Genomic DNA, 115,343 nt, shown 5'->3' with positions numbered 1-115,343 from the left:
TCAGCCTCGACCTGGAGGCGCGGCGGACCCTGCTGCGGCTGGCGTCGGAACTGGACTTCCTGCTCCTGGAGGACAACCCGTACGGGATCTTCCACGGCGACGCGGAGCGGCTCCCGACGCTGAAGGCGCTGGACCGCCGGCGCAGCGTCGTCTACCTGGGGTCCTACGCCAAGTCCGGAGTGCCGGGAGCACGGGTCGGGTTCGCCGTCGCCGACCAGCGGGTGGCGGGGCCGGACGGCGGCACGACCGTGCTGGCCGACGAGCTGGCGAAGATCAAAAGTGTGCTGAGCGTCAACACCTCCCCGCTCGCGCAGGCGGTCATCGGCGGGAAGCTGCTGGAGCACGGGTGCAGCATGCGCCGCGCCAACGTCCGGGAAGCCGAGGTGTACCGCGGGAACCTGCACGCGGTGCTCGCCGGGCTCACGGCCCGGTTCCCCCCGGGCACGGACCCTCCGGTGCGCTGGAACACCCCCACGGGGGGCTTCTTCCTGTGCCTCACCCTTCCCTTCGCAGCGGATGACCGTCTGCTGGAGCACTGCGCCCGAACCCACCGGGTGCTCTTCACCCCGATGCACCATTTCTACGGCGATGACGAGCCGCGCCGCCGGATACGGCTGTCCTTCAGCCATCTGTCGCACGACGAGATCGAGGACGGCCTGGACCGGCTGGCGGCCTTCGTCGCCGAACAGAGCGGGCGGGCGGCACAGTGATCCCCACCGCATCCGGGCACGGGGCCGCGGACCCCGCGCCGCTGACACGGCTCGTCGGAGTCGGCACCGCCGTCCCCGCGACGTCCTACACGCAGACCGAACTCCTCGACGCCTTCCGCATCGACGATCCCCGGATCCGCTCGGTGTTCCTCAACAGTGCGATCCAGCGCAGACATCTCACCCTGCCCCCCGAGGGCTCCGACGGCCGGCGCGTTCCGGAGCGCCAGGGCGAACTGCTGGGCAAGCACCGGCAGCAGGCCGTGGACATGGCGGTACGAGCCGTGACCGAGTGCCTCAAGGAGTCCGGCGCGGCGCCCGGCGACATCCGCTATCTCTGCTGCGTCACCTCCACGGGCTTCCTCACACCGGGCCTGAGCGCGCTGGTCCTGCGTGAGCTCGGCATCGAACGGCATTGCGGCCGACTCGACATCGTGGGCATGGGCTGCAACGCGGGGCTCAACGCGCTCAACGCCGTCTCCGGCTGGGCGCGGGCCAACCCCGGACAGCTCGCCGTGATGGTCTGTGCCGAGGCGTGCTCGGCGGCCTACGTCTTCGACGGCACGATGCGGACTTCGGTGGTCAACAGCCTCTTCGGCGACGGGGCCGCGGCGATCGCCGCCGTCGCGCACGAAGGGATCGAGGCCCGTGCGGGCCGCACGGGCCCGGAGGTCGTCAAGTTCGCCAGCGTCATCATCCCCGAGGCCATGGACGCCATGCGCTTCGACTGGGACGGCGCCCAGGACAGGTTCAGCTTCTTCCTCGATCCCGAAGTGCCCTATGTGGTGGGCGCCCACGCCGAGGAGGTCGTCACCCGGCTCCTGGCCGGAACGGGCCTGCGCCGGAGCGGGATCGACCACTGGCTGATCCATTCGGGAGGCAAGAAGGTGATCGACGCAGTGATGATCAACCTCGGGCTGAGCCGTCACGACGTGCGCCATACGACCGCTGTCCTGCGTGACTTCGGAAATCTGTCCAGCGGTTCCTTCCTCTTCTCCTACCAGCGGCTGCTCGACGAGGGCGTGATCCGCCCGGGCGAACACGGAGTCCTCATGACGATGGGCCCCGGATCGACCATCGAGACCGCATTGGTCCGCTGGTAGCGGCAACAGACGTGACGAACAACGGAGACCTCATGACGACCGCGGACCTCGAAACCGCCATGGATACCGAACTGCTGCTACGAGTGGACGGCACGCTGCCGCCCTCGGCCGAAGCGGCGGCCGCGCTGAACGCGCTGTGCGACCGGGCCGAGGCCTCCTCCCCGGCCCTCGTGGTACTGCGTGCGACGGGAGCGCCCGTGGCTCCGTGGCCCGGCGGCACCGGAGTGCGGGCAGTGAACAAGTGGGAGCGGGCCGTTCGCCGACTGGAGCGTCTGGACACGGTGACGGTCACGGTCGCCGAGGGCGACTGCGGCGGCCTCGCGCTGGACGTCCTGCTCGCTGCCGACCTCCGTCTGGCGACCGCGGACGTACGACTCCTGATGGCCGGTCAGGACGCCGACGCCTGGCCCGGAATGGGCCTGTACCGGCTGGTGCAGCAGATCGGAGTGGCCAGAGCCCGTCGCCCCGTCCTGTTCGGCGAGCCGATCCCGGCCGGCGAAGCCCTGGAACTGCGTCTGATCGACGAGATCGTCCGCGACCTGCCGAACGGAACGGAACGCGCCCACGAGATGGCCGGATCCCGCGAGGGGACGGAGTTCGCGATCCGGCGCCGGCTCCTGCACGAGGCGCAGACAGCCACCTTCGACGATGCGCTCGGCCGGCACCTCGCCGCCTGCGACCGGTTGTTGCGGCGCCGGACCTCGCAGGAGGGCACGCTGTGAACACCACGGCCGTCGAACAGCTGGTGCGGTGCGCCGGGAAGCCGGTCGGGGACGACCCGTGGATAGCCGCCCGGTCGCTCGCCGACACCGCGGACCGGTGCGACGAACTGCTGGCGAAGCTCCCCGATCCCACCGGGCGCACCCCGGAGGAACGGGCCGTCGCCGGGGACGCGAAGAACGCCGTACGCGCCCTGCGCAGCCGCTACCTGGCCGTGCACGCCGACGCGGTCTACGACCGGCTCACCGAGGGGCACGCGGTGGAACGCCGGCTCCCGGGGCTGGCCGGCCTCGCGGCGCAGGAGTTCCCCGGGCTCGTTCCCACGGCGGAGCAGATCCGGGCGGAACGGGCCAGGCCCCAAGCGGACAAGGAGGGACGGGAGATCGACCAGGGCATCCTCTTCCGCGCGCTGCTGCGCTCCCCGAGGTCCGGGCCGCACCTGGTGGATTCCATGCTGAGGCCGACGCAGCGGGCGCTGGAGCTGCTGCCGGAGTTCGAGCGCACCGGTGAACTGGACCTCGGCTCCGTACGGATCGAACGGCGGGGCGGGGCCGCCCATCTGACGATGTGCAGGGACGACTGCCTCAATGCCGAGGACGAGGCTCAGGTGGAGGACATGGAGACCGCCGTCGACCTCGCCCTGCTGGACCCCGGAGTGCGGGTCGGTCTGCTGCGAGGAGGGCCCATGAGCCACCCGCGCTATCTCCACCGGCGGGTCTTCAGCGCGGGAATCAACCTGAAGAGCCTCCAGGCGGGTCAGATCTCCCTGGTCGACTTCCTGCTGCGGCGTGAACTCGGCTACATCAACAAGCTGGTCAGGGGCCTGCTGGTGGACCACGACAGGTCCTGGCTGTCCCGCACCGTGGAAAAGCCCTGGGTCGCGGCGGTCGACACCTTCGCCATCGGCGGCGGAGCACAGCTCCTCCTCGTCTTCGACCGGGTGGTGGCGGGGGAGGACGCATACGTGAGCCTGCCGGCGGCCCAGGAGGGCATCGTCCCGGGCGCGGCCAACTTCCGGCTGGGGCGGTTCGCGGGGGGACGCAACGCACGGCAGCTCATTCTGTGGGGTCGCCGGATCCGGGCCGGCGAGCCGGACGCCCGGCTGTTCATCGACGAGGTGGCCGATCCGCGGGAGCTGGGCGCCCTGGCCGAGCGGAGCGTCGACCGCCTCGACAGCCAGGCGGTCGTCACCAATCGGCGGATGCTGAACCTGGCGGAGGAACCCGTGGAGGGGTTCCGCACCTACATGGCCGAGTTCGCGCTGCAGCAGGCCGTGCGGCTCTACAGCGAGGACGTGCTGGGCAAGGTAGGGCGTTTCACGGCGGCCAGGACCTGATGGGCCCGGTCGAGGAGCCGACGACGCACGGCCCCGACCGCCGGTCGCCGGGCGACGGCCGTGCACACCGGCAGAGACACCGCGTGCCCGATGTCCGCGGCGCGCAGGGTGCCGAACGCGCAGCGAAAGGTTTCAGCGCTATGGGAGCGCGTATGCAGAGGATGGGTGGAGTTTTCTGATGCTGACGTCCGCACTCGAACCGGTTCAGTCGGCGAGGTTCCTTGCCCGTGGCCCACGCCAGATCGACGAGATAGCTGCTCGTTTCGGACTTTCCGATGAGATCCGGGAGACCGTGCGCAGACTGTCCCTGGTGCTGCCGTTCCGGGTCAATGATTACGTGCTGTCCCACCTCGTGGACTGGCGGGACGTTCCAGGAGACCCCATCTTCCAGATGGTCTTCCCGCAGCGCGGGATGCTCGCGGCCGAGGACGAGCGGCAGCTGGCGAACCTCCTCGACGAAGGGGCGCCGAAATCCCGGATCGCCGGTGTCGTCCAGGGGATCCGGGCACGGCTCAACCCCCACCCGTCCGGGCAGAAGGAACTGAACGTCCCCCACCTCGACGGCGTACCGTTGGCCGGCGTCCAGCACAAGTACCGGGAGACCGTCCTGTACTTCCCGGCGAACGGCCAGAGCTGTCACGCCTACTGCACGTACTGCTTCCGCTGGGCTCAGTTCGTCGGAGACGCCGACCTGCGTTTCGCCGCACCCGGCCCCGAGCAGCTGATCGCCTACCTTCGCCGGCACCCGGAAGTCGGCGATGTCCTGGTCACCGGTGGCGACCCCATGGTGATGTCCACCGCCAGGCTGCGCGACCACCTCATGCCCATGCTGCGGGTGGACTCGATCCGCACCCTTCGCATCGGCACCAAGTCCCTCGCCTACTGGCCGCAGCGCTTCACCACCGACAAGGACGCCGAGGACGTGCTCCGCCTCTTCGAGGACATCGTGGCCTCCGGCCGGAACCTCGCCCTGATGGCGCACTTCAGCCACCCCCGGGAACTCGAAACCGACCTCGTCCGCCGGGCTCTGGCCCGCATTCGCTCCACCGGCGCGCTCGTCTACGGCCAGGCGCCCTTGATCGCTCACGTCAATGACGATGCCCGCACCTGGGCCGAGTTGTGGCGTGCCGAACTTTCGGCCGGAGTCGTTCCCTACTACCTGTTCGTTGAACGCGACACCGGCCCTCACGACTACTTCAAGGTCCCGCTCGCCCAGGCATTCGACATCTTCCGGAACGCCTACGCCAACCTCCCCGGTCTCGCCCGCACCGTTCGTGGACCGGTGATGTCCGCCACTGCGGGCAAAGTGGTCGTGGACGGAATCGAGCACGCGGAACGCGACACGTACTTCCAGCTCCGCCTGCTTCAGGCCCGCGACCCTCTGCTGGTCGGACGTCCGTTCCGCGCACATTATTCGAGCACCGCCTCCTGGATCGACCAGCTCAGACTCGAAGCCGGTACTCCCGCCGATATCGCCGCCGCGCTCCTCGCGCCTGACGGAAAGTGAAGCGGAGACCAGCGAGTACGAGGGTGAAGAGGAGCCGAACGAGCGCTGCCTCGCGTCTTGGCTTCCCGGTTTTCCGGGCCCAGTCGGCGCTCGCCCCGGGAGGCACGTCGGAGGCGCTCCCGCCCGGCTCAGCCACCGCCCAGGGGTCGACCCCCGATGTCGGGCGCCCCGGCCAGCACGTCCCGCCACCAACTCTCGGCGCGGCCGGGGCTCATCGCGGCCCAGTCGGGGGTCTGTTCCACCTGGGCGTGCCCGAGGCGGCGGGCGAGGGCCACCAGTTCGTGGCCGGCCGGGCCCCGGGCGGCCTGGTAGTCCGATACGAGGCGGTCCCAGGACGGGGCGGTACGCCAGGCCGCCCCGAACGCGGTCGCGTCCTGGAGAGCTTTGGCCACACCGCTCGTGTTGTGCGGGCGGACCACGGAGGCGGCGTCGCCCGCGAGCAGTACGCGTCCGGCGGCCGTGCGGGGCGTCCGGAGGTCGTAGATGGGCTGGACGAAGGTGTCCTCGGGCGGGGTGAGCGCGAGCAGCCGGCCCCAGTACGGGGGGAACTCGCGGTCGAGCAGCTCCGACAGGCCTGCCGCGAGGCCCGGGGTGACGTGGCCGGCCGGGAAGCTGGTGGGGTCGTCGAAGCGCAGCGTGCCGTCCTGCGGGGGGACGGCGTACAGGACCCAGTTCACGCGGGTGCCCCCCGGGCCGGGGATGCGGTAGATGACGCAGCTGCCGCCCGGGAAGCAGACGGTGGTGACCGCGTCCGCGGGCGAGACGTCCGTCCCGGGCCCGCCCCTCCCGAGCCCTTCCATGCGCCGGGCATCGAAGTGGCCGCGCCAGCAGACGTATCCGGCGTACTGGGGGCGGGAGCCCGCGGCGACGGCCTCGCGGACCACGGACCGGTAGCCGTCGGCGCCGATGACCAGGTCGTGGTGGTCGGACGTGCCGTCGGCGAGCCGCAGCTCGGGCCGGTCGGCGGCGCCGGTCACCGCCGTGACCGCGGCGCCCTGCCGGTAGGCCACGGAGTCAGGCATCGCCCCCCGTAGCCCCTGCCAGAGCAGGCCCCAGTGATAGGAGTGGAAGGGGAACGGCTGCTCCCAGAAGAGTGTGCCCGCGGCCGTGTCGCCGTCGCGCACCACCCATCGGCGCCGGGTCAGCGGGTGGGCGGCGATGCCCGGGGGCAGCGTGCCGACCGCCGAGAGTTCGGCGGCCCGGTCGTCGTGGATGCACAGGCCGAAGCCCCGGTCCGCCAACCGGCCGCCGGTGCGTTCGAGGACCACGACGCGGTCGGCCCCCGCGCGCGCCGCCACCGAAGCGAACGCGCAGCCCGCAATGCTCCCGCCGACCACCGCGATCGAACCGCCGCTGCGCATCCCCGCCCCTTTCGTCCGGACCGACATCCTGCCGGACCTGTCCTGATCGGGCTGGAGAACACACAGAACGGCCGGATTCCGCCTGTGGACAGCCCGGGGAGGCGCGTTGCGGAGTGCGGAGTGCGGAGTGCGGAGTGCGGAGTGCGGAGTGCGACGTGCGGCGTGCGGGCGTTCGGTGTCGCGTGCGACTCGCGCACGCCGTGCGGATGTTCACTCGTGTTGCGAAGTCTTGTGTCATTCGTGTCGGCGCGTATCGGGATCTTGTCCTTCCTGTGAAGAGGTGGGTCGCAAATCCGGCATGGGCGTCCGAACCCCCTTTTGTGCCGGGTGACATGTGCGCGACGGACTGGTTGTGTCCCTGCCCAGCAAGGCAGTTCCTTGCACAGGTGGGCGGCAACGCCGTCCGACTCCCCACGTACCTCTGGAGAAACCGCATGTCTCCGCTTTCCCCCACCGCCGGCCGGGCGCGCCGTCTCGCCCTCACGTCCGGCGCCGTCGTCCTCACCGGCACCCTGCTCGCCACCGGTGCCGCCACCGCGTCGGCGGGTGCAGCCACGGAGCGCCACGAGGGCACCTCCGTCGCGGCCACCGCCCGGTCGCTCGGTCTCGGCGCCAAGGAGAGGCTGGTCGTCAAGGACGTCGTCAAGGACGCCGACGGCACGGTCCACACCCGCTACGAGCGCACCTACGCGGGCCTTCCGGTCCTGGGCGGCGACCTCATAGTCCACCGTGCCGCCGACGGCGCCGTCGCCGACGTCACCAAGGCCGTCAAGACCACCATCAAGGTCGCCTCTGTCACCCCGAAGCTGACCCCGACCGCCGCCAAGTCCGCCGCGTTCAAGGCCGCCAAGGCCGCGAAGACCACGGGTGCTGCCGACGCCGAGGCCCCCCGCAAGGTCATCTGGGCCGCCAAGGGCAAGCCCGTCCTCGCCTACGAGACGGTCGTCACCGGCACCCGGCACGACGGTGTCACCCCGAGCCGCCTGCGCGTCATCACGGACGCCAACACCGGCAGGAAGCTGTTCGAGATCCAGCTGATCAACGACATAGCCGGCGGCATCACCCCCGGGGTCGGCTCGGGGGCCGCCGGGCCGGTGGGCTCCCGGGCCGCCGCGGCCGGCACCGGCCTCAGCCAGTACAGCGGTACCGTCGGCCTGAACACCACGACGTCGTCGACGGGTTACACCCTCGTCGACAGTGTGCGCGGCGGATCCAGCACCGTCGACCTCAAGCACCGTACGAGCGGCAAGGGCGCGGTCTTCACCGACGCGGACAACAAGTGGGGCACCGGCAGCCCCGCCGACAACCAGACGGCCGCCGTGGACGCGGCCTACGGCGCCGCCCAGACCTGGGACTTCTACAAGAACGTCCTGCGCCGCAACGGCATCAAGAACGACGGCCGGGCCCCGGTCTCCCGGGTCCACTACGGCAAGGCGTACCAGAACGCCTTCTGGGACGACCAGTCCTTCACCATCACCTACGGCGACGGCGCGAACAACCAGCACCCGCTGACCCAACTCGACGTGGCCGGCCACGAGTTCAGCCACGGCGTCACCTCCGCCACCGCGAACCTGCAGTACTCCGGCGAGTCCGGCGGCCTGAACGAGGCCACCTCGGACATCTTCGGCACCGCGGTGGAGTGGAACGCGAAGAACGCCCAGGACCAGGGCGACTACCTGCTCGGCGAGAAGATCGACATCTTCGGCAACGGAAAGCCGCTGCGCTACCAGGACAAGCCGAGCAAGGACGGCCGCGGTTCGGCCGACTACTGGAGCGCCGGCGTCGGCAACCTCGACGTCCACTACTCGTCAGGTGTCGCCAACCACTTCTTCTACCTGCTGTCCGAGGGAAGCGGCGCGAAGGACATCAATGGCGTGCACTACGACAGCCCGACCGTGGACGGCTCCACGGTCGCCGGCATCGGCCGCGACAAGGCGGTGCAGATCTGGTACAGGGCGCTGACCACGTACTTCACCTCCACCACCGACTACCGCGGTGCCCGTGAGGGCACCCTGAAGGCAGCCGCCGACCTCTACGGCGCGAACAGCGCCGAGGCCCAGGCCGTTGCCGCCGCGTGGGCGGGGGTGAACGTCAAGGCCTGACCCCCGCGGCGCTGAACGAGGGTGCGCGAAGAGGCGGTGACCGGGTGGCCGGTCACCGCCTCTTGTGCGTCGGCCGCGTCATCGTGCTCCCGGCCACGCCGACGGCCGGTTCAGGAGCGGGCGGTGGTGGCGCCGCGGCCGCTCTGCCGGGGGACGCGGGTGGCGCCGGACGGGCGGGAGAGTGCCGCGGCGAGTTCGGCGGCCTCGGCGGGAGTGGACACCGACGGCGGGGAGCCGGGCAGCGGGCGGCCCGCCGTCTCCGCCATCAGCACCGCCGCGATCAAGCCGACCAGACCGGCCAGCATGGTGTAGTACGCGGGCATCAGGTCCTCGCCGGTGGCGTCGATCAGGGCGGCCACGACCAGCGGGGTGGTGCCGCCGAACAGCGAGACCGAGACGTTGAATCCGAAGGAGAGCGAGGCGTAGCGGGTCCGGGTCGGGAAGAGCGCCGGCAGCGTGGAGCTCATCGCCCCCAGGTAGGTGACCAAGGCCAGGCCGAGGACGAGCAGGCCGGTGAACACGGCGACCGGGCTGCCCTGGCGGATGAGGAGGAAGCAGGGGAGGGCCAGGACCACGAACGCGGCGGAGCCGCCGATGAGCACCGGACGGCGACCCACACGGTCCGAGAGCCGGCCCACCAGGTTGACCAGGGCGAGCAGCACCAGCATGACGGCGACGATCGACAACAGGCCGCCGGTCTCGTCGAAGCCGAGAGTGGACAGGTACGTCGGCATGTACGACAGCAGCATGTAGTCGGTGATGTTGAACGCGGCGACCAGCGCCACGCACAGCGCCAGCGCCCGGGGATCGGCGAACAGGACCTTGCGCAGCGGCACCTTCTCGACCGGCGCGCCGGCCGTGCGGCCCTCCAGTTCCCGGAACGCGGGCGACTCGTCCAGCTTGAGTCGCAGGTACAGGCCGACGAGCCCCAGCGGACCCGCGATCAGGAACGGCAGCCGCCAGCCCCATTCCAGCATGACGGCGTCGCCGAGCAGCAGCGTCAGCCCGGTGACCAGGCCGGCCGCGGCGATGTAGCCGACGAGCGTGCCGAATTCCAGGAAGCTGCCCCAGAAGCCGCGGCGGCGGTCAGGGGCGTACTCGGCGATGAACGTTGCGGCACCGCCGTACTCGCCGCCCGTGGAGAAGCCCTGCACCATGCGGCACAGCACCAGCAGGGCCGGCGCCCACACGCCGATCGTGGCGTAGCCGGGGATCAGGCCGATGGCGAGCGTCGCCGCCGCCATCATGATCATGGTGAGGGCGAGGATCTTCTTCCGGCCCACGCGGTCACCGAGCGGGCCGAAGAACATGCCGCCCAGCGGCCGGACCAGGAAGGCCGCGGCGAAGGCCGCCAAGGACGCGAGGATTTGCGCTGTGGCGTTCCCCGATGGGAAGAACACCTTTCCGATAGTGACGGCGAGGTAGCTGTACACCCCGAAATCGAACCACTCCATCGCGTTTCCGAGGGCTGTGGCCTTGACGGCACGCTTCACCGCCCGTTCGTCGGTCACCGTGATATTGGCGGGGTCCACGAGGTTACCTTTCGTGACGACTGCAAAGAGGCTCCGTACACCAAAGCCTCTCGGCGCGGGGTCGCCGACCGCCGAAGGTCCCGCATGGCAGGACTTCCGGCCCTGTCGTCCACAGGGTCTTTGGTCCCGGTACGGGCATGCCGGACACCGGGCGTGACGAGCGCCCCCGAGCCCGGTAGCCTCCGCCCTCACCGGCGCATGTCCCGACCACCGCTCACGCACCGTGACCGTCGGCCGGGCCGGCGAGACCCACCCCGCAGCCGGTCCCCGCTCCCGAGGAGTGCGTACGGCGCCGGCGGCGAACGGGGGCGCCAGCGGAGCGCAACAGCGAAGACACGGGCGCCGCCTCCCCGGCATAGCGTTCACGCTCAGCTCATTGCAACGTATGGACGTCTTCGTTGCATTAGTCGCCAGAGTTGTTGCAACGATTTGTGGGCTCTGAGCTGCCTTAATTGTGATTCTGCGCAACGCGAGCATTGAATATTTAGTGAATGCAACGTAGCGTTTTGCCCATCGGAAACGTGGAATCGAAGGAGAGTCCGATGCAGAAGGTCGCTGCCACGGCCCCGGTCACCGACGTGCTCGATGTCGCCGCGGGGTGGGCTCCGTTGACTGCCGCCGCCCGGGACGACAGCGGATGGAGGTCCCGCCCGTGACGCCTCGGACAGCCGGGGCGTTCCTGTCCGCGGTGTCGGCCCGTGCTGAGGCCAGGAGGCCGACCGGGCCCGGCCACGGGGTCCACGGCTCCAGGGCGCTCCAGGTGCCGTCGACCGCAGCGAAGACCAATTCGGAATCCTTGAAGACTTCCTGCGCATTTTCGGGGTGCAGGCTGCCGAAGCGCTCGGCGCACAGGTCGACCTGCAACAGCCCGTCGAAGCGGGTGAACTGCGGGGGGTCCTGAAGGGCGGCCGGCCCAGGCGTACTCCCACCGCCGGCGAGGTCGCCGAGGAGCTCGACCGGGGACTGGTCGCGCTACCGCCGCGGAGTCCAACTGCACGCGCTGTTGGGCTGCTTGGGGCGTGGGCGTGGGCGGGTGCGCGGGCGGCGCGGGGTGGCAGGCGGAAACGCGCGGGAGGGCGGTGGGCGGTGGAGCGGGCTCGGCGCTCACGAGTCTGCGGCAGGGCGCGACCGAGTGCCTCACCGCTGCCACCGCCAACGATGCCGCCCAGGTCACCAAAGCCCAGACCGCCCTCATGAAGGGTGACACCGACTACTCCGCTGTCGTGGCCCGGCTGGGCAGCGCCCTCGGCGTCGCCCCCACCCCCACATCCAGCTGAAGCCACTCGGGGCCACAGCGGGACCGCTGCACCGGGGGGGCGACGTCACGATGGACGACGGCCTCCGTGCGGCTTCGGGCGATCATCATCGCCACCAGTCGAAGCAGAGGAAGACCTGATGGAGTCGAAGAACGCGGGGCCCTTCTGGCGCCGCGACAACGGCTTCCTCTTCCTCGACGCTGGCCTCCGGCTCCGCAACAGCGGCGACCAGGGCATCGGCACCCGGACCATCGCCCGGTCACCCTTCCGCGCACCTTGCTGCTGGTCCCCTCGTGGGGAGGGTCTCCTGGCGCCGGGAATCATCGCAGTGGCCCCGGCCGAGACAGCCGCCGTGGCCGTGGCCGTGGCCGGAGGAACCGTCGTCGGTGCGGGTTCCGGGATGTTCGCCTGCCATATCGGTCCTCTGGTGCTGACCGATTTCCCGGACACCCACCTGGCCAGGATGCAGGCGTTGCTGGTGCTCGTTCAGAGTCTGGCGCTGGTGGTGGGCAACAACGCGCTCGGCGCACTCGCCGACGCCCAAGGGGCCACGCTCGCCGCGGCGGTGTGCGCGGTGGGTAGCTGCGTTGCGGGGATCACGGGTCTCGCCCTGAAACCGATCCGGCGCCTGCGTCAGCAATGAAACGGGGGTTCCTGCGTACCTCCCCCTGAAGGCTCGGGACCGTCCTATTGGATTACATGTTTGATTACGGGGTCGAGGCGACGTGGAGGGCATTGTCGCCCGCTGTGATGGAGCGCGCCAGTGGGCCGGACCGGCCAACTGGCGCGTTCAGGGGTAGCAGCGTGAGCTCTTCTACGGAAGCGGGTAGTCGTAGGTTTTCAGAATGGATTCCAGACCTCGTGCGCCGGGGCGGGGCTGGATCGAGGGCGCTGCGACGTGGGTTGCGAGGAGGTTCCCGTCGGTGTCCACAACGGCGAGCTGTTCGAGAAATGGAGACCAGCCGTATGACTGAACGGACTGAACGAGGCATGGCCCGTGCAGAGAGCGACCGCCGCGGGTTTTTGAGGGAGGCCGCGGCCGCAGCCGCGATGGTGGGTACCGGAGTGCTGCTCTCGGGCAGCGCCTATGCGGCCGCACCGCACTCGAGGGCGGGGAGGACGCCGTCGGTCCCTCTGCCACCGGTGGGGACGAACATCCTCTGCACCATGTACGCCGCCAACGTGCCGCTGAAGCTGAAGCCCCTGGGAGTCCTCACGCTCGACTTCAAGGGTGGCATCACCTTCATGGTGCAGTCGAGCAACGCTAATGGCTGCGTCCTGGAGGTCCAGGGGTTCAGGATGGAGGCGGACATGAGCCCGTCGACCCCCGACAGCGGCACTCTCCTCGCTCTGACCATGTCGAACTCCAAGTGGACGCCGCTCAGCACCCTGACCTCAGCCGGACTGCTGCTCGTCCACATGGCCCTCACCGTCTCGCACCACGACAAGGCGGCCAAAGAGGAGATCGACCTCGGGGCCACATATCCGACACGGTACGTCACGCTGAGGTCGGAGAACATCAAGGCGTTCCCCCCGGTCAACCAGCCCTGGACACTGCAGAAGCCGGTCACCATGTATACGCCGGGTGGCAGCGCCACAGCGGACGTAGCCGGGACGCTGGGTCGGTTCGACGCACTCGTCGATCACGCGGCATAACGGTCGGCCCGGGGACAGACGAACGTCGCGCAGCGGACGAGTGCGCCGTGTCACGAGATGCTCGCCGTCACCGCTTCCTCAGCATGCGCAGTTCACCGCGTCCACGCCCCGACCCCGCCACCGCTTCGCCGACGCCATCCGTGTAGGGGAACGGCCTTGGGGACCATCGGGTCAGCCGTCAGCGCCAACGGCTGACCCGATGGAAGGGCTTCTGCGGACCGGTGCCACATCGGTGGAACCGGCGCCCGCGACAACGACGCGCAGGTCCTTCGCCCTGCGGGGCGCGGTCAGTTCGCGTGGACCCCCCACCACTTCTGGAAGTTCATCCCGTTGCAGTCGAACGCCCGCAACCCGTACGCGAAGCTGTCATCGATGCAGCGGCCGGTGGCCCGGTTCTTGAAGGTCGTCCCGCCGGTGGTGTTGCTGACCGACCACTGCTGGTAGCTCATGCTGTTGCAGTCGAAGGCCCGCAGCCCGTACGCGAAGCTGTCGTCGATACACCGGCCGGTCACCTTGTTCCGCAGCTCGTGGTAGTACGTGCCGTCGCCGAACCGGAACTGCTGGAAGTCCGTCCTGTTGCAGTCGAAGGCCCGGAGCCCGTACGCGAAGCTGTCGTCCATGCAGCGGCGGGTCGCGTTGTTCTGACCGTCGAAGTGGAAGACCTCCGCACGGGCATGCGCGGGCGTGGCAACCGACAGCGCGGCGATTGCGGCGGTCGCGGCGACGACGGCCCATCGGCGTACAGCGAGTATCTGCATGACCCCTCCAGATGAATGAGGAACGACGGCCGAGGGATTGTCCCTGGACGGCCGGCGCGTGACCCTCCCCAGGCCCGCGCCGTGCAGACGACACTAGGCACCGCCTGAACGGGAGGGCAGTGCTCCGCCAGGGTCCGCCCAGAAGCCGACCAGCTCCGGCTTCGCGCACGTCCGACGAGTCCCCACAGCCCACCGTGCGGTAACCGCGCCCCACGACGTCACCCGAAACCAACGTGACCGGCCGGCCCGGGACTCGGTCATGCACAGGGTCGTCCCTGCCCAGGGGCCCGCGGCTGGGGTGTCAGTGGGCCGGGCTATCCTTCCGGGCACCGCACACCGATCGTGAGGACCACCAGAAGTGACCGGCCTGTCAGCCTTCCCGCTGCCCTTCCAGACCTCCCGTTCCCCGGCGTTCGCGACGCCCCGGACGCTGCGGGAGTTGCAGATCATGCAGTGCAGCTCGCACCTGCGCGCCAAGCCCGCGTGGTTCGACAAGATGAACGACGCCGACATCGTCGCCCGGTGGACGCAGGAAGCGATGGCGCAGGGCCTGACCGAAGCGCAGGTGCGCTACGTTCTCGCCGAGCTGGGGCACTACGCCGCGTTGCGGGACGCGCGCACCGGCATCGAGGTGTCCGCGGTCGACGGGGTCTGGCAGTCGGACACCCTCGTCGACGAGCAGCTCAGGTCCCGGTTGCGTGAGGCGGCCCGGGTCTTGGAAGAGGTCCCCGAAGCGGAGCGCGACTGGCATCCCGGATCCGACGGCCAGGTGTTGGACCTCGTGCACCCCTCGCTGTTCTGCCTGGTGAGGGAGGTGAGTGGAGGGCCCGAGCGGGCCTGGCACAACCCGACGAACCACTACGCGAAGTACGAGTTCTCGGAGAGGTTCCAGTGGCTGCCCACGGACGTCGACGTCAGTGACGACGGCGCCGTCGCCTTCCGCTCCTACGTCAACAACGTCCACCCCGAGGCGCATCGCGCACTTGAGTCCGTCCTGCCGGACGTGTTCGCGCGCCTGCGCCCCCTGTTCGAGAACGTGCTCACCGACCTGAGGCACCCGCGGCCCCTGCGGATCAAGGCCGATCCCTACGGCTGGTACGACTCGGAACCGGAGTACCCGCACAAGTCGTCCTACCCTGACAACGACACCTACATGGAGGCCCGCGCCGCCTGGGACGAGGCGTACGAGGCCTGGTTCGAGAACCGCCACCCGATCATCCCGGACGCCCCGGACTTCAGCCCGCCCGCCCTGCCCGACGCCTCCCGGGTCGACCTGCGCGGCCGCCGGCTCCAGGTCATCGTCAAGCTCGCCAACGTCCACCTCACCCCGGACCAGCCCGAGTACCCCGGTGGTTCCTGGCACGTCGAGGGGATGCTGAACGAGCGGATCGTCTCGACCGGCATCTACTACTGGGACAGCGAGAACATCACCGAGAGCCGGCTGGGATTCCGGGCCGCACTCGACGACCCGGACTATCAGCAGAACGACGACGCCGGGCTGCGCGAGGTCTACGGCCTTCAGGACGAAGACGCGCTGAACCAGGCGCTGGGCTCGGTACCGACCCCGGCGGGCCGCTGCCTGGCGTTCCCCAACGTCCTGCAGCACCGCGTGGACGCGTTCCGCCTCGCGGACCCCACCCGCCCGGGACACCGCAAGATCCTCGCGTTCTTCCTGGTCGACCCGGCGGAGCAGATCGTCTCGACCTCCGACGTGCCGCCGCAGCAGCCCTGGTCCGACACATCGACCATGACGCTCGAGCAGGCCAAGACGTACCGCGAGGAACTCATGCAGGAACGGAAGTTCTTCGTCGACGAACACAATGAGCAGCTCTACGAAAGGGAGTTCTCCCTCTGCGAGCACTGAACCGCGGGTAGCGGTGGGGGTGCCAACCGTACGCGTGGCACAAGGCCGATGTGTTCGCGGACCCGCCGGCCGGGCCCATACGGCGGCGGCCCGGCGGGTTGAGCCCGCCGAGCCGCGGGCCATCCCGGTCGTGGACTGATCTGCTGGCGACGTCTGAACTCCCGATAGGAGTTCCCAGACAGGTACGGCCCACATTGACAGCCCGGTGGGCGACCTCAGGTTGGCTTGCGCCAGACGGAGATGTGCTTCGCGGAGTCCTGCGTGAACGGAGCCCCGTCCCAGTCCGCGACGCGACGTTCCAGCTCGAGCCCAGCGATCCGCGCCATCAGGTCGAGCTCTGCCGGCCAGGCGTACCGGTGCCGGGAGTTGTCGCGGCGGTAGCGGCCGTCGTCGCCGTCGCGGGTGAAGTGGTGCGAGACGAGGATCTGCTCGACCAGATCGAAGGTGTCGAAGCCGAGATGCTGCTCGGAGACATCGAACGGCACCGCGACCTGGCCGGGCGGCAGGAACCGCAGCGGCGGCACGCCCAGTTCGATGACGAATCGGCCGCCGGGCTCCAGATGTCGTGCGGCGTTGCGGAAGCACTCGACCTGCTCGTCCTGCGTGAGCAGGTTCGTGATGGTGTTGTAGACGAGATAGACCAGGGTGAACTCGCCGGGAACGACGGTGGTGGCCATGTCCCCGATGACTACCGGGAGCGTGTCCTCGTCGATCTTGCGCCGCAGCACCGCTGCCATGTGCTCGGACAGTTCGATGCCCACCACCGGCACGCCGCGTTCCCTGAGCGGGACTCCCACCCGTCCGGTTCCGATGGCGAACTCCAGTGCCCGGCCGTCTCCGGCGAGCTCCGCGAGGAAGGCGAGGGTCGGTCCGAGAACGGCGGCCGAGGACGCTTCGACCTCTTCGGCGTCGTAGCGGTCGGCGGTCGCACGGGTCCACAGTTCACTGCTCGTCACGGACGGCCACTTTGCCGGGTACCGAGGGGAGCTGTCGACGCATTTACGTTCTCCGCGGCCCAGCGTGCACCGCCCACAACTCCTCGACGCCTTCCAGGGCTTCGGCGTCGCTGCCGATGCGCGACACCCCGTACCGCGGCACCGCCCCGCTCGGTAGCGTGCGCGTCATGCACATGATGAAGATCAGCAGAGTTCTCGGGGCATCGGCCGTCGCCGCGGTCCTCACGGCCGGGTTAACGGCCGCCCCCTCCCGGGCCGAGACGCCGGTCGCCCCCGTCGCGGCCGCGGCCCCGAAGGCCGTGCGGGGCGATCTGACCGGCGACGGCAAAGCAGACCTCGCCGTCTACGGCGGCTTCTACGGGGGTGGCCAGGAGATCCAGCTCATCCCGGGCGGGGCGGTCGGCACGCTCGGCCGCGGGGCGGCAGCCGTCAACCAGAACGACCCCGGCATCCCGCTCAGGAACGATCCCGCCCGCTTCGAGGAGTTCGGCACGGCCCTCGCGTACGGGGACTTCAACGCCGACGGCCGCACCGACCTCGCCGTCGGCGCCCCCTTCGCCACCGTCGGCGGTGTCGTCTCGGCGGGCGCCGTGACCGTCCTGTACGGCAGGGCGGGCGCCCCGTACTACACGCGGGCGAAGGTCTTCACGCAGAACACCCCCGGGGTCCCCGACCTGGCCGAGGCCTCCGACCGTTTCTCCGACGTACTGGCCGCCGGCGACTTCGACGGCGACGGCTACGCCGACCTCGCCGTCGGCGCCCCGCTCGAAGACGTCGGCAGCAAGGCCGACGCCGGATCCGTGACGGTCCTGCGCGGCGGCGCGAGCGGTCTCACCGCCACCGGCGCGAGGGTCCTCACCCAGGACACCGGGGGCGTACCCGGCACGGCGGGCCTCAGGAGCCGCTTCGGCGAGCGGCTCGCCACCGGCAACCTGGCCGGCACTCCCGCGGACGAGCTGGTCGTCGTCGCCCCGTACGACCCCGCGCCCGCCGGCACGCCCGAGTTCATCTGCACCGGCCCGGGCGGGACGAGTCAGAGGTCCAGGCCCGCGGGCTCGGTGACGGTGCTGCGCGGCGGTACGGGCGGCCCGCTCACGCGCACCGGGGCGCAGTACCTGACCTCCGCGAAGTTGGCCCTCGGGAGCATCACCGGCGGCTTGTCCTACTCCGCCACCACGGCCGTCACGGGCCGGCTGTACGGCGGCACGTACGCGGACCTGGCCGTCTCCGGCAAGTACGCGAACGGCGGGAAGTGCAACGAGGGGGCCGTGGCCGTCGTGCGCGGCGGCAAGAACGGCCTCCCCGCGACGGCGACGACCGTGCTCACCGCCGCCAACGCCGGCCGCCCGCGGGTGGAGGGAACCCTCTTCGGGGCCGACCTGGCGGTCGGCGACGTGGACGGCAGCGGCATCCCCGACCTGCTCGCGATCTCCCGCCGCACCTCTGACGGCGAACACGACACCCCCGGCTACGCGGCGCTCCTGTTCGGTTCCACCCGCGGCCCCGCCACTGCCGGCCGGTTCACCTGGGCGGCCGCGCAGGACACCGACCCCCACCTCACCGGCGGGGCACTGCTGGACGTGGACGGCGACCGCACGGCCGAGCTCGTCCTCACCGCTCCCATCGCAACGACCGAATCGGACCGCGACACGGGCATCCTGTACGTCCTGAAGCTGAAGAAGACGGGCACCTCCGCCGGCATCACCGCCTGGCAGCGCGTGCGGCGCGGATCCCTCGGCACGGCGGGCCACAACGGCCCCGTCGGCCCGATCGCCCACTAGGCGTAATCGTCCCGCGGCGACCCAAGCGGATCCCTGGCCGGCGCCCCCAGCGCCCAGAACGACACTTCATCACCCGTTCGCGAGGGAATGTTGAGAGGCGGTCGGTGGTGTGAACAGTGCCTGGACGGCTTCGGTGGCCAGTTCTCGCAGCCAGGCGTGGGCGCGGTCGTCGTCGTAGCGCTGGTGCCACAGCAGGTAGAGGGGGACGTCGGGCAGCGGGAGTGGCGGCGGCAGTGTGGTCAGGCCGAGTTGTTCCCGGGCCGTTCGGGTGACCGCGTCGGGGAGGGTGACGACCAGGTCGGTGTCGAGGGCGAGTTGGAGGGCGAAGGCGGCGGTGGGCCCGGCGGCGACGACGCGTCGTTCGAGGCCGCGTGTGGACAGGGCGTCATCGATGGGGTCGCGCAGGTTTCCGCGCCGCGAAACGGTGAGGTGTTCGGCGGCTGCGTAACGCTCAACGCTCAGCGGCCCTTCGGTGAGCGGGTGGCCCGGTCGGACGGCGACGATCAGCCGGTCCCTGCCGACGAGGTGGTGGCGGATGTCGGGGAGCGTCGGAGTGCTGGAGCTCGATTCGAGGTCGACCTCGCCCCGGCGCAGCTCGGCGTCGTCCGTCCCGGGTTCGGCGGACAGGCGCAGCCGGACGCCGGGGGCCTGTTGGTGGACGGTCGTGGTCAAGGCGGTCCCGCAGGCTGCGGTCAGGGTGTCGTGCCAGCGCACGGTGAACACCCGGTCGAGAGCTGCCAGGTCGAGTTCCTGCTGCGCGGACAGAAGTCGGTGGGCCTGCTGCACGACGGCGTGAACCTCGGCGCGCATGGCCAGCGCGCGGGTGGTGGGGACCATGCTGCGGCCGGTGCGGACCAGGATCTGATCACCGGTGGCCTTGCGGATGCGGCCCAGGGAGCGGCTCATCGCCGGTGCGGTGACGTGGAGGCGCGCTGCCGCGCCGGCGACGCTGCCCTCTTCCAGCAGGGCGTCCAGGGCGGTGAGCAGGTTCAGATCCAGTTGCATGGCGGTAACTCTACAAGTGACAAGCATGCACTTGTTGTTAATCACCGTGCGGCCTACCTTCGAAGTGCGGGAGCGAGACAACTGCCCCGCTTCGACCCACCCCAGGGAGCCCGCCATGAGCACAGCCATGCCTTTCGACGCCGGTACGACGCTCCTGTCCGACGTGACAGCTGCGGTGAAGACCGCCGGAGTCACGCTGCGCGACCGCCACACCCCGCACGCCCGCGGCGTGAGCCTGGACGAGGTCGTGGGCGAGATCCACGCCAACGACGACGCGGTGCTGGACGTGCTGCGGGAACCGCTGCTGCGGGCCCGGCCGGGGTCGCAGTGGGCCGAGGACGAGCTGGCCGGCGGCGCCCTCCCGTCGGGGGAGTGGTGGGTCGTCGACCCCGCCGAGGGCAACATCAACCACGTCCACGGCATGGACGACTGGGCCGTCACCGCCACCCTGGTCCGCGACAACCAGCCGGTACTCACCGTCGTCCACCTGCCGCTGAACGGCGACACCTACACCGCGGTCGCCGGCGGCGGTGCCCGCCTGAACGACCGGCCCCTGAAGGTGTCCGCCAAGACCGACCTGGGCGCCGCGCTCGTCGGCACCGGCCAGGCCAAGCCCGGCGAGGACGAGCGCACCTTCCGGCGGATCGGTGACTCCGTCACCGCGATGCTCATCAACGGCCTGGTGGTGCGCGTGTCCGTTCCCGCCACGATGCAGCTCATCCACGTCGCCGCCGGACGCATGGACGCGTTCTGGCAGTTCTCCGACGTCCGCTCCGGTCTGGTCGCCGGCGCCCTGCTGGTATCCGAGGCCGGAGGCACCGTCACCGATCTGACGGGCGAACCCTGGAACACCGGAAGCCGCGACTTCCTGGCCGCCGCCCCCGGCATCCACACCACCGCCCTCAAGGTCCTCACACCGATCGCCTGACCGGACTTCCCCCCGATACCCAAAGGAGCAACACCCCATGACCAGCATCGGCATCCTGGGCGCCGGCCGCGTCGGAACCAACCTCGCCGGCAAGCTCTCCGCAGCCGGACACCACGTCACCCTCGGCGGCCGCAGCACCGGAGACACCGCCACCCGCACCGCCGGGCTCGCCCCGCGGATCGCCTTCGCCGACCAGCGCACCACCGCGCGCACCGCGGACATCGTGATCAACGCAACGCCCGGCGACAGCACCCTGGACCGCCTCACCGACCTGCGCACCGAACTCGCCGGCAAGATCCTCATCGACGTCGCCAACGCCACCCGCGACGACGGGGACGGCCTGCCCGGCGACCTGTGCTATCCCGGCAGCAGCCTCGCCGAGAAGCTCCAGGCCGCGCTCCCCGACACCCGTGTGGTCAAGACCCTCAACACCATGCTCTTCATGGTCATGACCGCCCCCGACACCCTGGCCGTCCCACCGACCGCCTACCTCTCGGGCGACGACGAAGACGCGAAGAGGACCGTCACCGGCCTGCTCGGCGACCTGGGCTGGCAGCCCGAACGGATCGAGGACCTCGGCGACATCACCACCGCCCGCGCCACCGAGGCCATGATCCTGGTCGTGCCCCACATCCTGCGCCGGCACGGCTTCAAGCCCTTCGCCGTCTCCCTCGCCCGCTGAACCCCCCAATACCCGGTGGCAGCGGCCCGTCAGTGGTCGGGACAGCTGAAGTAGCCCACGATCCAGGCCCTGACCAGCAGCCGGTCCCTGTTACCGGGCACGACCCAGGGCTTCCTCCGCGCCCTCGGAGAGGCCCGCCTCATCACCCCGCTCCGCTCCGACGGCGGCCACCGGCGCTACTCTGGGCGGCAGCGTTCGACACCGGTCGCCGTCTGCGGTTTCGACGCCACTCGTGTCGGGCGACGACTGCGGCCGACCGGCTCCCCCTCGGGACGGCCGGAGAGTGATCGGTCCGTTCGCCCGCTACGTCTCACTCGCCGTGCGGACGCTGCTGGACCTCGGTGTCCGGCGCTTGGGGGTTCGGGCCCCGGAAGCGGGCGAGCGTCTTCGTGAGGGTCTTCCACGGTGAGGGGTCCGCCTTGGCCGACGTCGGCGATGCCGCCCGGGGGGCGCCGTCGCCGCCGGTCGCCTCGGCGAGGGCGTCGAGCGCCGACTCGGCGGCTTCCCGGTACAGGTCGCAGGATGCTGTCATGGCTTCGAGGGCCTTGGCGTACCTGGTGACCATGGCCCGTGCGTGGACCAGTTCCTCGGCGGGGGTGAGCAGGTGCCAGCCTTGGCGCAGCCGTGTCAGGATCTGTTCGGCGTCGTCCGGCATCGGCTGGGGCAGTGAGGCGAACTCCTTGATCTTGTCCAGGAGTTCGGTGGGTTCCGTGCCGTCCAGGAAGACATTGCGTATCGTGAAGTGCTCCGCGTCGTAATCGAGGGCCTGCGGTGTCGGGGGCAGGATGACGGCGCCGCCGCGCGGCATCCCCACACCCAGCTCACGCTTCATCACGAAGTCGGCGATCCGCGCCTGCTCCGGTGTGGCTCGGTGTTCGACCACCCGGTGCCGCAGGCTCGGTGGCAGGAACGCCGTGATCGGCCGGCGTCCCAGGGCGTCCGGCGTCATCGCCTCGTGCACCACGACATGGATGAACCAGCTCTGTCGGGTGCAGGCCCGCAGCAGGCGGCGCAACTCGTCGTCGTCCTTCGGCAGGTGGTTCGTCGTCCGCAGGCGCACGCCCGGCACCGTCTCGTGGTCCCACGCGACCTGCTCGCTGTCGGGCCAGAACACGGTGGCTGGTGAGGGCCAGCCCGCCTCCCACGCCCGCTCGGCCTCGGCGGCGAGGACCCAGGTGACACCCTCGCTCTTCATGCGGCGGGACTCGGGCTCGTACGTGGTCAGTTGTGCGCGCACCGTGACGCCGTCGGCCACGCACCAGCGGGCTTCGAAGAGGCGGCGGGCGGACGGGCCGGGGTCGGCGGACTCGTCCCGGGGGTACAGGTCGGTGGAGCGCGCCGCCTCGACGGGGTCGAGGTCCAGGAAGTCGTCGATCACCCGGGCCGCCTTGAGGGCGAGCAGGTTGCGCCGGACGTCCCGCTCGGGCTCGGGCCCGAGGTGACGCCCGCGCCCGAGCCAGGCGGTGTCGGGGACGGTGGTCGATGAAGTGCTGTTCTTGGCCATGGAACCGTTCAGTGGGCGATCAGGGCCCGACCAGTATGGTCCGCGGCCCGGGCGAGGGAAGCGGTACTCGGTCCGCGCCGTCGTGGATCGAATGCCGGGTCGACGCGTAAGCCTATCGACCAACAGGCTGCACGGGACACCGTCGAGTCGACGGTGACGCTCCGGCGCTTCCGGAAGGCGGCCGGAAAAGGGATGAGCCCGTAGCCGGCGTGTCCGTTGATCGGTTGTTGATCAACCGTCTATCGGCGGATGACCTACTACGAGTCGGTTTCCGGTTCACGAGTGGGCTTCGAACAGCAGGGGCGAGAGAAGCAGTACCCGGCGCTACGTGGCATCCACGCCGACGTCCTGCTGTTCCCGATGTCGGCTGAGCACCTGCGCCACCCCTCGTGAACCCGCCGGGGACCAGCCGCGTTCCCGCGGCGACCACCGAGCGCACGCACGCGCGATCACAACAGGAGGACAGCATGGACGGAGCCCGTCCGGGAGACCGTATCGCGCCGATCGATGAGCACGACATCGGCATCGACGCCGTGGACACACCGAGTCAGCCGGACGAGTCGGACGACCCGCAGGAGCTCGAGGCATAGCCCTCGTCTCGTCCGCAGCGCGCTCCCGTCGAAGACCGCCGCCTTCGACGGGAGCAACACCTGCGCCCACGTCCCCTTGACGCATCACGCGGACGGAGGAAACCACCGATGTCGATGAACGGTTCGGCGCCGGCCGGGCGGAACGAGCGACGGCGTGTTCCGGGGCGGGCCAGGGGAGGGTGGTCATGCAAGGGTTGACGGAGGCACAGGAACGATCGCGGCCCCTCGCGGTGCGGCTCCTCGGACCGGTGGGTGCCCGGCTGGGCGACGAGCGGATCGCGCTCGGACCGCCGCTGCAACAGGCGGTGTTCGCGATGTTGGTGCTGCGGCGTGGCCACGTCGTCGGGGTCGGGCAGCTGGTGGAGGGGGTGTGGGGACCGGCTGCCGCACCACGTAGTGCGTCCTCGGCGGTCCGCACGTACGTCTCGCAGTTGCGCGCGGCCCTGGAGCCGGACCGGCCGGTGCGGTCGGGAAGCCGGCTGATCGTCACCGCGGAAGGCGGCTATCGGTTCCCGACGCGGGCGGTTGTCGTGGACGCCGAGGTGTTCGCGCGCGAGACCGCGGACCGGGGCGGGACGGCCGAGGCCGTGTACGAGCGGCTGACGCGTGCGGTCGGGCGCTGGCAGGGCGTCCCCCTGGCCGGGGTTCCGGGGCCCTGGGCGGAGCGCCGCCGCGAACAGCTGACCGAGTCCCTCGCGGCGGCACGCGAAGACCTGTACGCCACGGCCGTCGAGCTGGGGCGATACGGGGAGGTGGTCACCGAACTGCGCTCGATGGTCAGGGAGTTCCCACTGCGGGAGCGCTCGCACGGGCTGCTGATGCTGGCTCTGCAGCGCACCGGGCGCCAAGTGGAGGCGGCCCGGGTGTTCGACGAGGCGTGCGAGGTGCTGGCGCGGGAACTGGGGACGCATCCGTCGGCGGAGCTCAGGGACCTGCATCGTGGGCTGCGTACGGGACGGAGCGTGCATTCCCTCGCGTGGCCCGGCGGCACCGGCGTCCGTCCGTTGCCCCCGTCCCGCCCGGCCGCCACGGACGATCGCCGGTCGGGAGCACCCGATGGGGGCGGCTCAGCAGCCCCGTACCTGTCCGCGCACCGATCGGCCGGTGCCATGGGCCACCAGCGGCAGCCGTCCACGGGGGCGGACCGGCGGCCCGGAGCTCCTGCGGCCGCAGGCACCGCGCAGGACGGCACGAGGAGGACCGCGTCGCCGCTCCCCTCCGACATCGGGTACTTCACCGGGCGCAACCGACTCATCGGCGAAATAAGGGACCACCTCCTCCGGGCCCGTCCCGGGCACAGCCCGGCGATGGCCATCGCGACCGTCACCGGCATCGGAGGCGTCGGCAAGACCGCGCTCGCCGTGCACGTGGCACACGGCCTGCGTGCGGCCTTCCCCGACGGGCAGTTGTACGTCGGTCTGCGTGCCGGCGCCACTCCCGCGGACCCGGCCGGTGTGCTCGCCGATCTCCTCTCCGTGCTCGGCACCCCGCCCGACCGGCTGCCGCTGGACGTGGAAGAGCGGGCCGCGTTGCTGCGCACCCTGCTCGCCGACCGGCGGGTGCTGCTGGTCCTGGACGACGCCCGGGACGCCGCCCAGGTGCGCCCCCTCCTGCCCGGAACGGCCGGCTCTGCGGTGCTCGTCACCACCCGGGCTCCTCATATCGCGGTCCCCGGCGCCCGTTCCTTTGCCGTGGACGTCTTCGCCGAGGCCGAGGCGGTGACGCTGCTCGGCGCCCTCGCGGGCTCCGCACGAGTGGCCGCCGAGCCCGAAGCCGCACGGGCCTTGGCCGCCTCCTGCGGCCGTCTGCCGCTCGCCGTGCGCATCGTCGGGGCCCGCCTCGCCGCCCTGCCGGGCCACAGCCTGCGCGCCTTCGGAGCGCGGCTGACCGACACCCGCACGCTGCTCGGCGAGCTGAGCCACGGCGGCCACGCGGTGGAGTCCGCCTTCCAACTCGGCTACCGGGCCCTGATGCCCGATCAGGCCAGGGCGTTTCGTCTCCTGTCTCTCCTCGACGCTCCCGACGTGCCGCTGCCCGTCGCCGCCGCTCTGCTCGGCGTCGAGGAGGACGTGGCCGAGGGCCTCGCGGAGGGCCTGGTCGACGCCGGAATGCTGGAGTCCCCCGCTCCGGGCCGCTATCGCCTGCACGACCTGCTCCGGCTCTACGGCCGACGCCGTGCCGAATCCGCCGAACGCGCCGAGGACCGGGCGGCGGCGCTGCGCCGGGTCCTGGCCCTCCTCTACGGCAGCGCGGTGCGTGTGGCGAGGACGGCTCTGCCCGACGACGTCCCCTCGCCCCCCTGGCTCCACGCAGCGGGCCATCCGGGCATCGCCTTCGAAGGTACCGAGCAGGCCCGTGCCTGGTTCCGCGCGGAGCACGCCGTGCTGACCTCCGCCGTGGAGCAATCGCTGGCGTCGGTCCCCGACGCCCTGCGCTCGGCCGTGGAACTGCTGACGCTGATCGCGGTCTGCAGCCTGTTTCCGAGCCGTGGTCACTACGAGGACGCCTGTCGGCTCGCCGGATCGGCCGCTCGGCGGGCGGCGGAGGCCGGCGAACTCGAGTACCGGGCCCGAGCGCTGCACACGCGGGCCTGGCTTTCGTGTCTGGTGGGCGAGTACGCGGCGGCGGAGACGGACCTGCGCGAGGCGCTCGACTGGGCGGAGGCGACGGGCAGTGCCCGGCGCCTTCACATGTCGGGGGTGCTGCTGGCGCTCGTCCTGCGCGCCACCGGACGCGTCGGGGAGTCGGAGGCTGCCATGGCCAGGGCCGAGCGTTTCGCGGGCGATCCGGACGACCCGGCGAGCCCTGCCGGCTTCGCCCGGTTCGTAGCGCGCCTGCACGTCGCCGTGGGCGCGGACCAGCCGCCCTCCGGGCTGCCCTTGATGACACCACTGATGCGCCGAGTGGACGCCCACGGGACCTCGCTGGTCAAAGCACCGGGAGTGGTCCGCCTGGGGGCCGCACTGAGCGGGCTGGCCGCGTCGGACGACTGAGTCTGGGCAAACGTTTCGGCCCGGCGGATCAGAGCCGGTTCCGCCTCTGATCCGCCGGGCAGGTCCGCAGGACCGGCTCCCGCCCTACTCTGCTACGTCAGCTGCACCGAGCTGGCCCGGTCGTTCATCGCGTCGCCGACGTACGGCGTGGCATTCGTGTACAGCTGGTTCGTGCCGTTGTAGTAGATGTCCGAGTACAGCGCGACCCAGCAGTTGTTCGCGGGGAGGACGGAGCTGATCGCGTCGTTCCAGCCGCTGAGGTCGGTGTAGCCCCAGTCCCACGTCCCGTTGTCCTTGCACCTTTCGGGGATCTCCATCGTCCAGGACGCACCACCGTAGTTCCAGTCCCAGTAGAAGACGGCGCCGACGACGCCGCCGTCGGCGCTCGCCGCGACGCGTGCGCCGGCGGGGGCGTTGAGCTCGGCCACGAACGCCTTGTCCCTGGCGGCCTTCCCCGGCACCGCGGGGGCGTCGGTGACCCGGCCGTCGGTCGCGTCGGCGATCGCCTCACGGAAGGTGTCGTAACACGTGGTCGTGTGCGTGCTGACGTGGGCGACGCAGTGGGCGCCGGCCTTGGGCCCACGGGGCGTGGTCGGGGAGGCGGAGGCCGAGGCGGCGGTGCTCGCGATCGCCAGTCCCGCGGAGGCGATCACGATCGCCGCGCGTCGTACGTTTCGTGCTGAGGACAAAGGAATCTCCCGAGAACGGTCAACTGTCTGTTCCGGCTGTGCTGCCTGATGGCAGAGATCAGTGCACGTGCGCTCCGTCCACGATCCGTAAACGATGAATGAACGGCGCAGCGTGACGTTCTGCTCACGCAGCGGACGGGCATGTCCAACGCCCGGAAGCCCACCAGCGCTTCCGCCTGATCACGGACGGGGGCCATTTCCACGAAACCGGGGGTGTAAAGGGCTCAGCCGGATGCTGGGCCCCGCCTACGAGATCCGGTGATTGTCACCCGGCCGGCGGTCGACGGGGCCCGCCGCCGCCCGCGTCGACCTTGATGCCCCGAGTCCGACGACGTACCCGACGAGGTGCTCGATGAACTCTCCCGGCACCTGAACACCGCGCGGCCTGGCCACCCGCTCGAGACCGAGGGATTCCCGGCGCCCGTGCATGTCACACCAGTGCCGCGCCGCCGTCAATGGCGAGCGTGGTGCCGGTGACATAGGCGTTGGCCAAGACGAAGAGATAGGCCGCCGCGGCTTCCTCGGCAGTGCCGACACGCCGCGTGAGCAGCTCGGAACCGGCGTCCTGGAGGAAAGCCTCCGGGTCCGGGACGCTGCCGTCCCACAGCTCGGTACGGATCACACCGGGCTGGATCACGTTGACGCGCAGCGGGGCGAGTTCGACGGCGAGTGCCCGGGACAGGGCCTCGATGCCGCCGGTGATACCAGCCGTGAGCGCGGTTCCGGCCAGGGGGCGGACCGCGAGGACGCCGGAGCTGAAAGTGATCGAGCCGCCGTCCCGCAGTCGCGGGGCAGCGTACTTGGCGGAGAGGAACGCGCCCCAGAACCGGCGCTCGAAGACGGCCCTGGCCTCCTGCGGAGTGGTGTCGACCAGCGGCTTGATCAGCAGGGATTCGCCCGCGGTGTAGACGAGGTGGTCGAACTCCCCGACCTGCTCGAAGAACGCGGCGATGGCGTTTTCGTCGGCGACGTCCAGGCGGCGGCCTTCGGCCGGCTCGCCCAACCGCCTCGTCGCGGCGTCCACGCGGTCCTGATTGCTGGAGGCGACCACGACGTCCGCGCCGGCCGCCGCGGCCTGTCGGGCCACCGCGAAGCCGATGCCGGAGGTTCCACCGATGATCACGATCTTCTTGCCAACCAGAGACATGGGATCCGTTCCTTCGTCGATGCAGTGCGGGTTTCGCCCCCGCTAAGGCAAGAACGTACGCCTCCGCATCGAGACGTTGAATGACTCGAAGTCTCGATTCCCTGTCATATCGTCTCGCCGTACAGGCGCTAGAGTGGCGCTGTGGACATCCTGAGCGACACCCTCGAAGTCCTGCGTACGGGCCGCCCGATGGTGACTCGCACCGACGCGCACGCCCCGTGGGCCCTGAAGTTCCAACCCATCTCAGGAGCCGGATTCCACGTGGTGGTGGAAGGGCACTGCCACCTGCTGCCACCGAACGGGCAACCGCTCGCCCTCGGACCCGGCGACATCGTGTTCCTGCAGCGCGGCAGCGGACACATCCTGTGCGACGTGCCGGACCGCGAGCCGGTGGACTTCGTACCGGACCGCGTGGACCGCTCCTCGCCGATCGGCCAGGTCACCGTGGACGGGCCAGGGCCGCACACGGTGCTGGTGTGCGGCGCGTACGCGATCGACGTCGATCGCCCGCATCCGCTGTTCAGCGATCTACCGGAGGTCATCCACCTCCCCGCGGTTCCCGGCCGCCACCCGGCGCTGCGCTCGGCGGTCGATCAGCTGTGCGCCGAGTTCCACGCGCCGCAGCCGGGCTCGGACGCGGTCGTCACGGCGCTCATCGATCTGCTGCTGCTGTACATCCTCCGGTCGTGGTACGCCGAACTACCGAGGGAGCGGACCCGGGGCTGGGCGGCCGCGCTGACCGACCCGGTAATCGCCCCGGTCCTGAAGGCGATCCACGACGATCCCGGCCACCCCTGGACCGTGGAGTCTCTGGGCACCCGCGCCGGGCTGTCCCGCGCGGCGTTCGCCCGCCGCTTCGCCTCGGTGGTCGGCGAGCCGCCGTTGACCTACCTGACCAACTGGCGGATGGCCACCGCGGCGCGGTTGCTGCACCGATCGCCGACCCCGCTGAGCACCATCGCGCAGCACACGGGGTACACGTCGGAGTTCGCCTTCGCCAAAGCCTTCAAGCGACACTTCGGGTCGCCGCCGGGGGCCTACCGCAAGCAGGTCAAGACGGCAGGCGACGCACCGGGCGGATACGACTGACGGCGCCCGAGGCCGTGAGTGCGGACGCTCATGTGTCCTGCCCGGCGGTGCGCGCGGAGTCGAGGAACGCGGCGATCTGGGACGCGCCCGTGCGCTCCAGCCAGGTGCGAAGGTCCATAGTGCCGGGGTGGATCTTCCGGGTGCCGGGGATGTCGGCGCGGTAGCCGCGGACGTTGAGCCATTCGTTGGAGTAGGCGAAGTCCTCGCTCAGGGCCCGGATCGCATCGATCGGGACCTGGTCGTACGGCAACGGTATGCCGAGCGCCTCTCCGATGGCCGCGGCGATCTGAACCGGCGTGAGTTCGTCCCCGGCCAGGGAGACGGCGCGGCCGATCCACTCCTCGGGATGGGAGAACGCCAGTGCGGTGACGGCGCCGACGTCGTCGACGGCCATGATCTGCTGAGCTACGGTCGGCGCGAGGCCGGTGGAGAGGGTCCCGTTCCGCAGCGCGTATCCGCCGGTGAAGTTTTCCATGAAGGACACCGGCCGCAGGATCGTCGCGGGCAGGCCGAGGGCGGCGATGTGCTGCTCGATCCGCCACTTGCTGACCAGGTTCACCGGAAGTGTCTCCTCGAGGTGCCGGTCCGCTGCGGCGACCGAGGTGAACACGAAGTGCCCGATGCCGGCGGCGTGCGCGGCCTCGGCGACGTTCGCGCCCCAGCGCACCTCGTCCTCGGCGGTGAAGTCCGGCGCGGTGCCGGGTGAGCCGACGGTGGGCTGGACACTGAAAAGGCCCCAGGCACCCTCGGCCGCGGCGGTCAGGGAATCGACTTCCTCCATCCGCGCCCGCACCACCTGTGCGCCCGCCTTCGCCAGCGCGGTGGCCTGGAGCCCGTCCGGGTCGCGCGTCAGGGCGCGCACGTGCCAGCCGTCGCGGAGCAGGTGACGGGTTACGGCCCTGCCCTGCAGGCCGGTCGCACCCGCCACCACGACGGTCTTCTGCCGCGTCAGGTTCACGTTCTTCCTTCTCCATTGTGTCCGTGCGGAAGGCGAGCCACACCACTAAGTGGGGTGGCCCTCCATTTCTCGTTCGCTACAATATGGAGGGCCGCCCCACTTATCAAGCCGTCAGGAGTACACGTGCCGAAGGACAGCGACGTCCCGTCCCGCCGGCCGATGCGGGCCGATGCCCGCCGCAACGTCGAGAAGATCGTGGCCGCCGCCGGTGCCCTGATCGCCGAGCACGGCGCCGACGCCTCCCTGGAGGAGGTCGCTCGCCGGGCGGGGGTCGGTTCAGCCACCCTGCACCGCCACTTCCCCTCCCGGCAGGTACTCCTGGAGGCGGTCTTCAAGGACCGGGTCGAGGTTCTCTGCGCGAAGGCGGGGGATTTGCTCACTGAATCGGACCCCGGCCAGGCACTGTCCACCTGGCTTCACGCCGTCGGCGCGCACGCCGCAGCCCACCGGGGCCTGGGGGCGTCGCTGATGCAGGACGGAGATCCTGCACTGGGCGAGAGCTGCCACGACATGATCACCACCGCCGGAGACGCCCTCCTTTCGCGCGCTCAAGCGGCGGACCTCGTGCGCCCCGGCATCACGATCACCCAGCTGCTGAAGCTCGTCGGCGCGATCGCACTGGCCACCGAGCACGACGTCGACGGCCGTGCCGAGGCCGACCTCCTGCTGACGATCGCCATCGACGGCGTACGCACACGCTGACCCAGGCACTCACGACGACCGCTCGCGAGCAGCGGGGCGAGTGGTCCGGCAACCGCGGGATGCGGGGCGAACGTTGCGACCGCATGGATGCCCCGGGCCCGACGGCCAGGGCTGCCGATGAGGACGTCGGCCGCGACGCAGGCCGCTGACGCCTCCAATGCCGCGTGGGGGACAATGACGCCGTGGACTCGACCAGCCGGATCATCGTTGCCTTGGATTTCGACAACCGCCGAGAGGCTGTCGAAGTCGTCGACCGGCTTGGTGAGGAGTGTCGTTTCTACAAGGTCGGGATGGAGCTGCTCACGGCGGCCGGGCCGGACCTGATCGAGCACCTCGTAGCCAAGGGCAAGGAGGTCTTCCTGGACCTGAAGCTCTTCGAGATCCCGAACTCTGTGGCCGGCGCGGTCCGCGCCGCCGGCGCTCTGGGCGTCTCCATGGTGACCGTCCACAGTATGGGCGGCACCGGCATCATGTCCGCCGCCGTCGCCGCGGCCCGCGACTTCCCGCGCCTTCGCGTGCTGGCTCTGACCGTCGTCACCAGCATGACGAACTCCGACCTCACTGACATCGGCGTCACCGGCTCAACCTCCACCGAGGAGCAGGTGCTGCGGCTGGCCCGGCTGGCGGAAGCCGCCGGCTGCCACGGCGTGATCGCATCGCCGCAGGAAGCCGGGCCCCTGCGCAGTGCGCTGGGAGCCGGCACTTTGATCGTCACTCCGGGAGTCACGCTTCCCGGTGGAACCCCGGGTGACCACGCCCGGCCCGGCACACCGGGCGCTGCGGTTGCCGCCGGTGCGTCACATGTCGTCGTGGGCCGGGCGGTCACCCGTGCCGCAGACCCGACGGCCGCCTTCCGGCTCGTCCGCGCCAACCTGGACCTTGACGTGGAGCGAGACGTGGAACGATCACCGGAGTGGATTGGTCAGGCCACTGCTGCCACGCGTGTGGCGTCGTCGCCTACGAGATCCTCTGCTGCCTCCCCGGCCGCGGCGTCGAGACCCTGATCACCTGGGCTCCCCGCTCGCCTTGCGCAGCGTGCGCGACGGACTGCGCCCGGAGGCCCGCTCTCGCGCTCCCCGGCTGCCACCCGGCGTCACCAGCTGGGTGAACGTGGACGACCCGCACGATGCCGTGGCGTGTGCGGGGCCTGCGGCCTCACTGGACGGATGCCGTGGACCGCACGGTGGCCAACGGTGACGATCCGCACGAGATCCGTGCCTGCCTCGGCGAACGGGAGACCGGTGAGGCAGCAGGCGGAGTCGTCCCCGCCGGCCGTCCCACCGGTGCCGGTCTCCTGGCCCGGCGTGCGGAAGATTCCGGCCGGATCGGAGGAGCATCTATCGCAACGAGGCGTGCGCCGCGCGCTACGCCGCCGACAGCAGACGGCGCGGCAGCCGGACGCGAGGAGGAAGACTGTGATCGTCGACTGCGCACACTATCGAGACGGGCGCCGACAGCACGTGGGCCCGATGCCGCTGGAGGAGGCGGCCGCCCATTGCAAGCAGGGCGGATTCGTCTGGCTGGGCATGTTCGAACCAAGTCCCGAGGAATTGGCCGGCGTGCGCGAGAGCTTCGGACTGCACGAACTCGCCGTCGAGGACGCCCAGGCCTTCCACCTGCGGCCGAAGGCCGAGCAATACGAGGACGGCACGGAACTGATCATCCTGCGCACCGCGCGCTACGACGACGAGCGCGAGGAGATCGACACCGGCGAGATCAGTGTCTTCCTCGCCGAGCACTTCGTCATCACCGTTCGCCATGGCATCGCCAGCGAACTCACGGGCGCCCGCGTCAGACTCGAACGCCGACCCGAACTGCTGCGGACCGGCAGTACATCGACGCTGTGGGCGATCCTCGACCAGGTCGTCGACAGCTACGCGCCCGTGGTGGCGGAGCTCGAACGCGACATCGAGCAGATCGAGGCCACGGTGTTCTCCGGGACGGTCGCCCCCACCGAGCGGATCTACTCCCTGCGCCGTGAGGCCACCGACTTCTACCGCGCCGTGCACCCGCTGCTCTCCGTGGTCGCCCGACGGCTGCTACCCGGCAAGTCACCGACCGGGCTCCTGCCCTACTTCCGCGACGTGCACGACCACTTGCTGCTGGTCAACGAGGAGGTCGCCGCCCAACGAGACCTTCTGACCACCGTCCTGGAAGCGAACATCGCGGTGATCTCCGTCGAGCAGAACAAGATCAACCTCAGGCAGAGCGCAACGATGGAGCGGCTGACGATCGTCGCGACGGTGTTTCTCCCCCTGTCCTTCGTGGTCGGCTTCTTCGGCCAGAACTTCGAGTGGCTGGTCAGCCACATCAGCAGCTTCACCGCGTTCCTCGCCCTCAGCGTCTGCGGTGTGCTGCTGCCCTGCCTGGCGCTGTACGTCTGGCTGCGCCGGCAGCGACGCCCCTCGGCACCGCAGACGCAGGACGCGGGCCACGCCGCCCCGCACGTTCCGGCAGCCTGATGCGCCCTTCCCGGCGGGGGCTACCTGCCCGCCCCTGCCCTGCCCCGTCCCCGGCCGTGCGGCGAACCCGCCGGCCGGGCCCCCGACATACCGCACCTGCGGATTCCCCTGGCCCCGGCGTGCTGGCCTGGCGGCGGGGGCACAAATTCCATTGCCGTTCGCGGGGCTCGGCCAGAGGATTGCGGTGTGAGCAGCAGACTGCGTGAGATCGCACGGGAGAACGCGACGATCCTTGCGGCCGGTGGGTACCGGACGCGGACGGGACGGCACGTCTCCCTGGCCACCGCTCTGGCGGAAGCCAAGGCAGGAACCAGAACGTATGGCCCCACCCCTGCCATTCCAGATGGAGAGCCCCTCGACAGGGAGGGGAAGACCGCTTTCGAGGTCACGGGCGAGAGCAGTACCGTCGCCGCCCGCCGGCTCGCGGAGGACGCTCCGCGGGAGGCCCGGGTCGCCGTCCTGAACTTCGCCTCGGCCCGCAATCCCGGGGGCGGCTACGTCCGCGGGGCCAAGGCCCAGGAGGAAGCCCTGTGCCGCGCCTCGGCCCTGTACGAAACCCTGTTGGAAGCCCCGGACTACTACGAGATCCACCGCGCGGGGAAGAGCACGTTCTATACCGACCGGGTGATCTACTCGCCCGCGGTCCCCGTTTTCCGCGACGACCGGGGCCATCTCCTGGAGACCCCCTTCCGCGTGGCATTCCTCACCTCCCCGGCTCCCAACGCGGGCACCATCCGCCGCCAGGAACCGGAGCGCGCCCACGAGATCCCGGGCGCCCTGGCGCGCAGGGCCGAGCTGGTCCTGGAGGTTGCGGCGTTGCACGGCAACCGGCGGCTGGTGCTGGGTGCCTGGGGATGCGGGGTCTTCCGCAACGAGCCGGCGGTCGTGGCCGAGGCGTTCCGGGAACTGCTCACCGGCCGCTTCGACGGGGTCTTCGAGCGGGTCGTGTTCGGGGTGCTGGACCGTGCGCCCGAACCCCTTCAGGCCTTCGAGCGGGCGTTCGCGGGACTGTGCGCGGAGCCGGGGAACCCGGACCCCGGGCGCTGATTCGGCCACGGTCAAGATCTTCGGGTCCCGGAAGCGATGCCGGAGAGGAGCGGCACGATCGCGAGGGGCCGACTACCGGCTGCGCCCACGGCCTTCGTACTGGTCGTGCGCTTCGTTGGCCGGAGCGCGGGATCAGACGAAGGCCGTGTTCGCGTCCCCGGAATCCCCGTACGGGTGATCACGTTCGGGGTGTCGTTCGTGGTCAGACCGGTAGCAGCAAGCTCAACGGTGGCGGCGGTGGAGCTGCAGGGTGGTGACGACCGCCACGCCGAGGGTGATGTGCATGAGGGACAGGGCTGCGACGGTGCCGCCGTCGGCGCCGGACGAGAGCGGGCCGGCAGTCGACAACAGTGCCAGCCCACCGCCCACGAACTGCGCGATCCGCAGGAAGACCGGCTTCCACAAGGCCATCAAGAAGGCAGCGCCCGTCCCGACGACCAGCGGGACGACGGAGGCGCCGATGACGCCCCCGACCGTGATCGGATGCTCGGTGCCGCCGTCGACGATGACGAGCGAGGCATCGGCCAACTTGGCGACGGCGAGAACGATCAGATTGACCACGGCCGCGCCGACCGCGCCGGTGACCAGCAGCTTCCACCAGGCGAGGCGGGAACGGCGGACCGAGGGTGCGGCGGGCACAGCGGGGTCGGAGTGGGGAACGGTACTGCTCGACATGAGACTTCCTCCAACGTGTGAAGTGCTGCGCCGCCGTACGGCCAGCGGCATACGAAGAAGCCTCCAGCCTCAACCTCACTTGAGGTCAAGCCCTGTCCCGGTTCTGCGAGGTCGGACCGCAAGGATCTTCCCAACGCTGAGGTCACGTGGCCGTGGTGACGGATGGTGAGGCTGGTGGTGCCGGTGGTGCGCTCCGACGCCATCGACCGGCGCGTGGTCGGCGGGTCAGTCCTCCGCGGCCACCCGGCCGGCCCGCACCGAAAGGGGCCGACGCCGTGATCGACCGGCGGCGCGACCGGGACCACGGACTTCGACGCCCCCTTTCGCCGTCGGCCCGGCTGGCCGGGCGCCCGTTCCGCCGAGGCGATCACCGATTGCGACGGTGCGGCCGACAGGTCGTGTTCCTCAGGTGGCGGAGCCCGCTGCCGAACCCGTCGGGAGCTCGGTGCCCCAGTGTGTGATCGCGGCCTGCAGGTCGAGCGGTCCGGAGCGCAGATCCGAGTCCTCGGTCGGCCAGTCCTCGCGCGGGACGCGCCACATCACTTCGAACTCGTTGCCGTCCGGGTCCTTGGCGTAGAACGACTTCGAGACCAAGTGGTCCGTCGCGCCGACGAGCGCGCCGAGGTCGGTGAGCTTTTGGCCCAACTCCGCCAGCTCGCCGAGCGTGCCGACCTCCCACGCCAAGTGATAGAGGCCGACCCGACCCTGTTCCGGCCCCGGCGCGTCGGCGCCGATGGCGAACAGCCCGAGATCGTGGTCGTTGAGGCTGCCCGGGGCGCTCAGGAAGGCGGCCCGGCCGCGGGTCAGGTGGTCGACCTGGAATCCGAAGACGTCTGTGTAGAACGCGACCGAGCGTTCGACATCGCGGATCCAGAGCACGGCGTGGTTCAGACGGCGGACAGGCATGCGGCGACGCTCCCGGTGGGTCAATGGCTGCTCGAGGTGGTCGGCTCCAACATACCTTTCGAATTCGAACTATGTACGTGGCCTGTCGGCCTCCACCGCGAGGACGGGCCGCGGTGGAGCGGAGCCGAATGCTGGCGAGAGACCTGTCCCGCGGGTTCGGGGCGGCCCGCACGGCATGCCGAGTCCGAGTCCCGAGCCCCGTCCCGAGTCCCGAGTCCCGGGCCCCGAGGGTTCCCGCCCCTTCGGCTCGAGCGTGAGCGCGGCGTTCGGGTGTTGCGGATCGCGCCGCCCCGGTCACGTGCGAGGCTGAGGTCGTGAGCACGAGAGCCGAAGCCCGTCTGGTGTTGCTGCGCCACGCCAAGTCCGCCTGGCCGGACGTCGCGGATCATGAACGTCCGCTGGGGCCACGCGGCCTGCGGGACGCGCCGGCTGCCGGCCGCTGGCTCCGCGACACCGGCTGCCTGCCCGAACTGGTGATCTGCTCCACCGCTAGGCGCGCCCGCGAGACCTGGGCGCTGGCCGCCGAGCAGCTCGGCGGGCACGTCCCGGTGCGCTTCGACGAGCGCGTGTACGGCGCCGAGCCGGTGGAGCTGCTGGCCGTGGTGTCCGAGGTGCCCGAGGAGGTGCGGACCCTGCTGTTGGTGGGCCACAACCCGGGGCTCGCGGATCTCGCCGTCAGCCTCGCGGGGGAGGAGGCGGAGGAGGGGGCACTCGACCGCTTGGCGGAGAAGTTCCCGACCTCCGCGATCGCGGTGCTGGCCTGCCCCGGCCCCTGGCGCGGGCTCGCGCCGGGTACGGCCCGCCTGGCCGACTTCGCCGTCCCCCGCGGCGCCGCGCGCTGACTCACCTCATCGCTCGGGCCCGCCCCGTCCCGTGATGCGGCCTACGTCTCGGCGGGGGCGTCATGCAGGCCGAGGCGCAGGTGCTCGACGTGGAAAAGGGCCTGGTCGAGCAGCTCTGCGACGTGCCCGTCGTACAACGCGTAGACGATGGAGCGGCCCCGGCGCTCACCCGTGACCAGCCCGAGATTGCGCAGCAGTCGCAGCTGATGGGAGCAGGCCGACTGCTCCATGTCCACGGCCTCGGCGAGATCGCCGACGGAGCAGGGGCCCTCGTGCAGCCGGGCGAGGATGCGCAGCCGAGAGGGAGTGGCCAGGGCCTGGAGCGTCGCGGCGACATCGGAGGCGCCCACGGCGTCCAGGCGCTCGCGGGTGGTGGCGGCGTTCTTCGTATCGACTCCGTGACCCATGGGTGCCATCCTACCGGCGAGACATGAAGAGCTGTTCATGTATTCCTGTATGGTGAGGTCCCGCCCTCCCCGTGCCAGTGAAGGGTCTCTTCGTCGTGCCTTCCGCTCTCCTTGCCCGTCCCGCTGCCGCCTCCGCCGGGGCTCCTCCCCGGCGCCGGACGCGGGTGTTCGCCCTGGCCGAGGCCCGCTGGGCGGCCGCCGCCACCGTGGCCTTCCTGCTCGCCCTCCCGCTGCAACTGGCGGCGGCGCCGGCCTGGGCCTGGGGGCCGCTGTACGCGGTCGCGTATGTGACGGGGGGCTGGGAGCCGGCCTGGGCCGGTCTGCAGGCGCTGCGGGGCAAGGCTCTGGATGTGGACCTGCTGATGATCGTCGCCGCGCTCGGTGCCGCCTCGATCGGGCAGGTGATGGACGGTGCCCTGCTGATCGTCATCTTTTCGACGTCCGGCGCGCTGGAGGCGCTGGCCACCGCCCGCACGGCGGACTCGGTGCGCGGCCTGCTCGACCTCGCCCCTACCACCGCCACACGATTGCTCGACGACGGTAGTGAGGAGACGGTCACCACCGAGGGCCTGGCGGTCGGCGACACCATTCTGATCCGCCCCGGTGAGCGAGTCGGGGCGGACGGCCGGGTCCTGGCCGGGGCCGGCGAAGTCGACCAGGCCACCATCACCGGCGAGCCGCTGCCCGTGCTGAAGGAGGTCGGCGACGAGGTCTTCGCGGGCACGCTGAACGGTACGGGCGCACTGCGGGTCAAGGTCGAGCGGGATGCCTCGGACTCGGTGATCGCCCGCATCGTCGCCATGGTCGAGGAAGCCTCGCGGACCAAGGCTCCGACCCAGCTGTTCATCGAGAAGATCGAGCAGCGGTACTCCATCGGCATGGTGATCGCCACCCTCGCGGTCTTCGGTGTCCCGTTGGCCTTCGGCGCCGATCTGACCGGCTCGCTGCTGCGGGCGATGACCTTCATGATCGTTGCCTCTCCGTGCGCGGTGGTGCTGGCGACGATGCCGCCGCTGCTCTCGGCCATCGCCAACGCCGGCCGCCACGGCGTACTGGTGAAGTCGGCTGTGGTGATGGAGCGCCTGGGCCAGGTCGACGCGGTGGCACTGGACAAGACGGGCACTTTGACCGAAGGCACCCCTCAGGTCGTCGACGTCCTGCCCCTCGCCGGCAGCGGTCTCGACGGGCCCGGTCTGGTCGCCCTCGCGGCAGCGGCCGAGCACCCGAGCGAGCACCCCCTCGCCCGCGCGATCGTGGAGGCCGCCCGCCAACGCGGCCTCCACGTCCCCCTCGCCGAGGACTTCGTTTCCACCCCCGGCATCGGGGTGCGGGCCACCGTCGGCGGGCACGCTGTCGCGGTCGGCGCACCCGCCCGGCTGATCGATGCCCGCGAACGCGCGGAGTTCGCAGGAGCGTTGGCGGTGGCCGAAAGCCTTGAGAGCGACGGCCGGACCGCGGCACTGGTCCAGCGGGACGGGCTGCCGGTCGGGGTCCTCGGCATCGCCGACCGCCTGCGGCCGGACGCCGCCGCCACCGTCACCGCCCTGGCCGCGCTCACCGGCAGCGCCCCGGTGCTGCTGACCGGGGACAACCCGCGTGCTGCGGCCCGCCTCGCCGGCGAAGTGGGCATCACCGACGTGTGCGCCGGGCTACTGCCCCAGGACAAGGTCGCGGCCGTGAGGCAACAGGAGAACGCCGGCCGCCGGGTCCTGGTCATCGGCGACGGCGTCAACGACGCCCCCGCCCTCGCCGCCGCCCACGCCGGCGTTGCCATGGGCCGGGCCGGCTCCGACCTCGCTCGGGAGACCGCGGACGTCGTCATCGTCCGCGACGAACTCGCCGCCGTTCCCAGGGCGGTTGCCCTCTCCCGCGCGGCCCGGCGCTTGGTCGTGCAGAACCTGGTGATCGCTTCGGTGTTCATCTCCGCCCTGGTGATCTGGGACCTCGCCGGGCACCTGCCCCTCCCGCTCGGCGTCCTCGGCCACGAGGGCTCCACGGTCCTCGTCGGCCTCAACGGCCTGCGGTTGCTGCGCGAGGCCGCCTGGCAGCGGACCGACCCGGCGAACAGCCGGTAAGGAAAGCGCTCCCTTCGCATCGCCTCCACTGCCCGAGGCGGGGGACCGTAGGGCGCGTGACCGGCCACCGTCGCGAGGATGGTGCGCCGACGATCACCAAGGGCAGCGCATCCGCGTAGCCGGCCGACGGCACCGGTGACCCGCCGAGTCCCGACCCCGGGTGCAGCCCACGAGCACGCGGCACGGCCACGGGGGCGGGGCCCGGTCGGGTACCCCGGGGAACGGTCGCGCTCCGGGCTCCCCGGGTCCGTGCGTGGGTCTAGATGCGCGAGTTGCGCAGCGACTGCCAGGCAGCGCCGGCCAGTGCCCGGGTCGCTCGCGGGACGGACAGGTGCTCGTGTTCGCGGTACAGGGTCCAGTTGTATTGGACGAGCGAGAGCTTGTTGGAGGACAGTGATCCCGCCTGGTGGGCCCTGTACACCGCGAGCGGCTCGGTCAGGCCCCGGGCGTCAGCGCCGTCCCGCATGATCGACAGCCAGAGGGCGTAGTCCTGGCGCTTGCGCATTTCCGGCATCAGCCTCGTGCCCAGGACGTTGCGGTCGTACATGGCGGTGAGCGCTCCGATGTGGTCTCGGACCAGCATCGCGCGGTAGTCCACGTGCTCCCGCGCACGGACCACCCGGCCGTTCGGGACCCAGTCGGTGCTCTCGCCGTCGTAGTCGGCGTCCATCTTGAAGTACGAGGTGAACGTCAAGGGCGCAGTGGCCTGCGCAGCGAAGGCGAGCTGCTTCTCGGTCTTCTCCGGAAGCCACATGTCGTCGCTGTCGAGGAAGGCGATGTAGTCCCCGCGGGCCCGCTCGATCGCGAGGTTGCGGGCCCGGCCCGCACCGCCCTGTTCGGGTGCCGACTCCGGCAGGACGCGCTCGTCCTTCTCGGCGAACTCGCGGAGCAGGTCCATGGAGCCGTCGGAGGACCGATCGTCGGTGACCAGCAGCTCCAAGTCGCTGTGGGTCTGCGTGAGCACCGATCGGACGGCTGCGCCGAGGGTGGCTTCCGAGTTGTACACGGGCATCACGACAGACACCAGGGGCACAGCGCTTCTCCTTGCAAGACCATGAACGACGGTCCATTGAAGCACCACAATCGATGAGGACCGCCATGCGGATCCACGTTGCGCCACGGCTCGTCCGGGAGGCCCGGACCGCGGGTGCTCGACCCGAGCGCATCCGCCGAGCGGTTTCCAACCGCCGGTGGCAGCCTGGAAGGGGCGATGTGCGGCCGATCGGTCGCCGTTCCGCTCCAGCCAGACCAGACGACACCATTCATGTTCGCGGGAGGTGGATCCTCCGTGCACTGCTCCATGCCGCATGCCGGAAGACTGCTGGGTACTGCCGTGGCCGCCGCCCTGTCGGCCACGCTCTTCCCCATCGTCGCTACTCCGTCGGCCGCCGCTCCGACCTGTGATGCGACCGCCGCCAACCAGGCCCCTACGGCCGCGACGGCCGCACGGGCCAGGGAAGCCGTGGTGTGCCTGATCAACGTGCAACGCACCCAGCGCGGGCTGCCGCAGCTCACCGTCAATCAAGCCCTGACGAACGCGGCCCAGCAGCATGCCGTCGCGGCGGTCCAGCTGAAGTGGTGGGGGCCCGGCCAGGACTCGCACCGCAACCCGCAGAGCGGCTCGACGCCGCAGAGCCGCATCCAGGCGGCCGGGTACTGTCCGAACCCCCGGTCATGGGAGTTCAGCGAGATCACGTACACCGGGTGGGGCGGATCGGGAACCCCGCAGGCCGCCGTCAACTGGTGGATGAACAGCTCGGGCCACCGCGCCATCATCCTCAAGCCGACGCTGCGCGAGCTGGGCCCGTGGGCCCAGCCCGGCTCGGCGGACCGCGCCGGGGCCGCGTCGCCGACCGGCGGCACCTACGTGGTGACGTTCGGGCGCTGCCAGCAGTGAGGCCGGAGCAGGAGCCGGCCCCGGCAGGCTCCCGACACTCCGCCCGTCGTGCAGTGCCTTCGTTACGACGTGACGACGGTGATCTTTGCCCGGTCGTCCTTGGGGTTGGTGTCGCCCTCGGGGCGGCCCGAGCCGCTGCCCGGCATGTCCGGGTCGTCGAGGAGGAAGGAGCGGAAGACGCGGACCTCGCCCTTCGCGGCGGGGTCGATGCGGTCGATCTTCAACGTGAAGGCGTAGCGGAGCTTGTCGCCGGCCAGGAACTCGCGGGTGCCCTCGACGCAGTCGTACGCGTTGCCGCCGCGCCGGACGGCGTGGCAGTTCTCGGGCGTTGCGGTGGCGGTCACTCCCGCGGGCAGGGTCACCCGGGTGGTGAGTTCCGCCTCGGCTTCGGTGTAGCTGCGGCCGGGGCCGGCGAAGTCGAAGCCGAAGGAGGCGGTGACGGTCTGTCCGGAGCGGCCCCTGACGGCGCCGCCGACAGCGGTGAACTCCGACCTGTTCTTGATCTGGAGGCGCTCGCTGGTCCAGTTGTCGTGGTCGTCGAGGTCCCCGGAGAGCGGAGCGGTACTGTCCGCCGCCACCTTCAGCGCGGTGCCGGTGCCCCGGACCCAGTTGCTGCCGCCCCGGGTGAGCTGCCTGCGTTGTGCTTCGCTGTCCTGGAACACCCCGTAGTCGATCGTCTCGGCAGCCCCGTCCTGACGGGCCTTCAGGACGGGGGAGGTGGTCGTCCGGAAGTCGCCGTTCACGCCGAAGGTGCCGGGGACCGTGCACAGGGCCACCTTGCGGAAGTACTTCTTCTGCAGGCCGTACGTGCAGTTGTCGTACTTCGTGGTGAAGTCCAGGCCGTTGCTGGTGCGGAGCCAGAGCAGGACGTTCCTGGCGGGCGCGGTGCCGCCGTTGGAGAACGCCAGCGGCAGCCGGACGGCCGCTCCGACGGCAACGGTCCCGGGTACGGACAGGGGCTGGACGGCCAGGTCGGGCCCGCCGACGTTGACCTTGATGTTCCAGGGCTTGACGGTGGCGCCGGGGACCTCGCCGGTGACCTTGATGTCTCCGGTGAAGCCGGGCGCGGTGCCCTTGGCGGGGCTCAGCTTGACGATCGCCACCTTGAGGGCGTCGTACACGGAGGTGTGCGACTCGCAGACGGCCTTCTCGCCCGTCCGCTTGCAGCTGGGTCCGTACCAGACCTTCCAGTCGACCTTGCCCTTGAGGGCCGTGAGGTCGAAGGAGATCCGGTGCTTGACCAGGGGGTGGTGGCCCTTCACCTTGGCGCGGAGGCTGACGGAGAACGCCTTCTGGGCGGGCGCCTCCGCGCCTTCGGGAACCGGCATGGTCACCTCGCCGGCGGAGGTCAGGCGGAGCTCACGGGGCCCCGGGGCCTGTGCCGGGGCGCCCGGCGCGGCCTGGGCGTACGGGGCCGCGAGGCCCAGTATCGCCGCGGTGGCCACGGTGAGCAGGGAGATCTTCTTCATGCCCGGTTGGATCCGCGACTCGCGTCCGGAGTTGTAGCTTCCAAGATCACGAAAGGGTCAAGACGGGCGACGGGGAAGCGCAGGTCCGAGCCGGAACGGCTGCCTGTGACCTGCGGCCCGTGTGCGACGAACCGGAGCGCGGCGCACACGGATCGAAGGCCCCGCTCTGTCGCGGCTGTCGTCTACCACCAGGACTGGTTGTTGGGGCCGGTCTGCCACAGGCGGTCGTCGCTGGGGTAGGAGTAGTCCAGGCGGACGGTGTCCCATTGGTCGTTGTTGGTGTTCTGGAGGGCCATGGCGACGTTGACGTTCTTCAGTGGACGCCAGATCCACCAGCGCTCCGGGTTGCCGCCCTTGGTTTCCAGGCGCAGGCTCCACTTCTGCTGGTCCGAGCCGTCGCACGCGCGTACCACGATGCGGTTTCCCCGGACCGGGTTCGTCGACTCGGGCTCGATGCACCGGTTCGCGGCACGGTTGCGCAGCGTCGCGGTCCACAGCTGGTTGGTGCTGTCGTAGGTGCCTTCCCAGTCCCAGGCCTCCGTGATGTAGCTGTCCCAGCGGGTACCGCGGAGCGCGATCACCTCGGCCCCTTCCGCGGTGCTGTCCCCGCCCAGCGCCAGGCGGCTGCCGTGCATCTTGTTCACGAGATCTTGGTTGATGAGCGAATCCGCCGACGCCGGCGAGGCTCCGGCCAACACGAGCGGGACCGCCGCGCACACGGCGGCGAGCAGCGAGAACCTAGGTTTGCGCATGACAAGTCGTCCTTCCGGAAGGGGGCAGGGCAGCGGTAACGCCGCCTCCACCCGGGAACGGTCGGGACGCTTCCACACACCTTTGCGCGACTTCCCCCGCCACGCCCGAACAGGAATCGCAGAAACGATCCCCTGTACGCACAACAGCCCTACCGGCAGGGCATCTCGAATCCACCCGCTGCGGACCCTGGACCGCGCATGCCGGTCAACGGCGCCCCCGTCGTGTGGCTGCAGCCCCGACGTCGACCCGGTCCCGCCGCCCCGCGCTGCGCGGACGCATGAGGCGTTGCCTGGTGCGCCTGACCGCATCGGCGCGCGGTATGCCGGGGCGCGGGACACGGCCTGCGGAGACGTGACATGCCGTGGCATACAGACTGAAATACGATGATGTCATGGCCCATGGAGGTATGTGATGAGCCACGACACGGGGGTGGACGTGGCCCGGCTGCTGGGCATGTCGCGGCCGGCCCTCGATCAGCTGTTCCGCAGCAGCCCCGCCGGTGGGATCCCCACGGGTGAGGCGCACGGCACGGTCCTGCTGGCGCGCGGCGCCGGGCTGTCGGAGGCGGCCGCGGCCCTTGCCCGCGTCGCCGCCTGGAAGGGCAAGGTCTTCGATCCCGGCCGCGGTGAACTCCTCAACCGGATCACGCCGTTCGGCGTGGCCGCGGTCCGGGCGAAGGTCTATCGCGGCCCGAGCCGACTCGACGGCAAGGAATGCACGGTCCTGGACTACTCCCGTACGTCGTTCGTGGCGCGGCGGATCCGCGACGAGATCCGGGAGATCGCTCCCGGTGTCTATCTCGGCATCGTCTACTGGGGGCGGCACAAGGTCCTGAACTTCGCACTGAGCCTTCGCGGTTCACCCGGATCACCGGGAACGTACGGATCACCGGACCCGACGGCGTCACTCGCCGAGGCGGCCAGGGCCCCTCACCAGGTCGCCGTGACCATCAGGGCGGTCGTGCCCGAGGACCGGGTCGCCGAGGTCCGGCGGCGCCTGGACGAGGCCGGCCGCAAGGGGAGCGCGGGCGAGGTCGTCCCGTTCTCGGAGCTGGTCGGGGTCCACTTCGCGCGTCTGGTCCTGGTGCCCGCCGGGACCGACCTCGCGGGTGAGCCCGTCCCGGCGAGCATCGTCTACATGAGCGAGGTGGACGCCCCGCTGGACGCGCACCTCGCCGATCTGGTCCGCAAGGCCGGCAGCGGTGTCGGGGAGGTCTTCGGGCACTGCGAGGGCTATCCCGTGGCGGGCGCCCCCGACGCGGCACGCGTCGCCTGGCTGCGCGACCACTGCGTTCCCAGCGCCGCGTTCTACGTCAACACCGTCGGCCGGGGCCTGCGGCAGATCCTTCAGGAGGCCCGGCTGCGCGAGGCGATCGAGACCTTCCTCGACCAGCGTGCCGCGGGTCCCTCCGGTTCCGAACTGCCGCAGGACCCCGCCACGGTACGGGCCGAGATCCAGCGCTTCGTCACCGGACGTCCCGACCTGGCGTGGGCGGGTTCGCCGGCCGCCCGGCCCGGCCTGCGGTGGCGGGTCCGGCAGGCGGCGCACCGGGTCGCGGTGCCCCTGGCCGGGTTGGCGCTGCTGCCGGTGGCCGTGTTCGCCCTGCCGGTCTGGGCGGTGCTGCTGCGATGGCACGAGCGACGCGACGCACCCAACCGGGAGCGCCCCGACCCGGAGCACGTGGCCCGGCTGGCCGCCTGCGAGGACTTCGCCGCGCAGAACCCCTTCACCGCGGTCGGCTTCGTCAAGTCCGGCCGGTTCAGGCGGATGACGCTCACCGGGGTCCTGTTCGTCGTCGACTACGGGGTCCGTCACCTGTTCAACCGGGGCAGCCTCGCCGGCGTCAAGACCATCCACTTCGCCCGCTGGCTGTTCATCGACGACAAACGGCGAGTGGTCTTCGTGAGCAATTACGACGGCAGCCTCGAAAGCTACATGGACGATTTCGTCGACAAGGTCGCCTGGGGCCTGAACGCCGTCTTCAGCAACGGTCACGGCTATCCGCGCACTCGGTGGCTCGTCCGGGACGGCGCCGAGGACGAGCAGGCCTTCAAGTTCTTCCTGCGCTGCCACCAGGTGCCGACCGAGGTGTGGTACTCGGCCTACGACACGCTGACCACGCACCACATCGACACCAATGCCCGTATCCGCGCGGGCCTCTTCGGAGATCTCGGACCGGCAGAGACCCAGGCCTGGCTCGCCCTGTTCTGACCAGGGCGCTGCCGGAGGAGGGCGTGACGCGATGGCAGCAGCACCCGTACCCGCACCCCTGGAACTCGACGACATCCAGGGCATCCTCGCCCGTGGATACGGCAGCCTGACAGCTGCCTGCTTCCTGCTGCTGACGATCACCGGCCCCGCCGCCCGGCCCGCCCTGGGACGGCTCGCGCCGAAGGTGGCGAACGGCAGCGCAGAGCCGCCGCACACGGCGGTGAACCTCGCCTTCACCTCCGAGGGCATACGGCGCCTGGGCCTGGACACATCCGGAACCAGCGGATTCTCCCAGGAGTTCGTCACCGGCATGGCCGAACCCAACCGCTCCCGCCTCCTCGGCGACGTAGGGGAGAACGCGCCCCGGCACTGGCTCTGGGGCGGCCCCGACACCCCGCCGGTCCACGTCCTCGCGCTGCTCTACGCCCGGGACGAGCAACTGCTGGCGGCGCTGGAGGCGGAGGTGCGCCACGACGTGCTCGGCGCGGGCGGCCTCACGGAGATCGCCCGCCTGGGAACGGCCGAGCTGACCGACCGCGAGCCCTTCGGGTTCCGCGACGGCATCTCGCAGCCCCTCGTCGAGGGCCTGTCCAAGGCCTCCGGCGCAGGCGGCGACGACGTCGTCAAGGCCGGGGAATTCGTGCTCGGCTACCCCAACGAATACGGCCTGCTCACGGACCGGCCACTGCTGCCGGCCTCGCACGACGCCACGGGCCTGCTGCCCCGCGCCCACGACGGCTCCGGCGCCGACTTCGGGCGCAACGGCAGCTACCTGGTCCTGCGGCAGTTCCGCCAGGACCTCGACGGCTTCCGGCAGTACCTGGAGGACGCGACCCGGCGGCCCGACGGCGCCACCGACCCGCAGGCGGCGGGGGCCCTGGCGGCACGCATGATGGGGCGCTGGCCCAGCGGCGCACCCCTGGTGCGCGCGCCGCACCACGACGACCCGGCCCTGGCCACCGACAACGACTTCGGCTACTTCGCCACCGACCCCGAAGGCCTGAGCTGCCCGCTCGGCGCCCACATCCGCCGCGCCCACCCGCGCGACTCGCTGGACCCCGACCCCGGCTCGGCCCGCTCGATCGCGATCGGCCGACGCCACCGGATCCTGCGCCGCGGCCGCGCGTACGGGCCGGGCAGCCGCGCGTACGGGACCGCCGACGCAGCGGCACCCGGCACGGACGGCAGCGGACTGCACTTCCTCTGCCTCAACGCCAACATCTCCCGCCAGTTCGAGTTCATCCAGCACACCTGGCTCAACAATCCCGACTTCAACGGCCTCTACGACGGCCCGGACCCCGTCGTCGGGGCCCGCCAGGACCACCACTCGACCTTCACCGTGCAGGCCAGGCCGGTCCGCACCCGCTACCGAGACCTGCCGCAGTTCGTCTACGTCCGAGGCGGCGCCTACTTCTTCCTGCCCGGCCTGCGCGCCCTGCGCTACCTGTGCGAAGGCACCCGAACGGACGCCGGGCTGTGAGCGCGGCAAGGCGCCTCAACGACGTCCTCCTCGCACTGGTCCACCTCGAACGGCGCATCGACCCGTACGTCCGTCCCCTGCTCGACCGCACCCTGCGCGGGCCCGTGCAGGCGCTGGTGCAGTGGCTCGTCAACCTCCGGCGCCGCGACCAGCACCTCGGCATCGCCGAGGAACGCCCGCTCCCGGACGAGACGGAGGTCACCGAGGCCATCACCCGGCAGATGACCCGGTTCGTCCAGCGCGAGTACGGGCCGGGCACCGCCCGACGGGCCGGCAACACCAAGACGTACGGGGTCGTCCACGGCGAGTTCACCGTGCTGGAGGATCTGCCCGAGCGCCTGCGACACGGCGTGTTCCGCCGCCCCGCCACCTTCCGGGCCTGGGTCCGCTTCGCCGGTCCCGGCCCGCTGTCACCGCCCGACATCAAGGACAACGGCGTACTCAGCATCGCCGTCAAACTCCTGGGGGTCGAGGGCCCGACGCTGCTCGACGACGAGCGGGCCACGCAGGACTTCACCGGCATCAGCGCCCCGACGTTCACCACCCCGGACATCGCCGAGAACCTGCTGCTCCAGCAGCACGTCTACGCCGGCACGCCGCTGCTGTACTTCCTTGGCCCACGCCACCCGCACCTGTGCGACCTCGTCATGCAGGGCCTCTACGCCAAGACCCACACCAGCCCGCTGGAGACGCGCTACTGGAGCTGTGTGCCGTACCTGCTCGGCGAGGGCCAGGCCATGCAGTACTCCGTGGTGCCGCGTGAGCGGACGCGGAGCCGGGTCCCCCGGCACCCGCCCGACGACTACCTGCAGCAGGCCCTGGCCGGGGCGCTGCGCCGACGGGACGTCGTCCTCGACTTCCTCGTCCAACTCCAGACCGACCCACACCGGATGCCCGTCGAGAACGCCTCCGTCGTCTGGCCCGAGCGGCTGTCCCCGTCCGTCCCGGTCGCCGTACTCCGGCTGCCCAGGCAGGAGTTCGAGGAAGACGAACAGTTCGCACTGGCCGACCGGCTGACCTTCAACCCGTGGCACGCCCTGCCCGAACACCGGCCGCTGGGCAACCAGAACCGCGCGCGCCGTGAGATCTACCTGCACCTCTCACGCCTGCGGCAGTCCATGAACGGTACGTCGCACGAGGATCCGGGCAAGGCGGCCTGAGGCCCCGCGCCGGCACGGCGAGCGAGGCATCCCCCTGTCGACTATCGTCATATGTAGTACGAGATCTTCCCTTTGGAAGGGGTACTGGCCATGGACCCGCGCTCCCTCGCGCGTTACAGCCTGGCCGGGATCCGGCTGGTGAACGGAGTGGCGGCGCTGGCCGCCCCGCAGGTGGTGGCCCGCCGGCTCGGGGCGGACGAGCACCAGCCCGGCCTCGTCCACGTGCTGCGCATGTTCGGTGTGCGAACCGTGTTCATCGGCGCCGAGCTGCTGCTCCTCAAGGACGCCGACAGGATCGCCCGAGCGTTGCGCATCGGCACGCTCATCCACGCGAGCGACGCGCTGTCGGCGGCCGCGGCCGGCCGGCACGGCATGCTCCCGCCGCGCGCGGCGATGACCACCACCGCGATCTCGACGGTCAACGTCGTCCTCTCGCTGCTGGCCCAGCTGCCGGAAGGGACGCGTCGAGGCCACACCTGAGCCTCGCCGCCTCGCCGCACCGCAGCAGCGCCGTGCCACCGTACCGCCGTACCTTCGCGCCCGCCCCACACCGCCCCCCTGCCCGTCGACCGGCCGGACGCCGGAAGGAATCCACGATGCGCAAGACTCCCGATGGCTCCGCCACCGACAAGGCCGCCCCGCAGCCTGCGCGCGGCACCGGCTCGCCCTTCCTGCGCCTGTACGACGACCTGGCGCTGGCAACCGACCGCAAGCTGGGCTGGCAGAACCTGCCGACCCCGCTCGGCCTCGCCACGCTCATGGGCCTGCGCGCCAACCTGCGCCGCAAGAACCTCTTCGACACCGGCTCCTATCCCACGCAGGGCGCGCCCGACATCGAGCCGCCCGCCACGCGGCACCTCACCGAGCGCACCGCCGACGGTTCGTACAACGACCTGGACGAGCCCCGCATGGGCATGGCCGGCTCCCGCTTCGGCCGCAACGTGCCGCCCGAGGAGACCTACCCCGAGCCCCTGCCGGAACTGTTGTCGCCCAGCCCCCGCGAGGTCAGCCGGGCCCTGCTGACCCGCCACGAGTTCATCCCGGCCACATCCGTCAACGCCCTGGTCGCGTCCTGGCTGCAGTTCATGGTCCGCGACTGGGTCAGCCACGGCCAGGGTGCCGTCGACGACCCCTGGCGGATCGAGCTGCTGCCCGACGACCCCTGGCCGGAACGCCCCATGCTGGTGCCCCGCACCGTGCCCGACTCCACCCGCCCCGAGGGCGGCGACGGCCTGCCGCCGACGTACATCAACGAGCACTCGCACTGGTGGGACGCATCGCAGGTCTACGGCAGCGACCTGGCGACCCAGCGGCAGCTGCGCTCGGGCGCGGACGGCAAGTTGAAGGTCCCCCACAACGGCTCGTTCTTCCCGGACGGTCCGCAACCGGACCCCGCCGGCACCCCGGGCTTCTGGGTGGGCCTGCTGATGATGCACCACCTGTTCATCCTGGAGCACAACGCCATCTGCGACCGGCTGTCCGCGGAGTTCCCCGGCTGGAGCGACGAACAGCTCTTCCAGCGGGCACGGCTGATCAACGCGGCGCTCATCGCGAAGATCCACACCGTTGAATGGACCCCGGCCGTCATCAGCCACCCGACCACCGTGACCGCCATGCACGCCAACTGGTACGGGTTGCTCGGCAAGCGGATCCACCGACTGCTCGGCCGGGTCAGCCGGAACGAGGTGCTCAGCGGCATCATCGGCGGACGCCCCGACCACTTCGGCGTCCCGTACGCGCTCACCGAGGAGTTCGTGGCCGTCTATCGGATGCACCCCCTGGTGCCCGACGACTGGAGCTTCCGCTCGGCCGCGGACGACTCGACCCTCCAGGACGCCACGTTCGCAGAGCTGACCGGACCGCACGCCTACGAGATCTACCGGAAGCACAGCCCGACGGACCTGTTCTACTCCTTCGGCACCTCCCACCCGGGCCTCGTCACCCTGCACAACTACCCCAAGTTCCTCCAGAAGTTCGAGCGCCCGGACGGCAAGCTGATGGACCTGGCGGCAGTCGACGTGCTGCGCATCCGGGAAATGGGCGTACCCCGCTACAACGAGTTCCGGCGGCAGCTCCACCTCAAGCCCGCCGAGGACTTCGAATCCCTCACGGACAACCCTGCCTGGGCCGAGGAACTGCGCCGGACGTACGACGGCGACATCGAGCGCGTCGACCTGATGGTCGGGCTGTACGCCGAGCCCCGCCCCAAGGGCTTCGCCTTCAGCGACACGGCCTTCCGGATCTTCGTCCTGATGGCGTCCCGCCGCCTCAACAGCGACCGGTTCCTGACCACGGACTACACCCCGCAGGTGTACACGCAGACCGGCCTGGACTGGATCGAGGACAACACCATGACCAGCGTGCTGCTGCGCCACTTCCCGGAGCTGCGCGGGGCCCTGCGATCGGTGGAAAACGCCTTCGCCCCGTGGGCGCCGGCTCGCTAGTGCCGTGACCGGTGAACCTTCCCGGCCACAGCACCAGCGTCGAAGGCAGGATCCGACAACGCCCGAGACTCCCGGGCCGCGACGGTCGACGGCTGGACCGCCCCCTTGCCTCCTACCGCTTCGGTGCGCGCTGTTGGAGGGCGGTACGGCCGGCCACGGACGTGACGATCGCGAAGAAGAACAGGGGAATCGCGAGCGCGCTGAACAGGGCGCTGCGCCACAGCACCAGCGCCAAAGGCGCGTGGAGGATGAGCAGCGCGATGGGGAGCGCCATCCCGAGGACCGGTCGGCAGCCGCGCGCCACCAGCAGGAGGGGGCGGCGCAGGTGGGGCGGGATCCGCCGGGTCTGCCACAGCAGCCAGCCTCCCCAGCTGCCGAGGAGCACGGCAGCGCACACCAGGTGGGTGACGAGGGCGTCGGCGCCTGCGGCGCCCGCACGCAGGTGGGCGGAGCCCAACGACACCGCGATGGTTCCGGCGAGGGCCACCCAGCGGGAGCCCGTGACGGTTCCCCAGGCCATGGTCTCCAGGTTGTACCGGGCCTGGCGGTCGTTCAGATCGAGGGCGGCGGACTGGACGAAGCCCTCGGCCGCCCGGGTCCACGAGCCGCGGCGGAACCAGCGGCGCAGATGGAGCAGCGCGAGGTTGTTGTGGGCCGCGCTGTTGTCCGGGTTGAGGCGCAGCGCCGTCTCGTAGGCCTCCCGGGCGACGCGGTGGTTGCCGGTGTGGTGGGCGGTCACGCCCACGAGGACGTACGCGTCGCTCTCCTCGGGGGCGAGGGCGACGGCCCTGCGGGCCGACTCGTACGCGGCCCGCTTGCGCTTCCTGCGGGCGCCGTGGCCGAGGACGATGCCGAGGTTGTAGTGGCTCGCCCAGTGCTGCGGGGCGAGTTCGACCGCGCGCCGGGCCGAGACCTCGGCCTGCTGGTACCTCTTCAGGGCGAGCAGGACGTGGGTGTGCGTCAGCCATGCGGTCACCGACTCGGGTGCGACGCGCAGGGCCTGTTCGGCGGTGGTGAGCGCCTGTCGGCCGTCGCCGAGGTGCTGCCGGCAGCGGGCGAGCAGTACGAGTGCGGTGACGTCGTCGGGGCTGTCGGCGAGGTGCCGGGCGGCGAGTGCGGTGGCCTGCTCGTAGCGGCCCAGGTCGAAGAGGGCGTCGGCCTGTTGCAGGGCGCGGCTCATCAGGCCTTGTCCCGGTCGTGGGTGGTGCTGAGCAGACCGCTGTGGTGGGTACGCGAGCGCTCGGCGCCGAGCGCGTCCAGCTCGTCGACGAAGACCACACAGGGCGCTTGGCGCCGGGCGGCGGCGTCCGTGGCGGGTGAGGGTGCCGCGGACGCGGCGGCCCGGGGTGGGGTCGCGGTGGGTGCGGTCGGGGCCCGCAGGCTGCGCGGTAGGGGTGGCTCGTCGGACATGGGGTCAGCCTAGAAAGCCGCCCGCCGCTCCCGTTCACCGGGTGCGGTCGAGAGCGACAGGCGCGGGCAGCGCGTTGGTTGGGCCCTTTTCGCGGGTGACCGGCGCTCAGAAGAAGAACGTGTAGACGTTCCAGCCGTGGCCGACGATCGCTTCACTGCGGGGCGCGGACTCGTCGGAGCCGACCTTCGCAGGGTGGCCGGGGAAGGCCACCATCGTGCCGCCGCCGCGCCGCTCCAGGACGAGCAGGCCCCGGTTGGTCTGTGGTGGGGCCCTCCGTCCCGGCAGGGGGATGCCGCAGCCGTGCTCCGATGGCCGCTTCCCGGCGGAAACGGCCACGGTCCTGGCTGCTCTCGACGCCGTCGCGCAGGGCCTTCACGGTCACGGGGCGCTGGAGTTCGTTCGGCAGTCGGTGTCAGGCGCCGAAGTGAACGTGCGCGGCCCAGTGCGTCGGATCGTCGGCGAAGCGTTCGCGGAGCAGCCGGGTCGCCCTGTGGGCCGCGTGCGCCGAGTGTGCGAGCCTGAGGTTCCGGTCCCAGGTGGACAACGCGTCGTAGAACCAGAACGCGAAGCACGCCGCGGCTCCGTCGCCGACGTTCCAAAGCGTTCCGACGACGTAGGGGTAGCCCACCAGTTGGAAGGCCGCGGTCAGGTGCAGTGACTCGTCCAGGAGGGACAGCTTCGCCATGAACGAGGTCCGGCAGGCGGACAGGAAGGCCATCTGTGCGTCACACAGATCGAGCGGCAGCAGGCTTCCGACCGTGAGCGGATCGGTCTCGTGGTCGGCGAGAAAGAGCCGACTCTGCACGGGGTCCTGCGCGTCGACGCCACCGTGACACGCGAAGTGAGCGATCGTGGAGCGCCGGAGGTGCCGCAGCACGCTGTCCTTCTCCGGCCGTTCGCCCGCCGGATCACCGGAGTCGAGCAGTAGGTGGTGCGGAATCATTCGCGCGATCACCCGTGCCTCGGCCGCCACGCCGGGCAGATCGTCCAAAGGTCCCGGGGTCTGCGGCAACGCGACGATCAGGCCGACGTGCGCGGCGGGACGCCGTCGCCGTTGCCGGGCATGGCAGAGCGCGGTCAGGCTCGGGGTGTAGGACGACACCACGCGATCGAGCACCGAACGGCCGGCCGAGGTGTGGTCGCCCGCCGCGTGCAGCGGAAGCAGGGCGAGCAGGCCGGTCGGGACCCACCAGATCCGCGGCCACTCCCTCTCGTCGTCCTCATGTACGGGCCCGAGGCCGAGGGCGTCGAGCACGGGTCCGGTCGCGGCCTCGTACAGCCAGGTGAGCACGTCACTCATGCCCTGGGCCGGCTCCGGCTCCGGCATGTCCGGCCATCCTGGTTGCGTGCGAAGAAGGCTCAAGAACTTCTCGGCTGTGGCCTTCCTCGTGAGGCGCGGAAGCTCCAGGGAGCGAATCCCGTGCCCGGTCACGAGGATCGCGTCGCTGCCGTACGAGCTGATGTTGAAAACGACGACGGGGCCGTCCGAAGCCTGGCGTCTCAGTTCGGCGAGGCTGGGCCGACGGCCGAACTCGCTGAAGCCGTCGACGGCACGGATCTCGACCAGCGTCTCGCGGAGCCGCGCGTCGAGTCGTCGCAGGTCCGCGGCTGACGCGTTCGCACGGCCGAGTTCGGCACGCAGTTCTTCGAGTCGTCCGGCCAGGTGCGGATCGGCGTCCCGAAGCCTTGTCAGGTCGCGCCTGAGCTCCAGGCCCTGGCCCAGCAGAACGCCCCGGCCGGTCTCCAGCAGGACCAGTGCCCTGGCGGCGCGCTCCTCGGGCGAGATCCTGGAGTCCCGCAGCGCGAGCGCCGCGGCGTCAGCAGCGAGGCTGCTGTAATCACTGAGCATGCGTTGCCGGTCTTTGAGGGCCAACCGGCGCAGTGCGACGGTCTCCAGCAGCGGAACGACCTCTTCCAGGAAGTCGGCGGCACGGCCGGGATCGTGTTCCGCGGTGAGTTCCGCCGCGGCCTGCGCCGCGCGGATTCGCACCACCGCGATGGCGTCGGCTCGTTCCACGACCTTGGCGAACTCGGCTACCGCCGCGTCCCGGTGGGCGGGTTCACCGGTGGTCTTGAACCGATCCTGCAACGCGGTGGCATAAGTCGACTGGTCCTTCGCCCACCCCGGGACACCGGGATCGCTCAGGTCGATCGCACGCCGATGCGCGTCGATGGACGCGTCCAGGTCGCCCGGATCGCCCTGGCGCCGGAAGCGTCGTCGCAGTGCCACGCCCAGGTTGTTGAGGTACATGGCCCGGTCTTCGTCCGAGGCCTCCGGAAACTCCGAGGCCGACCGCAGCACGGTGATCGCCCGGTCGATGTCGGCCGGGTCGGCGGTCAGCTTGAACCGTTTTCGCAACGCGTTGCCGAGGCCGTTGCTGAAGTGCCCGTGAGCAGGACTCGCGGGATCGGCGCCGGCCACGGCCTCCGTCAGCGCGCCGACAGCGATGTCGAGGTCGTCGGGATCGTTGCTCAGCGAGAACCGCTCCATCCTGAAGATCCCGCGGTTGGAGAGCAGGGTCCCTCGTTCTGGGTGGTCGGGCCGCGCCGACCCGACGGCCACGTCGTTGGCCAGGATCGCGGATTCCAGGTCTTCCGAAGCGCCCTGCGCCTCGTAGCGCATCTTGAGTGTGACGGCGAGATTGGCGTGGCAGGAGACCTGGAGGGTGTCGTTCGCGGGGGCTTGCTCGAGGGCCCGCCGGAATGAATCCTCCGACCGGTCCAGGTCCGCCACGTCCCCGGTCCGCCGGTATCTGTCGCCCAGCCACTGGCCCAGTACATTGTGGAAAGCCGCGCGTTCCGTGCTGCCGCCGACGATCTGGGCGGCGACGTCCATGTTCTCGATGGCGGCGTCGAGATCGTGGACTTCGGCTTGGCGGAATGCAAGGCCCACCAGCTCTTCCGTCAGCTGCCGACGAACCTGTTCGTCAAGGTTCTCCGCCGCGCCCGGCTCCCGCCGGATGATGGCCAGCGCCGCCTGGAACCGTTCCTCGTCATCGTGCAGCTGTGCGGCCACGGCGAGGAGCGTCGCCAGCAGGCCGAGAACCGGCAGACGCGAGTCCCGCTCGTGTTCGGGAAGCAGCTCGGTTGCTCTGCTCAACGCTTCGATCGGGCCGTCCAGGTCCATCGAGCGACGGCGGCGGCATCGAGTCCAGAGGGCGATTCCGAGGTTGCTCCAAGCCGCCGCGAGATCTCGGCTCCCGTCACGGGATCCGGGGTCGGGATCGGAGGCCACCACGACGCGGAACAGGTCGATCGCCTCGTCGAGGTCCTCCGGGTGATTGCGTTGGAGGAGAGCGCCACCGAGCTGGACCCGGACCGCCGTGAGGTCCTCCTGCGGCAGGGACGCGAGCGCTGCCCGGAAGTGCCTCACCGCCGTCTCGACGTCGGCGCGGTCGCGTGCGCCGTTCCGGGTGAAGCGCTGCATCATGCCCACGCCCGCGGCCCAGTGCCTCAGCCCGGCGTCCGCGTCGTGCGGCGGGGAAGCGTCGGCTTGCTGTGAGGCATGGGGGGCACTCTCGGCGAGATCGACGGCACTGCGGATGACGAAGAGGACGCCGTGCCGCTCCCGTAGGTCCTTCAGGAACGCCGACAGGCTCGCCCGGTCGCCTCCCTCCGGACCCGGGAGCTCATCGATCCGGGACGCCCACAGCTGTACCGAGGTGAACAGCTCGCGGGCCGCCTCCTGCCCTTGCTTGGACTGAGGTGGAACCGCCTCGAGGGCTCTCCGGCCATGGTCGAGCGCACGCATCAGATCGGCAGGTACTCCAGTGAGTTTGAAGCGCGCTCGCTCGTGCATGCCCAGATCGCTGAGCAGCGCCGCCCGCTGGACGTCTCCCGGCCCCGTGAGCGGGACGGCTTCCTCGCACGCTTCGATGGCTCGCTCCAGGTCGGCCAACTCATGTGCCAGTTCGAAGCGGTGCGCCAGCAGGTTCTCCAACTGGAGGAGACCCGGCACCCGATGTTCGGACCCGGGCGGGAGCACCGTCAGAGCCGCACGACTCATGCCGAGCGCCTCTTCGAGGTGATCGCGGCGGAAGGTGGCCAGATAGCGGGTGTGCAGGGCGCTGGCCAGGCCCAGCAGCACCTCGCCCCGATTCGGGGCCTCCCCGGATGTGCGCTCCGCGATGCGCTGCCAGCCGTCCACGAGGCCGGGGATGACTTCCGTCCTGAGCTCCTCCGGCAGGCAATCCCCGTCCTGCTGCAGCACGGTCTGGAGCAGGAACTGGGCCCGATGGAAGTCCGGCTCCCCGCGCTCGAAGCCGAGAACCTTGAAGCGGCGCCAGTGGAACTCGCCGAGGACGGCGATCGCCCGCTCCTCGACCTCGCCCCGCTCCGACAGATCGAGAAGAGCCTGCGCAACCTCCAGCGCGGGTGCGTCAAGGAGTTCGCTGAGCCCCCTGTTGCCCTGGTGCCGGTCCAGTACTGCGCGCAGCCGTCCTGCCAAGTGCGTTGCTTCCACCAGAACCCCCGGATCGGCTGAAGTAGGTCACGCCAAGGAACTTGATCTGCCGTGCGCTGATGACGACTCGGTGGGTGTCCGTGAGGTCCCGCTGTTCGCCGTCCGGAGCCGGCCGGTACTCGAACGGCGGCCCGAGCGCGAGTTCGCGGTCGCCGGTCTCCTCCGGATTCGAGGAGTAGTGATGAACCCGTCCGGCCAGGTGGGAGCCGTCGATCAGCTCGCATTCCACCCGGATCCATTCGGTCCCGTTGGCCCGGGCGTTCATGTCGAAGAGAACCCACCAGGCGGAGGACTCCGGATTGACCGCGAACCTCCGGCGCGGAAGGAACCGCGCGACGAGCACTGCGAACAGGACCGCGAGGAGCAGCACCGCCGCCGTCCACATGAGGGTCTCGGCGTAGTGCGCGCGAACGTAGGGATCACGCTCGCGGACGAGCCGACCCACGTCCGGGGTCCGGTCGGGCGCGCTGATCCGTACGCAGGCGAAGGAGATCAGCGCGGCGGCGTTGAACCCGACGCTCGCGAGCACCACGCGCGAGGTCTCCCGAAACGCCGTCGAGGTCCGCTCCGGACGGTGGCGGTCCCGGACCGCCGCGTAGGTGAACCCGGGTGCGAGCAGGACGATGAGCAACAGCAGGCTCGTGAAGGTCGCCGGCATCGATCAGGAGCTCTCGTCCGTGATCGAATCGTCTTCCTGGGGTCCCTGTACGTCGTCCGAGACCTCGATCGGTCGGGGGATCTCTGCTCCCGGCGCGAACGCTTGCCCGCGAAGGTCGTCGTCGCCGAGCAACGTCTCCAGATCGTCCGGCAGATCACTCATGCGTCTCTTCATCCCCCCACTACCCCAGGCCGTGGCTCACAGCCTCGCACCACCACCGCGTCAGACTGGCAGGGGCCGCCGCTACACGACAAGCCCCTCGTCCGCCTCTGTGCGGCAAGCGCACCGCCTGGAGCAGCTCGCCCGGATGCCGTTGTGGGGGCGAGCAGCATGAGCACCCTCTGACCCGCCCCGGCACAGCCCCGCACGCTGAGCGCGCTCGGGCGGCGGGGTGGAGCCGGACTCCACCGGAGACCTCCGCACCCGGTCCGCTGCCGGGGGACCGGGTGCGGCCCGTCCTCGTTCAGTCGCAGCAGTCGCAGCAGCACTTGCACGGGTTGCAGCAGCCGCCGCCGCCACCGCCACCGCAGCCGTCGCCCGAGCCGCCGGAGCCGCCGGAGCCGCCGGAACCACCTGAGCCATGACCGCCGCCCGAACCGCCGGAGGACCCGCCCGAGTTGCCTCCGCCATGGCCGCCGAACCAGCCGTCACCCCCGGAACCGTCCCTGCCGGAACCATCCCGGTTCGAACCGCCGCTGCGGTTGTTGTCGCCGAACTGCCAGGGTTCTCCGTCATCGACGTTGCAGCGGCAGCAGCCGAAGCACACCCTGCAACCGGCGCACAACTGGCGCCACTCGCGGCACCGTTGACACTGCTCCTCCGGCGGTCGGCCCGATGCCGTCAATCCGCCCTCGGGGGAGGCCGCGCCCGCAAGCGCCCCGACGCCGCAGGCCGTGCCGGTCCCGTTCCCCGAGGGCGCTTGCGTCGCCGTACGGCGTCCCAGCCAGGGCAGCATGCGCAGACCCCGCGCCTGGGGGCGGTGCTGATGGCCACGATGGCCGGGGTCGAAGACGCGATCGACGGCACGCTCCAACTCGCCGCCCAGAAGTGCCCCTACCAACCGCCCGTCGACGAACGCGGCGTCGGACAGCGCGAGTCGGATTCCATGGACGGCGTCGTCGCAGAGGCGGCGCACCTCGGCGAGGTCCGCACCGGTCACGGCGATCGGGTTCCACGCGCCCGACGCCTCGTCCGCGGCCAGATCCTCCACCGCGTCCAGCAGATGCGCCAGCCGACCGAACAGCCGGCCGGCTTCCGCCAGCGGTTCGGCGTTGCCCGGGCGATCCGTGAGCACGGCGGTGTACGCGAAGGCGGCTGCGGTCGCCGTCTCCGTGGGCTCCCTGACAGTCAGCAGCGAGCCACCGGGCCCGGTCGACCGCTCGACCTCCGGCTGGCGCTCGACCGCCCCGATCAGCACGGCGGTGTCGAAGCCGAGTCGTTCGCCGCCCGCGGCGCCCGCGCGGTCCCAGCCGTGGGCGATCCGGCGGGCCGCCAGCGCCACCGGGCGGCGCCCCACCAAGCCGTCGCCGTCGGCCACATGGTCACGTATCTTCGCCGCGGCCAGCACCAGCGACACCGTCGCCGCCAGCCGAGCACCCTCACCCTGCGCCACGTCCGCCGAACGCATCCCGCGCAGCGGGCACGGACCGGCACCCCGCCGCCAGTCCCCGGTACGCTCCGACTGCGCCTCGGTCAACACCGAGACGATCAGGCCGTCGTAGTTCGTGGCCACCCTCGCGAACTGTCCGTACTCGCTGCGCAAAGCGAGGCACAGCCCGCACAGATGCGCCATCCACTCGGTACGCAGACCCTCGCCCAGGCGATGACGGCATGGCCTGATGATTCCGAACACCGAAGTTCTCCCCCCGTTGGAACAGTTACCCGGACACATCCAGTCGGACGGATCACGGACGCCAGACTGCACATGAGCCGCGACGGCGCGTGACGTCAACCGCACGTGACATCAACGCGCGGCCGACATCCTAATTGGGCTTGGTGAGGTCCAGTCGTTGGTGGCGTGTCCAGAACGCCGCCACGCGAGGCGGCCCCGGCGGGCCGGGCGCGCCCCGTCCACGATCGCCGTCCACGTCGACGCCCTCGCCCGGAACGGCTGTGCGATGCGGTCGCGGAGGCGCTTGCCGCGCGGACGACGGTGCACGGGCCGGGGGTCTGGGCGGGAAATGCGGTCGTGGGCGTGCTGCCGGGCAGGCATGATCCCTCCCGTGGAACGTGTGATCGATCTCGACGAGCTGGCCGGTCTCCTGACCCGGCGCACCGCGTACTGGCGGGCGTCCGGCCTCGACGTGGGGCGGACGACCTGGCGGGATGCCGGAGCGGCATGGCCTCAGCCGCTGGTCGCGGACCGGGCGGGGGTGCCCGACCCCGACTCGCTCGGGCTGGTCGTGCGTGGTCCGGCGGAGGCCGAGCTGTCGGTCGTCGTGTTCCGCGGCGGCTGGGCCGACGTGGACTTCATGGCGGACCCCGACGACGCCGGTGTGCTGCCGGCCTCGGAGATCTCCGGCGCACCGGACTTCGCACGGCGGATGGACGGCTGGGTCCATCGGGTCTTCGGAGTGCCCGGGAGCGGTACGTGAGCGCCGGCCGCGGCTGGTGGGGCTACCTGGAGGAACGGACCCGCCGGGAGGTCGACGCCGACGTGCTGCGGGACCGCCGGATATCGGCCGTCCGGACCGTGTGGGAGGCACTGCGGCCCCTGGAGGTCGGCCTGCACGAGGCGGAGCGGGTGGTGCACGCGCGCTACGAGGTCCTGGGCGACCGGGTGCGGCGGACACCACCGGATCCGCTCGACCTCGCCTCGCTGGCGGCCCGTGCCGCCGCCCTTCCCGGCCGGGTGGCTGCGGTAGAGGCGCTGTGGGACGGCGACACCGTCCACGACTGGTTCGTCCTGCTGGTCGCGGTGCTCGACGACCCGGACGGCGAAGGCCACTTGGCGACGGTCCACCACCGCCCCGACGGCAACGCCCCGGGCCCGGCCGCCGCCGAAGCGGGCCAGCGCCTGGCCACCCACCTCGCCGTCCCGTTCCACTTCCCCTCACCCCACGCCCCCGGCTACGACGCCCCCCGCTGGCGGACCCTCGCCACCCCGAACCGACTGCCCGGACAGCGCGGCCGCGCGCGTCGGGCGCGTCGGGCGAAGTGAGCGGACGGCCCGACCGGGACGTATCCGCCCCAAGTGGACCAAGCCCCATGGATGACTCATGAGGCGCTTTCCCGGCAGAGGTGACCGGTCTCCTTCGGGTCCTGCCCGGCGGTGCGAGTCGGGCAGCCTCCTCTGCCCTTGTGTGCGCCGCCGTTCCACGACACGGGCTCTTCGGCGCGGAGGGTTCGCCCCCGGCGAATCCGCCGGGATCGCGGGCATGGGCTCGGGCTCCGCCGCGGGGTGGACGTCGAGTTCCTGCTCCAGCGGTCCAGCAGGCGGCCGCAGCCCCACCGGCAGATGCTCCGGCCGCCCGGCGCCCCGCATCCCCGTATGCCCGTTCGGTTAGGGTGTCCTTGCTTGGCGTCTGGGTATGGGGCGTACGGGTTCGGGTTGCGTGGCCGCAGGTGGCATCCGATGGGACGGAACGGACAGAGGCAGGGCGCAGTGAGTGATGGTGACCGGCCTCGTGCCCGCTGGGGCGGGACGCGCGTGTGGGTGACGGGCGCCCCGGGTTCCGGCCCGGAGCTCGGGACGAGGCGTCGTGGATAGGATCGCGCTGACGGCCGGAGCCCTGTACGCCATCGTCCTGCTCCGCGCCGGAGGGACGTTCGCCGTCGGGTGGCTCGCCGGTGCCGGTGCCCGGCGCAGCAGGTTCGCCGAGCGGATCTCCTCGGCGAAGTTCCGGCGTGTCGAGCGGGCGATCCAGCGGTGGGGCTCGCCGGTGGTCGCCGTCTCGTTCCTGACCGTCGGTTTCCAGACCGCCGCCAACTTCCTCGCGGGCAGCATGCGCATGCCGTTGCCACGCTACCTCCCCGCCCTGTTCGTGGGCGGAGCGGCCTGGGCGCTGCTCTACGCGACTGCGGGCATCGGCGTGCTCGAAGTGCTGGGGCGCCTCTTCGCCGAGCACACGGCCCTCGGGCTGTCGTCCGTGGCCGTCCTCCTCTTCGCGGTGTGCGGGGCGGTGGCGTACCGCAGGAGAAGGGCGGCCCGGTCCGCCGGTGACACGGCGGCGGAGGAATCGTGACCGCTCGGCAGCCTGGGCCGCCATGCCGTGGTGATCCACTTGATCGACTGGCAGGCCGAAGCCGGCAGCCAGGACGAGGCGGGGCGGCCCGTTCCGGGAGCCCTGCCGGACCGTCGTCGACCCGGCACGGGCCGACGGTGGCAGCGGGCCTGCTCGCGGGCCGCTACTTGCCAGGAGCCCGGTACCGGACTTGCTCTGCCTTGCGCAGGGCGTCCAGCGTTTCCTCGACGCTCAGGAGAACGGTCGTCTCGAACGAGCCAAGCGCGCCACCCCCGCTGATCGCCAGCGCAACCGCGGCCATGGACACGTTGTCCGGAGCTTCCCAGAGGTTGTAGCCGTCGTGCGTGCCGAAGGCGTACCAGAAGCCGTGGAGCTTCCCACCGACGGATTCGATGTACGACTGAGCGGCCTTTGCGCGGTCCTCGGGGTGGCCGATCAGCCTCGCCCACGTCTCCGGCGTGTAGCTGAACCTCGATAGATAGAGCGGCATCGTGTCTCCCTTTCGTTTCACCCATGGATGCCCGCCCCGGGTGGGAGAAGGGCCGGGGCGGACTGCGGTTCGCCCGAACAGCCGGGGACGATGACCGCCACGGCCCAGGCAGCTCGGTCGGCAGCGCGGCGACGCTGGTCAGCCTGTTCTGCGCCTGCCGGGCGGCGCGACAAGCGCCGGTGACGCTTGCCGTCTGCGCAATCCTGGCCACGCTGGAGACCCCCGGGCGAGGAGCCGCAGACGAGAAACCGGTGCCCCCGCGCGATGCGAATCGCGCGGGGGCACGGCCCCCGGCTCGACGACCGCCAGGCTGAGGCAATCCCCGTCCGAGGCCGGTTCGGCCTCCCGGGCCATCCGCTCCACCGCCCCCCGGACAGCTTCCGGTCCGCGCGGTTCCCACCGCATGAACCGGGCGACGTCGGGCCGGCGCTGGTAGTCGCGGACGTCCTCGGCGTCCCCAGGCCGGAACGGACGGAGTCTCAGCCGGGCGGTGGCGAGGGGCGAGTCGATGCGCAGCATCGGGCGACCGTACCCGGGGCTGCCCGGCCCCCAGTCCCGGTCGGCACCGACGGCTTCTCGGCGGCCTGGTGCCGGAGTACACGTTCATGTGCCCTGACAGACCCAGAACCGACCGCCCCTCCCTGAACACGTCTCGGGAGTCACATAGAGTGAGTTGCCCGACGACTCGGCGAGGGTACGCACATGGAGACCACCCTTCAGTGGATACGGACGTCCTGGACGAAGGAGTCCCGGGGAGCAGAGGCCGCCTCGCGCAGGAACGCGGCCCCGGTCGGCTTCACTCTCCCGCATGATGCGGCCTCCTTCGCGCATGTGATCCGCATGCATGAGCGTGACGGCTTCGAGCCGAATGACAGCCGGGAAGACCTGAGCAAGGTCGATGTCCAGCTCCGTGAGGCAGACGGTCGGCTGCGCGTGTTTCCCCGAGTGCAGCCCTTGTTCGCCCTGCCGCCTCGACAGCGGCGGCCCCCGGCTGTCCGGCTCGTCCCCGGCCAGTGGGTGCGCTGGCAGCTCAACTACCGCTTCAGCAGTGCACTGGGGATCCGGGGCTGGTCGTACTGGTTGGACACGTTCAACATCGCTTACGGCCCCGTGGACGCAGACGTGTTCCTGTCCACGCCCACCGTGTTCATCGACGAACAAGGACCGCTCCGATGAGCCCGTCCTGAACGCCGACGGGGTGCCACCCCGGTGTCAGACCCTCCCCCCTCGCAGGTCGCGCAGGACGAGCGGGGATCCGCGGTCAACACCCTTGTGCACGGGTCGTGTTCAGCCGGATTCGGCCCGCCGCCGCTGGGCTCCCGAAGCGGGCGGTGCGCACGGCCCGTGCGGGATGCCGAGCGGTGTGGTGAGCCGGGACTGCCAGCCTTCCTCCGTCAGCTCCACCAGTTGGACGGCTGCCGCGCGGGTGCGCAGCGGCAGCAGGCTGTCGACCGCGGTGCGGACCCGGGCGGTGGCCGTCGGGTCGTCCGTGCCCATCGCGACCGTGACATGGGCGCCGGGCCGTGTCCCGAAACGGCCCCCGTACGGGCGCAACCGCGGCCAATGGGCGTGGAACGCGTCCACGATCGGCTGGAGTCCCGGAACGGTGACGGCGACGAAGCCGGACGCCGTCACGACCTCCTCCAGGAGCAGATCGGCTCGCGGGAAACCCGCGGCCAGGGAACGGACGCTCTCCTCGTCCCCGGCCGTCAGAGCGGCCTGCGGTACGAACGGGTAGAACAGCGAGACGTGCGCCGGCACCCCGCGACGCACCAGGGCCGGGTCGATGCGCCACGCCGCATCCAGCAGCGGCGCGGCATCGGGCAGGACGATGACGACGGCAGTGGTTCCCGGCTCTGGCACGCCGCCATCATCGCAGGCCGGGCCGGGCCGCTACCGCTCCCGTACGTACGGGAGGCGCTCCACGCGGGACCCGGGCGCGTAGTCGGACCCGGGCGCGTACTCGGACCCGGGCGCGATGTCGGAAGCGGCCTTCGATCAGGGCGTGGTCCTGGCCCTGTCGAGCCGTTCGACGCGCGCGATGTTCTCCCGGTCCTCGGCCTCCGCGCTCGCCTCGGCGGCGAACCAGGCGTCGAGGATCTCCTTGAGCAGCGGTTCCGAGGTCAGGCGCAGGCTGAGCGCGAGCACGTTGGCGTCGTTCCAGCGCCGCGCACCGTCCGCCGTGTAGGCATCCGTACACAGGGCCGCGCGTACGCCGGGAACCTTGTTCGCGGCGATCGATGCGCCCGTACCGGTCCAGCAGCACACGACCGCCTGGTCGGCGTTCCCGGCGGCGACCTCGCGGGCCGCCGTCTCCGAGCAGGCTGCCCACTGCGGATCGTCGCCGGGGCTCAGCGCCCCGTACGCCACCACTTCGTGCCCGCGGTCGCGCAGTTGCCCCAGGAGCGCGCGAGCCACGGGTTCGTCCATGTCCGAGGAAACGCAGATCCGCATGTCCCGAGACTAACCGGCCGTGGCACGGACGGCCTCGCGAGCCGCGGAACGGCCCCGGCTGATCCGCTCGGTTGCGGACGGAGCCGACCGGATTCGAACCGGCGTCCTCGCGATTTTGGAGACCGCGCGCGTCGACCCCCTGCGCTACGGCTCCGCCCACCCCGGCATCCTAGGCGGCCTTGGCTCTCACGTCAGCACCGTGCTCACGTCAGCAGGCGCCCGGTTCTCGAACCCCCGGAGCCGTGCGGATCCGAACGACACGAGCGCCCCTCCGGGCGGGAGGGACGCGCTCCGGGCGGGTGCGTCCACGCCGACCGGATGGGCGCCGGGTGCCCTCCCTTGGCAGGTCGCGCCGGCGTGCCCGCCTAGAATCCGGGCGTGAAGAACACTTTCCGGTGCACGCAGTGCGGCACCGTCGGTCTGGAGTCCGGCTTCGTCGAAGACGCCGGCGAGCACTCCCCGGGTTTCGCCCGCTGGATAGCAGGCACCCTCGAACGCGGCCTCTTCGGCGGTGCGAGACGCTGGGGCAAACCGAAGTGGCAGATAGACGCCTTCCGATGCCCCCAGTGCTCCCACCTCGAACTCTTCGCGGGCCATCCGGCCTGAGAGCCCACCGGGACAAGGGTGGTGACCCACGTCACAGCGCATCCGTGTCACAACTCGCCCGCCCACACTGTCAAAGGGGTGTAACCGCCGGGCAACGACAACGGAGCGCATCATGGAAGCACGCCTGAACCCCTTCACCAACCCCGTCCTGGGCAAGGTCCTCAAGCACGTCATAGCCGCGGGCAAGGCCCTTGAGGGCACGACCCTGCCGGCCGCGACCCAGGAGCTGGTGAAGCTCCGCGCCAGCCAGATCAACGGCTGTGGCTTCTGCACCGACATGCACTTCAAGGACGCCGTGCACGCCGGCGAGTCGGCGGAGCGCCTCAACCTCGTCGCGGTCTGGCGCGAGGCCACGGTGTTCACGGAGGCCGAGCGTGCCGCGCTGGAGCTGGCGGAGGAAGCCACCCGCATCGCCGATGCGGCCGGCGGAGTCCCGGACCGGGTGTGGGAGAACGCCGCCAAGCACTACGACGAGGACCAGCTGGGCGCCCTGGTGGGCGTCATCACCGTCATCAACGCCTTCAACCGCGCGAACGTCATGCTCCAGACCCCCGCCGGCGACTACCGGCCCGGCCAGTTCGCGTAACCACACGTACGTCGGCGTCGAACGGGTCCGCTCGGACCCGTTCGACGGACCACCCCACGGGCGGCAGTCGCCCCCGCGTCAGGTCCGTTCCGTCGTTGCCGGCCGTCGCAGCAGGTAGGCGCCGGCCGCGGAGACGAGCAGCAGCATGCAGCCGATGAAGGCGAGGCCCGCGCGCTCCAGGTCCAACGCGTCGGAGAGCAGGCCCACGCCGATCACCGGGAGCGAGATGCCCGTGTACGCCACGACGAACAGGGCCGAGAGCACCGCGGCCCGCCGGTCGGCCGGTGCGGCCGCGGCCACTGCGGTCAAGGCCGCGCGAAACGTCAGGCCTTGACCGGTTCCCCCGACCAGGGCGGACAGGACGACGAGGGCGAGGAGGTCCGTCCACAGCGCCGCGGCCAGCAGAGCCAGCGCGGCGAACAGGACGGCGCAGCCCACGGGCAGGGAGCGCGCCACGCCGACGCGGTCGACGCCCAGTTGACCGAGCGTCGAGGCGAAGAAGGCCAGGGCCACCACCAGGCCGCTCACCGCACGGTTGTCGACGCCGAGGTAGCCGGAGAGGAAGGCGGGGCTGACCGAGGCGAACACACCGAACAGGGCGAAGCCCACGAAGGAGGCGATCGCCGCCGGTGCGAACACCGCCCGGACCTGCGGCGGGAGTGCGAGGCCGGAGGGCCGTACGGTCGCCGCGGGCCGCCGCTCCGCCACGGTTTCCGGAAGCCGCACCAGGACGACGGCCGACACGGCCACCAGCGCGAGGTGGAGGGCGAAGGGCAGCACCAGGGGTTCGGGAGCGTACTGCGCCAGCACGCCGGCCACCAGGGGCCCGCACCCCAGACCGCCCATGTTGGCGGCCGTCGCCACGAACGTCGCCCGCGCCCGGCCGTCCGGTGGTGCGAGCTCCATCACGTACGCCGTGGCCGCTCCGGTGAACAGGCCTGCGGACAGCCCCGACAGCAGTCGGCCGGCGTAGAGCCAGCCGAGCGCGTCCGCGGACAGGAAGCACACGGCGCTGGCCGCCGCGAAGCCGAGGCCCCACAGCAGGGCCGGCTTGCGGCCGACGGCGTCCGAGACGTTGCCGGCGAGCAGCAGCACGGCCATGACCCCGAAGGCGTACACCGCGTACACGACGGTCACGGTCAGCTGGGAGAAGCCGAACTTCTCCTCGTAGAGCAGATACAGCGGCGTCGGGAGGGTGGTACCGGCCATGCACACGGCGAACACCGCGCCCGCGAGCAGGGACTGCGACCAACCCCGGCGATCTTCCATGCCACCGACCGTACCTCCCGCCGACGACTCCCCCCGGCGATCTCCGCGCGCATCGCTGCGGGGCGGGAATTCTGGATCGGCCGATCTGACGAAAGCCCCGCACTTCGCGGTGCGGGGCTTTCTGCCACGGCACGGGCCGAGCCGGTCTGGTGGCGACCGGTGAGGTCAGGCCTTGCGGATGTTGTAGCCGAGGGTCGTGCCGACGCAGTTGGTGGCCCGGAACGAGTTGCTCACGACCCATCCGGAGGGGATGGGGGAGTAGGAGCACACGGTGGCGTAGCTCTGGCCGGCGGTGTTGCCGATGTTGTAGGCGACGCCGGTACCGGTGCAGTTGCTCGTGCTCGACGCGCTGGTGACGACCCACCCCGCCGGGATGGGGGAGTGGGAGCACACGACCGCGAAGTTCTGGCCGGCGGTGTTGCCGATGTTGTAACCCACGCCGGTGCCCCTGCAGTTGCTCGTGCTGTACGAGCTGGTGATGACCCATCCGGTGGGGATGGGGGACTGCGAGCACACGGTGGCGAAGTTCTGGCCCGCGGTGTTGCCGATGTTGTAGGCGACGCCGGTACCGATGCAGTTGCTCGTGCTGTACGAGCCGGTGACGACCCACCCGGTGGGGATCGGGGACTGCGAGCACACGACGGCGAAGCTCTGGCCCGCGGTGTTGCCGATGTAGTAGCCGACCCCGGTGCCGGCGCAGTTGCTCGTGCTGTACGAGCTGGTGACGACCCACCCGGTCGGGATGGGCGACTGGGAGCACACGGAGGCGGAGTTGAGCCCGCTCGTATCGGCGATGGTGTACCAGACACCGGTGGTACAGCCGCTGCCCTGGTACGAGCTGGTGATGACCCAGCCCGCCGGAACGGGGGTGTTGGAACAGACGTTCGCGCTGCCCGCGACCCGCTGCGGGGCGGCCTGCGCCTGCGCGGTCGCTGCGGTCATCACGCCCAGCAGCAGCAACACGGCCGTCAGCAGGTGCGGTATGCGGGTACGTAAGGTCTTCAAGGTCGGCCTCAGATCTTCTCAGTGCTCTACGACGGCGTCGATGCGGTCGATGCAGGTGAGACGGATCAAACCCCAAGCTTGATCATCTCGGCTGAGATGGTGCCAGAGTTGCTCCAGGGGCACCAGCGCCGCCAAGCGCGCCCTCCAGCGCCGGACGTCACTGCCCCCCGAGCGGGCCCGCACCGGCGCCGCGCCCCGCCAGGCCGAGCCGGCGGAGCCTGCTGTGCCCGCGCACCGGCAGCAGGCGTCCCCGCCAGGACCTCGGGGCGCAGCCGGGGCACATGAGCCCTCATTGGCGTGAGCGCCGTCACCCTGGCCCGGATGCAGATGTCCGTCATCTACTTCCAGTCGTGCCTGGCCAAACTCCCGCACGCCGAGTGGGCCGACTGGCGGCGGAAACCCCGCACCACCCACCCGGGACCCGCGGTACCCGACGGGCCCTGAGCCGGCCTGGACACCTGCGGGAAGCGACGGATGGTACACCGCTGGTACCGGTCGCGATCATTGATGTGTACTGAACCACATTTCACCTTCACGCGGCCTTTACGGAGCGGAGGGGTGTCCGGTGGGACGTGCCCCGATCCCTTGTGCCCTCGGGCGGGGAGGGGCTGCGGGGACGGTGGCCGGTGGTGGCACGCCAGGGCGTTCGCCTGCGGAATGAGCCGTTCCTTGTTACTCATCGGTCCGGATTCCGCCTCCGCGTGGCTGGTTGCCGTCGAAAAATGGCGGAGATCGGCCCAATACTCCGTCAAATCAGTCTCTGGGTGCATAGGACTGGTCAATTCCACTTTGACTGTTCTTTAACGATCTTCAAGACTGCGCCTCCGACCGCCCCGCACCCATCGGGACCGCGTGCGGGATCTAGCAGGGGGAACCGAAAAAAGAATGATGAAGAGTCACTCGAACTCCGCTCGTGTGCGGAGGGCTGTCTCGCGCGGGCTCGTGACCGCTACCGCTTTGGCTTCTGTCAGTGGTATGGCTGTGCCGTTGGTGGCTGTTGCGGCTCCGGCTGGGGCGGTGGCCGCGGCTTCAGGTATCGGGACTGATGACAGGCAGCGGGTGGATGCGGCTGCTGTGGTGCGTCTGGATCCGAGCCCGGACGTGCTGCTGTTGAGCGATCACGACTTCATCCATGCGTTGTGGCAGAAGGCCCGGGATGGCGGGGAGGCTTTCGAGGCCGTGCGGCTGGCCGCCGAGGCTGCGATGTCGAGTGAGCTGGCCGCTGACCACGTCCAGTTCATCGTCACGGGCATCCACGAGGCGTATGCGGTCGACAAGCAGCGTGAGAAGGACAAGGCGGATGCCGCCCGTGCGGCGCGCCTCGCGAAGTCGCAGGCGTTGATCACGATCGGTATTCCGAGCAGCCCTGAGCTGCTTGATCTCAGTGACGACAACTTCATCCGCGCCGTGATGCGGCACACCGCTTCGGGTCCTGAGGTCCGCGCGGCCGCTGCGAAGGCTCTGGCGGGTGACCCGGCGGCTTGGTTGGAGTTCATCGTCAATGGTGCCCGTGAGGCGCATCAGCGTGATGTGGCTGCGGAGATCAAGGAGTTGGAGGAGAGGAACCGGGCGGAGGCCGAGCGTCGTAAGGAGCTGGCTGCGCGCAGTAATACGGCTGCGTTGTTCCGGATCACGCCGTCCGAGGCGATGCTGGCTCTGAGTGATGACAACTTCATTCGTGAGCTGTTGCGTGCGGTGCCGGCTGATCTGAAGGAGAGCGAGCTGTATGCGGCGGGTCAGCGTGCGGTTCTGAGCCCGGATCCGGCGGTGTGGAAGGCGTACATCCACACGGGTGCGGAGGAGGCGTACAAGAAGGACGACGAGGCGCGTCGTAAGAAGATCGCTGACGCGAACCGGCGGCTTGCGCTGCAGATTCAGGCGGCTGCGGAGCAGACTGGTGTGCATCCGAACCTGGTGGCGTTGGCGAAGCAGGCGCTGGCGGGCAGTGACGAGGCGGTCGCGGGGTTCCTCAAGGAGGACAGTCAGTACCGTGCCCGGCGGCAGACGCTGGCGCCGGTGAGCGGCAAGGCGGGCTTCGTGGTCCGCCAGTCGAGCGTCGACGGCGGCGAAACCTTCCTCGCCCCGGTCTCTGCGAGCTCGAAGCAGAGTGACCGTGAGGACGGCACCTGGGTCATCGTGCCCGCGCTGGGCGGGCAGCCCGGCTGCTGGTCCTTCGAGTCCGCCCGCAAGCCCGGCCACTACCTGGCCCAGAAGGACCTGCGGGTCAAGCTGACGGCCAGTGACAACAGTGCGCAGTTCCGCAAGGACGCCTCCTGGTGCGCGAAGAAGGGCCTGTCCGGTACCGGTATCTCGTTCGAGTCGGCGGGGCAGCCCGGTCGTTTCCTGCGGCAGCACTGGGGCGACATGTATGCGGGCAACAAGGCCGGCGGCGCGAACCGTTTCGACACGCCGAACGAGTTCGCCCAGGACGCCACGTGGAAGATCGCCACTCCGCTGGCGCGCTGACCTGCGCCGCAGAGCCCTTCCCCTCTCAGACCTGACAGAACGGAAATCACCTCATGTCCCGGATCATCCGATCCGTCCTGGCTGTCGGCGCGGGTGCCGCGGCGATCGCTGCCAGTGTGACGTTCGCCGTCGCGGGCGAGCCCGCCCAGCGCGCCGAGCCGGTGGCTGCCGCGGCCCCGGCTGCCGTGCAGCTCCAGGCCCAGCACAGTGGCCAGTGCCTGACCGTTCCCTCGGGCAGTCTGCGTAATGGCGTCAACGCCGTGCAGTCGGCGTGCGCCGAGGGCGCGGAGAACCAGCAGTTCGATCTGAAGGCCACCGGCGCGGGCACCCTCGAGGTGCAGTTCAAGCATGCCGGCAAGTGCCTTGATGTGGAGGGCGCCGGCATCAAGACCGGCACGGTCGTGCAGCAGTGGTGGTGTGTGGGCCAGCAGCAGCAGCGCTGGCGTCTGATCATGGTCGACATCGCCAAGGAGCTGTACGAGCTGCGGCCCGCGCACCTGATCGGCAAGCCGGGCCGCTGCCTGGAGATCAAGTCCAGCGCCAAGGACGACGGCGCGATCGCGCAGCTGTATGCGTGCAACGGCACGAGCGCCCAGCAGTGGCGTATCAAGCCGGTTTCGGCCGTCTGAGCATCCTGAACACGCGAGAGGAAACGGATCCCATCATGTCCCGGATCATCAAGGCCGTTCTGGCGGTAGGTGCCACCGTTGCGGTGCTGGCCGGTACCGCGACCGCCGTTCAGGCTGACGACGCCGACGACGCGGCCCGCGCCGCGGCCGCCGCCCGTGCCGCCGCGGCCGCCCGTGCCGCCGCGGCTGCGCGTGCTGCCTCGGGTGACCCTGCGGAGGCGGCGGCGGAGGCTGCCATCACCGCGCAGGCCGCGGCGATGGAGGCGCGCAACCGTGCTGCCATGCCGCAGACGGTTCTTACGATCACGGCTGCGAACAGCGGCAAGTGCCTGGACCTCGAAGGCTCCAAGACCACCGATGGCGTGCCGGTTCAGCAGTACACCTGCACGGGTACCAACGCGCAGAAGTGGAAGGCCGTCGCCAAGGGCGGCGGCAGCTTCGAGTTGCGGTCCGCGGTCAGTGACAAGTGCATCGAGGTCGAGAACAGCGGTATCAAGCCGGGTGCGGTCATCCAGAGCTGGAAGTGCTCGGGCGGCGGCAACATGCGCTGGGAACTCCAGCTCGTCGACCCGGTCGAGAAGCTGTACGAGCTGCAGCCCAAGCACGTCGACGAGATGTGCCTGGACATCCCCAGCTCCAAGACCGACGACGGCGTCAACACCCAGCTGTGGACCTGCAACCGGTCCACCGCCCAGCTGTGGAAGGTCCAGCAGGCCAAGTGAGCCTGCCCGGCGGAGCGCGTAAAACGCACCCCGCCGAACGTCGAGGAGGGGCAGGGCCGGCCACACGGCCCTGCCCCTCCACGGCTTGAACACATTCTTCATTCTTCAAGGGGGTCTGAGTTGAGTCTTCAGTGTTGGGGTGCACGGGCGTTGACCGCCGGCGTGCTGGCCGGTGGAATCGCGGTCGCGGGCCTGGCCCCGGCCTGGGCGGATGCCCGCACGGCCGCTCCCTCGTCCGTGACGGCCGCCTCGTCCCTCGCTCCGGCCGACCAGCCGGGGCAGACGCTCTCGCCCGAGCTGGCCGAGGCGATCGCCGAGGCGCGCAAGCGGGTCACGCTGACGGCGAAGACGCACCCGGCCGCCGAGGTACGCACGTCCGCGTGGAACGCGCTGCGCAGCTCCCGCGGCGACGAGGCGCTCTTTGAGTGGCTCGCGCCCGGCGGCGGCTTCGACTACGCGAGGCAGCGGGCGCGTGAGACCCGCGCCCGCAACCGGGCGTTCTGCGAACGAGTGGCCGCCACCCACACGACGGGGTTCTCCCCCGAGGTACGGGCTGCCGCACTGCGTGCGCTGAAGGGCGGCGTCACCGAGCAGGCGGCGTTCGTCAAGACCGGCTACGCCGACGCGCAGCGCCGCGACCGTACGGCGCGCGAGGCGGGGGAGCAGCAGCGGCTGGAAGTCGCCGCCAAGGACCGCGAGTTCGTACGCGCCCTCGGTGAGCAGGACCCGGGCGAGCAGGTTCGGGTCGCGGCGCAGTGGGCCGTGCGGCCCGGTGCCGCGGAGCCGGACGTGGCGGAGTTCTTCGGCTACGGCTGGGCCACCGGCGCGGCACTGGACCTGGAGGCGTACCGGACGCGTGTCGCCGACGCGGAAACGATGCGGCACCACGCGCTGACCCGCCTCATCCGGGAAGCGACCGCGGCCGAGGCGGCCGTCAAGGGCGCGGCCGACGCCGCGAAGGCCCGCGCCGAGGCGGAACGCGCCTGGCAGGCGGTGTCGGAGCACGCCGGCGCGGCGCAGCGCGCCTGGCTGGCCGAACAGGCCGCCGCCACCGCGCAGGCGCAGAACTGGCGGGCCATCGCCGCGCTGTCCCGCGAGTCCGCCGAGCAGCTCTGGAAGGTCATCTCGGGCACCGCCGAGGGCAACCAGGACGCCTGGGCCGGGGAACAGGCCGGCGCCGAGGAAGCTGCGGCGTTCTGGCAGGCCATGTACGACCGCGCCCGGGACGGCGAGAACCGCACCCGGGGCTGATCCCAGGTGGTCCGGCCGGCCCGTGACCGGGGCCGGCCGGACGTCGTCAGACCACCCCGCCCGATGACCTGGGCGGGGTCTCTTGAACATTCGTCTAGGGGGATTCCCATGTGGGAAAGGTTCCGGCCCAGGGCCGGAAGGCCACGCGCACGCGTGGCCGGGAACGTTCGCAAGGCCGTGTCGACGGCGGTGGTGGTGGCGGTGCTGGGCACCGCCACGGGTGAGGCCGCCGCGGCGACACCGGTGCGCGAGCAGAAGCCGTCGCTGACGCAGGCCATGGCGTCGCTCGACCAGCTCGCCGCCGCGCTCAAGCCCCGGTCCGGCGCTCCGGCGCCGGCCGCGAAGTCGGAACTCCAGCGGCTCAGCGACGAGCGGGACCGGCAGCTCGTCGAGGACTTCGCGGAGTTCGACGAGGAGGAAGAGGTCCGCGAGGCCGCGAAGAAGGCCCTCGCGAGCACCGACCCGAACGCGATCCGGGAGTTCCTCGACCGTGGCGTGGCCGAGGCCCGCCAGCGGGCGAAGGACAAGCGGGCGGCCGTCGACGTCGCCAACCGCGCGCAGATCGAGAAGCTCCGCGGGACGGGTGGCCCGTTCTTCAACGCGGAGGTCGAGCGGGTCCTGAAGGGCACGGCGCAGGACCGCGCCGACTTCCTCGCCTTCGGCGCCGACATCGCCAAGCAGCGCGACGAGGCGGACAAGCAGAACGCCGCCAAGCGCGCCGAAGAGAACCGCAAGCGCGTCGAGATGCTGGCGTCGGTGGGCGGTCCCGCGGTGAAGCGGGCCGCGCAGGCCGCCCTCGACTCCAAGGACGCCGCGGTGATCGCGCAGTTCCTGGAGACCGGCTACCAGGCCGCCGCCCGCCAGGACGCGGACGACCGCGCCGCGCAGGAGAAGGCGCAGAAAGAAGCCCTCGACGCCGCGGAGAAGCTCCGCGAACTCGCGAAGAAGTCCGCGGTCGCCGCCGAGGCCCGCACCAAGCTCATCACCGCGCACGGCGACGCCGTCAAGGCGCTGAAGAAGGCCTCCAACGCCATGTCGTCGGCGGCTTCGGCCTCGCGCGAGGCCGACCGGATGCTGTCCGCGGACCGCGCGGGCAAGCGCCTGTCGGACTACGCCCAGGTCAAGGCCGAGGTCGCCCGTCAGGTCGGTTACGCCGAGGACGCCGCGAAGGCGGCCGGGGTCGCCGCCGCGCAGGCGAAGGTCCAGGCCGGTGTGCTGGTGGAGACCGGGCTGGAGCACGGGACCCAGTGGTCCGAGGTCGCCGCGGGCATCGCGGCCGCTGCGGACGCGGCGGTGAAGGCCACGCAGACCGCGCAGCACGCGGTGGACGCGACGGCCGCCGACGCGGCCGGACTGAACGCCAAGAACCAGGCCGAGCTGCACGAGGCGCAGGCCAAGAAGTGGCGTGCGAACGCCGAGGAGCACGCGAAGGCCGCGGCCCGTCTGGCGGAGGCCGCGGACAAGCAGGCGAAGATCGCCGCGACCGCTGCCGCGCGTGCGAAGGACGCGCGTCTGGCGGCCGAGCAGGCGGAGCGGGAGGCGTGGGAGCACGCCCGCAAGACCCGCGAGGCCCGCATCGAGGCGCAGCGCCAGGCGCAGATAGCCGCCGAGCAGCGCAAGATCGCCGAGCGTGAGCGGGACCTCGCAGCCGCTGCCCGCGCCCGCGCCGAGCGTGAGCGCGACATCGCCGCCGCGGCCCGTGCGCGCGCCGAGGCCGAGGCCCGGACCGCGTCCGCCGCCCGCGCGCAGGCCCAGGCCGCCGCCGCGACGGCAGCGGCCGCGCGGGCGAGCGCTCAGACGCAGGACGGGATCGCCGCGGAGGCGGACCGTCGTGCCCAGGGTGAGGAGACCAACGCCCGCAACGCCCGCAACGCCGCCTTCGCGGCCGAGCAGAACCACCAGGCGAAGGAAGCCCGCGCCAAGGCCACCGAGGCGATCGCCGCCTCCGGTCGCGGCACCATCGACGCCGGAGTGGCCCGCGCGGCCGCCGATCAGGCGCGTACCGACGCCGACACCGCGGGTGCGGCCGCCGGCCAGGCCCGTAGCGCCGCCAACACCGCCAGCGGTGCGGCCGTACGCGCCCGGTCCGCGGCGACGGAGGCCGCCGGTGCGGCTGCCCGTGCGCGTGCCGCGGCGGCCGAGGCCACCGCGCACGCCGCCCGTGCGAACGCTGCCGCCAACAAGGCCGAGGCAGCCGCTGCGGCAGCCAACGCCGCTGCGAACAAGGCGGAGGCGGAAGCGGCCCTGACCCGGGCTGCCGCCGCACGCGCGAACCAGAAGGCGGCGGAGGCCACGGCCCAGGAGGCCCGCGCCGGTATCGCCGCGCACGAGGCCGCCCGCTACGCCGGACTCGCCGCCATGCAGGCCGCGAACTCCCTCCAGGCCGCCAACCGGACCAAGGAAGAGGCACAGGGCGCCGTCCGCGAGGCCGCGATGGCCCGCGTGCAGTCCACGATCGCCGTCCAGGCGGCGGCTTCCGCCCGCAGCACCGCGGCGGGTATCGCCGAGCCCGCGAACACGGCGATTGCGCTGACCGCGCCGTTCGCCGGCAAGGACCTGGACGCGGACTTCGCTGCCGCGGTTGCCGCTGCGGCGGAGCAGATGGGCGCGGAGCAGGTCGCCTCCGCCGAGGCGAAGGCGGCCGAGGCCGTCAAGGCGGCCGAGGCGGCCGAGGCCGCGGCCAAGCGCGCCAACGCGCAGGTCGCCCCGGCGTTCAAGGCCGCCGCGGACGCGGCGCGTTCGTCGGCGGACGCCGCGCGTTCGGCCGCGGCCGCGATGAAGTCGGCGGCCCAGGCCGCCGAGGAGGGTGCCAAGGCCCGCGCGGCCGCGGCGCGCGCGAACCAGGCCGACGCGCAGGCGCAGGCCGACGCGACGCTGGCCCGTCAGGCCGCCAACCAGGCCTACGCGGACGCGACCGCGGCCCGCAACGCCGCCAACCAGGCCGAGGCGGAAGCCTCCCGCGCCCGCGGAGCCGCAGCCGAGGCCGACAACCACGCCGTCGCCGCGAACAGCGCCGCCACCCTCGCCGAGAACGAGGCCAGCGTCGCCCAGGGCGCTGCCGCCCAGGCGGAGAAGGACGCCGCGGACGCGAACAAGTTCGCCGAGTCGGCAGAAGGCCACGCCAAGTCGGCGGAGACCGCGGCCAAGAACGCCAACACGTACGCCCGTGAGGCGGACGAGGCGGCGAAGAAGGCCGAGGAGTACCAGCGCGAACAGGAACGCAAGGCCCGCGAGGCCGCGGCCAAGGCGGCGCAGGACTCCGGCTACTCCACGGAGCTGCAGGAGGACGAGCTCCAGGCGCTGAAGGACGCCGGGATCTCGCCCGAGGCGCTCAAGGCTGCCCGTGAGCTGGCGGACAAGGGGGTCCTCGACTTCCTCCTCGAGAACGGCGGCGAGATCATCGTCGACCTCCTCTTCGAGGACATCAAGAAGTGCTTCAGCGAAGGCAACTTCGAGAGCTGCTTCTGGGCCGTGGTCGGCGCCCTGCCCTGGGGCAAGGCGCTCAAGATCATCAAGGAGATGCCGAAGATCGCCAAGGCGCTGACCCGCATCGTCGGCGGCCTGAACGAGTTCCTCGACAAGAACGCCGCCGCCAAGAAGCTGGTCAAGCAGAGCGAGGAGATCCTCGAAAAGGTCGGCGCGGCCTGCGAGATCGTCACGAAGCCCCTGGGCGGCCCTGCCGCGCGGTCGATGTTCAAGGCGTCAGCGCGGGCCCAGGGTGCGGAACCGCCGAAGAAGTACTGCGGCGCAGTCGGCCAGCACCCCGATGTGAAGCAGGCCCTGAAGGACACCCTCGAGATGCTGAAGGCGAACAAGAACAACCCGGGCAGCCTGGGCAAGCTCGGCCAGGACGGCAATCCCATCCAGCTGTGGCAGCGGCAGGACGGCAGCCTCGAGGACCGGTTCAAGACGCCCGAGCAGATCGCCAACGTCAAGAAGTACTTCAGCCGCGAGGAACTCAAGGTGATCCAGAAGTACTTCGACAAGGTGGACGACGTGTCGACCCACCGGGAGGGCGGAAACCCGAGTCCGAGTGCCCAGCAGCGTTCTGCGGCCATCCAGTACTACCTGGACAATTGGTAGGATGAATCGGTGAAAATCACCCTCAGGAACGGCGGCGACCAGCCGCTCAACGTGATGTTCGAGCCCGCCGCCATGGAGATCGACATCCCTCCGCGCGACTACATCGTCGTGGAATGGCCGGCCCATGACGACGAGGAGCACCTCGGGAGCATCGACTACACGGCCGAGGGCATCGTCCTCTGCCCGCCGTGGGCCGAACCGCTACAGGCGTGGGACTCGCAGGGCAACGAGCTGGACGTCTGACCGGCCGAGGCGTGACCACCGCGTAGCCCGCGGCGGTCCCCGCTGACCCGGCCGAAGGCCCACGAGGGGCCGGTACCCGTACGGGTACCGGCCCCTTCGCGGTTCCCCGAACCGGGACCCGTGCCATGTGCCGGCCTGGCCGACGTATCCCGCTCGACGAGGACCTCCCGGTACCCGAGCGGACGGTACGCGCCGCCTTCACAGCAGCGGTGGGACGCGATGGCCGCCCCGGTCTCTCGCCTGCCCGGTCGGCCACCGTATGCGTGCTGAGGTGAGGCTTCTGCTCGGCCTGTCGGACCGTCATGCAGCGGAGGTGGCCCCTGCCGCAGCGATTGCAAGTACGCCCTGGCCATGGATGATGCTCGGCCCTGGTGGCGATGTGCCGGTTTGGGGCCCTGTGAACGACGCTCGTGACCAATGCACCTAGGGGAGGGCCGGTGGAGCCGGTGGCGGGGCGGGGCGGCCGACGACCAGTTCCATGTGCATCGAGTCGGTGCTCTCCCCACCCCAGGCCACGCCGCCGTCGAAGCCGTGCCGGGCCAGCTCCATCAGGAACTCCACGTCGAAGTGCTCGGAACCGGCGGCGCGGGGGCGGGGGTTGTAGAAGCCGTGCTCGACGAGCTGGGCCATGGACGGCGCGTTCGGCACCAGAGTGGTGGTGGGACGGCCCCCGCGGGTCCCCGCCCGGCGCTCGCCGAACAGGAAGCCGTGCTGGGCCAGCAGGCCGCGCAGGCTGCTCAGCGCTGCCGCGCGTTCCCGCGCACCCGAGAGCGGCGACAGCAGCGCATGGGTCCCGTTCGCCGCCCGGATCACGGCGTCCAGCCGATCGACGTACGCCGCACCGGCCGCGGGAGCCAGCCGCAGATCGGCCTCCCACCGGGCCAGCCGGCGCACCGGCGCGCTCGTGGCCGCGGGCTCGGCGCGCCGTACGGCCTGGCGGGCCCGGACGGCACCGGTCTTGATGTCGGCCAGGCGGGCCAGTTGGGCACCCAGGGCGCGCTGGGTCGGGAGGTCCGCCGGATCGAGGTGCGCCGCCGTCGCCGCGGACGTGACGTGCTGTTCCGCGGCGGTGATCGCGGCGGTCCAGGGCTGGATCAGCTCGGGCACCCGGGCGAGTGCTGCGGCGCGTTCGGCGTCGGTGGTGGCCTCGAAGTAGCGGGTGCGCAGATCCAGGAAGGCGTCCCGGTGGGGGCCGAGCGAGGCTTGGAAGAGGGCCGAGGTGTCGGCGAGGCGGGCCGATTCGGTGCGTAGGGCGTTGAAGAACAACAGCGCCTCGGGGGACGGTGGCGCGGGGGCGGGCGCCGCCTCCCCGCCCTCGCCCGGAGCCGTCTCGCTGCGCGCGGTGGCGTCCCCCATCGTGCGGATCAGGGCGCGGCGCCGGGTGTACTCGCCGAGTTCGGCGTGGCTCCCGCGGCCGGTGACGGCCTCGATGAGGGCGGCGGTCTCGATGTGTCCGATGCGCGGCATGAGGGTGGCGTCGTAGTCGATGGCGTAGCCGAGGGCGTGCATGGACATGCCGGTGAAGTGGCTGCGGGGGCCGAAGTGTTCGCGGAACGCGAAGGCGGTGCCGGAGGAGGGCATCGGTCCCTGCAGGGCCGCTTGGACCGCCTGCAGCCGGGCACCGGCGTCGCGGTGCATCAGGGGGCTGCCGGGTACGGGGCACGGCTCGATCGCACGGAAGTGGTTCAGCAGGGCGTCCAGGGTGCCGAACCATTCGAGGCCGGCGCGCAGGAAGTGCCCCCGCTCGGCCGGCCTCACCGGCTTTCCGCCGTGACCGCCGTGCACGACGTGCGGCGGCAGGCCGTCGACCTGGGCAAGTGCCTCCGGGTCGGTGACCGGCTCCGGGTCAGGCGTGCGCGGGTTCCGCGGCGGGTCGCGCTGGACGGTGAGGACGGCGGTGGTGGCCGCGTTGCCGGCCGTGCGCTGGAGCGCGAGCAGGGCGGCGTGCGGGGCGTACCCCTGGGCGGGCGTGCGGGTGGCCGGGCGGGTGGCACGGTCGGTGGCGGCGGTCGGCCGCTCCTCCCCGGGCTTGAGCCTCATGGCAATCCAGGGTAACCGGCCGTGACCGGCAGGGAGTTGACTTCCGGGGTGGTGCCCGATGGGGCATCCCTCCACCGTGGCCGCCAAGCAGGCCAGGAGTGTGCGCGATGCTGTGGGTCCGTGATGGGCGGCTGTTGCTGCGCAGGGGTGCACCGGGGACCGCCGGGTGCTCGACACCACCTGTGAGGAGGCATGAGCGTCAGCGCCGGGCGCCGGGATCGTTGCCTGGCCCCGGTCCGGCCCCGTGTGCGTGCGGGGCCGGACCGGGAGGCAGCGGGCAGTGAAGGGGCGGGCGGGTTCAGGTGATCTTGCCGGTCGTGTCGTAGCCGAAGCCGGGGGCCAGGGCGCGCGCCGAGAAGGGGGCGCGCCAGTTGCCGGTGCCCCAGTAGACGTAGGTCTGGCCGCCTCCGAAGGCCAGGGTGTCCGACCAGCCGTCCTTGTTGTAGTCGCCCGCGGCGACGAGGGCCGTGTACGCCTTCCAGCCCGTGCCGATGCGGGTCCGGGCGGTGAAGGTGCCGTTGCCCTTGCCGGTGTAGAGCCACAGGGTTCCGGAGCCGTCGCGGGCGACGAGATCGCCGGCCGGGCCGCCGGCGATGTTGCCGGCGGCGGTGATCCGGTCGTAGCCGTTCCAGCCGCCGCCCACGCGGGCGCGGGTCGTGTACGGCTTGGTGAGGCTGCCCGTGCCCTTGTACAGCCACAGGACGCCGGATCGGTCGCGGGCGAGCAGGTCGGCGCGGCCGTCGCCGGTGAAGTCGGAGCCGCCGGTGAGTGCGGTGTAGGTGTTCCAGCCGCTGCCGACCTTGGTGCGGGGTGCGAAGGTGCCGGCGGCTCCCTTGCCCGCGTACAGCCAGAGCGTTCCCACGCGGTCACGGGCGAGCAGGTCGCCCACTGTGTGGCCGCCGAGGTTCCCGGCGGCGACGAGTTCGTCGTAGGCGTTCCAGCCGCCGCCGACGCGGGCCATGTCGCCCGAGGTGACGTGGGCGGTGCCGCGGGACCGGTAGCCGAATGTGTCCGTGCGCCACAGGCCGCCGTCCGTGTCGCGTGTCAGGACGTCCGTGGTGCCGTTGTCGTTGAAGTCGTGGCCGGAGGCGGGGGCGGTCCGCTTGAGGGTGAAGGCGCCGGTGGCTTTGACGGTGGGGCCGATGCCGTTGACGGGCTCGAAGCTCACTGCCCACGTGTACGCCCCGTTGGGCGCCTCGACGTTGCTCATGTTGAGCCAGCCGCTCCACTGGTGCTCGATCCAGCCGGCGTCGTCGCGGGGCGGGGGAACGTAGCCGGATGCCTCCATGCCCGTCGCCTTGTGGGTGATGGTCAGGTGCGGCCGGACGTTGCGGCGGCTGAGGTTCCAGCGGATGCGCCACGGGCCCTTGTCCGGTTCGGCCACCGCGGGTGCTTCCGTGCCCAGGAGCACGACCTGGGTCGGTTCGCCGGTGGTGGCGATCTTCTTCACCACGGGGCTTCCGGAGACGAGTGTGATGCGGAACAGGCCCTGGCCCTGCGCCAGCGTGCCGCCCCGCACGATGAGAGAGCCGTCCGGGGCCGGCAACACCTGGCTGGCGTGGTCGAGGAGTGTGCGCGGGGTGCCGCCGGCGACCGGTACGGCCTTGAGGGCGGCCATGGGGGCCTCCCAGGAGGAATGGGCTTCGCCCGAGGTGCCGTAGACCGCGGTGGTGCCGAGCAGGGCCACGACGGGCTTGGACTGCGCCGCCAGCGGAATCTGCCGGGAGGCCCCGGTGGCCCGGTCCAGCACGGTCAGGGCGGCGGACTCGGAACCGCCGGGGGAGGTCAGGCGCGCGGTGTGCGTGGCGGACACCGCGGCGGCGCGGTCGGAGAAGCCGGTGCCAGGGACGGGCTGCCGGGTGACGACCGCTGCCTTCGCCAGGTCCACCACCACCGCCGTCCCACCCTGGACGCCGCGGCCCAGGTCCTGTTCCATCGTCAGCAGGCCCGGCGCGGAGCCGGTGACGACCCAGCTCTTCGCCGAGGACAGCCCGTCTATCGTCCGCTCGGCGCGCACCCCGTCGCGCATCCCGACCAGGCGGAACTCCGCTCCGCCCGCGGCCAAGGGCTTCCTCCCGAGGACGGCCCCGCCGTACGTGCCCACGTACTCCAGCCCGGCGAGGCCGATGGCCTGCGAGGTACCGGCGACGGGGTCGAACAGCGTGACCGCCTGGAGGACCCAGTTTTCGTCGTACTCCACCCGGGCGACGAGGTCGGAGGAGTCCGCGTCCCACTCGAAGAGGCTCCCCGGCACCAGCCGCGAGGAGCCGAGGTCTACGGTCCGGCCGTCGTCGTAGGCGGTCCACCGGATCCGCTCGGCCTGCATGTCGGTCCAGGAGAAACCGCGGGCGCCGACACCCAGGAGCTTGCCCCGGGGCGCGATCCGGACCTGCGCGGAAGCGGCGGGCGAAGGTGACAGGCCGGACGAAGGTGACGCGGTGGACGTCGCAGCGGTGGTGGCAGGGTGGGGCGGAGCCGCCTCCGCCGGGATGGCCAGCGGCCCGGCGGCGGCCGCCACGCCGAAGGCCACGGAGCCTGCCAGCACCCCTCGAGTGATCTGCGAACCGGACATGGCGCTACCCCCAGTGGATCCGTACCGACCGGGGCTCCGTACACGACGGCGAAGGCGCGACGGCGTCCGCGGAATGGCGGATCCCCACCCCGCCCCGAGTTTCCGGAAGACGCTAACAGCCCCCTCACCAGCGGGAACGACCACCCCAGGCCCCTGGGCGAAGTCGGCCGCCGTGCACGGAATGCCCGACTCCGTCAGCGGCCCGCTCGCCGGCTACGCGTACGACCGCACCGAGGTGCACCGGCACGTCGTCCTCGAGGTCGAATGGCGCCTCCACCCTGACGGCCGGGCGGCGAGCGTCTGGCGACGACGCGGACCGTCCGGGACGAGGCGTACTCGTCCCGGACGGTCGCGGAGTCGCAGGCGGGTGTTACCTGGGGCAGGTGTCGTGGGTCACCTTGCCGCCCGCCGTGGAGGCGGTGGCCGGGTCCATCGACAGGCACAGGCCCGTCCAGTTGTTGATGAAGTAGTACGCCGGACGGGATCCGGTCGCGGTGGCGAGCTTGGTCGGCATGACGTTCCACATCTGGCTGCCCGAGAACCAGCGGGTCTCACAGGGCCACCAGAACAGCTGGGTGCCGGCGGCCGGCGCGACGCCGTTGTTGTAGGGCATGGTCAGGCACTTGCCGTTGCTCGCCTTGATCCAGAAGTAGCCCTTGCCGTCGAACGTGTCCGGCTTCGTGGCCGTCCACTGGTGGCTGCTCGGCGGGCTCGACTGGCACGGGCGCTGGGTGACCAGGCCGCCCTCCTTGGAGGCGTCGAACTCCGGACCGCGGACCATGCAGCGGCCCTGGTGCAGGCTGTTCGCGTACGTCTTGTCGGGGTTGACCAGCCAGATCGACCGGTGGCCGCCCTTGACCATGTTGTTGGCGTTGTGGTCGATGATCGCGTTCACCAGGCCCCAGCCGGGGAAGTCCGCCATCACGATGCCGACGCGGCCGGAGCTGCTGTTGAGGTACTTCATCAGGTGGTAGTTGACGCCGGGCAGGTACGGGGCGCCACCGGCGACCTCGTACGGGTTGATGAGGGGGGCGGTGGAAGCGGACGCGTAGGTCAGGTAGGTGTCGGCGGCGCTGCCGGCCATCGCCTTGTCGATGTTGCTCTTGACCAAGCCCCACTTGTCACTGATGACAGCCTCGTTCCAGGTGTCTTCCTTGTGGTTGTTGAAGCCCTTGATCCCGTAGCTGCCGTCCGCGTCGACGTTGTCGAAGCTGCCCAGGACCACCTTGCCGCGGACCGCGCCCAGCTTGGGGACGTCCGCCTGCCCGGTGCCCGCGGAACCGGCGTCGTAGAAGAGGCCGGAGTACTTGTTCCGGTAGTCGGTGAAGATCTCCCGGATCCGCGTCGAGCTCACCGAGTCCGGGTCGTTCGAGCAGTCGGTGATGCTCCCTCCGCCGCGCGGGCACTCGGCCCGCAGGCGCATCACGATCGCCTCGGTGGGGTGCTGGCGGAGGAACGACTGCGCCTTGCTCAGGACGTCGTCGAAGTTGGCCTGCTGGTAGTACTTGGCGTGGTGCACCGTGAAGTACTTGTTCTCGGTGACGCGGACCCGGATGTCGATCGCCCGGATGCCCCGGTCCAGCTGCGCTGCGAGCGTGTTCGCGCTGTCGCCCCAGTCCTCCTGCGTCTCCACCATGACCCCGCCGTGGATGGAGAGAGTGTCGTGGGTGCCGGGGATGGACATGTTCGAGAGCAGGGTGTCGCTCGCGATGCCCCACATCCATTCCGCCCGGTCCGCCTGCCCGATGTTGCGGTAGGCGTCCTCGTTGGTCGACCCGGCCGCCCCTGCGGTCCCCGGCGCGAGCAGGGCGGCCCCCAGGGCGACGCAGGCCGTCACGAGACTGGCCAGCCGGCGGGACCGCCGGGGGGAGGGGACGCCGGCGGCGTGGGGGGTGGTGCGGGACATGTCACTCCTGTGCGAGTACGGGTGGCGGTGCGGGCCCCAGCCTGACCGCCACCCCTGGCGTTCCGCTGACGTTCCGCTTACGTCGACGCCCGGCCCCGCCGGGGCGGCCCGTCAGCGGCCCGTTGCTGAGGCGTGGGACCTCGGCCCGCGTGGTGCGCAGCTCGGCACCCCCGAGCGTGGCCAGGGGGTGGGGTTCACCGCGTTGTGGCGCAGCCGGGGCGTGTTGGACGCGGTGCTGGTGCTGCGACACGGCACGTCGGCCAGACCTCCGAGACCCCCGACAGGTTTTCTCCGCGCCAGGGGTGAGAAGTCGGGGCGAACGGGGTATGGCAGGGCCACGGATCCAGTGGTCTGGCCTGGCTTGGGGGACGCCATGGACGCTGCGCGGCATGCCGACGACGGACTGGACGGTCCGCCGCACGGTCCTGAGATCGTCGGTGTCGGGGCGCTGAACGTGGACTACATAGCGAGTGCCTCACGGTTGTCGGCACGCATCGCCGGGCAAGTCACCGAGTCCACCGCGCGTTTCGAGTGGAACACCGAGGGACCCGTCGACGAAATCGCGATCTCGAAGGCGATCGGCCGGCTCGGTACCTCTTCACTGGACGCCTCGCTGGGCGGCTCCGCCTGGTTGACGATCTTCACGCTCGCCCAGATGCGACTGGGCCTGTCGTTGGGATACGTGGGGGTGGCGGGACGTATCGAGACACCGGGGCTGTCCTTCGTACGACAGATGGACCTGCTCGGCATCGACCGGCGATGGGTGGCGCGCAAGCCGCAGCGCCTCGCGGGTGCCTGTCTCTCGTACCTGGAGGACGTCGAGCGGGTGATGCTCACCCATCCCGGCGCGAACTTCCTCATGGCCGAGCACCTGGAGCAGCACGGCGACCAGATCGTGCGGTACCTGGCGCAGGCGCGGATCGTGCATGTGACCTCGTTCCTCGACGAGCGCACCCCGCAGGTTCTGCTCGACGTGCTGAAGCGGGCCCGCCGCCTCAACCCGGCCCTGTTCGTGAGCTTCGACCCGGGGTTCGCCTGGGCCGAAAGCCGCAGCGAGGCGGTGGACGGCATCCTGATGCTCAGCGACTTCCTCTTCGTCAACCACCGGGAGTTCAAGGCACTGGGCGAGTACGCGCTCGGCGAATCGGACCACGTGCTCTCCCAGCGGGTGCTGGCCCGGTGCCGGCCGAGCTGCGCCGTGTTCGTCACCAAGCGGTACGACAGCGTGGAGGTGTTCCGAGCCGGACAGGCGGGGGTGGCCCACGCCGAGCGGTTCCAGCTGCGGCGCCCGGTCCGGGAAACGGCCATCGAGGATGCCACCGGGGCCGGTGACGTCTTCTCCGCCGCGGTCATCGCGGCACTCGCCTCGGCCCGGCTCCACGTCGAACTCGGAGCGTTCCTCGGGCTGAGCCTGTCACGACTGCGGGCCGTACAGGCAGCCCATACGGGTGCGGCCACGGCCACATTGCCGGTGCTGGGAGGTGAGGGCTTCCTCCAGTCGGCCGAGGCGCCGAGCCGGCCCGGCACCCGTCCCGGAGCCGTCCTCGTCGCCCACGACGAGGACGCCGAGTGGGACGCGCTGCGCACCTTCCTCGAAGACGACTGCCGGCTGCGGGTGCACACCCTGAGCCACCCGCGCGGCAACGACGCGCCCAGTCCGCAGCTGATGCGGGAGCAGCTGGGCCGCTGCGCCTTCGCGATCTGCGTCCTGTCCGCCACCCGGGTGATGGCGGCGGGCCAGAGGCGCGCGAGCGAGAGCACCGTTCACCAGGTCGGTGTCTTCCAGGGGTACTACGGCTTCGGAAGGGTCGCCATTCTGGCGGAGGAGGGGTGCGAGGCGTTCTCCAACAACGCAGGCCTGATCCGGATGGACTTCCCGCCCGGCCGGATCAGCATCACTTTCGTGGAACTGGAACGCATGCTGGTCCGGGAGGAAATCCTGGCCCGGGGAGGACACCCGCATGACCGCTGACCCGACGCCCCGACCGCGGGCCGACTTCGCTCTGGACGTCGTGGGGATCGGCGCACTCAACCTCGACTACATCACCCACGCCGACAGCACCGCAGGCCAGGAGGACCAGCGCCCGCTCACCGCGCAGATCGCCGAACTGCTCGACGGCGAGGTACCCGTGCCCGAGTGGGGCACGGAGACGGCGGTGGACGAAGCCACCGTCTTCGCGGCGCTTGAGGCGATCAACACGTCCACGCTGCAGACCTCGCTCGGGGGTTCCGCCTACAACGCGGTGAACGTCCTCGCGCAGCTCCAGCTGGGCCTGCGCCTGGGGTACGTCGGGGTCGCCGGCCGCGTACCGGGTCCCGGGCTCTCGGCCGTCCACCAGCTGGAGGCGCTCGGCATCGACCACCCGTTCGTGTTCCGGGACGACGAGCACCTGTGCGGGATCTGCTTCTCGCTGACCGAGGACGGCGACCGCACCCTGCTCACCCATGCCGGCGCCAACACTGCGATGGCCGACCACCTGGCGCGTTCCTTCGACGAGGTCGTGGCGTACCTGACCACCGCCCGGGTCGTGCACGTGACCTCGTTCCTCGACGAGCGCACGCCGGCCGTGCTGCTCGCCGTCCTGCGCGCGGTCAAGGAGACCAACCCCGGCACGCTGATCAGCTTCGACCCCGGGCACGTCTGGTGCACCGAGCCCACCGAGGAGATCCTCGGGCTCTGCGCCCTGTCGGACTACCTCCTGCTCAACCACCGCGAGTTCCACGAGTTCGGGCAGCTGAGCGAGAGCGATACGGACGAGGAGGTGGCCGGGCGCCTGCTCCCGCGGCTCGCCGGCCCCCGCGGTGTGATCATCGTCAAGAGGCGTACCGGGATCCACGTGTGGCGCAGCGAGAACCGCAAGGCGGTGGAGGACTTCTACCCGCAGGTCGTTCTCGCCGACGACCAGATCGAGGACGCGACCGGGGCGGGTGACGTGTTCGCCGCCGGTCTCCTGGCGGTGCTGACCAGCGACCGGCTCCAGGTGGAGCTCGGTTCGCTGCTCGGGATGACGCTGGCGCGGCACAAGCTGCAGTACGTCGGCAGCCACGGACACGGCCGACTCGCCTCCGTCACCAAGGACTTCATCCGCTCCCACGACGCCGCCCGGCGGGCCGCAGCCCTGCCCGCGGGGGTGTTCATCGCCCATGGCCGCAGCCCCGAATGGCTCGCTGTGAAGGCGTTCGTGGAGATGCGTTTCGGACTGCCTGTCTACTCCTTCGAATCGGACTCCTGGGGCAGCCGGCCCGTCACCGAGGCCCTCACCGACTATCTGCAGCGGTGCAGTTTCGCGATCTGCGTGCTGACCGCCGAGGACGCGACGCGGGACGGTCAGCTCGTGGCGCGCCAGAACGTGATCCACGAGATCGGGCTGTTCCAGGGCCATTACGGATTCGACCGGGTGCTCGTGCTGGCCGAGGAAGGGTGCGAGTCGGTTCCGCTCCCGGCCGTCCCGTACACGAGCACCTTCCCCCGGCATGCGATCAACCGCGCCTTCTGGTACCTGGACCGGGCCCTCCAGCACCAGGGGTTCTCCCACCTCTGAGTGGGGGACGGACCGGAACGGGGGGATCGGCCCCGTACGGCTGGGCCGATCCGGCCGATCCGGCCGTACATCAGGGCACGACCGTCCACTTGCTCCATGTGTCGCACCACGCCGGTCCGGTCGCCGACCGCGACGTCCGTTACCTGGGTGAGGACGGCAGTGGCGCCCGGGGCACCACCGGCTGGTTCGCCCCTGTGGAAGGCTTCCCTCACGCTCGCGGACCTCGACGACCGGGACCTGCTGGTCAATGAGACCGAGGCGGCCGAGGTGACCGTCCCGCTCACGCAGGGGCCGCTGCTCGCCCTGGTCGAGGCGGAAGGGCCGTGGTCCGCGGAGGGCCGGGGGCTCCCGCAGTACCCGTAGGGCCCTGCCCCGGGGGCTCCCCGTAACTTCAAGAGGGCGAAGCTTCACTGGTCGTCGTCGGTGGCGAGGTCGGGGAGATCGGTGGAGAGCAGGTCTTCGGCGCGGCCGTCGAGCAGGTGCTGCATGTCGATGGAGCGGGGCAGCATGGTCTTCTCGTAGGCGTGGACGGCGCCGTCGATGGTCTCGTGGTTCGCGAGGGCGAGGGCGAGTTCGCAGGCGTCGAGCATGGCGAGATTGACGCCGACGCCGAGCGGGGGCATGAGGTGCGCGGCGTCGCCGAGCAGGGTGATGGCGGGGTCGTGCTCCCAGGTGTGGGGGACGGGCAGCGCGTGGATGGGGCGGTGGACGTAGAGGCCGTCGTTGTCGGCGATCAGCCGCCGCAGGCGGGGCGACCAGTTGCGGAAGCGGTCCATGAGGAGGGCGCGGATGGCGTCGGTGTCCTGGTTCGTGAGGCCGGCCGCGGTGATCCAGTCGTGGGGCAGGCGCTGGATGATGTAGACGCGGATGTGGTCGCCGCCGTTGCGCTGGGCGAACAGGCCGCGCTCGCCGTCGGCTGCGGCGGCGCTGCCGGGGCCGACGAGTTCGGCGATGTCGGGGTGCCGGTTGTCGACGTCGTGGAACCAGGCTTCGAGGAAGCTGACCCCGGTGTACCGCGGGGTGGCCGGGGAGATGGCGCGGCGGACCTCGGACCAGGCACCGTCGGCGCCGATGACGAGATCGGCCTCGACGGTGGTGCCGTCGGAGAAATGCAGTTGCCGGGGGCCTTCCGCGGGGCCGTCGACGGTCTTCAGGGCGTGGCCCCAGTGCACAGTGCCGGGCTGGAGCGAGTTGAGGAGGAGGTCGCGCAGCCGGCCGCGGTCGATCTCGGGCTTGAAACGCTCCCCCTCTTCGGGGATGCGGTGGATGAGGATCGTGCCTGACGGGTCCATCTGACGCATCTCCTGCCCCTCGGGGCGGGAGATGCGGAAGAAGTCTTCCAGCAGTCCGGCTTCGCGCAGGGCGACCTGGCCGTTTTCCTCGTGCAGGTCGAGGGTGCCGCCCTGGTCGCGGACTTCAGGTCCGGTTTCGTGGTCGTAGACGGTGGCGGCGATGCCGTGCCGCTGCAGGATGCGCGCGCAGGTCAGGCCGCCGGGGCCGGCGCCGATGATGGCGATGCGGGGGGTGGGCGTGGTGTTCACGGTGGTGCTCCGTTCATGTCCCGGCACGGCGGCGCGTGGGTGGTCTGCCGGCTCATGCGGCTGGAGTGATCGTGCTGTTCGTGGTGGGTGGCGGGCCGGCCTCGGCCGTGGCTGCTCGCTCTTTTCCGGCGGAAGGGGAGCAGCGAGGAGGGTCGGGCCGGGGCGCGTCTCAGGCCGCTGCTCCAGAAGAGCACACCAACCCAATAAGTGCAACGGCTCAACTTTTGAAGCTGTGCCACTGAAGGGATAGGATGTTGGGCATGACCGACACCGATACCGGGAGCGGCGCTGCGCCCGCGCCGATGGGGCGCCGCGAGCGCAAGAAGGCCGCCACCCGCCAGGCCATCGCCGACGCCGCGCTCCGCCTGTTCCTGGAGCGCGGATACGACGACGTGGGGATCCGCGAGATCGCGGAGGCGGCCGACGTGTCCACCACCACGCTGTTCAAGCACTTCCCGGTCAAGGAGGCACTCGTCTTCGACGAGGACGCCGAAAACGAGGCCCGTCTGCTCGCCGCCGTACGCGAACGCCCTGCGGGCCAGTCCATTCCCGCGGCCCTGCGTGAGCACGCGCTGCGTTACCGCATCGCCGCAGCCGGCGGCGACGCCCGCTTCACCGCCTTCGCCGACCTCGTCGACAGCACCCCTGCCCTGCGCGACTACGTGCAGGCCATGTGGCTGCGCCACACCGATGCCCTGGCCCGGGCCATCGCCGAGGCGAGCGGCAAGGCCGACGATGACCCGACGTGCGCTGCCCTTGCTCACTTCGCTCTCGAAGCCCCACGCGCCGCCCGCGGCCACGGCGATCCCCACCAGGCCATCACTCGCGCCTTCGACCTCCTCGAAGACGGGTGGCGCGCCCTCACCTCTGAAGGGTGACCATCACGGCCACCGCGAACGGGACTCCGCAGGACACGGAGCCCGCGCCCGAGCTGTCCCTCGACCTGGGCCCACCTCGAAGGCCGGCGCATTCTCACCACGTCCCGCACCGGGCTGGCCTTGTGTGCACGCTGGTCAACACGGAGGAGGCCCGGCGCCCCAACGCCAGATGACCGCGCGCTGGGGAACGTCCCAGTAGGAGACGCGGCCGAGGATCTGAGCGGCGTCGTTGACCGTCAGCGCCCCGGAGCCCTTCGACACCCGGCCCGGCGTCTCGTCAGGAGGAAGTGGCTTTCCCGGTGGCGTCCCAGATGGCGGCGCGCTGGTCGGAGCCGCCGACGGCCGGACTCGCGTCGTTGAGCGCGTTCACATCGGCGGCCGCTTTGACCGCACGGTGATGCCTGCGCTCGTGCGTTCGGTTCAGTGCAGGATGTCGGGTTCCTGTTCGCAGACGAGGTCGGCGAGGAGTTTGAAGTTGTGGCGTGCCATGTTGCCGTTGCTGAACTGCCGGTGAGCTACGTCGGCTTGTTCGTGGCTCATGTGGCGGGGGTTGCCTGCGGACTCGGCGAGGAGTTGCATTTGGCAGGCGCGGTCCATGGCGATGAACCACCAGGCGGCTTCTGCGACTGACTGCCCGACGGTGAGCAGGCCGTGGTGTCGCAGGATGAGGTCCAGCCCGGGTGCGTCTTCTTGGCGCTGGTCGTTCAGTAGCTGCAGTGCGGACGTGGTCGTCATGGCGGAGGTGACGCCCTTCGAGTGTGGACGGCTGGTGGGCTGGGGTGCACGCTGATCCGGTCGAGCACCCAGCGTCGTCCACGGCGTGTCATGGCAGCAAGCAGTCCTCGCCGGTACGAGACAGCCGCGAGAGCACTTCCACAGCGGCCCTCAAGCGCCCCGAGTCCGTACTCGCCCGCCCGGCCTGGCCGGCGGCGGGAGACGCGCGCACCGTTCTCGGTTGAACCAGCCACGCGCCCGCCGGGCCGTCGACCGAGCGCCACGTTGACTGCTGGAGGTGAGCATTTCGGGCAAATGACCTATTGCCTAATTGAAGCGACCGGAAACGGGGTCCTGGGTGATCGATCTCGCGCGCCTACGTGGTATTTGACCAAGGGCCACCTGGGAGGGCGCCAGACGTCCTCTCAGCCCGACCGATAACCCGGGAGGTCGCGTGGCGTCGGGGCGGGGGAGTGGTCCGACCTCGTGGGCCCAGGCCGCGGGACGTGGTGTCACCGAGCGTCAGGCCGGAAGGACGCGCGCCTGCCCGACTGGGGCGCCATCCGTGTCTCCGTACGAAGTTGATGCAGCCCCCTTGCGCGGAAGACGCGCGTCAGGAGCTGCCGCCGCTGACGCCAGGGGCGACGAAGCGCCGGTGCAGGGGGTGGAACTTCGGCTCGGGGTCGCTCTGGACGCCCAGTTCACCCTTGAGGACGGGGGCGATCCTGGCCTCGATGAACCGGTTGAAGTGGTCCTCCGACTCCCAGATGTCCATCACGTTGAGGCCGCCGTCGACGAACCAGGCGGTGTGCAGCACGCACCCGTCCGGTGCATCCTCTTCCCAGCGCACCTTCCGACGCACCGCGTCGTACACATCGGGTGTGATCTCGGGCCAGGAAAAGGTCATCACGACTGCCATGGAGTGTCCTCTCGACCGCGTGGACGCCCGCGGCCGGACGGCACACGGGATCGCACTGCGAAGCTAAGCCGCCGGCATCGCCGGTGCACTCCAGGGCGTCCATCCGAGAAGGGCCAGATGCCGGCGCGCAGAACGATCTCGGGCAGCCGGCCGGCCCGGCGCCCAAGCCGCCGGTGGCGGTGTGGCCGCAGTTGGCCCATGTGGGTGAGGTCGGATTGAAGCGACGCATCGTAGCGAGTCGCGCCCCGTTTGCGGAGGCCGTCCGGTGGGCCAGTCTGGAAGGGAAGGATCCGGGCAAGACCGCACCGTCATTTTGGAGTTGAACCGCTCATGCCCGAGGAAGACTCCCCGCAACGCGACACCGTGCGACAGGACTCGCAGCAGCACGACACCGTGCGGCAGGAGACCCCGCACGGCCCCTCGCACGGCACCCCGAAGGAAGACCCGCCGCCGCTCCCGGCGATCCCGGTGGCGGGGGAGCCGTGGCGGCTGGTGTTCGCCCCCGACGGGAGCCACGCCTACGTGGCCGTGTCGGCACCGGCGGGCGGCGGTGGCGGTGCCGGCGGCGGCGGTGGCAGCGAGGGCCGGGTGGCCGTGATCGACACGGCCGCCGGCGTGGCCGTCGCCGACATCCCCCTGGGCAACCTGTTCCTCGGACTGCTCGGAGGCGACCTTGCCGTGACCCCGGACGGCCGTCATCTCTACGTGACGGGCGGCCGGGACACGGTGACGGTGGTCGACACCGCCACACGCCAGGTGGCGGCGAGGATCCCCCTGCCGGCGGGCTTCGCGCTCGCGACGGGCGTGGCTGTCGGCCCCGACGGGCGGCAGGCATACGTACTGGCGCAGGAGAACGAGGGGGGTGCCGGGGTGATGTGCGTGATCGACACGGCCTCCCGGACGGTCGACCGTCTGATCCGAGGCCTGTCCTTCGAACCCTTCGGGGTGGACCTCACCCCCGACGGCCACCATGCGTACGTGAGCCACTTCGGTGATTCCGGCATGCTCGTGGACCTCGCCACCGGCTCGGCCGAGGTTCTTCCGTTTCCCTTCGAGGGTGCGTTCCGGCTGGCCGTCACCCCGGACGGCACACGCGGGTACGTGGGCAGGGACCACAACGACGACCTGTTCGCGACGGACCTGAAGACCCACGCCGTGACCGCCGTCGTCCCCACCACGCGCAACGTCGCCGACGTGATCGTCACACTCGACGGGCGACTCGTCTACGCCTCACAGTCCGGGGGCCACGGGCCCGGACCCAACATGATGGTGATCGACGCGGCCACGGCCCGGCCCGCGTGCTGTCCCGCCTCCTGGGACAACGCACAGCCGCGCGGCATGGCGGTCACCCCGGACGGGAAGAGCGTGTACGTGACCGACTCGCGCCTCCACAAGGTCCTCGTCGTGCCCGTTCCGGATCCAGTTCCGGATTCCGTTGGGAATCCCGTTCCGGATGTCCTTCCCGACGCGCCGTCCGGGCGAGGTGATCGCTGATGGTGACCGACCGGTACGGCAACCCCCTGCACGAGTGCACCCGGGAGACGGCCGGCCACCTCGACCGTGCCGTCGACGCGCTGCTCCATTTCCGCCCCGGGGTGGAGCCGGCCGTCGCGGACGCCCTCGGCAGCGGGCCCGCCACCCCCGTAGCCCACTCCTTCGCCGCCTACCTCGGAATGCTGGGGACCGAGCCCGCCGAGGCCGTCACGGCCCGGCGGCGGTTCGACGGGTACGTGGCCGGCGTGGACGTGGCCGCCCTGCCCGTGCGGGAGCGCCTGCACGTCGCCGCGGCCGGGGCCTGGCTGGCCGGAGATCTGCGGCGGGCCGCCGGGCTGCTGGAGGAGTTGTCCCTGGCGTGCCCGAGGGACCCGCTCGCCCTGGCTGTCGGGCACCAGCTGGACTTCTTCACCGGGGACGCCGTCCGGCTGCGCGACCGCATCGGGGGAGCCCTGTCCGCCTGGGACACCGCCGACCCCCACCGGAGCCTGCTGCTGGGCATGTACGCCTTCGGACTGGAGGAGTCGGGCCACTACCGGCGGGCCGAGGAAGCGGGGCTCGCCGCAGTCGAACAGGACCCCCACGACGTCTGGGCCATCCACGCCGTGGTCCACACGTACGAGATGCAGGGACGCGTGTCCGAAGGCATCGGCTACCTCGACGCCCGCCGTGAGCACTGGGCGCGGGACAACTACCTGGACGTCCACAACTGGTGGCACTACGCGCTGTACGCCCTGGAAGCCGAGGACACCGACGCCGCGCTGCGCATCCACGACGCCTCCCTCCACCACGACGCATCAGCCGGACTGGCCATGGAACTGCTGGACGCCGCAGCCCTGTTGTGGCGGATCCGGCTCGCCGGGGTGCAGACCGCCGCCCGCTGGGAGGCACTGGCCGACGCGTGGGCCGCGCGCGCCGACCCTCCCTTCTACGCGTTCAACGACGTGCACGCCGTCATGTCCTACGCCGGCGCCGGCCGGTTCGGCGAGGCCGCGCGGCTCATCGCCGACCGGCGGCGCTGGCTGGAGCGGGAAGGCCACGAGACGGTCACCAACCGGCGGATGACCGCCGAGATCGGCCTGCCCGCGTGCGAGGCGCTGCTCGCGCACGCCCGGGGCGATCACACCACCGTCGTGGACCTGCTGTGGCCACTGCGCCGCAGGCTGCACGAGTTCGGAGGCAGCCACGCACAGCGCGACGCCCTCCAGCAGACCCTCATCGACTCCGCCCTCCGCTCCGGGCGGCACGACCTGGCCCGCGTACTCATCAGCGAACGGACCGGCCTGCGGCCCGACAGCTCGTACAACCGGACGGCCCGGGCCCGCCTCGCCGACGTCCTGGGCGAGGCCCCCCATGCCGGAACCCGCTGACCTCGCCACTCCACGGGTACGGGCGGGGCCCACCGGGCCGGGCTCCGCTCAGCACGAGGCGGGCGGGGGACGGGCGCAGGACGGCGGAGCCGGCACAGCGGTGGGGGTCGACCCTCGACTCGGCTGAGCCCCCGCGGCGGCGCCCCGGGTACCGGGGTGCGGGTCAGCGCAGTGCGGCCTCGCCCTCGCGGACGGCGCGCAAGGCACGCTCGACGCTCTCCGCGTTCTCGCCGACCGGGGCCACGTAGCCGATGACGTCACGTGCGGCCCGGCGCCGCCAACCGACCCTGTTCCTCTGTGAGGACGCGGTGCAGGGCGCCTACGCGGAGTGCAGTGCGGCGGGCTCTCCGGGGGAGGAGAAGGAGGCTTTTCCCTCCTTCTTCGAGCCCGTCGTCCGCTCGGGGTCCGGCTTCTGCTGCGGGTCCTGGGCGGGCTTTTCGAAGGTGAACGTGGCGACGAACTCGGTGCCGCTCAGCACGAGCGGCTCGCCGCCTCCGGCGGCGGTGTCCTCGGCCTTCCGGGACTTGTTCGCCTCCTTGAGCGTGAAGGAGATCGTTCCCTTCCCGGGGGTGGCGAACACGCCGGCGGTATAGGTGAAGGTCGCCTTGAGTGTCTTCTCGATGTCCTCCGGCAGGCAGGCGGCGCGACCGCCCACCCGGACGTGCGGGCTCGATCCCGTCACCCGCAGCGGCGGATCGGGGGGCACGACGGTGTACGTCGCCACGGGGGGGACCTCGGGCGGTTTTACGGTCACCAGATCCCCGTCGAGGACCACGGGTTCGGCCATGGGTCACCTCCCAGCGGTGCACTGACAAATCAAAGGTCCACCATCGACAGCGTGTCCGAGCCGGTGTTGGCCACGTACGCCCGGCGGCCGTCGGAGGCAAAAGCGACCCCGTGCGGGGCGTTGCCCACCGGGACCGGCTCGCCGACCGTCCGCAGGGCCGCGGTGTCGACCAGGACCAGGCACTTCGCGGCAGGGACGGTGACGAGCAGGAGCTTCCCGTCCCCCGAGAGAGCCAGTCCGTGCGGCGGGCCGGGCAAGGACACGGTGGCGGTGACGGCGAGCGCGTCGGGGTCGGCCACGAGCAACTGGTCTGCGCCCGCGTCGGCCACGAACAGCCGGGTGCCGTCGGCGCTGACGGCCACCGCTGCCGGGGCGACCCCGACCGGGGTGGGCGTACCGACGACCGTGGCGGTGTCCGTGTCGACGACGGTGACGGTGGCGGAGTCGGAGGCGGCCACGTAGAGCCGTTTGCCGTCGGGGGAGACGGCCGCGCCCAGCGGGGTGCTGCCGACGGGGACGGGGTCGCCGATCACGGTCCGGGTGGCCGTGTCCACGATGGACGCCGTCCCCGCGCCGTTGTCGGTGACGTAGAGGCGGCTGCCGCCGGGGCCGAGGGCCAGGGCGTGCGGCTGGCCGCCCACGGGGATCGGGGTCCCGGTCAGGGTGTTGGTCCGGGTGTCGATCACCGAGACCGTGCCGGATCCGGAGTCGGCCACGTACGCGAGTCCGTTGGCGGCCACCAGGCCCACGGGGCGTTTGCCCACCCGGATGCGGGCCGGGCCCGCGTCCACCACGCAGAGGTGGTTGAAGCCGGAGACGGCGACGCAGGCGCTCCGCCCGTCGGGGGTCAGAGCCACGTCCTCGGGCTGGAAGCCGACCGTGGTCGTGCCGGTGACCTTCCGCGTCTGGGTGTCCACGGTGACCAGGGTTCCGGAACCGGCCGCGGCGACGTACAGCCGGCGTCCGTCCGCGCTCACCGCCATGCCCATGGGCCGGCGCCCGACCCGGGGGACCTGCTCGCCGGTCACCTTGCGGGTGGCCGCGTCGATGACGGTCACATTGCCGGAGTCCCGGTGGGAGACGTACACGCGCTGCCCGTCCGGTGCCACGGCCACGCCCCACGGGAACTTCGCCACCGCGATGGTGCCCAAGGCCGTGCGGCTGCCGGTGTCGATCACGCTCACACTGGCCGATTCGAGGTTCGCCACGTACAGGTGTCCGCCGGGCGTCAGGGCGAGGCCGTGAGGAAGGCGTCCCGTCGGGAAGGACTCGACGATCCCGCCCGGTCCGCTCGGGTCGATCACCAAAACGGCGTCCGCCCGCCCATCGGTGACGAACAACCGCGACCCGTCCGGGGTGGTGGCGACGCCCCCGACCGATCCGGCGAATCCGGCCACGCTCGTGGTCAGAGTGATCGGGGGGCCGGGGGTCATCCGGAACCAGCTGTCGTCGCCGACCGCAAAGAGGCTCTTCCCGTCCGCGGTCATGGCCATCGCGGCGACCGCACGGGACAGGAGGACCTCCCCGACGACCGTGTTGGTCTTGAGGTCCACCACCTGGACGGATTTCGCGATCCGGTTGCCCACGTACGCGCGGCTGCCGTCGGGTGCCACGACCACCGCGCTCGGTTCGCGACGGCAGGCGATGCGGGTGTCCGCGGTGGCGACGACGGAGACGGAGTCGTCACCGGAGGCGGTGACGTACACACGACGCCCGTCCGGTGCCGCCACGCCCTCCGGCCGCGTGCCGACCGCGACGCGCATCGAGTCGGTGAGGAAGGGCACCACCGCGCGCGCCTCGCGGTCGGTGGCGTAGCCGCGGCGGCCGTCGGCCGTCAGGACGATCCGGAAGGGGGCGCCACCGATCGGCACCGTACGGACGATCTTCAGGCTGGCGGTGTCCAGGGACGTGATCCCGTCGAAGGCGATCGGGCACACGTACAGGCGCCTGCCGTCCGGTGACAGCCGGAGGTCCTTGGGGAAACCGGCCACCGCGACCGTCGCGATGACGCCGAGCGTGACGGAGTTGATCACGGAGATCTTGTGGTCTTCCAGAGCGGCGACGAAGACCCGGCTGCCATCGGGGGAGACGGCCAAGGCGCTCGGAGCGTCTCCCACCGGGACGGGCCCGGCGAACGCGATGTCGGCGCCGGTGTCGATCACCGTCACGGTGCCCCCGCCGGCGTTGGCGACGTAGACGCGCAGGCCGTCGGGGGAGACGACCAGCCGGGAGGGCTTGGAGCCCACCGGGATCTCGCGGATCTTCTTGCCCAGGTCGGTGTCGATCACGACCACGGCGTCCAGGGATTCGACCGCCGCGTAGATGCGGCGTCCGTCCGGGGTGACGGCGAGGGATCCGGGCTTCCCCCCGACGTCGATGGTCCGGGTCCTCTTCTGCGTGGCGATGTCCATCTCGGACACGCCCGCCGTGCCGTTGAGGATGTACAGACGCTTGCCGTCGGGATGGGCCACGAGGTCGCCGGGCGTTCCGACGAACGTCCCCAGCAAGCGGTCGTCGGCGGTGTCGATCACGGAGACCGTGGAGGTTCCGCCGGTGACGAAGAGCGTGCGTCCGTCCGTGGACAGCGCCAGGAAGAGGGACGACTGGCCGAGCGGAATGGGAGCGGTGCCGGTGTTCACCACCCGTCCAGGATGGAGCGCCTTCCGACGCTCGGCAATTTCAGTGTGATCGGGCGTGGCCACCCCGGGCGCTCCCGCCCGCGGGGAGGCGCTGCTCAGCAATCGACCACCGAGACCGTGTCCGACGCGGCGTTCGCGACGTACGCCCGGCGGCCGTCCGGGTCGAGCGCGACCCCGTGCGGGGAACTGCCGACCGGGATCGGGGGCTCGGACGGGGCGAGGGTGGCGGTGTCGACCAGGACCAGGCACTTCTCCGCGGGGACGGTGACGAGGAGGCGTTTCCCGTCTGAGGAGAGAGCCAGTCCGTGCGGGGGGCCGGGCAGCGTGACGGTGGCGGTGACGGCGAGCGTGGCGGCGTCGGCCACGAGCAGCTGCTCCTTGCCCGCGTCGGCCACGAACAGCCGGGCGCCGTCGGCGCTGACGGCCACCGCTGCCGGGGCGACCCCGACCGTGGCGGGCGTACCGACCACGGTGCCGGAGTCCGTGTTGACGACGGTGACCGTGGCTGCGTCGGAGGCGGCCACGTAGAGCCGTTTGCCGTCGGGGGACACCGCCGCGCCCAGCGGGGCGCTGCCCACCGGGACGGGCGTACCGACCACCGCCCGGGTGGCCGTGTCCACGATGGACACCTGCCCCGAACCGGAGTCGGTGACGTAGAGGCGGCTGCCGCCGGGGCCCAGTGCCAGGGCGTGAGGCTGGCCGCCCACGGGGATCGGGGTCCCGGCCAGGGAGTTGGTCCGGGTGTCGATCACCGAAACCGTCCCGGACCCGGAGTCGGCCACGTACACGAGCCCGTTGCCGGCCACCAGGCCCACGGGGCGTTCGCCCACCCGGATGCGGGCCGGGCCCAGGCCCACCACGCAGAGCTCGTCCGATCCGGAGGCGGCGACGCAGGCGCTCCGGCCGTCGGGGGTCAGGGCCACGTCCACGGGCCGGAAGCCGACCGCGGTCCGGCCGATGACCGCCCGCGTCTGCGTGTCCACGGTCACGAGGAGTCCGGAGACGGATGCGGCGACGTACAGCCGGCGTCCGTCCTCGCTCACCGCCATGCCCTTGGGCTTGCGGCCGACCCGGATGGGCTGGCCGATCACTTTGCGGGTGGCGGTGTCGATGACGGTCACGGTGCCGGAGTCCCGGTGGGAGACGTACACGCGCTGCCCGTCCGGCGAGGCGGCCACGCCCCACGGGAACTTCGCCACCGCGATGGTGCCCAGGACGGTGCGGCTGCCGGCGTCGATGACCGTCACGCTCGCCGATTCGAGGTTCGCCACGTACAGGTGCCCGCCGGGCGTCAGCGCGAGTGCCTCCGCATCGACACCCACCGGGATGGGCGGGAGGGAGTCCGTGAACGCGGCCAGGTCGAACACGGCCACGTTGGCCGTGCCGGCCTGGGCGATGAAGATGTGTCTCCCGTCGGGGGCCACGGCCACGTCCTGGGCGCCGTCCACCACTCCGCCCGCGCTCAGGAACTCCGACACCTGGGGGCCGAGGCCCAGCACGGAGAAGCCGTCGTCGCCGGCCGCGCAGAGCAGCTCGCCGTCCGGGGTCATGGACATCCCGCTGATCTGACGGGACAGGGAGACCTCCTCCACCACCGTGTTCGTTTCGAGGTCCACCACCGACACGGTCTTCGCGGTCCGGTTGCCCACGTACGCGCGGCTGCCGTCCGGTGCCACGACCACGGCGTTCGGCTCGCCGCGGCAGGGGATGCGGGTGTCCGCGGCGGTGACCGCGGAGACGGAGTCGTCACCGGAGGCGGTGACGTACACGCGGCCTCCGCCGAGTGCCGCCACCGCCTCCGGCCGGGTGCCGGCCGGGACGGGCACGGAGCTGGCGAGGAAGGGCACCACCGTGCGCGCCTCGTGGTCGGTGGCGTAGCCGCGGCGGCCGTCGGCGGTCAGCACGATCCGGAACGGGGCGCCGCCGATCGGCACCGTACGGAGGACCTTGAGGCTCGCGGTGTCGACGACGGTGATCCCGTCGATGTCGCTGGGGCACACGTACAGCCGCCTGCCGTCCGGTGACAGCCGGAGGTCCTGGGGGAAGCCGGCCACCGGGACCGTGCCGACGACCCCGAGGGTGGCGGCGTCGATCACGGAGACCTTGTTGTCGAGCAGGGAGGCGGCGAAGACCCGCCTGTTGTCGGGGGAGACGGCCACGGCGAGGGGGAACTTCCCCACCGGCACGGGGCTGTCGACGACGGTGTCGGTGCCCGTGTCGATAACCGTCACGCTGCCCGCCTCGACATCGCACACGTACGCGCGCAGCCCGTCGGGGGAGACGGCCACCCGGGAGGGCTCGGGGCCCACCCCGATCTGGCGGATCTTCTTCCCGAGCCCGGTGTCGACCACGGCCACGGCGCGCAGGGAGTCGACGGTCGCGTAGATGCGGCGCCCGTCCGGGGTGATGGCGAGGGATCCTGCTCTCCCCCCGACGTCGATGGTCCGGCTCACCGTCTGCGTCGCGACGGCCACCTCGATCACGCCCGCCGCCGCGTCGGCGATGTACAGACGCTTGCCGTCGGGATGGACCACGATGTCGCCGGGAGCCCCGTTGAACGTGCCCAGCAGCCGGTCGTCGGCGGTGTCGATCACGGAGACGGTGGACGGTACGCCGGTGACGTAGAGCGTGCGTCCGTCCGTGGACAGCGCCAGGCTGACGGGCGACTGGCCGAGCGGAATGGGATCGGTGCCGGTGTTCACCACCCGTCCAGGATGGAGCGCTCACCAGGGGTCGGCAATTTCACCGGTCCACCACCGAGACCGTGTCCGAAGCCGCGTTCATGACGTACGCACGGCCGCCCTCCGGGGCGAGGACGACGCCGTGGGGTGAGTCGCCGACCGGGACCGCGGGGCCCCGGACCGGGGTCGGTCATGCCGGTTCCGTGTACGTCACCTTGAAGCCGGTGAGGGCCATGGTGTCGCCCGTCGCCGCCCCGTCGGTCTGGGCGAGGATGAAATAGCCCGCCTTGGCGTCGACCACGGCGTTCGCCGGATCGGGGGCCTTCTCCAGGGTGAAACTGCCGCTGGGCTGTGCGACGAGCTGGACGACCTTCACCTCGCCGCCGCCGGCGAGGTTGCGCCGGACGAGATCGAGCTTCAGCCGACCCACACCGGAGCAGGTGCCGAACGCATGGAACCGCGTGATCGTGCCCCCGGCCGGCAAGGACACCGGCACCGCCCCCTTCGCCACCTCGGCCGCGGCCCCCTTGCGCGCCTCACCAGGGGTGGAATGGTCCCATCCGACGGATCCGACCGTGGTGAGCAGGGGGGCGATGGCCACGCTCCGGGCCGCCCCGCCGACCGCCACGAGCGAGTCCAGCGCCGTGCTGACCGCCGCGAAGCGGCTGCCGATGGTGTCGAGGTCCGCCTCCAGCATCTGGAACCGGACGTTGAAGCCGTTGTCCCCAGCCGCCGCGACCCGGTCCACCGCGTCGATCCACGGTCGGTGCTTGAAGGTCCGCTGGAACGAGATCCCGAAAGCCATGGCACCCAGGGTGCTCCGGCCCCCCACGGCCTGCCACCGGAACACCCCGGCCTTGCTCCACCTGCGTCAGCCCCCGTCCCCCGGGTGCCCCGTCAACCGTCGTCCCCCACCTTCCGCGGCCTCCGGTAGCGGTGGTACGTACGGGATGCGCCCAGGGCCCCGGCCGTACCGCCGGTCTCCGTTCCGAAATCGAGGTGGCTGCGGCGCAGCTCCACCGTGTCGATCTCGATGCCCAGCGGGCACAGGGTCTCCAGCAGGTTCATCACGTAGCCGTACTGGTTCCGGTCGAGCCGCACCCCCTCCGGCAGGTCCACCTTCACCCCGTACGGCTCCGCCAGCCCCCGGCGCGCACGTGCCAGGCACACCAGCAGTGCCAGCCCTCCGTCCGCGCCCGCGGCCACCCCGGCCCGGCCGCCCGTGGCCGCCGTCAGTGTCAGCGGCTCCTCGGACGCCGGCAGGCCGGTGGCGTACCAGCGGAACTCCGCCGGCGGCGCCTCCCCCTGCTTCGGCGGCCTGCCCGGCATCAGAGCGACCGCCGCCAGAAGCAGCATCCGGTTCCCCGGCCCGTCCCACACCCCCTGCACACTGTAGAAACCGCCGTCCAGGAGGGCCTGCGCCCGCCGCTCCACTTGGGCGCGCAGCGCCTCCCCGGTGCCCAGACCGGTCAGCTGGGCCTTCGTGAACGGATACGCGACCACCTGGTCCGGTACGACGAGGTCCAGCAGCTCGCGCGCGAAGGCCGAGCCGCGCCCGGCCAGCAGCCCGCCGGCCACCAGCGGGGCCGCCTCGGGCGGCGGGACCGTGCCTTCCGCCGCGGCCACCGCCCGTACCACCGTCTCCAGTGCGGCGCCGGTCAGCGGGGTCGGCACCTGGCCCAGCTGCCGCTGCGGGAACAGCTCCGCGGCCCGCCGCACCGCCTCCGCAGCCAGGACGTGGAGTCCGCCCGTACGCGTGTCCCCGCTGTGGCGGGCCTCGAACACGGCGGACCCGCGCGCGGCCAGCTCCGGCGGCCCGGTCACGGTCAGCCCCGACATCGGCAGGGGTGACACGAACACGGCCCCCTCGCCGAACGCGTGGACGGTCTGCAGACCGCAGGGCGCCGCGAGCCAGCGCCCGACCGGATCCTGGGCGAACGGCCGCGGAACCAGGCTGCGGGCCAGCGCCCCCAGTTCGGTGCCCTGCTGGGCCAGGGCCCCGACCTTCGAGGCCATCGCCGCCAGCCGCTGCTCCCCGAACGCGTCGAGCGTGGCACCCAGCCCCAGTTCGTGCAGGGGGTCGGGCTCCTCCACGTAGGCCCGGCGCAGCGTCACCGGCTTGGTGTCGCCCAGCGCCCGTACGAGCCGCACCAGGCGGGCCAGCGCCTCCGCGAGCCCAGGCGCCAGATGGCGGACGGCCGGCGGCCCGGCCGGACGGACGACCTGGGCCGGGTCCGCCAGCACCTTCCGGGCCTCGTCCAGCCGGCGCCGCCGCCCGGGCGGCAGCTCCTCGGGCACCGGGGCGTTCAGGTCGAGCAGGTGCAGGCTGCGCAGCATCTGGTGGAACCGGGACCGGCGGGCCGCGCCCTGCGCACCCACGTGGACCAGCCGGGTCGCCAGGGCGAGGGGGTTCTGTTCCTCCACCACCCGGAAGCGCGCGGTGACCCCGACCCGGGAGGGCAGTCCGGTATTGGGCGCACCGTCCGGACCCGGCCCGTTGAGGGCCTCCACCACCGTGGGCCGGGTGGGCAGCCGCCACGAGGTGAAGATCGCCAGTCGGCTGCGGTAGGGCGCGTCCTCCTCGCCGGGGAGCCGCGGGACGGCGAGGTCCCGGCCGAGGGAGTCGAGGGCCCCGGAGAAGGCAAGTCCGGCGTGCCGGCAGGCGCCGATCTCCCTGGCCTGCCGGATGATGCGCTGCTTCTCCAGGGTGGCCAGAAACGCGAGCCGGGCCAGCAGCCCTTCGAGCAGCACTCCCTCGACGAGCTCGCCCGCCTCCTGCGCGGACAGCTCGGAGCCGCGGACGGCCTCGGCGGGCACCTCCGCGTGGCAGGCCGGGGCCGGCACGCGGTGCACCTTCACCGCCACCTTGAACGGACCGCCCGACGGCGGGAGGAAGGCGGGCAGCAGGGTGCCGGCTCCGGAGAAGGGGGCGAAGACCACCACCGGCAGTTCTTCCGCGGCCCCCTCCGGCCGGCACCGGACCACCACGGCCTCGTCGGCCAGCGGCCGCCGCAGCCGCAGCAGGAGCACCGGTTCGTGCAGGGGCGGTGCCCCGGGGGCAGGGAGCACCCCGGCGGCGGTGGTCAGCACGCCCCCGGTCAGCGGGAGCGTACGCTGCCCGGCACCCGCGGCGTACACCGGCGGAAGGGCGGCGAGCCCGCTCTCCAGCCCGGAGGCGACGAGCAGCCGTTCGTCGGGTCGCAAGCTCATGTGATCACGATCTCCACCAGTGCGTCGACGAGTTGGGCGACCTCCTTGGGGCTGACGGTCACGTCCTCCTCGGCCGCCAGCTCCTGGAACTTCGGCGGGGGGCCGGCCGGATCGAAGGGCAGCTGGGGCGGGAAGCGGCGCAGCCGCAGCCCGCGGGCGTCGACGACACCCGATTCCTCCATGGCCGACCAGAGGATCTCGCTGTAGCGCACCGGCTCGCCCATGCCCAGGGCCTGGACCCGCCGCCGTACCCGGTCCAGGATCCGGCCCTTGAGGGCGGCCGCCTCGGGGGAGGCGACGGCGTCGGGGCGGCCGGCGGGGATCGGCAGCCCTTCCACCGAGATCTTGCAGGTGAATCCCACGGACACCTCGCCGGCCCGGTCGATGTTGGGCGCGACGCCGACGGGCCGGACCTGGTCGATCGCGGCCGCCACCCGTTCGGCCAGCTGCCCCGGGCCGTCCCAGAGCGCGCCTTCTTCCGGTGCGACGAGCACGGTGAAGAAGTGCGGGTTGCCGAGGCTGCGCTCCTGCGAGAACAGCCGTTCCAGGAAGGTGAAACTGCCGAAGATCGGTTTGTCGATGTCCAGTCCGCCGTACAGGTCGTGCACCAGGGCCTGGCGGACCCCCGGGACCAGGGACACCACGATCCGGACCGCCTCCGGGGTCCACAGGTTGCGCGGGTAGGCGAGCAGCAGTTCGCGGTAGCGGGAGTCGCTCCAGTACGTGCCCCCGCCGTCGGTGGCGGTGGTGTGCGTGACGGTCACCAGCGGTGGGCCGCCCGCCGACAGCTTCCGCACGAGGTCCGTACGCGGGTCCAGCGGATTGAAACCGCCCACTTCCTTCGCCGCCGCATCGTGGCCGGGACCGGGTTCGAAGGCGCGGACGGCCACCGTGGCCACCCGGCCGGTGTTGGTGAGCGTGGCCGGCTCGTCGGTGAAGTAGTCGTGTCGGTTCGCGGTCAGCAGCCGGGTCCCGCGGGGCAGCACCAGCGCCGGCACCTCGGGCGGCAGGGTGCCCACGAGGTCGAAGGCGACCTGCCCGCCGGCCCGGTGGTGCGGCCGGGGCAGCCCCAGTTCGGCGCCCAGCCGGGTCAGCGCGTCGCCCGTGGCCGTGCTGACGCGGGTGTCCTCGTAGGCGAGGGCGAGGTGGACCCAGGAGCGGGCCTCCTCCAGGGCGATGATCTCCAGGATCTTGCGCAGGGCGCTGCCCGCCGTCAGGTCCACGTCGGAGCCGAACAGCACCTGGGCGGCGGCCTTCTTCTCCTCCAGCAGCCGGGCCAGTGGTTTGGGCACGAACCCTTCGGGAGTGATCCCGAAGGGTTTCCCGGAGCCGCTGATCCGCACCAGCTCCTGCAGATCGGTGACCTGTACGTCCTCAGGCATCGGCGGTGACCTCCCCGATCACGGTGTGCAGTGCGCTGCCGAGGACCGTGCGCAGGACGGCGTTCACCTGCCAGCGGCGACTGCCCTCCTTCTCCTCGGCAAGGGTGAGTTCGACGACCTCGGCCACCCGGGCGTCCGCGGCGAGGGTGCGCAGCACGGACAGCCGCAGCAGCTCCAGCGTCATCGGCGGGGTCAGCCCCCGGGTGAGCACCCGGAGCCCGTCGAAGCCGAAGTCCACGTGGAAGGGATCGGTGCCGGGGGCGGTGAGCAGGGCGATGCCCAGGCACTGCGCCAGGTTCTCGGCGCCCTCGACCACGGCGAGGTCCCGACCGCCCGCGCTGCTGGTGAACACCAGGTCGTGGCCGATGCTGCCGGCCCCGACCGGGGCGAGGGCGATCCCGTGGCCGAGCACGCGCCGCTCCAGAGCGGCGCCCTCGCGGGAGGAGGAGACACCGGAGGCCATCAGACCACCTCCACCGTGGTCTGCGTACGGAGGGTGATCTTGTTCGCGGCCAGGGTGAGGTCCTCGTCCGTGCCGATCTCGATGTTGCCCTTGTCGTCGATGCAGATCCGGGCGTTCCCCTTGGCGCTTTCGATCACCACCCGGTTGGCGTCGGCATCGTCCGGGCGCTCGCCCACCGGCTTCATCAGCGCCTCGCCGATGCTGATCCGCAGGCCGCGGACCTGGATCACCCGGCCGCCCGTCCCGTCGATCAGGTCGTGGCTGGCCGCACCGCTGGGGCGGGGCGCCGTCGCCGGGTCCCCGGCCGATTCGCCCGAATCCCCGGTACCCGCCAGGTTGGTGGGCAGGCTCAGCCACCAGTCGCCCAGGTGCGAGCGCGGCGCCGCGCCCGCCTCCCACAGCGCCCCGCTGACCACCGCGTTCTGCCGGTCCCCCCGGTAGTGCAAGCTGATCACGCGCATCCCGGGGTAGTGGGGGACCACCAGGCCCGTCCCGCCGAACGCGTACGGGGTCAGGTACGGCTTGTCCGCCAGCCGGGCGGGCGTCTCGGCAGGCTGCGCCCGGGCCGGCACGTTCGGCGCCGGGGTCTCGGCCAGCCCCTCGTCCAGCACCAGGGTCTGTGCCGCCACCTCGTGGCCGTCGCGGACCGTGGGCGCGACGTCCTGCCGGCGGATCAGGCCCACCTCGTGGAACCGCTGCTCCGCACCGGCCCGGCGGCGCTGCCCGGCCATGGCCGATGCGAGGCGGGTGACCTCGTCGCCGCTGCCGGAGCGGGGATGCACCGCCGGCCGCTCGTCCTCGAAGCGGAGTTCGACGGTGAGCCGGGTGACGAACCCCTCCGCCGGGCTCAGCCGGTGGTGCACGCCGATCACCCCGTACTCCTTGAGGTCCGGCGGTGCGGCCGCCTTGAAACCGGCCGCCACCCCCGCCACGGCGTCGCCCAGCGGCCCGAGCGCGGAAGTGGCGAGGGTCCCCGTCATCGCGGCGGGCGAGGGGTTGGGCAGGTCCGCCCGCACCACGTCCCCCACGCCGATGTCGGGCCGCCCCAGCAGGGTCAGGTCGAACCTCCGCACGGGCGGCGCGGCGAAGGGCGAGTCCTCGGGGACTCCATCCGGGTCCGGTTCCACCACCGGACGGCTCTCCACCAGCCCGGTCGCCGGGGTCAGCTCCCAGCTCCGGCCGCCTTCCACGGGCTCGCGCCAGTACCCCACGTGGAGCTCCCCGGCGCGCAGGAACATCGGCACCTCCAGCGTGCCGCTCCCGCCGTGGGACAGCCGCGCCAGCTCCCGCAGCGCCTGGACCACCGAGCCGTCCGCGCCGATGTCGAACTCCCCGTCGAGGTCGATGTCCGCGCCCGCGCCCCGGACCGGCACGTTCACCTTCCGGTTCTCCGTGCAGAGCCCGGTGGCGTAGCCGACCACGGTCCGCGCCGCCTGTTCGGTGTCCAGCTTGGGCTTCTGCACCTGCATCCGGTGGTAGGCGGCATCGATGCCGGAGAAGCGGGCGCGGTACGTGAACTCGCCGTGGGTGCGCTCCACCGACAGCACCCGGCCCTCCAGCACCGCGTGGAAGCCGTCGTCCTTGCCGTCGAGCCCGCCCGGCGGCGGGGCCCCCAGCGCGGCGAGCGCCGAGCGCACGAACCCCCGTTTGAGGTCCCACCAGCCCAGCCGGATCTCCACGTGCACGTAGTTGCCGGCCGCGATGGCCGCGTACTCCTTGTCGGGCAGCCCGTCGAGGACGATCTCGAACGTCGCGCCCCGCAGCGTGTCGTCGGCGTCGACCTTCACCTCCAGCCGGTGGCCGACGTGCGTCAGCAGCAGCGGCTCGGAGGTGCGGTCGGGGAAGCCCTCGTCGTCCTTGTGGAAGACCAGGGCCCACCCGGCCTGGAATCCGATGACCGGCTCGCTCGCCGCCCCGGCCGCCGACATGGCACCGGAGGTGACGCTAGACAAGGAGGTCATAGGGGCTCCCTTCGTCCGCCCGGCCGGGCCGGGGCGGCGGGGGACTGCCGCCGCCGCGTTCGCGGAAGCCCGCCAGGATGCGGCTTCCCACCTCGGCCGGCTCCACCAGTGCCCGGGCGGCGAGGACGAGTTCGGCCACGAGGATCTCGATCACGAGGGCGTGCTCCGCCGAGCTGCCGAAGGCCATCGGCCGCCCGACCACCACCGGCGCCGACCCGATCAGGCGGCCCGCCTCCAGCACCACGAGGTACGGGCGGACCGCCGCGGAATCCAGAGCGTCCGGTACGGGCGCGGTCAGCCCGGCACGGGTTCCTTCCCGCAGCCGTGCCCAGACTTCCGGCGAGGTTCCCCGGGGCGGGCCCGGCCGGGGGGCGGACTCCGCGCGCCCGTCCACGACGGTCCGCGCGGGCTCGGCGGTCAGCGCCCCCACGAGGTCGGCGGTCAGCGCGACCAGAGTGACCGTCAGGGCCCGCCGTCCCGCCCGGACGTGCACCCGCTGGGGCATCCCCAGCGCCGCGTTGAAGGGCAGGGGCTCGAAGCCTGCCGGGAGTACGAGGGTGGTCAAAGGAACTCCGTCGCCGTCGAGGCCGCGAGCATCCCCGCGTCGGTCAGCAGGTCGACCGGGCCCGGGGGTGCCACGTGCTGGAGTTCGATGTTCACCTCGATGGTGTCGAGCCGCTGCGAGGACGCGGCGAAACCGAGGCTGGTGACGTGCATGTTCATCCGGACGGTCATGCGCGTGGCCAGGATCAGCCCGGAGACCTTCCCGCCGGTGAAGCGGCCGATCGCCCCGCCCCGCTTGGCGAAGTCGGCCATCAGCTCCAGCCCCTGCTTCCAGGCGTGCCGCTGCGGCCCCACCAGCAGGGCCGTGAGGCTGGCGGTCTCGCTGGCGTTGCCCACGGCCGCCCGGAACGAGGGCGTGCCGATCGGCGGGAGCGTGTAGCGCGAGCTGACGGCGAGCCGCTGCACCGCGAACAGCGGCACCACCAGCAGCCCGTCGGTGATGATCGCCGAGGGCAGGCTCTGGAACTCGTCGAGGGTCGATGCGGAGCTCATGTCACTCTTACTCCTTCACCCGGATCTCCATGGTCAGGTCCGCGCCCAGGGGGATCTGTACATCGGCCTGCAGGACGTCCTGGAAGGCCTTCTGCAGTTCTTTGGAGTTGGTCACCCACACCACGCCGCGCAGCCCGTTCTCCCTGGCGAACGCCAGCTGCCGTTCCATCTGGCCGACCACCGAGATCCCCACCCTCTCCTCGTAGACGGCGATCAGTTCGCGCGAGGTGACCGGCACCGGCGGGCGCATTTCCCTGGCCACGTCCTCGGTGGTGTCGCGCAGCCAGGGGGTCTCCCGGAACGGCAGACCGCCCTGGATCTCGTCAGGCACGGGCTTTTCCTTCTTCTTCGCGGTCTTCCCAGGGTCCCCTTCCGCAGGCTTGGTCTCCGCGGGCTTGGCCTCCGACGGCTTGGTCTCCGGTGCTTTGGTCTCCGGCGCCTTCTTCGCCGGCGCCTCTTCCTTTCCGGCCGCGCCGGACTTCCCCTCGGCGGCCGGTTTCTCCTTCTTCACGTTTCCCGGCGATTCCCGGCCCTTGAAGTGATGGGACTTGGACGGCGCGACGTGCGTGTGCTTGGCGTCGTAGACGTAACCGTCCACGATCCCGTCGATGCCGACCGTGGGGTGACCGCGCACCTCGCTCTTGAGGTTGGCCGTCCATTCGAACGAAGAACCCGTCACCTCGGCCTGGAAGACGCCTGCTTCGACGTTCGGACCGCTCTTGGGGACCACCGACCCGGGCTTGAGCTTCCCTTTCGCCACGAGGATCGCGATGGCCATGCGGTTGCGGGCAGCCAGATTGTCCTGCCCGGCCAGCACCGACCTCACGGCGGAGAGGACCGGATCTGGAGCCCCTCGTTCGAACAACGCCACGTAACTCTGGGCCGCCGCGGTCACCACGTGCGACTGGCGGCCGTAGTCTTGCGCCTCGAGCGGCTCGTTGGGCGCATACTTGCCTGTCCCGGTGCGTTGCGGCACCACCGGTTCCGGCGGTGCGGTCTCGATCGCCTTGAAGAGCCGTTCCGCGCCCGACGCGACGGCTGCGCTGGTGCCCGCGGCCGGGCGCGGCGGGCCGATCGCGGGGGGCCCGCCCTTGCCGATCGGAGCGTAGGAGCGGGGCAGCCCGCTGAGGGCCTCCATTTCGTTGCGCATCAGCGTCTGCAGGCCGTGCTCATCGGTCTTGAGCATGAACAGCAGCTCGTCCCGGAAGGTGGCGAGTTCGTCGAGGGCACCGATCAGCGTGCTCAGGTCCACTGACTGTGCGGGGCTCGGCCGGGAGGTCTGCGGCTCCTTGGAGTGCAGGGCGTCGAGGTCGTCCAGGAGGTTGTTGAGCGCTTGTTCCATCTTGTTGCGCGTGGCGGTGAGCCTGGTCACGTGCGCCCCGACCACCCGGAGCATGACGCGTTCGATCATGTTGTTGAGGGTGCGCTGGGAGAGGGTGGCTCCGTGCACGACCGCGAGAATGCCGACGGCCGTCCTCACTCCGGAGTGGTTCTGGGCGCACTGGCGGATCTGTTGCACCAGCTGCGGTCGGTCGATCGTGTAGGTCATCAGTTCTTCCCGTCCGGTTCCCAGGTGCCGTGCATGACGCCCTTGTCACGGGCCCAGGCCTCGACGGCGGGTCCCACCAGCCGGGACATGGCCTCGTCGATCACCTGCATCACCACGGCCTGTGTGACGGCCTGCTTCAGGGCGTGTTCGAGCAGCTCGTCCGCCATGTTTTTCACCAGCTGGCGCCGCACGCTCGCCGCCGCCATCCGCGCACCGGCCCGCCGGCCCACCTTCCACACCTGCGCGGCCCGGCCCACGATCGCCTTGGCGCCCCCGCCGATCTGATGGAGGTCGAACACGGAGAACGCGAGCCCGATGGCGGCCGACAGCTGCTCGGCCTGGACCTCCTGCCAGTGCAGCAGCGCCTCCGGGTCCATCACGGACTGGTAGAGCCGGCCCTTCTCCTGGGCCCCCAGATAGTCCGAGACCGCCAGTGACACGGACACCGCCCCGGTGATCAGGCCCGCCGCCGCGGCCCCCAGCGGGGCGCAAAGCAGGCCCAGCACGAGCACGCCCACCGAGGCGAAGGCCTTGACGGCCACATCGACCTGGTACTTGCGGCCGAGCGCCAGGTTCACCCCGTCGACGTACTCCTGGAGCGCTCGGGCGTGCGGCCTCAGTTCCTCGTCGGCCATGGCGTGGATGCCGGACAGCTTGAACCACAGGCCGCGCGCGTCGCGGTGCCTCTCTCCCTCGACCCTGCGGGAGACCTCCAGGGCGAAGAAGGCGCCGCCTTCCGGCTCGCCCGCCTTCTGCGTCATCTCCGTGTTGGCCTGTTCCATCTGGGCGAGGAGGCCCTTGAGGAACCTGCCGACCGAGGCGGGATCATGCTGGGCGGAGACGAAGACGTCCTCCAGGTTCCCGATCTGGAGGAAGAGCGGGTCCACTTGGTTGGCGAGGCCCCGCCGGGCGTTGATCCCGGTCTCCAGGTCCGGTGCCGTCCAGTTGCGCCCGCCGTGCACCGCCAGGTACACCACCCCGCCGCGTTCGATCCGGCTGTCGGCGAGCTCGGTCAGTGTGCGGGCGCTGACGTGGTCGATGGGAGCGGGGAGCAGGACCTCGGTTTCGTTCACGTACCGGCGCTCACGTACGGACAGCACCGAGTGCACCGGCCCCGTCGTGCCCGTCCGTTCGGCGTGCCGCAGGGCCGTGAGCAGCACCATCAGTTTCACGACGCTGCCGCCCAGCACGTCCAGCACCTTCGTGAAGTGCTGCACCGACTGCTCGGCGTGCGGCCCCTTGCGCTGCTCGATGGCGGAGCGGGAGGAGCGCAGTTGCTGGAGCAGCAGCACCCGGCAGGTTTCGGCGTACAGGTGCGTGCAGCCGTCCTTGAGGGTGGAGTGGACCTCCTTCAGGAAGTTCAGGCTCCAGCCGGCCGCGTGCGTGAGCGGCTGGCCGGCGCTCGGCCGGACCCTCTGGGCGTTGTCCGGCAGCTGGTAGACGAGCGCCACCTCGTCGGCCAGCTCGCGGACCGTACGGGCGGCCTCGGCCAGCCGGTGCATGAGGCCCAGTTCGGGGGCCTGTCCCGGCCGCAGGTGGAGGTAGCCGTTGTTGCCCTTGCCGTCGCTGCGGACCGACACCTGGGTGGTGACGGTGCTCTTCAGCGAGGCCAGGCCGACGGCGCGGGCCCGGGCGGAGATCACCTGGGCGCAGTTCAGTGTGAACATGCCCGCGTACGCGCATTCGGGCACGTCCAGGAGGCGGGCAAGGTGCCGCATCCCCGCGCCCAGCCGCTCCCCGGAGCGGGGCAGCGACCGCCACTCCGGTTCCCCCTCGTACGGGCTACACCCCAGGGTCTTGCCCGTGAGGCTCCTGGGCCAGGAGGGCTTGGGCGGCTTCGCTTCCTGCCGGGCCGACCCCGTGCCGGCCTGTGCGGGCTGTGCGGCCGCCGCGGCGGGCCGCGGGACGGCGGTCACGAAGCGGACCCGGGCCGGGACGATGTCCTTCATCACCGCCAGCAGCTTCCGGTCGGCGAACACCTCGCACAGCACACTGGGCCCCTTGGCCCCTTCCAGGAGCCGTTCGGCGTACCGGCGCCGGGCTTCCGCCCCGCGGAGCACATGACCCGCCGGCTCCCGGGCCTCGTCGAGGAGTTCCAGGAGCCGCTTCTCGATGGAATCCACCGTCCCGGGCCGGTCGGTCCGGATCAGGTCGTAGTACGGCGCGAGCCCGCCGGCCGAGGACAGCACCGACCGGGCATCGGCCCCGCCCTGCTCCAGGCCCAGCAGCGGGAACGCGTGACATTCCGTGCCGTAGGTGCCCTCGAGCGTTCCGTCCTTCAGGACTTGGGTCACGTTGGTGATCCAGGCGAGGGCCGGGATGACCTTGCCGTCGTACCTGACCAGCCCGGCATAGCCCGGGTGGCCGTGCTCCTCCGGCTTCCACACCGCCCCGTGCCGGTCCAGGTGCGCCACCCACGCGGCGTGCAGGGCCTCCTTTTCGGACAGGATCTCACCCACGTACGGCCGGTACACCCAGTCCTTCCGGTCGCCCTGCCGGTGCCACAGCGGAACTGCCACCTCCGCCCCGCCGTGGTCGTACGAGGGGATCCGGTACGTGGCCTCCGGCGCCCCGCCCCCGCTCGCGTCCGCGCCCACGCGCCGCGAATCCAGCGGCTCTTCCGCCGGAACACCGCTCCGCGGCGCGGGGGTTCCGCGCCGGCGCAGCAGGCCCGAGGCGGACACCGCGTACTCCAGCCCGCGCCGTACGGCCTCGGCGGCGTGCTCCCGCACCCCCTCGGCAGGCGTCAGGCCCGTGAACACCAGGGGCTCGCGGTGCACCACGACCGGTCGGCCGGTCCCCCGGACGTCGACCACCTCACGGCGGGCGGTCTCCAGGGCACGCCGGCAGGCATCGCCCACCGCCTGCTCCAGCAGCACCAGTTCGCGGGCCGTGACCGGCTCCACCAGCCGGACGTGCAGCGGGACGTGCACATGAACGGGCACCCCTCAACTCCACTCGGCATGGGCGTGCAAGGCGTGCCGCACCCGGCGCAGCGCCTCGTCGACCGCCTCCTGCACCACCCGGGCGTGCGGGGCCCCGACCACCTCGACCGTCACCGGCAGGTGCACGTGGATGTCCAGCCGGGCGTCCTGCTCGGCCAGTACGAGCTCGGCCTCGCTCCCCTCGGCGGGCATCACCAGTTCGCCCCGCCGGACCGCCACGAGTCCGTCGCGGCGCACACGTGCGGCCCACGGCCGGGCCCCGCCGCTCTCCGGCCACGGACCCGGGTGCCCTGTGCCGTCGGTCATCGCCACTCCTCAGTGCAGTGCCGGTCCGCACTGCGCCGGCCGCAGTGCCCCTCTGTGCGCGGTGCGCGGTGTGCCGGTCGCAGTGCCTCTGTGCGCGGTGCGCGGTGCGCGGTGCGGGGTGTGCCGGTCCGCGCCCGCCGCCGTCAGGCCATGACCTTCGGCAGCTTCGTCTCGCCGCCGCCGTCGTCCACCACGGCCTCGCGCGCCACCCCGCTGAACGTGGCCGCAGGTGCGCCGTTCACCACGGCGTTGGACGGATTCGCCGAGGTGATCAGACACTTGTTGAACAGCAGTTTCTGGAAGTCCCACTCGTCGGTGCTGCTCCCCTTCGCCTGGTACAGGCCGATGGAGAACTCCTTGCCGGTCATGGCCAGCCGGGTCAGCTCCGCGGCGGCGCCGCCGATGGCCTTCACCGTCATCTGGAAGGTGAAACTCGCCGGCTGCGCGATGTAGCCGACGTGGGTGGCCTCCAGCGAATGGATCACCTCCGCGTTGAGGGCGAAAGTCGGCGTGAAGGTGTCCACGGGGGTCAGCGGCTTGTCGGACTTGCCGTCCAGCACGACGGCGAGGCGCGAACTCATCCAGGTGGTGAGGGGAGTGGTCACGGGAGGTCCTCCGATGGCGGGTGCGGGGGGCGGTTCAGGCCGCCTTGAAGGCGAGGTTGACGTCGAGGAAGTGGACGGCCCCGGCATAGGTGACCGACAGCAGCACCTCGACCGTGCGCTGCGTACGGGCCGTGGTCAGCGTGTTGACCTGGCCAGGGGTCCGGCCGGCTTCCTCCGCTTCGAGGATGGACAGCAGCGGGATGCCGATGGTGAAGGCGGTGATCACCCCGGAGGTGACCAGCGGGCTGAGGATCCCGTCGATGCGTGAGCGCAGCGCCTGCATGCCCAACCGGTCGATCCGGGTTTCGCCGATCGAGCCGATCAGCCCCGCCTTCAGCAGGAACTCGATGTGGTCGAGCACCCGGACCACGTCCACGTACAGCCGGTCCGTCTTGGTGGTGTAGCTGCGCCCGGAGCCGAGGTACAGGCCCTCGCCCGGGATCAGCTCCGGGTCGATCACCGGGATGATGAACTTCTGCGTCAGCTCGTGGATCTCGGTGCCCGTGAACTGGGCGCCCAGCGGGATCTTCACTTCGTTGACCGGCTTCAGCAGCACACTGGCGTGCGGCGGGTGCCCGGCGATGGCCCCGGTGACGGCCGCGGCCACGTCCGGCGTGGGCTCGCCCTGCTTCTTCTCCACCCGCGCCGCCACCAGGATCATCCGGCTGGAGTCGCTCTTGAGGCTGCCGTACGTGCTATCGGCGGCCTCGGCGAAGCTCTTGCCCCCGAGGGGCAGCGCCGGATCGACCATGGCCACGCCCATCCGGGTGTTCCCGGCGGCGCTGACGTCCTCCACGTGCTTCTTGAGGTCCTTCAGCCGGTTGACGTCGGTCTCGCCCGCCAGGCAGACGAGTTGTACGGGCAGCGCCGCGGCCACGGCCAGCGCAGCCGCGTATCCGGGCACCGGAGGACTGCCCGCCGCGCCTCCGGCGGCGGGCGCGTCCGCCGTTCTCACGGCAAACAGCCGGGACGGCGCGGGGTCCTGGAGCAGGGCCGTGCGGACGGCGTGGTAGAGCGGTCCGCCCACGAACTCGCCGGCGTCGTTCTTGGTGGTGAACTTCTCGCGGGCCTCGGAGACGCTCCCGATCTGCAGGGGCACGTTGGGAGCGGCCGTGCCGAAGGTGCCCGCGGACCCGACGATGGCCACGTTGCCCACCGCACGGCGGGCCTGCGGCTGCATCCCGCTCGTGTTGATCCTGACTTTGATGAACGGGAACTCGGCTGCGGTCTCGGTCATGTTGTCACTCCTGGCGGTCAGGGCACCGCGACGGGCACGATGCCGATGTGCCGGAGCCGGGTGGCGAGTTCGGTGAGGCGGGCCCTGCGCAGGGCCGCGGTGTCCCCCGGGTTGGCGCCGGAGGGCAGCCCGGGCAGGTCGGCCTCGTCGAGGGCGGCCTCCGGGAACATCAGCAGTGCGGGCGCAGCAGTCCGTACGGCCATGCCCGTCGGCGGCCGGGGCCGGTCCGCGCTGTCGGCCACCCGGGCCATCCCGACCTGTACGTCGGCCAGC

At 71.3% G+C, this 115,343-nt stretch carries 96 protein-coding genes, 1 tRNA gene and 4 pseudogenes (2 of these 101 running past the window's edge); 50 read left to right on the top strand and 51 right to left on the bottom strand.

The annotated features are described in order from the left end of the window. The 5 genes from OG764_RS02165 to OG764_RS02145 all read left to right on the top strand — a co-directional run. On the top strand, positions 1 to 710 hold the 3' portion of the coding sequence (locus tag OG764_RS02165; RefSeq protein ID WP_328966644.1) for an aminotransferase-like domain-containing protein. Its footprint begins 607 nt before the window's first position; the window shows 710 of its 1,317 coding nt (coding positions 608-1,317); the start codon falls outside the window, past its left edge; the stop codon is at positions 708 to 710. Then, positions 707 to 1,810 (top strand): 3,5-dihydroxyphenylacetyl-CoA synthase DpgA, encoded by a 1,104-nt coding sequence (gene dpgA / locus OG764_RS02160; RefSeq protein ID WP_328966643.1) that lies wholly within the window; start codon positions 707 to 709, stop codon positions 1,808 to 1,810. The genes OG764_RS02165 and dpgA overlap by 4 nt, the downstream gene beginning before the upstream one ends. 32 nt (positions 1,811 to 1,842) lie before the next feature. Next, entirely contained in the window at positions 1,843 to 2,532 is a 690-nt protein-coding gene (dpgB, locus tag OG764_RS02155) for an enoyl-CoA-hydratase DpgB (protein WP_328966642.1), read from the top strand. 62 nt (positions 2,533 to 2,594) lie between these two features. Then, positions 2,595 to 3,866 carry a (3,5-dihydroxyphenyl)acetyl-CoA 1,2-dioxygenase DpgC gene (gene dpgC / locus OG764_RS02150; protein WP_328972850.1) on the top strand — a complete coding sequence of 424 codons (1,272 nt, stop codon included), beginning with the start codon at positions 2,595 to 2,597 and terminating at the stop codon, positions 3,864 to 3,866. 178 nt (positions 3,867 to 4,044) lie between these two features. Beyond that, positions 4,045 to 5,373, top strand: a complete 1,329-nt coding sequence (locus OG764_RS02145) for a KamA family radical SAM protein (RefSeq protein ID WP_328966641.1) — start codon at positions 4,045 to 4,047, stop codon at positions 5,371 to 5,373. A 128-nt stretch (positions 5,374 to 5,501) separates the two neighbouring features. Here the strand turns inward: OG764_RS02145 and OG764_RS02140 are convergent, their stop codons facing one another. After that, positions 5,502 to 6,734 (bottom strand): FAD-dependent monooxygenase, encoded by a 1,233-nt coding sequence (locus tag OG764_RS02140; protein WP_328966640.1) that lies wholly within the window; start codon positions 6,732 to 6,734, stop codon positions 5,502 to 5,504. A 434-nt stretch (positions 6,735 to 7,168) separates the two neighbouring features. On the opposite strand from OG764_RS02140, the gene OG764_RS02135 reads away from it, so the two are divergent. Continuing rightward, positions 7,169 to 8,836 (top strand): M4 family metallopeptidase, encoded by a 1,668-nt coding sequence (locus OG764_RS02135; RefSeq protein ID WP_328966639.1) that lies wholly within the window; start codon positions 7,169 to 7,171, stop codon positions 8,834 to 8,836. A 110-nt stretch (positions 8,837 to 8,946) separates the two neighbouring features. Here OG764_RS02135 and OG764_RS02130 read toward each other — a convergent pair whose 3' ends face one another. Further along, positions 8,947 to 10,368 carry an MFS transporter gene (locus OG764_RS02130; protein ID WP_328966638.1) on the bottom strand — a complete coding sequence of 474 codons (1,422 nt, stop codon included), beginning with the start codon at positions 10,366 to 10,368 and terminating at the stop codon, positions 8,947 to 8,949. Positions 10,369 to 11,447: 1,079 nt separating this feature from the next. On the opposite strand from OG764_RS02130, the gene OG764_RS02125 reads away from it, so the two are divergent. The 4 genes and pseudogenes from OG764_RS02125 (at position 11,448) to OG764_RS02115 (ending at position 13,280) form a co-directional block, all read left to right on the top strand. After that, positions 11,448 to 11,645, top strand: coding sequence for a hypothetical protein (locus tag OG764_RS02125; RefSeq protein ID WP_328966637.1), 198 nt, complete (start codon positions 11,448 to 11,450; stop codon positions 11,643 to 11,645). Between the two features lie 118 nt (positions 11,646 to 11,763). Further along, positions 11,764 to 12,267, top strand: a complete 504-nt coding sequence (locus tag OG764_RS02120) for a hypothetical protein (RefSeq protein ID WP_328966636.1) — start codon at positions 11,764 to 11,766, stop codon at positions 12,265 to 12,267. 56 nt (positions 12,268 to 12,323) lie between these two features. Continuing rightward, a pseudogene (locus OG764_RS41675) lies at positions 12,324 to 12,698 on the top strand (twin-arginine translocation signal domain-containing protein); the annotation flags it as partial. A 69-nt stretch (positions 12,699 to 12,767) separates the two neighbouring features. Next, positions 12,768 to 13,280, top strand: a complete 513-nt coding sequence (locus OG764_RS02115; RefSeq protein ID WP_328966635.1) for a hypothetical protein — start codon at positions 12,768 to 12,770, stop codon at positions 13,278 to 13,280. A 287-nt stretch (positions 13,281 to 13,567) separates the two neighbouring features. On the opposite strand, the gene OG764_RS02110 is transcribed toward OG764_RS02115, so the two are convergent. Then, complete coding sequence (locus OG764_RS02110) at positions 13,568 to 14,038, bottom strand: RICIN domain-containing protein (RefSeq protein WP_328966634.1); 471 nt, start codon at positions 14,036 to 14,038, stop codon at positions 13,568 to 13,570. 358 nt (positions 14,039 to 14,396) lie between these two features. Here OG764_RS02110 and OG764_RS02105 point away from each other — a divergent pair, with 358 nt between their 5' ends. After that, a complete protein-coding gene (locus tag OG764_RS02105; RefSeq protein WP_328966633.1) occupies positions 14,397 to 15,902 on the top strand; it encodes a DUF4246 domain-containing protein in 1,506 nt (501 codons plus the stop codon). Between the two features lie 215 nt (positions 15,903 to 16,117). Here the strand turns inward: OG764_RS02105 and OG764_RS02100 are convergent, their stop codons facing one another. Beyond that, the gene (locus tag OG764_RS02100; protein WP_328966632.1) at positions 16,118 to 16,858 is read right to left on the bottom strand and encodes a class I SAM-dependent DNA methyltransferase; all 741 of its coding nucleotides are present in this window, start codon (positions 16,856 to 16,858) and stop codon (positions 16,118 to 16,120) included. A 167-nt stretch (positions 16,859 to 17,025) separates the two neighbouring features. Here OG764_RS02100 and OG764_RS02095 point away from each other — a divergent pair, with 167 nt between their 5' ends. Further along, a complete protein-coding gene (locus OG764_RS02095) occupies positions 17,026 to 18,639 on the top strand; it encodes an FG-GAP repeat protein (RefSeq protein ID WP_328966631.1) in 1,614 nt (537 codons plus the stop codon). 69 nt (positions 18,640 to 18,708) lie between these two features. Here OG764_RS02095 and OG764_RS02090 read toward each other — a convergent pair whose 3' ends face one another. Next, complete coding sequence (locus tag OG764_RS02090; protein WP_328966630.1) at positions 18,709 to 19,644, bottom strand: LysR family transcriptional regulator; 936 nt, start codon at positions 19,642 to 19,644, stop codon at positions 18,709 to 18,711. Positions 19,645 to 19,759: 115 nt separating this feature from the next. Between OG764_RS02090 and OG764_RS02085 the strand changes: the two genes are divergently transcribed. The 3 genes and pseudogenes from OG764_RS02085 to OG764_RS41670 all read left to right on the top strand — a co-directional run. Beyond that, complete coding sequence (locus OG764_RS02085) at positions 19,760 to 20,572, top strand: inositol monophosphatase family protein (RefSeq protein ID WP_328966629.1); 813 nt, start codon at positions 19,760 to 19,762, stop codon at positions 20,570 to 20,572. Positions 20,573 to 20,609: 37 nt separating this feature from the next. Beyond that, positions 20,610 to 21,254: an NADPH-dependent F420 reductase gene (locus tag OG764_RS02080; RefSeq protein ID WP_443055841.1), complete on the top strand. Its 645-nt coding sequence runs from the start codon at positions 20,610 to 20,612 to the stop codon at positions 21,252 to 21,254. 96 nt (positions 21,255 to 21,350) lie between these two features. After that, positions 21,351 to 21,647: pseudogene (locus OG764_RS41670) on the top strand (hypothetical protein); the annotation flags it as partial. On the opposite strand, the gene OG764_RS02070 reads toward OG764_RS41670, so the two are convergent. Beyond that, entirely contained in the window at positions 21,565 to 22,758 is a 1,194-nt protein-coding gene (locus OG764_RS02070) for a hypothetical protein (RefSeq protein ID WP_328966628.1), read from the bottom strand. The pseudogene OG764_RS41670 and the gene OG764_RS02070 sit on opposite strands and share 83 nt — an antisense overlap. Before the next feature lie 249 nt (positions 22,759 to 23,007). Between OG764_RS02070 and OG764_RS02065 the strand changes: the two genes are divergently transcribed. The 3 genes from OG764_RS02065 to OG764_RS02055 all read left to right on the top strand — a co-directional run bounded on the left by OG764_RS02065 (position 23,008) and on the right by OG764_RS02055 (position 26,341). Continuing rightward, complete coding sequence (locus OG764_RS02065) at positions 23,008 to 23,151, top strand: hypothetical protein (RefSeq protein WP_328966627.1); 144 nt, start codon at positions 23,008 to 23,010, stop codon at positions 23,149 to 23,151. Between the two features lie 74 nt (positions 23,152 to 23,225). After that, complete coding sequence (locus tag OG764_RS02060; protein WP_328966626.1) at positions 23,226 to 23,348, top strand: hypothetical protein; 123 nt, start codon at positions 23,226 to 23,228, stop codon at positions 23,346 to 23,348. 185 nt (positions 23,349 to 23,533) lie between these two features. After that, on the top strand, positions 23,534 to 26,341 hold the full coding sequence (locus OG764_RS02055) for an AfsR/SARP family transcriptional regulator (RefSeq protein ID WP_328966625.1): 2,808 nt from the start codon (positions 23,534 to 23,536) through the stop codon (positions 26,339 to 26,341). Between the two features lie 92 nt (positions 26,342 to 26,433). Here OG764_RS02055 and OG764_RS02050 read toward each other — a convergent pair whose 3' ends face one another. Together OG764_RS02050 and OG764_RS02045 are read right to left on the bottom strand one after the other, a co-directional pair. Beyond that, on the bottom strand, positions 26,434 to 27,030 hold the full coding sequence (locus OG764_RS02050; RefSeq protein ID WP_328966624.1) for a peptidase inhibitor family I36 protein: 597 nt from the start codon (positions 27,028 to 27,030) through the stop codon (positions 26,434 to 26,436). A gap of 430 nt (positions 27,031 to 27,460) precedes the next feature. Continuing rightward, complete coding sequence (locus OG764_RS02045; RefSeq protein ID WP_328966623.1) at positions 27,461 to 28,177, bottom strand: SDR family oxidoreductase; 717 nt, start codon at positions 28,175 to 28,177, stop codon at positions 27,461 to 27,463. A gap of 141 nt (positions 28,178 to 28,318) precedes the next feature. Between OG764_RS02045 and OG764_RS02040 the strand changes: the two genes are divergently transcribed. Next, on the top strand, positions 28,319 to 29,266 hold the full coding sequence (locus tag OG764_RS02040; RefSeq protein WP_328966622.1) for an AraC family transcriptional regulator: 948 nt from the start codon (positions 28,319 to 28,321) through the stop codon (positions 29,264 to 29,266). Between the two features lie 28 nt (positions 29,267 to 29,294). Here the strand turns inward: OG764_RS02040 and OG764_RS02035 are convergent, their stop codons facing one another. Next, on the bottom strand, positions 29,295 to 30,224 hold the full coding sequence (locus OG764_RS02035) for an NmrA/HSCARG family protein (protein WP_328966621.1): 930 nt from the start codon (positions 30,222 to 30,224) through the stop codon (positions 29,295 to 29,297). 123 nt (positions 30,225 to 30,347) lie between these two features. Between OG764_RS02035 and OG764_RS02030 the strand changes: the two genes are divergently transcribed. The 4 genes from OG764_RS02030 to OG764_RS02015 all read left to right on the top strand — a co-directional run bounded on the left by OG764_RS02030 (position 30,348) and on the right by OG764_RS02015 (position 34,435). After that, positions 30,348 to 30,926, top strand: coding sequence for a TetR/AcrR family transcriptional regulator (locus OG764_RS02030; protein WP_328966620.1), 579 nt, complete (start codon positions 30,348 to 30,350; stop codon positions 30,924 to 30,926). A gap of 182 nt (positions 30,927 to 31,108) precedes the next feature. Beyond that, positions 31,109 to 31,930: an orotidine-5'-phosphate decarboxylase gene (gene pyrF, locus OG764_RS02025; RefSeq protein WP_328966619.1), complete on the top strand. Its 822-nt coding sequence runs from the start codon at positions 31,109 to 31,111 to the stop codon at positions 31,928 to 31,930. 465 nt (positions 31,931 to 32,395) lie between these two features. Continuing rightward, positions 32,396 to 33,388, top strand: coding sequence for a magnesium and cobalt transport protein CorA (locus OG764_RS02020; RefSeq protein WP_328966618.1), 993 nt, complete (start codon positions 32,396 to 32,398; stop codon positions 33,386 to 33,388). Positions 33,389 to 33,574: 186 nt separating this feature from the next. Further along, complete coding sequence (locus OG764_RS02015; protein WP_328966617.1) at positions 33,575 to 34,435, top strand: TIGR02452 family protein; 861 nt, start codon at positions 33,575 to 33,577, stop codon at positions 34,433 to 34,435. A gap of 222 nt (positions 34,436 to 34,657) precedes the next feature. Here OG764_RS02015 and OG764_RS02010 read toward each other — a convergent pair whose 3' ends face one another. Together OG764_RS02010 and OG764_RS02005 are read right to left on the bottom strand one after the other, a co-directional pair. Beyond that, positions 34,658 to 35,110: a DUF6069 family protein gene (locus OG764_RS02010; protein ID WP_328966616.1), complete on the bottom strand. Its 453-nt coding sequence runs from the start codon at positions 35,108 to 35,110 to the stop codon at positions 34,658 to 34,660. A gap of 405 nt (positions 35,111 to 35,515) precedes the next feature. Then, positions 35,516 to 36,016, bottom strand: coding sequence for a VOC family protein (locus tag OG764_RS02005; RefSeq protein ID WP_328966615.1), 501 nt, complete (start codon positions 36,014 to 36,016; stop codon positions 35,516 to 35,518). Between the two features lie 314 nt (positions 36,017 to 36,330). Between OG764_RS02005 and OG764_RS02000 the strand changes: the two genes are divergently transcribed. Beyond that, positions 36,331 to 36,858, top strand: a complete 528-nt coding sequence (locus tag OG764_RS02000; protein WP_328966614.1) for a SixA phosphatase family protein — start codon at positions 36,331 to 36,333, stop codon at positions 36,856 to 36,858. A gap of 41 nt (positions 36,859 to 36,899) precedes the next feature. On the opposite strand, the gene OG764_RS01995 is transcribed toward OG764_RS02000, so the two are convergent. Continuing rightward, positions 36,900 to 37,265: an ArsR/SmtB family transcription factor gene (locus OG764_RS01995; RefSeq protein WP_328966613.1), complete on the bottom strand. Its 366-nt coding sequence runs from the start codon at positions 37,263 to 37,265 to the stop codon at positions 36,900 to 36,902. Positions 37,266 to 37,360: 95 nt separating this feature from the next. Between OG764_RS01995 and OG764_RS01990 the strand changes: the two genes are divergently transcribed. After that, positions 37,361 to 39,340 carry a heavy metal translocating P-type ATPase gene (locus OG764_RS01990; RefSeq protein WP_328966612.1) on the top strand — a complete coding sequence of 660 codons (1,980 nt, stop codon included), beginning with the start codon at positions 37,361 to 37,363 and terminating at the stop codon, positions 39,338 to 39,340. A gap of 259 nt (positions 39,341 to 39,599) precedes the next feature. Here OG764_RS01990 and OG764_RS01985 read toward each other — a convergent pair whose 3' ends face one another. Continuing rightward, positions 39,600 to 40,373, bottom strand: a complete 774-nt coding sequence (locus tag OG764_RS01985; RefSeq protein ID WP_328966611.1) for a glycosyltransferase family 2 protein — start codon at positions 40,371 to 40,373, stop codon at positions 39,600 to 39,602. A 255-nt stretch (positions 40,374 to 40,628) separates the two neighbouring features. On the opposite strand from OG764_RS01985, the gene OG764_RS01980 reads away from it, so the two are divergent. Then, a complete protein-coding gene (locus tag OG764_RS01980; RefSeq protein ID WP_328966610.1) occupies positions 40,629 to 41,237 on the top strand; it encodes a CAP domain-containing protein in 609 nt (202 codons plus the stop codon). 62 nt (positions 41,238 to 41,299) lie between these two features. On the opposite strand, the gene OG764_RS01975 is transcribed toward OG764_RS01980, so the two are convergent. After that, entirely contained in the window at positions 41,300 to 42,706 is a 1,407-nt protein-coding gene (locus OG764_RS01975; protein ID WP_328966609.1) for a hypothetical protein, read from the bottom strand. A 182-nt stretch (positions 42,707 to 42,888) separates the two neighbouring features. After that, positions 42,889 to 43,458 (bottom strand): RICIN domain-containing protein, encoded by a 570-nt coding sequence (locus OG764_RS01970; protein ID WP_328966608.1) that lies wholly within the window; start codon positions 43,456 to 43,458, stop codon positions 42,889 to 42,891. A gap of 412 nt (positions 43,459 to 43,870) precedes the next feature. Between OG764_RS01970 and OG764_RS01965 the strand changes: the two genes are divergently transcribed. From OG764_RS01965 to OG764_RS01945, 5 genes are all read left to right on the top strand, one after another. Beyond that, complete coding sequence (locus tag OG764_RS01965; RefSeq protein WP_328966607.1) at positions 43,871 to 45,670, top strand: hypothetical protein; 1,800 nt, start codon at positions 43,871 to 43,873, stop codon at positions 45,668 to 45,670. Between the two features lie 31 nt (positions 45,671 to 45,701). Beyond that, positions 45,702 to 47,150 (top strand): Dyp-type peroxidase, encoded by a 1,449-nt coding sequence (locus OG764_RS01960; protein WP_328966606.1) that lies wholly within the window; start codon positions 45,702 to 45,704, stop codon positions 47,148 to 47,150. Beyond that, the gene (locus OG764_RS01955) at positions 47,147 to 48,310 is read left to right on the top strand and encodes a hypothetical protein (RefSeq protein ID WP_328966605.1); all 1,164 of its coding nucleotides are present in this window, start codon (positions 47,147 to 47,149) and stop codon (positions 48,308 to 48,310) included. The genes OG764_RS01960 and OG764_RS01955 overlap by 4 nt, the downstream gene beginning before the upstream one ends. Before the next feature lie 90 nt (positions 48,311 to 48,400). Then, positions 48,401 to 48,790 carry a hypothetical protein gene (locus OG764_RS01950; RefSeq protein ID WP_328966604.1) on the top strand — a complete coding sequence of 130 codons (390 nt, stop codon included), beginning with the start codon at positions 48,401 to 48,403 and terminating at the stop codon, positions 48,788 to 48,790. A 116-nt stretch (positions 48,791 to 48,906) separates the two neighbouring features. Next, a complete protein-coding gene (locus OG764_RS01945) occupies positions 48,907 to 50,754 on the top strand; it encodes a peroxidase family protein (RefSeq protein WP_328966603.1) in 1,848 nt (615 codons plus the stop codon). A gap of 112 nt (positions 50,755 to 50,866) precedes the next feature. Here the strand turns inward: OG764_RS01945 and OG764_RS01940 are convergent, their stop codons facing one another. The 7 genes and pseudogenes from OG764_RS01940 to OG764_RS01910 form a co-directional block, all read right to left on the bottom strand. Continuing rightward, positions 50,867 to 51,934, bottom strand: coding sequence for a tetratricopeptide repeat protein (locus tag OG764_RS01940; protein ID WP_328966602.1), 1,068 nt, complete (start codon positions 51,932 to 51,934; stop codon positions 50,867 to 50,869). 17 nt (positions 51,935 to 51,951) lie between these two features. Then, positions 51,952 to 52,053 (bottom strand): annotated as a pseudogene (locus tag OG764_RS41665) (AAA family ATPase); the annotation flags it as partial. A gap of 217 nt (positions 52,054 to 52,270) precedes the next feature. Continuing rightward, complete coding sequence (locus OG764_RS01930; RefSeq protein WP_328966600.1) at positions 52,271 to 52,501, bottom strand: hypothetical protein; 231 nt, start codon at positions 52,499 to 52,501, stop codon at positions 52,271 to 52,273. Between the two features lie 76 nt (positions 52,502 to 52,577). Further along, positions 52,578 to 56,375, bottom strand: a complete 3,798-nt coding sequence (locus OG764_RS01925; protein ID WP_328966599.1) for a CHAT domain-containing protein — start codon at positions 56,373 to 56,375, stop codon at positions 52,578 to 52,580. A gap of 169 nt (positions 56,376 to 56,544) precedes the next feature. Next, positions 56,545 to 57,285 carry a DUF6338 family protein gene (locus OG764_RS01920; RefSeq protein ID WP_328966598.1) on the bottom strand — a complete coding sequence of 247 codons (741 nt, stop codon included), beginning with the start codon at positions 57,283 to 57,285 and terminating at the stop codon, positions 56,545 to 56,547. A gap of 3 nt (positions 57,286 to 57,288) precedes the next feature. Next, complete coding sequence (locus OG764_RS01915) at positions 57,289 to 57,447, bottom strand: hypothetical protein (protein WP_328966597.1); 159 nt, start codon at positions 57,445 to 57,447, stop codon at positions 57,289 to 57,291. 301 nt (positions 57,448 to 57,748) lie between these two features. Continuing rightward, entirely contained in the window at positions 57,749 to 59,137 is a 1,389-nt protein-coding gene (locus OG764_RS01910) for a DUF5685 family protein (RefSeq protein ID WP_328966596.1), read from the bottom strand. 370 nt (positions 59,138 to 59,507) lie between these two features. Here OG764_RS01910 and OG764_RS01905 point away from each other — a divergent pair, with 370 nt between their 5' ends. From OG764_RS01905 to OG764_RS01895, 3 genes are all read left to right on the top strand, one after another. Then, on the top strand, positions 59,508 to 59,879 hold the full coding sequence (locus tag OG764_RS01905) for a hypothetical protein (RefSeq protein ID WP_328966595.1): 372 nt from the start codon (positions 59,508 to 59,510) through the stop codon (positions 59,877 to 59,879). Next, a complete protein-coding gene (locus OG764_RS01900; protein ID WP_328966594.1) occupies positions 59,876 to 60,445 on the top strand; it encodes a hypothetical protein in 570 nt (189 codons plus the stop codon). Before OG764_RS01905 ends, OG764_RS01900 begins: the two co-directional genes overlap by 4 nt. A 541-nt stretch (positions 60,446 to 60,986) precedes the next feature. Continuing rightward, positions 60,987 to 61,469 (top strand): DedA family protein, encoded by a 483-nt coding sequence (locus OG764_RS01895; protein WP_328966593.1) that lies wholly within the window; start codon positions 60,987 to 60,989, stop codon positions 61,467 to 61,469. 163 nt (positions 61,470 to 61,632) lie between these two features. On the opposite strand, the gene OG764_RS01890 is transcribed toward OG764_RS01895, so the two are convergent. Continuing rightward, on the bottom strand, positions 61,633 to 61,959 hold the full coding sequence (locus OG764_RS01890) for a GYD domain-containing protein (RefSeq protein ID WP_328966592.1): 327 nt from the start codon (positions 61,957 to 61,959) through the stop codon (positions 61,633 to 61,635). A gap of 702 nt (positions 61,960 to 62,661) precedes the next feature. Between OG764_RS01890 and OG764_RS01885 the strand changes: the two genes are divergently transcribed. Further along, positions 62,662 to 63,135, top strand: a complete 474-nt coding sequence (locus tag OG764_RS01885; RefSeq protein ID WP_328966591.1) for a hypothetical protein — start codon at positions 62,662 to 62,664, stop codon at positions 63,133 to 63,135. A gap of 111 nt (positions 63,136 to 63,246) precedes the next feature. On the opposite strand, the gene OG764_RS01880 is transcribed toward OG764_RS01885, so the two are convergent. The 3 genes from OG764_RS01880 to OG764_RS01870 all read right to left on the bottom strand — a co-directional run bounded on the left by OG764_RS01880 (position 63,247) and on the right by OG764_RS01870 (position 64,567). Next, positions 63,247 to 63,822, bottom strand: a complete 576-nt coding sequence (locus OG764_RS01880; protein WP_328966590.1) for a 2'-5' RNA ligase family protein — start codon at positions 63,820 to 63,822, stop codon at positions 63,247 to 63,249. A 135-nt stretch (positions 63,823 to 63,957) separates the two neighbouring features. Further along, entirely contained in the window at positions 63,958 to 64,413 is a 456-nt protein-coding gene (locus OG764_RS01875; protein ID WP_328966589.1) for an RpiB/LacA/LacB family sugar-phosphate isomerase, read from the bottom strand. 78 nt (positions 64,414 to 64,491) lie between these two features. Then, positions 64,492 to 64,567, bottom strand: a tRNA-Trp gene (locus OG764_RS01870). Positions 64,568 to 64,791: 224 nt separating this feature from the next. Between OG764_RS01870 and OG764_RS01865 the strand changes: the two genes are divergently transcribed. Together OG764_RS01865 and OG764_RS01860 are read left to right on the top strand one after the other, a co-directional pair. Then, a complete protein-coding gene (locus tag OG764_RS01865) occupies positions 64,792 to 65,019 on the top strand; it encodes a hypothetical protein (RefSeq protein WP_328966588.1) in 228 nt (75 codons plus the stop codon). 112 nt (positions 65,020 to 65,131) lie between these two features. After that, positions 65,132 to 65,605, top strand: a complete 474-nt coding sequence (locus tag OG764_RS01860; protein WP_328966587.1) for a carboxymuconolactone decarboxylase family protein — start codon at positions 65,132 to 65,134, stop codon at positions 65,603 to 65,605. Between the two features lie 78 nt (positions 65,606 to 65,683). Here the strand turns inward: OG764_RS01860 and OG764_RS01855 are convergent, their stop codons facing one another. Next, positions 65,684 to 66,874: an MFS transporter gene (locus OG764_RS01855; RefSeq protein ID WP_328966586.1), complete on the bottom strand. Its 1,191-nt coding sequence runs from the start codon at positions 66,872 to 66,874 to the stop codon at positions 65,684 to 65,686. 165 nt (positions 66,875 to 67,039) lie between these two features. Continuing rightward, positions 67,040 to 67,879, bottom strand: coding sequence for a hypothetical protein (locus OG764_RS01850; RefSeq protein WP_328966585.1), 840 nt, complete (start codon positions 67,877 to 67,879; stop codon positions 67,040 to 67,042). 297 nt (positions 67,880 to 68,176) lie between these two features. On the opposite strand from OG764_RS01850, the gene OG764_RS01845 reads away from it, so the two are divergent. The 7 genes from OG764_RS01845 (at position 68,177) to OG764_RS01815 (ending at position 77,273) form a co-directional block, all read left to right on the top strand. After that, complete coding sequence (locus tag OG764_RS01845) at positions 68,177 to 68,323, top strand: hypothetical protein (RefSeq protein ID WP_328966584.1); 147 nt, start codon at positions 68,177 to 68,179, stop codon at positions 68,321 to 68,323. A 531-nt stretch (positions 68,324 to 68,854) separates the two neighbouring features. Next, entirely contained in the window at positions 68,855 to 70,345 is a 1,491-nt protein-coding gene (locus OG764_RS01840; protein WP_328966583.1) for an AbfB domain-containing protein, read from the top strand. A gap of 53 nt (positions 70,346 to 70,398) precedes the next feature. Beyond that, positions 70,399 to 70,974: an RICIN domain-containing protein gene (locus tag OG764_RS01835; protein WP_328966582.1), complete on the top strand. Its 576-nt coding sequence runs from the start codon at positions 70,399 to 70,401 to the stop codon at positions 70,972 to 70,974. A 35-nt stretch (positions 70,975 to 71,009) separates the two neighbouring features. Further along, positions 71,010 to 71,696, top strand: a complete 687-nt coding sequence (locus tag OG764_RS01830; protein ID WP_328966581.1) for an RICIN domain-containing protein — start codon at positions 71,010 to 71,012, stop codon at positions 71,694 to 71,696. Between the two features lie 150 nt (positions 71,697 to 71,846). After that, positions 71,847 to 72,947 (top strand): hypothetical protein, encoded by a 1,101-nt coding sequence (locus OG764_RS01825; protein ID WP_328966580.1) that lies wholly within the window; start codon positions 71,847 to 71,849, stop codon positions 72,945 to 72,947. Between the two features lie 153 nt (positions 72,948 to 73,100). After that, positions 73,101 to 77,030: a hypothetical protein gene (locus tag OG764_RS01820; RefSeq protein WP_328966579.1), complete on the top strand. Its 3,930-nt coding sequence runs from the start codon at positions 73,101 to 73,103 to the stop codon at positions 77,028 to 77,030. A 9-nt stretch (positions 77,031 to 77,039) separates the two neighbouring features. Next, positions 77,040 to 77,273, top strand: a complete 234-nt coding sequence (locus tag OG764_RS01815) for a hypothetical protein (protein ID WP_328966578.1) — start codon at positions 77,040 to 77,042, stop codon at positions 77,271 to 77,273. Positions 77,274 to 77,696: 423 nt separating this feature from the next. Here OG764_RS01815 and OG764_RS01810 read toward each other — a convergent pair whose 3' ends face one another. From OG764_RS01810 to OG764_RS01800, 3 genes are all read right to left on the bottom strand, one after another. Then, the gene (locus tag OG764_RS01810; protein ID WP_328966577.1) at positions 77,697 to 79,313 is read right to left on the bottom strand and encodes a hypothetical protein; all 1,617 of its coding nucleotides are present in this window, start codon (positions 79,311 to 79,313) and stop codon (positions 77,697 to 77,699) included. Positions 79,314 to 79,611: 298 nt separating this feature from the next. Further along, complete coding sequence (locus tag OG764_RS01805; RefSeq protein ID WP_328966576.1) at positions 79,612 to 81,885, bottom strand: VCBS repeat-containing protein; 2,274 nt, start codon at positions 81,883 to 81,885, stop codon at positions 79,612 to 79,614. Positions 81,886 to 82,255: 370 nt separating this feature from the next. Beyond that, on the bottom strand, positions 82,256 to 83,791 hold the full coding sequence (locus tag OG764_RS01800) for a phosphatidylinositol-specific phospholipase C domain-containing protein (RefSeq protein ID WP_328966575.1): 1,536 nt from the start codon (positions 83,789 to 83,791) through the stop codon (positions 82,256 to 82,258). A gap of 373 nt (positions 83,792 to 84,164) precedes the next feature. On the opposite strand from OG764_RS01800, the gene OG764_RS01795 reads away from it, so the two are divergent. From OG764_RS01795 to OG764_RS01785, 3 genes are all read left to right on the top strand, one after another. Next, positions 84,165 to 85,763 (top strand): carbohydrate kinase family protein, encoded by a 1,599-nt coding sequence (locus OG764_RS01795; RefSeq protein ID WP_328966574.1) that lies wholly within the window; start codon positions 84,165 to 84,167, stop codon positions 85,761 to 85,763. Further along, positions 85,753 to 87,333, top strand: coding sequence for a PfkB family carbohydrate kinase (locus tag OG764_RS01790; RefSeq protein WP_328966573.1), 1,581 nt, complete (start codon positions 85,753 to 85,755; stop codon positions 87,331 to 87,333). Before OG764_RS01795 ends, OG764_RS01790 begins: the two co-directional genes overlap by 11 nt. 147 nt (positions 87,334 to 87,480) lie before the next feature. Continuing rightward, positions 87,481 to 87,696 (top strand): hypothetical protein, encoded by a 216-nt coding sequence (locus OG764_RS01785; RefSeq protein WP_328966572.1) that lies wholly within the window; start codon positions 87,481 to 87,483, stop codon positions 87,694 to 87,696. A 44-nt stretch (positions 87,697 to 87,740) separates the two neighbouring features. On the opposite strand, the gene OG764_RS01780 is transcribed toward OG764_RS01785, so the two are convergent. Beyond that, positions 87,741 to 88,874, bottom strand: a complete 1,134-nt coding sequence (locus OG764_RS01780) for an FAD-dependent oxidoreductase (RefSeq protein WP_328966571.1) — start codon at positions 88,872 to 88,874, stop codon at positions 87,741 to 87,743. 260 nt (positions 88,875 to 89,134) lie between these two features. On the opposite strand from OG764_RS01780, the gene OG764_RS01775 reads away from it, so the two are divergent. Continuing rightward, positions 89,135 to 89,752: a TetR/AcrR family transcriptional regulator gene (locus OG764_RS01775; protein ID WP_328966570.1), complete on the top strand. Its 618-nt coding sequence runs from the start codon at positions 89,135 to 89,137 to the stop codon at positions 89,750 to 89,752. 420 nt (positions 89,753 to 90,172) lie between these two features. Here OG764_RS01775 and OG764_RS01770 read toward each other — a convergent pair whose 3' ends face one another. Together OG764_RS01770 and OG764_RS01765 are read right to left on the bottom strand one after the other, a co-directional pair. After that, positions 90,173 to 90,487 (bottom strand): class II aldolase/adducin family protein, encoded by a 315-nt coding sequence (locus OG764_RS01770; RefSeq protein WP_328966569.1) that lies wholly within the window; start codon positions 90,485 to 90,487, stop codon positions 90,173 to 90,175. 592 nt (positions 90,488 to 91,079) lie between these two features. After that, positions 91,080 to 91,385 carry a hypothetical protein gene (locus tag OG764_RS01765; protein ID WP_328966568.1) on the bottom strand — a complete coding sequence of 102 codons (306 nt, stop codon included), beginning with the start codon at positions 91,383 to 91,385 and terminating at the stop codon, positions 91,080 to 91,082. A 330-nt stretch (positions 91,386 to 91,715) separates the two neighbouring features. On the opposite strand from OG764_RS01765, the gene OG764_RS01760 reads away from it, so the two are divergent. Further along, a complete protein-coding gene (locus OG764_RS01760) occupies positions 91,716 to 92,879 on the top strand; it encodes a YncE family protein (protein ID WP_328966567.1) in 1,164 nt (387 codons plus the stop codon). After that, positions 92,879 to 94,249, top strand: coding sequence for a tetratricopeptide repeat protein (locus OG764_RS01755; RefSeq protein WP_328966566.1), 1,371 nt, complete (start codon positions 92,879 to 92,881; stop codon positions 94,247 to 94,249). Before OG764_RS01760 ends, OG764_RS01755 begins: the two co-directional genes overlap by 1 nt. 163 nt (positions 94,250 to 94,412) lie before the next feature. Here the strand turns inward: OG764_RS01755 and OG764_RS01750 are convergent. From OG764_RS01750 to OG764_RS01670, 17 genes and pseudogenes are all read right to left on the bottom strand, one after another. After that, positions 94,413 to 94,517: pseudogene (locus OG764_RS01750) on the bottom strand (AraC family transcriptional regulator); the annotation flags it as partial. Between the two features lie 51 nt (positions 94,518 to 94,568). After that, positions 94,569 to 95,036: a hypothetical protein gene (locus OG764_RS01745; RefSeq protein ID WP_328966565.1), complete on the bottom strand. Its 468-nt coding sequence runs from the start codon at positions 95,034 to 95,036 to the stop codon at positions 94,569 to 94,571. Between the two features lie 29 nt (positions 95,037 to 95,065). Continuing rightward, on the bottom strand, positions 95,066 to 97,678 hold the full coding sequence (locus OG764_RS01740) for a beta-propeller fold lactonase family protein (protein ID WP_328966564.1): 2,613 nt from the start codon (positions 97,676 to 97,678) through the stop codon (positions 95,066 to 95,068). Positions 97,679 to 97,770: 92 nt separating this feature from the next. Further along, the gene (locus OG764_RS01735) at positions 97,771 to 100,380 is read right to left on the bottom strand and encodes a YVTN family beta-propeller repeat protein (RefSeq protein ID WP_328966563.1); all 2,610 of its coding nucleotides are present in this window, start codon (positions 100,378 to 100,380) and stop codon (positions 97,771 to 97,773) included. Between the two features lie 166 nt (positions 100,381 to 100,546). Then, positions 100,547 to 101,161, bottom strand: a complete 615-nt coding sequence (locus OG764_RS01730) for a hypothetical protein (RefSeq protein WP_328966562.1) — start codon at positions 101,159 to 101,161, stop codon at positions 100,547 to 100,549. 92 nt (positions 101,162 to 101,253) lie between these two features. Continuing rightward, positions 101,254 to 103,566 carry a hypothetical protein gene (locus tag OG764_RS01725; protein WP_328966561.1) on the bottom strand — a complete coding sequence of 771 codons (2,313 nt, stop codon included), beginning with the start codon at positions 103,564 to 103,566 and terminating at the stop codon, positions 101,254 to 101,256. Next, positions 103,563 to 104,948 carry a hypothetical protein gene (locus OG764_RS01720; RefSeq protein WP_328966560.1) on the bottom strand — a complete coding sequence of 462 codons (1,386 nt, stop codon included), beginning with the start codon at positions 104,946 to 104,948 and terminating at the stop codon, positions 103,563 to 103,565. Before OG764_RS01720 ends, OG764_RS01725 begins: the two co-directional genes overlap by 4 nt. Continuing rightward, the gene (locus OG764_RS01715) at positions 104,941 to 105,411 is read right to left on the bottom strand and encodes a hypothetical protein (protein WP_328966559.1); all 471 of its coding nucleotides are present in this window, start codon (positions 105,409 to 105,411) and stop codon (positions 104,941 to 104,943) included. The genes OG764_RS01720 and OG764_RS01715 overlap by 8 nt, the downstream gene beginning before the upstream one ends. Then, positions 105,411 to 107,372 (bottom strand): hypothetical protein, encoded by a 1,962-nt coding sequence (locus OG764_RS01710; protein ID WP_328966558.1) that lies wholly within the window; start codon positions 107,370 to 107,372, stop codon positions 105,411 to 105,413. The genes OG764_RS01715 and OG764_RS01710 overlap by 1 nt, the downstream gene beginning before the upstream one ends. Beyond that, the gene (locus OG764_RS01705) at positions 107,356 to 107,937 is read right to left on the bottom strand and encodes a hypothetical protein (RefSeq protein ID WP_328966557.1); all 582 of its coding nucleotides are present in this window, start codon (positions 107,935 to 107,937) and stop codon (positions 107,356 to 107,358) included. The genes OG764_RS01710 and OG764_RS01705 overlap by 17 nt, the downstream gene beginning before the upstream one ends. After that, a complete protein-coding gene (locus OG764_RS01700) occupies positions 107,934 to 108,428 on the bottom strand; it encodes a hypothetical protein (RefSeq protein ID WP_328966556.1) in 495 nt (164 codons plus the stop codon). Before OG764_RS01700 ends, OG764_RS01705 begins: the two co-directional genes overlap by 4 nt. 7 nt (positions 108,429 to 108,435) lie before the next feature. Further along, the gene (locus tag OG764_RS01695; protein ID WP_328966555.1) at positions 108,436 to 109,977 is read right to left on the bottom strand and encodes a hypothetical protein; all 1,542 of its coding nucleotides are present in this window, start codon (positions 109,975 to 109,977) and stop codon (positions 108,436 to 108,438) included. Then, positions 109,977 to 112,922 carry a hypothetical protein gene (locus OG764_RS01690; RefSeq protein WP_328966554.1) on the bottom strand — a complete coding sequence of 982 codons (2,946 nt, stop codon included), beginning with the start codon at positions 112,920 to 112,922 and terminating at the stop codon, positions 109,977 to 109,979. Before OG764_RS01690 ends, OG764_RS01695 begins: the two co-directional genes overlap by 1 nt. Positions 112,923 to 112,925: 3 nt before the next feature. Continuing rightward, a complete protein-coding gene (locus OG764_RS01685; RefSeq protein ID WP_328966553.1) occupies positions 112,926 to 113,228 on the bottom strand; it encodes a hypothetical protein in 303 nt (100 codons plus the stop codon). Between the two features lie 143 nt (positions 113,229 to 113,371). Then, positions 113,372 to 113,833, bottom strand: a complete 462-nt coding sequence (locus OG764_RS01680; protein WP_328966552.1) for a hypothetical protein — start codon at positions 113,831 to 113,833, stop codon at positions 113,372 to 113,374. A 34-nt stretch (positions 113,834 to 113,867) separates the two neighbouring features. Further along, positions 113,868 to 115,070 carry a hypothetical protein gene (locus OG764_RS01675; RefSeq protein ID WP_328966551.1) on the bottom strand — a complete coding sequence of 401 codons (1,203 nt, stop codon included), beginning with the start codon at positions 115,068 to 115,070 and terminating at the stop codon, positions 113,868 to 113,870. A 17-nt stretch (positions 115,071 to 115,087) separates the two neighbouring features. Continuing rightward, a protein-coding gene (locus OG764_RS01670) for a hypothetical protein (protein WP_328966550.1) crosses the window boundary here: on the bottom strand, positions 115,088 to 115,343 show its 3' portion. The gene runs 512 nt beyond the window's last position; 256 of the gene's 768 nt are visible here — the last part of the coding sequence; the start codon falls outside the window, past its right edge; its stop codon occupies positions 115,088 to 115,090.

The sequence above is a fragment of the Streptomyces sp. NBC_00239 genome, assembly GCF_036194065.1.
GTDB lineage: Bacteria > Actinomycetota > Actinomycetes > Streptomycetales > Streptomycetaceae > Streptomyces.
Note: the sequence above shows the minus strand (reverse complement) of the source record. Positions and strands in the feature narration are given on the sequence as shown.

Bases quoted from the DNA above. Each gene is read 5' to 3' on its own strand.
- OG764_RS02010 (WP_328966616.1), bottom strand. From the start codon at position 35,110: ATGTCGAGCAGTACCGTTCCCCACTCCGACCCCGCTGTGCCCGCCGCA.
- OG764_RS01830 (WP_328966581.1), top strand. From the start codon at position 71,010: ATGTCCCGGATCATCAAGGCCGTTCTGGCGGTAGGTGCCACCGTTGCG.
- OG764_RS02085 (WP_328966629.1), top strand. From the start codon at position 19,760: ATGAGCACAGCCATGCCTTTCGACGCCGGTACGACGCTCCTGTCCGAC.
- OG764_RS01835 (WP_328966582.1), top strand. From the start codon at position 70,399: ATGTCCCGGATCATCCGATCCGTCCTGGCTGTCGGCGCGGGTGCCGCG.
- OG764_RS02045 (WP_328966623.1), bottom strand. From the start codon at position 28,177: ATGTCTCTGGTTGGCAAGAAGATCGTGATCATCGGTGGAACCTCCGGC.
- OG764_RS01790 (WP_328966573.1), top strand. From the start codon at position 85,753: ATGACCGCTGACCCGACGCCCCGACCGCGGGCCGACTTCGCTCTGGAC.
- OG764_RS02090 (WP_328966630.1), bottom strand. From the start codon at position 19,644: ATGCAACTGGATCTGAACCTGCTCACCGCCCTGGACGCCCTGCTGGAA.
- OG764_RS01885 (WP_328966591.1), top strand. From the start codon at position 62,662: ATGGAGACCACCCTTCAGTGGATACGGACGTCCTGGACGAAGGAGTCC.
- OG764_RS01760 (WP_328966567.1), top strand. From the start codon at position 91,716: ATGCCCGAGGAAGACTCCCCGCAACGCGACACCGTGCGACAGGACTCG.
- OG764_RS02135 (WP_328966639.1), top strand. From the start codon at position 7,169: ATGTCTCCGCTTTCCCCCACCGCCGGCCGGGCGCGCCGTCTCGCCCTC.
- OG764_RS02110 (WP_328966634.1), bottom strand. From the start codon at position 14,038: ATGCAGATACTCGCTGTACGCCGATGGGCCGTCGTCGCCGCGACCGCC.
- OG764_RS01720 (WP_328966560.1), bottom strand. From the start codon at position 104,948: ATGCCTGAGGACGTACAGGTCACCGATCTGCAGGAGCTGGTGCGGATC.
- OG764_RS01700 (WP_328966556.1), bottom strand. From the start codon at position 108,428: ATGAGCTCCGCATCGACCCTCGACGAGTTCCAGAGCCTGCCCTCGGCG.
- OG764_RS01755 (WP_328966566.1), top strand. From the start codon at position 92,879: ATGGTGACCGACCGGTACGGCAACCCCCTGCACGAGTGCACCCGGGAG.
- OG764_RS01685 (WP_328966553.1), bottom strand. From the start codon at position 113,228: ATGACCGACGGCACAGGGCACCCGGGTCCGTGGCCGGAGAGCGGCGGG.
- OG764_RS02120 (WP_328966636.1), top strand. From the start codon at position 11,764: ATGGAGTCGAAGAACGCGGGGCCCTTCTGGCGCCGCGACAACGGCTTC.
- OG764_RS01920 (WP_328966598.1), bottom strand. From the start codon at position 57,285: ATGCCGGCGACCTTCACGAGCCTGCTGTTGCTCATCGTCCTGCTCGCA.
- OG764_RS01860 (WP_328966587.1), top strand. From the start codon at position 65,132: ATGGAAGCACGCCTGAACCCCTTCACCAACCCCGTCCTGGGCAAGGTC.
- OG764_RS01915 (WP_328966597.1), bottom strand. From the start codon at position 57,447: ATGAGTGATCTGCCGGACGATCTGGAGACGTTGCTCGGCGACGACGAC.
- OG764_RS01950 (WP_328966604.1), top strand. From the start codon at position 48,401: ATGGACCCGCGCTCCCTCGCGCGTTACAGCCTGGCCGGGATCCGGCTG.
- OG764_RS01795 (WP_328966574.1), top strand. From the start codon at position 84,165: ATGGACGCTGCGCGGCATGCCGACGACGGACTGGACGGTCCGCCGCAC.
- OG764_RS01875 (WP_328966589.1), bottom strand. From the start codon at position 64,413: ATGCGGATCTGCGTTTCCTCGGACATGGACGAACCCGTGGCTCGCGCG.
- OG764_RS01945 (WP_328966603.1), top strand. From the start codon at position 48,907: ATGCGCAAGACTCCCGATGGCTCCGCCACCGACAAGGCCGCCCCGCAG.
- OG764_RS01765 (WP_328966568.1), bottom strand. From the start codon at position 91,385: ATGGCAGTCGTGATGACCTTTTCCTGGCCCGAGATCACACCCGATGTG.
- OG764_RS02020 (WP_328966618.1), top strand. From the start codon at position 32,396: ATGCCGCTGGAGGAGGCGGCCGCCCATTGCAAGCAGGGCGGATTCGTC.
- OG764_RS01710 (WP_328966558.1), bottom strand. From the start codon at position 107,372: ATGACCTCCTTGTCTAGCGTCACCTCCGGTGCCATGTCGGCGGCCGGG.
- OG764_RS01855 (WP_328966586.1), bottom strand. From the start codon at position 66,874: ATGGAAGATCGCCGGGGTTGGTCGCAGTCCCTGCTCGCGGGCGCGGTG.
- dpgB (WP_328966642.1), top strand. From the start codon at position 1,843: ATGACGACCGCGGACCTCGAAACCGCCATGGATACCGAACTGCTGCTA.
- OG764_RS01840 (WP_328966583.1), top strand. From the start codon at position 68,855: ATGGCTGTGCCGTTGGTGGCTGTTGCGGCTCCGGCTGGGGCGGTGGCC.
- OG764_RS02070 (WP_328966628.1), bottom strand. From the start codon at position 22,758: ATGGCCAAGAACAGCACTTCATCGACCACCGTCCCCGACACCGCCTGG.
- OG764_RS01770 (WP_328966569.1), bottom strand. From the start codon at position 90,487: ATGACGACCACGTCCGCACTGCAGCTACTGAACGACCAGCGCCAAGAA.
- OG764_RS01960 (WP_328966606.1), top strand. From the start codon at position 45,702: ATGGCAGCAGCACCCGTACCCGCACCCCTGGAACTCGACGACATCCAG.
- OG764_RS01745 (WP_328966565.1), bottom strand. From the start codon at position 95,036: ATGGCCGAACCCGTGGTCCTCGACGGGGATCTGGTGACCGTAAAACCG.
- OG764_RS01890 (WP_328966592.1), bottom strand. From the start codon at position 61,959: ATGCCGCTCTATCTATCGAGGTTCAGCTACACGCCGGAGACGTGGGCG.
- OG764_RS01810 (WP_328966577.1), bottom strand. From the start codon at position 79,313: ATGAGGCTCAAGCCCGGGGAGGAGCGGCCGACCGCCGCCACCGACCGT.
- OG764_RS01970 (WP_328966608.1), bottom strand. From the start codon at position 43,458: ATGCGCAAACCTAGGTTCTCGCTGCTCGCCGCCGTGTGCGCGGCGGTC.
- OG764_RS01775 (WP_328966570.1), top strand. From the start codon at position 89,135: ATGACCGACACCGATACCGGGAGCGGCGCTGCGCCCGCGCCGATGGGG.
- OG764_RS01725 (WP_328966561.1), bottom strand. From the start codon at position 103,566: ATGAGCTTGCGACCCGACGAACGGCTGCTCGTCGCCTCCGGGCTGGAG.
- OG764_RS01675 (WP_328966551.1), bottom strand. From the start codon at position 115,070: ATGACCGAGACCGCAGCCGAGTTCCCGTTCATCAAAGTCAGGATCAAC.
- OG764_RS02095 (WP_328966631.1), top strand. From the start codon at position 17,026: ATGCACATGATGAAGATCAGCAGAGTTCTCGGGGCATCGGCCGTCGCC.
- OG764_RS01695 (WP_328966555.1), bottom strand. From the start codon at position 109,977: ATGACCTACACGATCGACCGACCGCAGCTGGTGCAACAGATCCGCCAG.
- OG764_RS02055 (WP_328966625.1), top strand. From the start codon at position 23,534: ATGCAAGGGTTGACGGAGGCACAGGAACGATCGCGGCCCCTCGCGGTG.
- OG764_RS01805 (WP_328966576.1), bottom strand. From the start codon at position 81,885: ATGTCCGGTTCGCAGATCACTCGAGGGGTGCTGGCAGGCTCCGTGGCC.
- OG764_RS02005 (WP_328966615.1), bottom strand. From the start codon at position 36,016: ATGCCTGTCCGCCGTCTGAACCACGCCGTGCTCTGGATCCGCGATGTC.
- OG764_RS01995 (WP_328966613.1), bottom strand. From the start codon at position 37,265: ATGGGTCACGGAGTCGATACGAAGAACGCCGCCACCACCCGCGAGCGC.
- OG764_RS02140 (WP_328966640.1), bottom strand. From the start codon at position 6,734: ATGCGCAGCGGCGGTTCGATCGCGGTGGTCGGCGGGAGCATTGCGGGC.
- OG764_RS01965 (WP_328966607.1), top strand. From the start codon at position 43,871: ATGAGCCACGACACGGGGGTGGACGTGGCCCGGCTGCTGGGCATGTCG.
- OG764_RS01800 (WP_328966575.1), bottom strand. From the start codon at position 83,791: ATGTCCCGCACCACCCCCCACGCCGCCGGCGTCCCCTCCCCCCGGCGG.
- OG764_RS02065 (WP_328966627.1), top strand. From the start codon at position 23,008: ATGACCTACTACGAGTCGGTTTCCGGTTCACGAGTGGGCTTCGAACAG.
- OG764_RS02080 (WP_443055841.1), top strand. From the start codon at position 20,610: ATGACCAGCATCGGCATCCTGGGCGCCGGCCGCGTCGGAACCAACCTC.
- OG764_RS02145 (WP_328966641.1), top strand. From the start codon at position 4,045: ATGCTGACGTCCGCACTCGAACCGGTTCAGTCGGCGAGGTTCCTTGCC.
- OG764_RS01730 (WP_328966562.1), bottom strand. From the start codon at position 101,161: ATGGCTTTCGGGATCTCGTTCCAGCGGACCTTCAAGCACCGACCGTGG.
- OG764_RS02060 (WP_328966626.1), top strand. From the start codon at position 23,226: ATGGACGGAGCCCGTCCGGGAGACCGTATCGCGCCGATCGATGAGCAC.
- OG764_RS01975 (WP_328966609.1), bottom strand. From the start codon at position 42,706: ATGAAGAAGATCTCCCTGCTCACCGTGGCCACCGCGGCGATACTGGGC.
- OG764_RS01715 (WP_328966559.1), bottom strand. From the start codon at position 105,411: ATGGCCTCCGGTGTCTCCTCCTCCCGCGAGGGCGCCGCTCTGGAGCGG.
- OG764_RS01940 (WP_328966602.1), bottom strand. From the start codon at position 51,934: ATGAGCCGCGCCCTGCAACAGGCCGACGCCCTCTTCGACCTGGGCCGC.